This window comes from Citrobacter enshiensis, assembly GCF_029338175.1.
Classification (GTDB): domain Bacteria; phylum Pseudomonadota; class Gammaproteobacteria; order Enterobacterales; family Enterobacteriaceae; genus Citrobacter_D; species Citrobacter_D enshiensis.
The window spans coordinates 56,925-172,267 of the sequence record NZ_CP119862.1; the positions used below are offsets into that span (position 1 = coordinate 56,925).

Below are 115,343 nucleotides of genomic sequence, written 5' to 3' on the forward strand. Positions count from 1 at the left end.
ATTTTTTTTCCTTTAAATACAAATACATCAACATCTGTTTTGGGTGAGAATTTACCCCATATTTCAACCTTTCCACAAATTTCACTTTCAATGAATTCTCGGAATTCTTTATAGCGACTACCAGAGCGTAATACATCAGGAAGTATAGAAAGAATTATGGTTTCTTTAGGGAATATTCTAGTGAGATGGTCTATTATAATCCCAGCTGAATTTACCTTACCTTTTTTCCAATAGTTGATAACTGGAGATTCCCAGTTTGCAAAAGGTGGATTTAAAACAGCATGCGTAATATCTTTTACTTCTTGGCTACCAAGAGACATTACATTTTTTTTCTCTATGCGATAAAGCAATGATAGGGCTATATCTAAAGAGCAGTCGTTTTTCACACCACGACTAAGAGCTTCTAAAATAATTCTTAACTTTGTAGCTTTTATAAAATCCGGGAAAATATCATAACCAACTAAGCTTTTTCCCCATGATTTTAACGTTTTGCTCAAACTTTTTTCAGTTGGAAGAAATTTTGATGCTTCAACTAATAAATTACCTAACCCACATGTTGGATCTAGGAAAACAAAAGAATTACTTTCACTAACTACAACCTCATTAAAGAGGTGCTTAGCAAGTTTCGTACCTGTAAAAAAACATCCATTATCTCTCATCACATCTTTTTCGAATGATTTTCTGATTAATATGTCACTAAATTCATGATTGAGAAAATCAGAATAATCCTCTTTATCAAGCATCTTAACAGATGTTTTTTGAGCGATAAATTCGCACATTTTTTCATTGAATTTTTCTACATGTAACATATTTACTTACTAAACCCCTTATTATTTAAGATTATCATAGACTTTTTTTTCTTTATTTTGAATCTTTGGATTGGAGTTGGTAAGAAAAAATGAAAGAAAAGTTAAGGCGTAAGTGGTTACTATTGGCGGAAGATCACAGGAGTCGAACCTGCCCGGGACCGCTGGCGGCCCCAACTGGATTTGAAGTCCAGCCACCTCACCGGAGATGACGATCTTCCGCGCCTCGATTGCTACATGGAGGCGGGGCGCATTATAGCTACTTCCTGGCGTTTCCACATCACTAATCACACTTTTTTCCGTACCGTTTCGTCTTGCTATGATCGGTTTCATATAAATCCCTATAAAATCCACTAGTTACATTTTCACCTGGCCTCCAGCGCTACGCCGATCACAGAAAACAAGAATCGTAAGTTGATAACAAAATAACGGAATACTCGCGCCCACAGGGATGGTTTACAACGTGTGTAACCGGTCTCATAACATCAAGGATAAGCAGATGAAGAGTGAAGTGTTATCCGTTAAAGAGAAGATTGGCTACGGCATGGGTGACGCCGCCAGCCACATCATTTTTGATAACGTCATGTTGTACATGATGTTTTTTTATACCGACATCTTTGGTATTCCCGCTGGCTTTGTCGGCACCATGTTCTTGCTGGCGCGTGCGCTGGATGCGATCTCTGACCCTTGCATGGGACTGCTGGCTGACCGCACCCGTTCCCGCTGGGGCAAGTTCCGTCCGTGGATTTTGTTTGGCGCCATCCCGTTCGGCATTGTCTGCGTGTTGGCCTACACCACGCCGGATCTCAGCCTGAACGGCAAAATGATTTACGCCGCCGTTACCTACACGCTGCTGACCCTGCTTTATACCGTGGTGAATATTCCGTACTGCGCGCTGGGCGGCGTGATCACCAACGACCCGACGCAGCGTATCTCCCTGCAATCCTGGCGCTTTGTGCTGGCGACGGCGGGCGGCATGCTCTCCACGGTGTTGATGATGCCGCTGGTGAATCTGATTGGCGGTGAAGACAAAGCATTTGGCTTCCAGGGCGGGATCGCCGTGCTGTCGGTTGTGGCATTTCTGATGCTGGCGTTCTGCTTCTTTACCACCAAAGAGCGCATCCAGGTGCCGCCGAGCACCACCTCCATGCGTGAAGATCTGCGCGACATCTGGCAAAACGACCAGTGGCGCATCGTCGGCGTGCTCACCATTCTCAACATCCTTGCCGTCTGCGTGCGCGGTGGTGCGATGATGTACTACTGCACCTGGATCATGGGTTCGCCGGAAATCTTCGTCGCGTTCCTCACCACCTACTGCGTCGGCAACCTGATTGGCTCCGCGCTGGCGAAACCGCTCACCGACTGGAAATGCAAAGTCAGTATCTTCTGGTGGACCAACGCCGCACTGGCGGTCGTGAGCGTGGCGATGTTCTTCGTGCCGATGCAGGCCACAATCATGATGTTCGCCTTTATCTTCGTGATTGGCGTACTGCACCAGCTGGTAACGCCGATCCAGTGGGTCATGATGTCCGACACCGTCGACTATGGTGAATGGACCAACGGCAAACGCCTGACCGGCATCAGCTTCGCGGGCACGCTGTTCGTACTGAAACTCGGCCTGGCGCTGGGCGGGGCGATGATTGGCTGGATGCTGGCAGGCGGTGGCTACGATGCCGCAGCTAAAACGCAGAACAGCGCTACCCTCAGCATCATCATTGGCCTGTTCACCCTGGCCCCGGCGGTTTGCTACGTGCTGAGCGCGATTATCGCCAAACGCTATTACACGCTGAAAACGCCATTCCTGACCAAAATCATGGGCGAGCTGGCGCAAGGCGCGCGCCGCAATCAGCAGGAATTTGAAACCCTGCCGGTCAGCAAAGAATTGCAGAACTAAGAGGATAAAAGTATGAAAATCAGTGACGGTAACTGGCTCATTCAGCCGGGCCTGAATGTGACGTATCCGGTTCAGGTGTTTGATGTGGAGCAGCAGGGCAACGACCTGGTGGTGTACGTTGCGCCGCGCGACGTGCGTGAGCGCACCTGGCAGCTCGACACATTGATGTTTACGGTTCGCCTGTTCTCGCCACAGGAAGGGATTGTCGGTGTGCGCATCGAACACTTCCAGGGCGCGCTGGACAAGGGGCCGCATTATCCGCTGAACGTGCTGAAAGACGTGAAGGTTGAGATTGAAAACAATGCGGAATTTGCCGGGCTGAAAAGCGGCAACCTCAGCGTGCGCGTCACCAAGGGCGAGTTCTGGGCGCTGGATTTCCTGCGCGACGGCCAGCGTATCACCGGCAGCCAGTTGAAAAACAACGGCTACGTGCAGGACGGCAATACCGACAGCAACTACATGTTTGAGCGTCTGGATCTGGGCGTCGGCGAAACGGTTTACGGACTGGGCGAGCGCTTTACCGCGCTGGTGCGCAACGGTCAGACGGTCGAAACCTGGAACCGCGACGGCGGCACCAGCACCGAGCAGTCGTATAAAAACATCCCGTTCTACCTGACCAACCGCGGCTACGGCGTGCTGGTGAACCATCCGGAAAACGTCTCCTTTGAAGTCGGCTCCGAGAAAGTTTCCAAAGTGCAGTTCAGCGTCGAAGGCGAATATCTGGAATATTTCGTGATCGACGGCCCGGCCCCGAAAGAGGTGCTGAACCGCTATACGCAGTTCACTGGCCGCCCGGCGCTGCCGCCCGCGTGGTCGTTCGGCCTGTGGCTCACCACTTCGTTTACCACCAACTACGATGAAGCAACGGTAAACAGCTTTATTGACGGTATGGCGGAGCGCAATTTGCCGCTGCATGTATTCCACTTCGACTGCTTCTGGATGAAAGCCTTCCAGTGGTGCGATTTCGAGTGGGACCCGGTGACCTTCCCGGACCCGGAAGGGATGATCCGCCGACTCAAAGCCAAGGGGCTGAAGGTCTGCGTGTGGATAAACCCCTATATCGGTCAGAAATCGCCGGTATTTAACGAGCTGAAAGAGAAAGGCTACCTGCTGAAACGCCCGGATGGATCCGTGTGGCAGTGGGATAAATGGCAGCCGGGGCTGGCGATTTATGACTTCACCAATCCGGATGCCTGTAAATGGTATGCCGACAAGCTGAAAGGCCTGGTGGATATCGGCGTCGACTGTTTTAAAACCGACTTTGGTGAACGTATCCCGACCGATGTGCAGTGGTTCGATGGTGCCGATCCGCAGAAAATGCATAACCATTATGCGTACATCTACAACGAACTGGTGTGGAACGTGCTCAAAGAGACCGTCGGCGAAGAGGAAGCGGTACTGTTTGCGCGCTCCGCGTCCGTCGGTGCGCAAAAGTTCCCGGTACACTGGGGCGGCGACTGCTACGCCAACTATGAATCCATGGCGGAAAGCCTGCGCGGCGGGTTATCTATCGGCCTCTCAGGGTTTGGTTTCTGGAGCCATGATATTGGCGGCTTCGAGAATACCGCACCGGCGCACGTCTACAAACGGTGGTGCGCGTTTGGCTTACTCTCCAGCCACAGTCGCCTGCACGGCAGCAAATCCTACCGGGTGCCGTGGGCGTACGACGACGAATCCTGCGATGTGGTGCGCTATTTCACTGAGCAGAAATGCCGGATGATGCCGTATCTGTATCGCCAGGCGGCGCTGGCTCGCGAGTGCGGTACGCCGATGCTGCGCGCCATGATGCTCGAATTTCCGGACGATCCGGCGTGCGATTACCTCGACCGCCAGTACATGCTGGGGGATTCCGTGATGGTGGCACCGGTGTTCTCGGAGGCGGGTGATGTGCAGTTTTATCTGCCGGAAGGGCGCTGGACGCACCTGTGGCGCAATGACGAGGTCGCGGGTAGCCGCTGGCACAAACAGCAGCATGACGTCCTGAGTTTGCCGGTGTACGTGCGAGACAACACCCTGCTGGCGCTGGGCTGCAATAGCCAGAAGCCGGATTACGCCTGGCATGAAGGCACCGCTTTCCAGCTGTTCCACCTGGAAGAGGGGCGTGAAACGTTCTGCGAAGTCCCTGCCGCAGACGGTTCGATTATCTTCACGCTAAAAGCGAAGCGTACCCACAATACGCTCACCGTAACGGGCGAAGGCGATGCGCGCGACTGGACGCTGTGCCTGCGTAACATCCCGCAAATCGGCGATGTGAAAGGCGGCTCTTACGCCAGCAGCGAGTGGGGTGTGGTGGTGAAAGCGGCAGGAAATGAGCTGGTGATTCACCTGTGATGCTGTTCCCCTCACCCCAAAGGGGCGAGGGGATGTGTATGGTGCCGGAGTTTGATTTGTAGGCCGGGTAAGGCGAAGCCGCCACCCGGCGTTTTTGTTGGCCCCTGAGCCTAAAATTGCCCAGTGGCGCTGCGCTTACCGGGCCTGTGTTTCAGAGCTGGGGTGATGAAGGCGCCACAGTGGGAACCGCAGCAGAAACCGTCGACACCACGCCCTCCGTCATCGTCTGTTCGACCTGCTGTTTCTCTGTATTCAGAGCGTGTAACTGACCGTTCACCGTGGGTTTCAGCGGCGTATCGGCCTGAATAGTGCCGCTGGCGGTAAGCTGGATATTCCCGTCGCCAGAAATCGGCAGTGCTGGCCAGCCCCACGGTTGCAGGATGTTCACCGGAACACCTCGCCCGTTCAGGCTTATCTGGGTCTGGCGTTGCGGCACCTGTGAAACGCTGGCGGTGGCTTCCAGCAATCCTCTCTCGGTGTAGCCACTCAGTTCACTGATGTTAATCGTACTGCTGTTTGCCGTCAGCGCCAGAGAGGGGCGACGCACATCCACGCGATTAAACGTGCCCACCGCAGCGTTGAGGGTGGCGTTCCCGCTCCACACGCCCCACTGATGGTCCTGAACCAGCCCCAGGTTCGCGCCGTAGCTGTCCAGCGCGGTGAGCTGCCACGGGAAAGTGGAGTCAACATCAATCACCAGATTGCGACTGGCGCTGAATTTCTTCAACGTCAGGCTGTTGAGCCAGCCGGGTAATGGTTTCATCCACAACTGTTTCCAGTTTGTCGGCAGGGTGTATTCCAGCCCGGCAATGGCCGTATCGTCGAGAACGAGTGCTTTACCGGAACGCTGCCAATGACCGGATGTGCGGATCATGCCGCCTTCCCAGCGGGTGGTGAACTGACGTAGCGCGATACCTTGCGGAGAGAATTCCGCGTTTAAGATGGGGTCGAAGAGATGCAGCGAACCGTAGATGAACTCACTGGCATTCATTGACAATTTGCCCTCCTGAGTCTGCCAGTCATCTTTGCTGAAGGTCAGGTTGCGCAAGCTGAGGTCAAGATCGGTCACTGCCCAGTCCGGACCTTGCAGGCGTGCGTCGGTCACCTCAAGGCGGCCAATTTGCAGGGAAGGAATACTTGTGAGCGGCGAAAAGAATTCCGCCAGCACTTTGTCGCTTTGTAAGCGGATGTCGTTCAGACGAAGGCTATCAACAATCCAACTGCCGTCCGCATTTCGTCGCGCTACGCCGGTTAATGCGCCGCGTGCGACGTCTGCGCCAATGTTGCTCAGTGTCACCTGTTCTTTGTCGATGCTGCCTTCAATCAGCACGTTAGTGGCGGGGATGTCGTTCAGCGTCAGCGAACCTGCACTGAGCTGGATCTGTGCTTTGCTGCCGAGTACCCGGCCTGCTTCAGGATTCCAGGGGATCACGCCACCGTCTACCCGTTGCGCGCTCAGGTTCCACTCGCTGCCGGGACTGTTGAACGCCATATCGTGCAGCTCTAAGCGATCGGCCCGGAAGGGAAGCGGCGCCGTTTGCGAGGAGATATTCAGCGTCCCGTCTTTAAGCAGGATGGTGTCAACATGCTGGGGATCGGTCAGCTGGCGGCTACTGAGTCCGATATCCACGGTTTTTGCGACTAACGTGGCAGGCTGACCATCCCGGCCAAAGGTGACGTTCTCCAGCAGGATGTGGGAAGGGGAGGAAAAACGGTGATCCATCGCATCAAAGGCCACGTGGTAGCCGCTATTTTCAGAGATCCAGTTGCTGACGCGTTCTGCTCCCCAGCGGGTTTGCAGCAGAAAATAGAGCACAATAACCGCCACCAAAAAGGCGATCAGCACGTAGATAAGCAGCTTTCCAATAAATTTCATGGTCTTCCATCCCGCGAAGTGCACATAACTGAGTTATGCACGATTTAGGCGTAATCCTCAAGGCGGGAATAGTGAAAGAGCGTTTCTGTGGCGGCGATTGTCGATCGCCGCCACATTCCGCTTACGGCTTTTCTGGCGGGAAAATCAGGTTCAGAACGATTGCGGTGATACCGCCTGCGGCAATCCCGGAGGAGAGCAGGTTTTTCACCCAGTCCGGCGCGAACTGCAGGATCAGCGGCTGTTGGGAAACGCCCAGACCTACCGCCAGCGACAGGGCGATAATCAGGATAGCGCGACGGTTTAACGGCTCACGCGACACGATACGCACCCCGGAGGCGGCGATAGTACCGAACATCACGAGAGTCGCACCGCCGAGCACGGGTTCTGGAATGTGTTGTACAAAACCGCTCACTGCCGGGAACAGGCCCAGGACAATCAGCATCAACGCGACAACAAAGCCAACATAGCGGCTGGCAACGCCCGTCAATTGGATCACACCGTTGTTTTGACCGAAGCAGGAGTTCGGGAAGGTGTTAAACACCGCAGAGACAAACGAGTTCAGGCCGTTAGCCAGCACTCCGCCTTTCAGACGCTTCATATACAGAGGCCCGGAAACGGGTTGCTCAGAAACATCGGAGGTGGCGGTAATATCGCCAATGGTTTCCAGTGAGGTGATCATAAAGACCAGCATCAGCGGCAGCAGAAGATTCCAGTCAATGCCCAGCCCGTAATACAGCGGCGTTGGCACCATGATGACATCCTGGGTGGTCGGGGCGGTATTTTCCGGCAGCATGCCCATAAACCATGCCAGCGCGTAGCCTGCGGCCATGGCGATCACCAGCGAAGCAACCCGCAGGTAAGGGTTACGCTGACGGTTAAGCAGAATGATCAATGCCAGAACGACGCCCGCCAGCAGCAGGTTTTTCGGTGAGCCGAAGGTGTTGTCGTTCATCGCGGCATAACCACCGCCGATGGACGTCAGGCCGACCTGAATCAGCGACAGGCCGATAATCATGACCACCACGCCGGAAACCAGCGGGGTAATGATACGACGCGCCAGATGCAGTACGCGGGAGAGTACCATTTCGGTGCAGCTTGCCAGCATCAGTGTACCGAACAGCGCCGCCATCATGGTGGGAACATCTGCGCCCCCGGTTTTCAGCGCCGTGCCGCCCATAATCAGCGGGGCGACAAAGTTGAAACTTGTTCCCTGAATCGAGAGCAACCCTGAGCCTACCGGACCCCATGCTTTAATTTGAATGATAGAGGCCACACCGGAGGCGAACAGCGACATGCTGATAATGTGTTGAGTATCCTGGGCCGGTAAACCGAGCGCCTGGCAGATTAACAGCGCGGGCGTGATGACTGCGACGAACATTGCCAGCAGGTGCTGAGACGCGGCAAAAAGAGTTTGAGGAAGCGGCGGACAATCTTCAAGACGGTAAATCAGTTCGCTGTTTTGAGTCTGCGCAATCGGTTGCGCATTTTCTGACTCGACAGTGTTAACAGACATCAGAGGCAATCCCGTAGTGTAAAAGCGGGCATTTTATCTGACCTGGTGGCAAAAGCAAACGTTTGCTAATCGTTATTCTTAATATTTAAAACAGATAAAATCACCTTTTTATATAACTTTTGTACCTTTTCTGATTAAAATCCATGCCGATTACTCGTTAAGAGCTGAGAAATGACCGAGGAATACATCGTTCGCGAGGAGCGATGCGTACTTAAAGGAGCTTAATATGTTTCATCTCGATACTTTATCGACACTTGTTGCAGCAACGCTGACGTTGCTGCTGGGACGCAAGCTGGTCCAGTCTGTCTCCTTTCTGAAGAAATACACCATTCCTGAACCGGTTGCCGGTGGATTGCTGGTGGCAATCGCTCTACTGGTGCTGAAAAAGAGCATGGGCTGGGAAATGGATTTTGATATGAGCCTGAAAGACCCGCTGATGCTGGCGTTCTTTGCCACCATTGGCCTGAACGCTAACATTGCCAGCCTGCGTGCGGGTGGCCGTGTCGTCGGCATCTTCCTGATCGTGGTGGTGGGTTTACTGGTGATGCAAAACGCCATCGGCATCGGTATGGCCAGCCTGTTGGGGCTGGATCCGTTGATGGGGCTGATCGCGGGTTCAATTACGCTTTCGGGCGGACACGGCACTGGGGCGGCATGGAGCAAGCTGTTCATCGAACGCTATGGCTTCACCAATGCGACGGAAGTGGCAATGGCATGCGCAACCTTTGGTCTGGTGCTGGGTGGGCTGATCGGCGGACCAGTGGCGCGTTACCTGGTGAAGCACTCCACCACGCCAGACGGTATGCCAGACGATCAGGAAGTGCCGACAGCGTTTGAGAAACCGGACGTTGGGCGCATGATCACCTCACTGGTGCTGATCGAAACCATTGCGCTTATCGCGATTTGTCTGACCGTCGGCAAAGTGGTTGCCCAGATGTTGGTGGGAACCGTGCTGGAACTGCCGACATTCGTCTGCGTACTGTTCGTCGGCGTGATCCTCAGTAACGGACTGGCGCTAGCGGGCTTTTATCGCGTGTTTGAGCGGGCGGTTTCGGTGCTGGGTAACGTGAGTCTCTCACTGTTCCTGGCGATGGCGCTGATGAGCCTGAAGCTGTGGGAACTGGCCTCGCTGGCGTTGCCGATGCTGGCGATTCTTGTGGTGCAGACCATCTTCATGGCGCTGTACGCCGTGTTTGTGACCTGGCGCATGATGGGTAAAAACTACGATGCCGCTGTACTGGCTGCCGGGCACTGTGGTTTTGGTCTTGGCGCTACGCCGACGGCGATAGCCAATATGCAGGCAATTACCGAGCGCTTTGGTCCGTCGCATATGGCGTTTCTGGTGGTGCCGATGGTGGGGGCGTTCTTCATCGACATCGTCAACGCGCTGGTGATTAAGCTGTACCTGTTGTTGCCGATTTTTGCGCAATAAGGACAATGCGGCGGTGTGAAAACCGCCGCGCTGTTTTAGCTTCAGGCGTTGGAGTAACGTTCGGTTTCCGGCATCCAGCGCTCGATCAACGCCGTAGCCTGTTGTGGATAACGTTCGTGAATATGGCGCGCAATGCGCTGAACTTCCGGAATAATGGCCTGATCGCGCAGTAAATCCGCCACTTTAAATTCAGCGCTTCCCGTCTGACGGGTTCCCAACAATTCGCCGGGTCCGCGGATCTCCAGGTCTTTTTGCGCAATCACAAAACCGTCGTTGCTGTCGCGCAGAACCTGCAGGCGTGTCTGCGCCGTTTTTGACAGGGGAGATTTGTAGAGCAGGACGCAGTGCGAGGCCACTGCGCCGCGACCGACGCGTCCGCGCAGCTGGTGCAATTGCGCAAGACCCAGACGCTCCGGGTTTTCAATAATCATCAGGCTGGCGTTGGGAACATCCACCCCCACTTCAATGACGGTGGTAGCAACCAGAAGATGAAGATCGCCCTGCTTAAAGGCAGCCATGATCGCCTGCTTCTCGGCGGGTTTCATTCTCCCGTGCACCAGACCAATGTTCAGCTCAGGCAGGGCAAGTTTCAGTTCTTCACTTGTGGCTTCCGCCGCCTGCGCTTCTAACAGATCCGACTCTTCAATCAGCGTACAAACCCAGTAAGCCTGGCGTCCTTCGTGGGTACATGCGTTACGCACCCGGTCAATAATATCGCTGCGGCGGGTATCCGGAATGGCGACAGTGGTGACCGGCGTGCGGCCCGGCGGCAGTTCGTCGATCACCGAGGTGTCGAGATCGGCATACGCTGTCATCGCCAGAGTGCGTGGAATCGGTGTCGCGGTCATGATCAACTGATGCGGGTGGAACCCTTGTTGCTGACCTTTCTCCCACAGCGCCAGGCGCTGATGTACGCCAAAACGGTGCTGTTCGTCGATGATCACTAACGCAAGGCCGTTAAACTGCACCTGTTCCTGGAAAATGGCGTGAGTACCGACCACCATTTGTACCTGACCGCTGGCGATGGCGTCCTGTTGCGCAAGACGCGCTTTGCCTTTTTGTTTACCGGCCAGCCAGCCCACTTCAATGCCGAGCGGGGCAAACCAGTGGCGGAAGTTATTGGCGTGTTGTTCCGCGAGCAGTTCGGTCGGGGCCATCATCGCCACCTGTTTGCCGTGGGCAATCGCCCGCAGCGCGGCGAGTGCCGCAACCAGCGTTTTACCGGAGCCGACATCACCCTGCACTAGGCGCATCATTGGCACATCCAGCGCCATGTCGCGTTCGATTTCCGCCACCACACGCGTTTGCGCCCCAGTCGGTTTAAAGGGCAGTGAATCAAGAAAACGATTTTTGAGTTCGCCTTGCGCACTGAGCGACAGCGCGTGATATCGCTGCGCTCCGGCACGCAGCGCCAGCATACTCAGGTTATGCGCCAGTAATTCTTCCAGGATCAGCCGCCGCTGCGCCGGGTGTTGCCCGGTTTCCAGGTCGCTGAGCTGGAGCGATGGCGGCGGACGGTGCAGTGTGCGTAATGCCTCCGGCAGACTCATCATGCCCTGTAGAAGCTCTGGCGGTAACAGTTCGGCAATGGCGCAGGTATCAAGTAAATCCAGCGCCTGATCGGTGAGTTTGCGCAGCGTTGCCTGTTTTATCCCTTCGGTGGTCGGGTAAACGGGGGTGAGCGTCTCCTGCAACTCCGGCGTGCTGAGATCGCCCTGAACGCGGTATTCCGGGTGGAACATTTCTGCCCCGTATTTTCCGCGCTTTGCTTCTCCGTAGGCCAGTACGCGGCGACCTGTCGCCAGGCTGTTTTTCATTGCCGCACTGAAATTGAAAAAACGCATGGTGAGGATGCCAGAGCCGTCGCTGATCTGACAGGTCATCATCCGGCGCCCGCCGAATGTGATGTTGCAGTTCAGCACTTCTCCTTCTACGGTGGCGTAAACGCCCGGCAGCAGTTCGCCTATCGGATAGAGATGGGTACGATCTTCATAACGCAGTGGAAGGTGCAGGAGGAGATCCTGTACGGTATGCAGGCCAATTTTCGCCAGTTTGCTGCTTTGTGCTGCGCCAACGCCCGTTAGTGAACTGAGCGGAACAGCATCTAACAGGCGCCCTTTCATTTACGCTTCATCCTTCCCGCCGCCTCTTTGTTGGCTGCATTCACTTACTCCGGTCACATCGTTTTCTATGCTCCTGGAGATTCGTTCATTTGCCGCCTTGATGCAACGTGAATGATTTTGCCTAATATTGGAAGCCTGCATGGTGGCCCACCATGCGGCATCGGCTTCAATTTCGCCTTGTGCATTCACATGGGGGTAAGGCAGGCCTTTGCGTTTAGCCACGTTCGCCAGTACCGGATAACCGCCTTCAAACAGCAGACGCTGCTGCTCGTCTTCCGGCAACATACTGTTCTCACGCCGATACATGCCCGCGTTTTGCCGCTGGCGCTGTGCTTCGTAGAGAATCAGAGCCGAAGCGACGGAGACGTTAAGTGACTGCACCATGCCAATCATCGGGATGATAATGTCCTGATCCGCAAGGTCTAATGCTTCTTGGGTGATGCCGGTTTTCTCTTGCCCCATCAGAATACAGGTCGGGCGGGTGTAATCAATTTCGCGGAAATCGACGGCTTTATCTGAAAGGTGAGTGGCCAGAATCTGCATGTCCTGGCTTTTCAGGTGGGAGACGGCGTCACTAATGGTGCGGTGAGTCTTCACCTGCACCCAGCTGTTGCTTCCCGCCGCCGAAGAGGCCATGGTGCGCATACGGCTACCCGGCCAAACGGCGTGGACTTCATGTACGCCAACGGCATCTGCGGTACGGATAATCGCAGAAACGTTATGAGGTTTATGGACCTGCTCCATGCAGACGGTCAGATCAGGCTGACGCCTGGCGAGCATCTCGCAGATACGCGCATAACGCTGTGCATTCATAAGGCTAGTTTCGGTTACGGGTGACTTTTATCACGTCCGGCATCACGCGGATTTTGCGCATGATATTCGCCAGATGCACACGATCGCGTGCGGTGAGACGAATAAAGGCGCTATAGACGCGACCATCTTTCTCTTCAGTATTCAAACTTTGAATATTGGAGGTGGTAGTGTTGATTGCCGCAGTCAGGTTTGCCAGCGCACCCTGGTGGTTAAACATGTCCACCTTGATTTCAGCGATGAACTCCTGCTCCGTCTCTTTATCCCATTCGACAGCCATAAACTTTTCTGGCTCTTTCTGGTAACCACGGATGTTACGGCAGGACTCATGGTGAATAACCAGACCTTTTCCGGGGCTGACGTGAGCGATAATCGGGTCGCCGGGAATCGGGCGGCAGCATTTGGCGAAGGTGATCAGCACGCCATCCGCACCTTTGATCGGCAGATGTCCGTGGCTGGAGTGCGCTTGTGCGGTTGCCGAAGCATCACCTTGCTGAAGATTCTTCGCCACCACGACGCTCATGGCGTTACCCAGACCGATTTCCGCCAGCAGATCGTCCAGCGTCGCGAGCTTCATGCGCTCAATTTCGCGCTGGATGCTTTCCTGCGGAATTTCAGCCAGTTTACGGCTGCCGCCTAAGGCATGATTCAGCAAGCGACGGCCGAGGCTGACGGAATCGTCGCGCTTGAGATTCTTCAGTAACTGGCGAATTTTGGCACGCGCTTTCGAGCTGACGACAAAGTTGAGCCAGGCGGCATTAGGACGTGCGCCAGGTGCGGTAATGATCTCAACCGTCTGGCCGCTGGAAAGCGACTGCGATAGCGGATAAGGCTGGCGGTCGACGCGCGCGCCGACGCAGGCATGACCGATATCGGTATGTACCGCGTAAGCAAAGTCGACAGGTGTGGCACCGGCAGGCAGTTCGACAATTCGCCCTTCCGGTGTGAAAACGTAAATCTCATCCGGGAAGAGATCGGATTTAACGCTCTCGATAAATTCAAACGAGCTACCGGCGCTCTGTTGCAGTTCCAGCAGACTCTGCATCCAGCGCTGGGCGCGGATTTGTGCGGTGGTGCTGGTCTCGCCGTGCTCTTTATAAGCCCAGTGCGCCGCAACCCCCATCTCTGCCATCTGGTCCATGTCTTCAGTACGGATTTGTACTTCCACTGGAACGCCATGTGGGCCGATCATCGAGGTGTGCAAAGACTGATAGCCGTTCGCTTTTGGAATGGCGATATAGTCTTTCACGCGCCCTGGACGCGGCTTATAGAGGCTGTGCATCTGGCCAAGCACGCGATAGCAGGTGTCGGAGTCATGGACGATAACGCGGAAAGCGTAGATGTCCATGATCGAGTGAAAACGCTGCTCTTTGAGCACCATTTTGCAGTAGATAGAGTACAGATGTTTTTCGCGACCGCTAACGCGACACGGAATTCCCGCTTCCTGTAAACGCCCTTCAATTTCAGAGAGGATTTTTTGGATCATCTCTTTACGGTTGCCGCGCGCGGCTTTCACCACCTCTTTAATCACCCGGTAGCGGTTTGGGTACAACGCTTCAAAACCCAGCTCTTCCAGCTCAGTTTTGATGTGGTGGATACCTAAACGGTGCGCCAGAGGGCTGTAGATTTCGAGGGTTTCACGGGCGATGCGGCGACGTTTGTCCGGGCGTAATGAGCCCAGCGTGCGCATGTTATGGGTTCGGTCAGCGAGTTTGATGAGAATGACGCGGATATCCTGCACCATCGCCATAATCATCTTGCGAAAGTTTTCGGCCTGCGCCTCTTTCTTATCGCGGAACTTGAGTTTATCAAGTTTCGACACCCCTTCTACCAGTTCAGCAACGCTTTTACCAAAAAGCTGTTCCATGTCCTGGTAGGTGGCGGGAGTGTCTTCAATCACATCATGCAGCAGCGCCGCCATTAGCGTTTCATAGTCGAGTTTCATCTCGGCCAGAATGCAGGCGACGGCGACTGGATGGGTGATATAGGGTTCACCGCTTGAACGTGTCTGGCCCTCGTGAGCGTCACGTGCAACGAGATACGCCTGCCGCAGACGCTTAATTTGGTCTTCCGGCAGGTAGTGTTGAATCAGTTGATTCAGGCTTTCAAACAGATACAAGGGCGACCCGCTGAGTAATTAACGACGACCTTCAGCAATAGCGGTAACGGCTTGTAATTCAGCGGCTTCCTGCTCTTGCTGTTCCTGGCGTTCACGCACGTCGAGGATCTGGTTGTTGATCAGACCTTCTTCGATTTCGCGAAGCGCGATTACAGTAGTTTTATCGTTTTCTTCCGGTACGAGCGGATCCTTTCCGCCTACCTGCATCTGACGAGCGCGACGCGCGGCGACCAGTACCAGGTCAAAACGGTTACCAATTTTCTCTACAGCGTCCTGAACAGTTACGCGTGCCATACTTAAAATGCTCCACAGGTGAAGAAATGACTGGGCATGATACTGAATGTGGGTTCAGTCTGCCAACAGTTTGCTGATTAAAGCGTCATGACGCTGCTTTTGGCGGCTCATGCGCAGACGTTCGGCGCGAATGACGGTTTTCAGATCGCCGAGGGCGGTATCAAAATCATCATTCACAATGAGGTAATCATATTCGGCGTAATGGCTCATTTCTGCAACAGCTTGCGCCATACGTTTTGCAATGACTTCCTCGCTATCCTGACCGCGACCGCGAAGACGGCGGTCCAGCTCAATTTTGGACGGCGGTAAAATAAAGATACTGCGTGCCTGCGGCATCTTCTCACGAATTTGCTGGGCGCCCTGCCAGTCAATATCAAGAAAAACATCCACACCGGAAGCCAGCACTTGCTCAATGGCCTCGCGAGACGTGCCGTAATAATTACCGAACACTTCAGCATGCTCGAGAAACGCATCTCTGCCAATCATGGTTTTGAATTCGTCATGATTCACAAAGAAATAATGTTCGCCATGCACTTCACCCGGACGCGGAGCGCGTGTGGTGTGTGAAACAGAAACCTGGGTGTCATACAACGGTTGGGTTTTCAATAAAGCCTGAATCAGGCTGGATTTACCCGCGCCACTGGGGGCAGAAACAATATAAAGCGTGCCTTGAGCCATGAGTATCTTATGTATGTGATTGTCGAAAGAGAGCCTACATACGAGCTTATTATACACGTCGCCGCTATATGACGTAGCCCTTGTCACACTTTTTGCCCCTGATTATTGCGTTTTGCGTACCTTTTTCCTGATTTACCGTGAAATTACTGCAATGAGTGAAAATGACAGGAATCCTGCTCGCAGGCTGTGTGTTTGCCGCTCGGTGCCGAAATCATTCTGCGCTATATCTGCCGGACAACGTGCAGCGGAGGTGCAGATGACGTTATGGAAGAACATCGCAATCAGTGTATTGCTGTGCCATTCATCGGCTGGCGCGGTTTGCCCCGCCTGGTCGGCGACGAGGGCGGAAGAGGAAATAACCCGCTTAACGCGGCAAATCGCGCAGTGGAATGACATTTACTGGAAGCAGGGTATTAGCGCAGTCGATGATACTGTTTACGACCAACTCAGTGCGCAACTAACGCAATGGCGGCGCTGTTTTGGCGAGGAGGCCACTACAGATCCGACTGCACCGCCAAAAAATGGCTCAATGTTGCATCCTGTTGCCCATACCGGTGTGCGCAAGCTTGCGGATAAACAGGCGATGCAGCAGTGGATGCATCGTCGAAGCGATCTGTGGGTTCAGCCGAAGGTGGATGGTGTGGCTGTGACGCTAGTGTACCGGGATGGCAATCTCATCAGAGCGATTAGCCGGGGGAACGGACTGGAAGGTGAAGAGTGGACGCAAAAGGTTCGCCATATTCCGTCTGTGCCGCGCACCACAAAAGGAACGCTTGCCAATAGCGTCCTGCAGGGCGAAATCTTCCTGCTTCAGGAAAACCATATCCAGCAGCAAATGGGGGGAATGAATGCCCGTTCTAAAGTCGCAGGGATGATGATGCGTGCAGATCATTCCTCCTCGCTAAGCGCATTAGGCATTTTTATCTGGGCGTGGCCCGATGGCCCGCAGTCGATGCCTGAACGATTGCAGAAACTGACTGACGCGGGGTTTAGTTTAACGCAGCGCTATACCCAACCAGTGAATAACGTCGATGATGTTGAAAAAGCGCGAGAGAGATGGTGGACAACGAGCCTGCCGTTTGCCACCGATGGCGTCGTGGTACGGATGGGTAAAGAACCGGAAGCCCGAAGCTGGCTTCCTGGCGAAGGGGACTGGCTGGTTGCCTGGAAATACACCCCGGTGGCGCAGGTCGCAGAGGTGGCGGAAATTCTCTTCACCACGGGAAAGAGCGGGAAAACCGCAGTGGTGGCATCGCTTGCTCCGGTTATGTTGGACGATAAGAAGGTTCAGCGTGTCAATCTTGGCTCCGTCAGACGTTGGGAAGAGTGGGACATCGCACCTGGCGATCGCATTCTTGTCAGCCTTGCCGGACAAGGTATTCCCCGTATCGATGATGTTGTCTGGCGTAGTACGCAGCGGACTAAACCAACACCTCCCGGAGGGCATTTGGGTTCATTGACCTGTTTTTATGCCTCATCTGAGTGTCGGGAACAATTCATTGCGAGACTGGTTTGGTTGGGGTCGAAATCGGTCTTGGATCTGAATGGTGTGGGAGAGGCTGGATGGCGAGCGCTTCATCAGGCACATCGCTTTGAGCATATATTTTCCTGGCTGGCGTTAACCCGGGAACAATTACAGAACACGCCAGGAGTAGGCAAAGGGAAAGGCGCGCAATTGTGGCACCAGTTCAATATGGCGCGCCGCCAGCCCTTTATCCGCTGGGTTATGGCGATGGATATACCGCTAACGCAGGCCGCGCTTAAGGTCAGCGGTATTCGTTCGTGGGAGTCATTGTTGGCGCAAACCGAGCCGTATTGGCGAATGCTGCCGTCAACGGGCGAGCGCCGCGCCAGAAAGGTCATACAGTGGAGGGATAACCCAGAGATAAAAACGCTGAGTCAGTGGTTAGCTGCTCAGCGTATTGCGGGGTTTATGCCTTAGTGGCCTTCGTGATGATAATAAAACACGGGCAAACCCAGTTTGAGACGCAGCGCCAGCAATCTCGCGGTGAAGCCAAAAATCAACGTGGAGATAACGACCACATCATGGCTGGAGACATAGTGCTGAAGCGCTATGTAAAGCACGGCAGAAGCAAATGATACGCCGGCGTACAGCTCTTTCTGGAAGACCAGGGGAATGCGTTTACAGAACATGTCACGCAACACGCCGCCAAATACGCCGGTGGTCACTGCGGCGACCACGGCAATGATCGGGCCATGACCCATATCCAGCGCAACCTGAGCACCGATGATGGAAAAGACCACCAAACCCAGTGCATCAAGCACAAGGAATAATTTGCGCAAATAAGGCATGACGGGGGCGACAATGGTCGTCAGCACCGCAGCAGCCGCCACGATAATGACATATTCAGGATGCTTCACCCAGCCGAGCGGATAATGCCCAAGCAGAATATCGCGAACGGAACCGCCGCCAATGGCAGTCGCGGTTGCAATGATGATGACGCCGAAGGTATCCATGCGACGACGACCTGCAGCAAGTGCGCCCGTCATGGCTTCTGCGGTAATGCCAATTAAGTACAAAACGTGTAACAGCATGCCTTCCCCCTGATTTACTGGGGAGAAAGGTTAGCGATTTGTGCGTAGTATCACGATTGAGATTTTCTAAGGCGAGGCGGTTTTAATAACTTTATCTTATGCAAAATTATATTCTTCATCATATTTCACGCCTTTTCAGGTTATGAGGTTGAAAAAGAATGATGAAAATAACTAATAGAAAAAGAGAAGGGTGACTCGATAAAAAGGAAAAACACGTAGCACCGCTTCATTTTCACGGGCTACGTGGTGAAAAATGGCTTACTCGATATTCTGAATCTGTTCGCGCATTTGCTCGATCAATACTTTCAGTTCAATGGCGGAATTGGTGACTTCTGCATTGATAGACTTAGACGCCAGTGTGTTCGACTCACGGTTGAATTCCTGCATCATGAAGTCCAGACGACGGCCAACCGCCTCTTTTTTCTTCAGGATGTTGTAGGTTTCTTTAACGTGCGCTTCCAGACGATCCAGCTCTTCCGCCACGTCGATGCGCTGCGCCATCAGCACCAGCTCTTGTTCCAGGCGGTTATTTTCCAGTTGAACCTGCGCATCTTCCAGCTTGGCCACCAGACGTTCGCGCTGCCACTGTAAGATCTCCGGCATGTGCGCGCGTACTTTGATGACTTCGGCGCTGACGCCTTCAAGACGTTGCTCAATCAGGGCTTTCAGCGCCTGGCCTTCGGTTTCGCGGGCGATGATGAAGTCGTCCAGCGTACCGTCAAGGGCGGCCAGGATTTCTGCCGCAATAGTGTCCAGATCCTGCTCCTGAGCGGCCATTACTCCCGGCCAGCGCAGAATATCAACCGGATTGATTTCCCCTTCATCACTCTGCATTTTGACCCAGTTAGCGGCGGTGACGAGCTGCTTTGCGAGCTTCTCATTCAGAATGAGTTCACCTTGTGCGCTGGCATCGGGTTCAAAACGCAGCGTACATTCGACTTTACCGCGCGTCAGGCGCGTGCGAATACGTTCACGAACAACAGGCTCGAGGCTACGGAACTGTTCCGGCAGACGAAAATAAGTTTCCAGATAACGCTGGTTTACCGAGCGCATTTCCCAGGTGGCGCTACCCCATTCACCCTTGATTTCACGCCGGGCGTAGGCGGTCATACTGCGGATCATAGACGTTCCTGTTTTTAAAGGAGAGATGGGGGGATTATAGCTATGCATGCCCTGTCAGGATAGGAATAACCGACGGAAGTCCGTATAATGCGCAGCCACATTCGTTTCAAGCCGGAGATCTCAATATGCGTCCAGCAGGCCGTAGCGCTAATCAGGTGCGTCCCGTAACCCTGACCCGTAATTATACAAAACATGCTGAAGGCTCGGTGCTGGTCGAATTCGGAGATACCAAAGTGCTGTGTACTGCCTCTATTGAAGAAGGCGTACCCCGTTTTCTGAAAGGGCAAGGGCAGGGTTGGATTACTGCCGAATACGGTATGCTGCCACGCGCTACGCATACGCGTAATGCGCGTGAAGCGGCAAAGGGCAAGCAGGGCGGCCGTACCATGGAAATTCAGCGTCTGATCGCTCGTGCATTGCGTGCAGCAGTTGATCTCAAGACGCTTGGCGAATTTACTATCACGCTGGACTGCGATGTTATTCAGGCCGACGGTGGTACTCGTACGGCTTCTATCACCGGTGCTTGTGTTGCTCTGGCCGATGCGCTGAAAAAGCTGGTCGAGAACGGTAAGTTGAAAACCAACCCGATGAAAGGAATGGTTGCTGCGGTATCCGTGGGTATCGTGAATGGCGAAGCGCTGTGCGATTTAGAGTATGTTGAAGACTCTGCTGCAGAAACGGATATGAATGTGGTGATGACTGAAGATGGCCGCATTATTGAAGTTCAGGGGACGGCAGAAGGCGAGCCGTTCAGCCACGAAGAACTTCTCTCCTTGTTGGCGCTAGCCCGAGGGGGAATCGAATCTATTGTAGCGACGCAGAAGGCGGCGTTAGAAAATTGATTTTTAAGGCGACTGAGAAGTCGCCTTTTTTTTGTCTGAAATAAAGTGAGATGAGGAGCGAATCCATGAAACCGTATCAGCGCCAGTTTATTGAGTTTGCGCTTAACAAGCAGGTACTAAAGTTTGGCGAGTTTACGCTGAAATCCGGGCGCAAGAGCCCCTATTTCTTCAATGCCGGACTGTTTAATACCGGGCGCGACCTGGCTCTGTTAGGTCGTTTCTATGCGGAAGCGCTGGTGGATTCCGGCATTGAATTCGATTTGCTGTTTGGTCCTGCATACAAAGGGATTCCAATCGCAACCACAACCGCGGTTGCGCTGGCGGAGCATCACGACAAAGACCTTCCATACTGCTTTAACCGTAAAGAAGCCAAAGATCATGGCGAAGGCGGCAATCTGGTCGGTAGTGCGCTACAGGGACGTGTGATGCTGGTGGACGACGTGATTACGGCTGGCACCGCGATCCGCGAATCAATGGAGATTATTCAGGCGAATGGCGCAACGCTTGCGGGCGTGCTGATTTCATTGGATCGTCAGGAACGTGGACGTGGCGAGATTTCAGCCATTCAGGAAGTGGAGCGCGACTATCGCTGCCAGGTGATCTCTATCATTACGCTGAAAGACTTGATTGAGTACCTGGGTGAGAAACCAGAGATGGCTGAGCATCTGGCTTCCGTTCGCGCGTACCGGGAAGAATTTGGGGTGTAATTTCGCCTGAAATGCCCGGTAGCGCTTCGCTTACCGGGCAATAAAGAGTTACTGCAACTGTGCGGAAACCAGCGGCCAGCGGGCGTCGAAATCGTCGGTCGGTCGGTATTTGAATTCGCTGCGAACAAAACGCGACAGCATGCCTTCACAGAACGCCAGAATCTGGCTCGCCAGCAGCGTTTCTTCCGTGACGTAACCTTCGCCTTCACGCATTCTCTTTTCCCGCAAAACCTGACGCAACTGCGCTTCGATACGTTCGAAAAGCTGGTTGATTCGCCCTTGCAAGCGGTCTTGTTCAAACATTAATGCGTGTCCGGTGAGAATACGCGTCAGACCGGGATTGCGTTCGCCAAATCCCAAAATCAGCAACACAATCAAACGCAAGCGTGTGCCGGTGTCTTTCTCATCTTTCAAAATTAAATTGATACGGGTAATCAGACTATCTTCGATAAACTCGATCAGGCTATCGAACATGCGCGTCTTGCTGGGAAAATGGCGATACAGAGCGGCTTCGGAAACGCCGACGGAAGCTGCCAGTTTTGCTGTCGTGATGCGCTGGCTTCCATCGCTGGATTCCAGCATCAGCGCCAGGGACTGAAGTATTTCTTCGCGACGATTCCGTTTCGCAGTTTGTTTTTCTGCCATGTTACAAAATACCCCTGAAAATAAGCACTTGCCAGGCTGGCACCCACACTACGACCGCAAACTCAGGGTTTGCGGTGATGTTATGACGTTATTGCGTAGTGGGATACGTGACGTATTACTTACGTCCTGAATGGCCGAAGCCGCCTTCACCACGATCGGTGGCATCAAAATCTTCCACCAGATTAAATTCGGCCTGCACAACAGGAACAAAAACCATCTGTGCGATACGCTCGCCAGGTTCAATGGTGAAGCTGTCCTGACCACGGTTCCAGACGGAAACCATCAACTGGCCCTGGTAATCTGAGTCGATCAAACCGACCAGGTTGCCCAGCACGATACCATGTTTATGACCCAGGCCGGAGCGCGGCAGAATAACGGCTGCCAGAGAGGGATCGGCGATATGAATAGCCAACCCTGTCGGCAGCAACGTCGTCGCGCCAGGCGCCAGCTCTACGGCGGCGTCGAGACAGGCTCGCAGGTCAAGTCCGGCGGAACCGGAGGTGGCATATGTCGGAAGCGGGAACTGCTGCCCAACTCGCGGGTCCAGAATCTTAACGTCGATTTTTTTCATCATAACGGGTCACGATCTCGTCGAGTAATAATTGGCCGAGGAGTTCCTTACGCTCAAGCGGTAAGACTTTATCTCCATCCTGCCAGAAAAGGTGCAAAGCGTTGCTGTCGCTATTAAAGCCTTGAGTTGTAAGCGAAACATCATTCGCGCAGATCATATCAAGGTTTTTACGGATACGTTTTTGCTGGGCATATTCTTCCACATTATTCGTTTCGGCGGCAAACCCAACGACAAAGGGGCGATTAGCATCAAGTGCGGCGACCCCGGCGATAATGTCAGGGTTTTTGACCATTTTTATTGTTAATTCATCACCCTGAGTGGCTTGTTTCTTGATTTTTTCATTTGCGACAGAGGCGGCTCGATAGTCAGCCACTGCGGCACAACCGATAAAAATATGCTGCTGTTGCGCTGCCGCCTGGACCGCCGCTTCCATTTCCACCGCAGTCATCACATCAACACGCTGAACACAAGGCGGCGTCGGCAGTGAAACCGGCCCGGAGACCAGCGTCACGTTAGCCCCGCGCCGTGCGGCTGCGGCAGCAATCGCGAATCCCATCTTGCCGGAGCTATGGTTAGAGATATAACGCACCGGGTCGAGTGGCTCGCGCGTTGGACCCGCCGTAATCATGATGTTGAGATGTTGCAGATCGTTGACAGGCGAAAAATGTGCTGCAGCCATATCCACAATCGTTAACGGGTCGAGCATGCGGCCAGGACCCACGTCTCCGCATGCCTGGCTTCCGCTGTCCGGGCCCCAAATCAGCAAGCCGCGGGAGGCAAGAATGCTCAAATTATGCTGTGTTGCCGTGGCGCGGTACATTTGCTGGTTCATCGCCGGAAGCACGGCAACCGGTGACGGCGTGGCCAGGCAGATCGTCGAGACCAGATCGTTTGCCATACCGGCAGCGACGCGGGCAATCAGGTCGGCCGTCGCTGGCGCGAGGATAACCAGATCGGCCCATTTCCCCAGCTCAATATGGCCCATGGCCGCTTCGGCGGCGGGATCCAGCAGGCTATCGGAAACGGGGTAGCCCGAAACCGCCTGTAAACTCAGGGGGGTGATAAAGGCTTTTGCCGCTTCAGTCATTACCACGTGGACATCGGCGCCACGTTCACGCAAACGACGTACCAGTTCCGGGGTTTTATAGGCCGCAATGCCGCCGCTGACACCGAGAACGATTTTTTTACCGGCCAGGCTCATCATGATCTTTCCTGTTGGGTGTTGGGTTTCACCAGAAGGCGGATATTTTATCACAATCCTTAGCGCGTCGTGTTTTTGCCCGCGATTCACTTTGCGAAGCGGTACGCAGGAGTGATAACAGGGCGTCGAATCTCCTGAGTGGCTGTGCCAACATGTGGCATGACTCAGGGGGAAGGTGCGTATGGATACCGCAGAAAATTTGATGCCTCGGGAAAAAATGCTGAAGTCAGGAATTGGTTCCCTCAGCGATGTGGAGCTTCTGGCCCTCTTTTTACGTACGGGAACGCCGGGAAAAGATGTGATGACGCTGGCGAAAGAGATGCTCCGCCATTTCGGTTCTCTCTACGGCCTGCTGACGGCTGATTTTATACAGTTCCGTTCTCTTTCCGGGGTGGGGATTGCTAAATATGCGCAGCTTAAAGGGATTGCAGAACTGGCCCGGCGTTACTACAACGTACGGATGATGGAGGAAAATTCGCTGCTGAGTCCGGAAATGACGCGGGAATTTTTGCAAAGCCAGCTCATGGAAGAGGAACGGGAGATCTTTTTGGTGATCTTTCTTGATGCCCAGCATCGCGTCATTACGCACAGCCGCCTGTTTGCCGGAACGCTCAGCCATGTTGAGGTGCATCCGCGTGAAATCATCCGCGAGGCGATAAAATTAAATGCGTCGGCGGTGATCCTTGCACATAATCACCCTTCGGGGTGTGCAGAGCCGAGTAAAGCGGATAAACTCATCACCGAGCGTGTGGTAAAATGTTGCCAGTTCATGGATATCAGAGTGCTTGATCACCTCGTGATTGGGCGCGGAGAGTACGTTTCTTTTGCCGAACGTGGCTGGATTTAGAGCACTTTGCGCGATCCAGTGGGATCTTTGTCTGTTCGGGACTTGAGCACATCGCTTACACAGCGTATACTACGCCACCTTTGAGAATCTCGGGTTTGGCATTTGGGCCTGGCAATCGAGAGTTCGCTTAGAACTGCGATAACCGGGCTGAGAAGCCTGACGAGGCGCCAATACCCCATACGAAGCTCGAGCTAATTTGATTTTTGGAGAATAGACATGTCCCGAGTCTGCCAAGTTACTGGCAAGCGTCCGGTGACCGGTAACAACCGTTCCCACGCACTGAACGCGACTAAACGCCGTTTCCTGCCTAACCTGCACTCTCACCGTTTCTGGGTTGAGAGCGAGAAGCGTTTTGTCACCCTGCGTGTATCTGCTAAAGGTATGCGTGTTATTGATAAGAAAGGCATCGAAACAGTTCTGTCTGAACTGCGTGCCCGTGGCGAAAAGTACTAAGTACTAAGAGGAAATAAATCATGGCTAAAGGTATTCGTGAGAAAATCAAGCTGGTTTCTTCTGCTGGTACTGGTCACTTCTATACCACTACGAAGAACAAACGTACTAAGCCGGAAAAACTGGAACTGAAAAAATTCGATCCAGTTGTTCGTCAGCACGTTTTATACAAAGAAGCGAAAATCAAATAATTTTCGTTTTGATGTAAAGAAAAACCCTGCCTCGGCGGGGTTTTTTGTTTTCTGGCCGTCCCCATAATAAAGACAGATGAAACAGTGCCGGAGACGCTATGCCTGAGTTACCTGAAGTTGAAACCAGCCGCCGTGGGATCGAACCCCATCTGGTCGGGGCAACCATTTTGCACGCCAACGTGCGCAATGGGCGTTTACGATGGCCTGTATCAGAAGAAATCTACCGTCTGAGTGATAAGCCCGTACTGAGCGTGCAACGCCGTGCCAAATACCTGCTGCTGGAGTTACCGGATGGCTGGATAATCATTCATCTGGGGATGTCAGGCAGCTTGCGTATCCTCCCTGAAGAACTCCCCGCAGAAAAGCACGATCATGTTGATTTGGTGATGAGCAACGGGAACATTCTCCGCTACACCGATCCGCGTCGCTTTGGCGCCTGGCTTTGGACGAAAGAGCTGGAAGGGCATAATGTCCTGGCACACCTTGGCCCGGAGCCGCTGAGCGACGATTTCAACGGCGAGTATCTGCAACAGAAGTGCGCAAAGAAGAAAACGGCCATAAAGCCGTGGTTGATGGATAACACGTTGGTGGTGGGTGTCGGTAATATCTACGCCAGCGAGTCGCTGTTTGCGGCAGGCATCCATCCTGACCGTCTGGCTTCGTCGTTGTCACCAGATGAGTATGTGCTGCTTGCACGCGTGATTAAGGCTGTTTTACAGCGTTCTATCGAACAGGGAGGGACGACGTTGAAGGATTTCCTGCAAAGCGACGGTAAGCCAGGATATTTTGCGCAGGAATTGCAGGTGTACGGACGTAAAGGTGAACCTTGTCGGGTCTGTGGCACACCGATTATCGCCACCAAACATGCTCAGCGCGCGACGTTTTATTGTCGTCAGTGTCAGAAGTGATTGAAGGGTAGAGCGATTGCAGGCCGGATAAGCGCCAACGCTATCCGGCATTGTCGTTACTTCAGCTTATCCATCAGCGCCTGATGAACGTTGGCCGGCAGGAAATGGGTAACATCACCCTGATGACGCGCCACCTCTTTGACCAGCGAAGAAGAGATAAATGACCACTCTTTGGAGGGCATCAGGAAGACGCTTTCCAGTTCTGGCATCAGATGGCGATTCATGTGCGCCAACTGCATTTCATACTCAAAATCCGCCACCGCACGCAGGCCACGAATCAGAATGCTCGCCTGTTGTTCACGAGCGAAGCTCGCCATTAAGTCGCTAAACCCCATCACTTCAACGTTACCGAGATGTGCCGTCGCCTGTTGCGCCAGCGCCACTCGCTCTTCAAGCGTGAACATCGGTTTTTTACTGGGGCTGGCGGCAATGGCCAAAATCACGTGATCAAACATCTGTGTCGCACGTGTCACGATATCGATATGACCGTTAGTAATCGGATCGAAGGTACCCGGATAAATTGCCCGTTTTTGCATGATAGCCCTCAATGCGTTTTAGGTGGCAGGTAGGGTTCCAGCAGTTGTAGCAGACGCTGAAGCGCGCCCTGGTTTTGATACAGCACTTCAACAGCATGGCGACCATAGAAATTACGGTAATCGGCATCGGTCAGCAAAGAAGAGACTTCTTTTGCCAGTGTGGTGTCATCGGTGACGGTGATAAGGCCACTTGCCTGCTCCAGCCTGGCGCAAATATCTTTAAAATTAAAGGTATGCGGTCCCATTAATACCGGGATAGCGTGCGCAGCAGCCTCCAGCGGATTATGCCCGCCCCGTTCGACCAGTGAACCGCCGACGAAAGCGAGATCCGCAATACCGTAGAGCAACATCAATTCGCCCATGGTGTCGCCGATGACCACCTGAGTGCTGGCGGAGGGCACTTCTCCTGAGGAGCGTGTGGTAAAGCTTAGTCCAGCCTGACGTACGAGGTTAATCGCATCCGGAAAACGTTCAGGATGTCGGGGAACCAGAATTAGCAGCAGATTGGGGAACTGGTGTAGCAACGTCTGATGCGCGGCGATAATCACGCTTTCTTCGCCGTCATGGGTACTGGTGGCAATCCACACGGGACGATGCGGCGCCCACTGGCGACGCAAGGTGACGGCTTTAGCCGCCAGCTGTGGGGTGACAGAAATATCGAACTTCAGGCTACCGGTGACGGTAACTTGATTGTTCCTCGCCCCCAACGTTACAAAGCGCTCGCCGTCTTCGCCATTTTGCGCCGCAATGAGTGTAATACGACGCAGCAACGTGCGGACAAATTTACCCAGCTTTGCGTAACCCGCCGCTGACCGTGCAGAAAGGCGCGCATTGGCAATCACCAGCGGAATATGACGTTTGTGCAGTGCGGCAATCAGATTTGGCCACAGCTCAGTTTCCATGATCAACACCAGTTTGGGGTCGACTTTATTGAGGAAACGATTGAGCGCATCTGGCAAATCATAAGGCAGATAGACGTGCTGAACATCGCTACCAAAAGCGGACTGCACGCGCTCTGAACCCGTAGGCGTCATGGTGGTGACCGTGATCGGAAGATCCGGATAACGGTGACGCAGGGCGCGGACCAAAGGTATTGCGGCCAGTGTTTCACCCACAGAGACGGAATGCAGCATGATCCCGCCGGGTTTCAATGGACGACGGTAAAATCCGTAGCGTTCACCCCAACGTTTTCGATAGGCAGGCGCCTTACGTCCGCGCAACCAAAGCCGTATCCAGATCAATGGCTGAATAAGGTAGAGAAGGGCGGTGTAAAGCAATTCGAGCATAATAAATAGCTGACTTAGGGATGTGCTGGGGATTCTATGTATTTAGCTCAGGCTTTACCATTACTTTTCCTGTTTTTGAATCAAATAGCCTGAAACGTGGATAAAGAATGCAGGAGGCCACAGTTTTTTTGTATTTTTATGCGATTCATTGATTTTCCCCTGTAACGCAATCTTAAATGGTCGTATTAGCCCGGCGTGCTGTTTTTTATTCCACTGATTATAAAAGAAAAAGAATGCGACGCGCTTAAAATTTATTCATATCGGATCGCGGCGAAAGAAGTGATACACTAACATGCACAAAGTAAGTGCGCGTATCAGTATTCAGGTAGCTGTTGAGCCTGGGGCGGTAGCGTGCTTTTTTTCTGCTTACCTTTACCGGAAAATCACAACAAAAGAGTCGCTTGTGGATAAGCCATTTAGAAAAATCCTGGTCGTAAAGATGCGTTTTCACGGAGATATGTTACTCACGACTCCCGTTATTAGTACGCTAAAGCAGAATTACCCTGATGCAAAAATCGATGTACTGCTTTACCAGGACACAATGCCCATTTTGTCTGAAAATCCTGAAATTAATGCTCTTTACGGCATAAAAAATAAGAAAGCCGGCGCGATGGAGAAAATTTCAAACTTCATCCAACTGGTCAAAACGTTACGGGCAAACCAATATGATCTGATCGTAAATTTGACCGACCAGTGGATAGTCGCTCTGCTGGTGCGAATGCTGAATGTTCCGGTCAGGATTTCGCAGGATTATAGCCACCGTCAGTCCTCATTTTGGCGAAATAGCTTTACTGCCATGGCGCCGCTACAGGGAGCGAATGTGGTGGAGAGTAACTTATCCGTTCTGGCTCCATTAGGGATCTCGTCGAACGTGGCTCGCACGACCATGAGTTATAACCCTTCTTGCTGGGAGCGTGTGCGCAGCGAGTTAGATAAGGCAGGGGTCGGCGAGCGTTATGTGGTGATCCAACCCACCGCGCGCCAAATTTTTAAGTGCTGGAATAACGAGAAGTTTTCACAAGTCGTTGATGCTTTACACGATCGTGGCTACGAGGTTGTGTTGACTTCCGGCCCTGGGCAGGACGATTTGGCCTGTGTTGATGCTATTGCTCAGGGGTGTCAAACACACCCTGTTACGGCGCTTGCCGGTAAAGTGACGTTTCCGGAACTGGGAGCGTTGATTGATCATGCCGATCTGTTTATTGGCGTAGATTCAGCGCCTGGGCACATTGCCGCTGCCGTCGATACTCCGCTGATTTGCCTGTTTGGGGCGACGGACCACAATTTCTGGCGGCCGTGGTCGAATAATATGATTCAATTTTGGGCGGGTGACTATCGCTCCATGCCTCCACGCGAGCAGCGCGATCGCAATGAAATGTATCTTTCCGTTATTCCGGCAAGTGACGTTATTGCGGCTGTTGATAAGCTGCTGCCATCGGGTCGCGTTTCTTCAGTGGCGGATACCCCATCATGATCGTCGCATTTTGCCTGTACAAATATTTTCCCTTCGGCGGTTTACAGCGTGATTTTATGCGCATTGCGCAGACCGTCGCCTCGCGTGGTCACCATGTTCGGGTCTATACCCAGTCCTGGGAAGGCGAGTGCCCTGATGTTTTTGAACTTATCCGGGTTCCAGTGAAATCGCGCACTAATCATGGTCGTAACGCTGAGTATTATTCCTGGGTGCAGGCGCATATGCGTGAGCATCCGGTTGATCGGGTTGTCGGGTTTAATAAAATGCCGGGGCTGGGTGTCTACTACGCAGCCGATGTGTGTTATGCCGAGAAAGTCGCACAGGAAAAAGGCTTTTTTTACCGGCTGACGTCACGGTATCGCCATTATGCAGCCTTCGAGCGCGCAACCTTTGAACAAGGTAAGCCAACGAAATTGCTGATGTTAACGGATAAGCAGATAGCCGATTTTCAGAAGCATTATCAGACTGAAGCCGATCGCTTTCACATTCTCCCTCCGGGGATTTATCCGGACAGAAAATACAGCCAGCAAATTCCAGATAGCCGGGAAATTTACCGTCAGAAAAACGGTATTACAGAGCAACAGAATTTACTGTTGCAGGTCGGTTCTGATTTCACGCGTAAAGGTGTCGATCGCTCTATTGAGGCGCTTGCATCATTACCCGAAGCTCTGCGACATAATACGCTGCTGTTTATTGTGGGTCAGGATAAGCCGAGAAAATTTGAATCTCTGGCGGAAAAGCTGGGCGTAAGAGCCAATGTCCATTTCTTTTCTGGCCGTAATGATGTTGCGGAGTTAATGGCCGCCGCCGACATATTATTACACCCCGCTTATCAGGAAGCTGCGGGTATTGTCTTACTGGAGGCAATAACTGCGGGATTACCTGTTCTGACCACCTCTGTTTGTGGCTACGCACATTATATTGTGGATGCGAATTGCGGTGCAGTGATAGAAGAACCTTACCGACAAGAAGGGCTAAATGAGATTTTACGCAAAGCGTTAACTCAACCTTCATTGCGTGCTGCCTGGGCAGAAAACGCCAGGCATTATGCCGATACACAAGATTTGTACAGCCTGCCAGAAAAAGCGGCGGATATTATTACAGGTGATTTGGATGGTTGAGCTGAAAGAGCCACTGACCACGCTATGGCGAGGTAAAGATGCGTTCGAGGAAGTTAAAACGTTGCAGGGGGAAGTCTTCAGGGAACTGGAGACCCGCAGAACACTGCGATTTGAACTGGCCGATAAAAGCTACTTCCTTAAATGGCATAAAGGCACATCCCTAAAAGAGATTGTCAAAAACCTACTCTCACTGCGTATGCCTGTGTTAGGTGCCGACAGAGAGTGGAATGCGATTCATCGCCTCCGTGATTTAGGCGTAGACACGATGCACGGCGTGGGGTTTGGTGAAAAAGGCGTGAATCCGCTGACCAGAACTTCCTTCATCATTACCGAAGATCTCACCCCCACCATCAGTCTGGAAGAGTATTGCGCTGACTGGGCAACGAATCCTCCTGATGTGAAAGTGAAGCGGATGCTCATCGAACGTGTTGCTACGATGGTGCAAAAAATGCATGCAGGCGGGATCAATCACCGTGATTGCTATATATGCCACTTCCTTTTACATCTGCCTTTCTCAGGTGAGGAAAAAAATCTCAAGATTTCGGTTATTGACCTTCACCGGGCGCAGATTCGTCGTAACGTTCCACGTCGCTGGCGTGATAAAGATCTCATCGGTCTCTATTTTTCCTCAATGAACATTGGCCTGACTCAGCGGGACGTTTTCCGCTTTATGAAGGTATATTTTAGTTTACCCCTTAATGACATCCTCCACCGGGAAGATGAGCTTATTAAAAAAACTAAAATCAAAGCAGAAAAAATCAGAGAAAGAACGATTCGCCGATCGTTATGAATCAATTCTTGCGAGTTGTATAGATTTACAGGTCAGGATGAAGCTCCGCGTTTCATCTGTTTCTGAGTTGAATAAAAGGTGGCGTAGAGTAATGTCAATCGCACCTTCAAATATATTGGGTAAGTATTAAATATGTCACAGTTTAGTGATAAAGACGTCATTCTTTCTGTCATGGAGTATAACTTTCATGACAGAATATCTGAAAATAATTTTAATATAGCGTTTGGTATAGATAAAAATTTTCTTTTTGGATGTGGTGTATCTATTGCTTCTATACTATTAAGCAATAAATCGATAAACTTTGACTTTCATGTTTTTACTGATCATTTTAGCGAAGATGATCAGAATAGATTTTCTGCATTAGCCGAACAATATAAAACCTGCATAAAAATCTATTTAATAGATTGTAATAAATTAAAGTCATTACCCAGCACGAAGAACTGGACATATGCAACATATTTTCGTTTTGTCATTGCCGATTATTTTTATGGTAAACTAGATAAGTTACTCTATCTGGATGCTGATATTGCCTGTAAAGGCAGTATTCAGGAACTGGTTGATTATTCTTTTGCGGAATACGAGATTGCTGCGGTAGTTGCAGAAAGGGATATCGAATGGTGGACCGACCGTTCTATCACTCTGACAACCCCAGAGCTTGTATCTGGATATTTTAATGCAGGCTTTTTGCTCATTAATATTAATGAATGGCAAAAAAGTGATATTTCAGTCAAGGCGATTGAGATGTTGCGGATTCCTGAGTGGGTGGCTAAAATTACTCATTTGGATCAGGATGTCTTGAACGTTCTTCTTGTTAGCAAAGTGAACTTCATTGATGGGAAATATAATACTCGCTTTAGTATCAATTATGAATTGAAAGATAAAGTGATTAACCCTGTCAATGATGAAACCGTGTTTATTCATTATGTTGGACCGACAAAACCCTGGCATGAATGGGCAAACTACCCTGTTTCGCAAAGCTTTATTCATGCGAAAGAGCATTCACCTTGGTGTAATGTCGCTCTGCTCCAACCTGCAAATAGCAACCAATACAGATATTGTGCTAAGCATAAATTTAAGCAGAAAAAATTTCTCCAGGGCGTGTTGAATTACATAAAATATTATAAGGCTAAAGCAATCAAATAATAAAAAGACCTTTTAATAGTAACTAATATAATGGCTATCGCATGATTCATAAAAAAAAGATTAAAGATTTAACTGTATTCATAAAAGATAATGATCCTTTTTATGAGAAAATATTAAATGATTTTCTCAATTTCGATCTCAAAATACTGAAGGTATTTCGCTCGATTGATGATACAAAAGTCATCTTGATTGATACACCTCGAGGTCCAATTGTATTAAAAGTCTTTGCACCAAAACATAAAAAGTTAGAGCGATTTCTTAAATCGTGTATAAAAAAAGACTATTACGAGAATTTGATCTACCAAACCAACAGAGTTCGTAGTGAAGGTGTCAATTCTATAAATGACTATTATTTACTTGCAGAGTATAAAACATTAAATTTTGCACATTACTTCATAATGCTCATTGAATATATTGAAGGTGTTGGGCTAGAAGAATATAAAGAAATACCTAAAGATATAAAACATCAACTAGCAGAGTCAATTAAAGAATTGCATGCTCACGGTATGGTTTCAGGAGACCCTCATAAGGGGAATTTTATCGTTTCTGAAAAAGGTCTTCGTCTGATAGATTTATCAGGCAAAAAAATAAGTCCTGTATTGAAGGCCAAGGACAGAATTGATCTTGAACGCCATTATGGTATAAAAAACGAAATTCAAGACTCAGGATATAACTCGTTACTCTTTAAAAAGAGATTGAAAGCGATAATTAGAGATATAAAAATAAAACTCGGATTAAAAAAATAGTAGCTAAACCAGAACGGCTAGACTCCGACACAATATCAATGTATTGATGCCGTAATATCTATGAAAATGAAAGGTGACCGGGAATTGGATTTTAAAAATTTAACCAAATTTAAAGATATAATAGTATTAGACTGTCGTACGGTTAAATGCAATGACCGCGATACTTTTAATATTTCATGGGGAATTGATAGTAACTATCAAGTCGGTGCTGCAATATCGATAGCATCAATTCTGGAGAATAATAAACAGAATAATATTGAATTTACTTTTCATATTATTGCTGATTACCTTGACCAGGATTATGTAGAGCTTTTAACACAGTTAGCAGAACAGTATAAAACAGTCATTAAACTATATCATATTGATTCTGAACCATTGTCTACGCTACCAAAGACTAATATATGGCCAGTATCAATATATTATCGCTTACTTTCTTTCGACTATTTCTCTGAACGCCTGGATAAATTGCTTTATCTTGATGCCGATATAACATGCAAAGGTTCATTGCAAGAGCTTTCGGTATTGGAGTTCGATCATGAGTACGGAGCAGTGGTGGTCGATGTTGATTCAATGCAAGCCAGGAGTGCAGAACGATTGAATAACGCAGAGTTTGAAGGTAATTATTTTAACTCTGGGGTGATGTATATCAATATGAAGCAATGGTTGCAATCAAATCTGACTGAGAGATTCTTCGATTTACTTTCTCAGGATGATGTTGTTGCAAAGATAAAATATCCTGATCAGGATATACTAAATGTCATGTTCCTCCATCATGCTAAAATCTTGCCGCAAAAATATAATACTATTTATTCATTGAAATCTGAGTTTGAGATAAAAAATATAAATTACTATAAATCAATTATAAATTCAGAAACCGTATTTATACATTACACTGGTGTAACCAAACCCTGGCATGACTGGGCTAACTATCCATCGGCACAATTTTTCCGCAGTGTGTATCAAAAATCTCCCTGGAGAGAAAGAAATTTAATTCCCGCAGTGCGAAAACATGAGTATAGAGAAAAATATAAGCACTTGCTTTATCAAAACAAAATAATCAGTGGGCTTATTTCAGCAATCAAATATAACTTAATGAAGGGTTGATTTTATATGATTGATAAAATCATCTTTACGGTTACACCGATTTTCTCTATACCACCGCGTGGTGCGGCTGCAGTCGAAACATGGATGTATCAGGTTGCGCAAACTACCCGTATTCCAAACCGTATCGTTTGCATCAAAAATGAAGGGTATACTGACTATTCACGGGTAAATGAAAACTGTTCTATTCATCGTATCGGCTTTAGCCGGATTTATAAGCGAATTTTTCAGAAATGGACCCGCCTGGATCCTTTACCTTACTCTCAGCGCATATTAAATGTTGCTAAAGATTTTTCAGTTACTGATAAGAGTGTTATTGCTGTACACAACAGCATGAAACTGTATCGACAGATTCGCCAGCGAGCTCCTCAGGCAAATGTGGTGATACATATGCATAATGCGTTCGAACCAAAAGGATTGGAGAAGAACGTTAAGATGATAGTTCCCAGCATGTTTTTAAAAAACTACTATCATTCATATCTCCCAGAAGCGGATATTGCTATTGTTCCTAATGGAATTAACCTGGAAATTTATCAATCAGATTATAAACCAATCTCCAGGTTAGATCTGAATATTTCACCCGAAGATAAGGTGATATTTTACGCAGGGCGTATTGTACCGGATAAAGGTGTATTACTGCTTTTACAGGCATTCGAAAGACTCGTTGAGTCGCACCCTGACTTCAAGTTGGTGGTGGTTGGCGATCATATGGAAGTCAGTAAAAGCGATAAAGGGGCTTATCAGCGTGAAGTCCGCGAAATCGCAGAGCGCTTGACAGATAACTGTATTATGTTGGGAAGCATCCCTCCTGAAAAAATGCACCGCTACTATCCACTTGGTGATTTAGTTGTGATCCCTTCTCAATTTCAGGAACCTTTCTGCATGGTTGCAATAGAAGCCATGGGGGCAGGTAAACCCGTGTTGGTGAGCACGCGTGGAGGAATGGTTGAGTTTGTCAAAAACAAAGATACTGGTTATCACTTAAGAGAACCTATGACCGCAGAAACTATTGCGGAGGACATTGAGTGCGTACTGCATGACAGCGAACTATCGACTATCGCGAAACGTGGGCAACAGTATGTTTTTGACCATTACAGTTGGACGAGTGTGACTCAGCGGTTCGAGGATGTTATTCATCATTGGTTTGACTGAAATAAAAAAGGCTACGTTAGGTAGCCTTTTTTGTTGAGAATATCCAGAGTTATTTCTTCATGGCGAGTAACAGGCCAACAAGAATGCCCAGATTATCCAATTCGATCTGTTCAACGTTTCCGCGAATAATAAAATATCCGAAGAAAGATAGCAGTATGATCATGTGTGCATTATAGGGAGAGTCACGACCCTCTTTAAATGCCTTTGATACAGTTTCTTTTACTATTGCAGCGTAAACAAGTAGCAACCCGGCCAATCCGAGAAGACCTGTGCCAAACCAGACAAATAACGCGAGGTTATGAGGGCCAATGGAGGTTCTAAATTTCCATAATGGATAATCTACGGCACGATTGTTATAGACCGTCTTATAGGCATTATTACCGAAGCCATAGCCAATCACCGGATTTTCGAGTATGAGATCCAGTGCACTGCCCTGAGTACCATTCCCATATCGGTATGAGCTGTCTGTCTGATTGAGTTTAAAGGCCAATTTTGCCGACATTTCTTTATGAGAGAAAATAGCGGTCGCCGCCAGAGCTGCGATAATCATTCCTACAGTCAGCATTTTCCATTTTTTATGCATCAATACCCACGCCAGTCCGATGATTAAGACTGATAGCCATGCTCCGCGAGACAGTGTACCCAGCATCAGGAAAAGATAGATCGCACTAAAAATAATAAAAGCGATCCGATGCTTTGTTGATTTAAATAACCATAAATTCAGAAGTACCGGGAACAAAAAGACTAATGAATCCGAGATGCTACGATGTCTGTAATCAGTAAATGGCATAATTCCACTCTGATAATCCTTAATGTAAAAGACGAGCTCAGACAAGCATCGTAAACTTAACGATGTGAGAAAAGAGATGAAAATAAATTTTGAAATGAATTCTACTTTCTCATCTTTTAGCAACACCGGAATGGAAATGGTAAGCAGCAACATATTTTCGATGACAGAATTATTGATTTCTTTCAGGCTTGCTTTTAAATCTGGAGTCTGAAATAGCGAAAGGAGTACTGCTATAGTAAGAAATAGAATACTGCCGAAAAGGAATGTTTTGAAAGTGGAAATATAATGTTTTGGTTGCTTGCAAAGATAAACAATTGTTGTGATCGTCATAAGAATGACGATGAGATGTTTATAGCGTGTAATACCACCTAAGAAATAGGTAGCGATAAACAAGAATATAAGCGTTCTATTCCAGTATAATTTCCAGTTTTTTTTCTCGTTGGAAAAAAACAATGTGAGGGCCATCTTTTCTCCGATGTCTGTTTGCAAGAGCTTATAAGTTCGAAACTAATAGTTCAAATACGGCAGAGGCAGGCAAATCGGTAAGATTTCTGCTGGCGGAACGGCACTCTACCTGGTTTCTTCCATAGCCACCAATCAACCCGGGGTCCGTAGGGCCGTATAGCGTTACATTTGGACGGTCTAGCGCGGCAGTCAGGTGACTCAGTCCCGTATCAACCGACACGACAAACGTTGCCCCCGCCAATACCCGCGCGACGTCTTCCAGGCTCATACGCGGTAAAACATCTACGTAATCAAACCCTTCAGCCAGTCTCTTCGCCCGGGTTTCTTCGTGAGCTGCTCCCCACGGCAATTTAATGCGAACGCCTGACTGACTCAGCAGGCCAATTAATTCCCGCCAGTTTGCCTCCGGCCAGTGTTTATCATCTCTGGTGGTGGCATGTAAAAATACAGCATATTGGCCCGTATCGGTATTCATTTTGTGCAAGAAATGTTGCGCAATGGCATAATCGCCCTGAGTCTGCGGTTTGCTGTAACCCAGACTTTTGGCGAACAGTTCTCGGGTGCGCTCTACCGCATGCTGCTGTTTAGCAATATGATGGCGACAGTTGTAAAACAAGCTGGCCAGTGGTTCGCGGGCTGTTTGCCAGTCCATGCCATGCTTGATGCCACGAGCCAGACGAGTGACTAATGCCGCGCTTTTCACCAGCCCCTGCGCATCAATAATTGCATCATATTGCTGTGCCTGTACCGCCTCTTGAAAGGTTTTGCGTTCAGCTTTAATGGCAGTAGAAAACCAGGCTTTTCGCCAACGGCGAATCGCCACCGGGATCACCCGGTCAACCGCAGCGTGCCATGACGGAATTTGTGCAAACCCTTCTTCCACTACCCAGTCAAAGCGAATTCCTGGAATAGCCTGCTGTGCATCAGTGAGCGCAGGAAGCGTATGTAACACATCACCCATCGATGATGTTTTGACGATCAGAACCCGCATTCGTCAGGCTTCCTCTTGTAACAACAGACTGTTAAGTTCTTCCAGTACACGCTCTGGTGTAATGTCGATCAGGCTCTGGTGATACCCTTCTGCCGCATCTCCTTTCCGCACCCGGTGATAACCTGTAATCAGGCGGATCACGCGAGCTTTATGTGAAAGTGGCGGTGTGAAATCCGGGCTGCTTGGGCCATAAAGTGCGACCAGCGGACGATTCAGCGCCGCCGCCACGTGCATCAAGCCAGAATCGTTGGTAACGACGGCCTGACACGCCGCGAGGAGGATGACAGCCTGTTCCAGCTGTGTTTCACCAGCCAGATTACGACACCATGCCTGTTGTTCGGCGCTCAGAGCCGCCAAAATCTCGTTTCCGGACTCATGATCTTTCGCCGAGCCAAACAGGACAATTTGATAACCTTCATCAATGAGCTGTTTGGCCAGTTCCGCGTAGTGGTAATGCGGCCAGCGTTTTGCCGGGCCAAATTCAGCGCCAGGGCAAAAGCCGATTATCGGACGTTCAGTGGAAAGTGCGAATTCGCTGCAGGTGAGTGATTTTTCCCCTTCGCTAACCTGCAATTGCGGCCAGAGCAGTGGCTGTGGCAAATCTTTTGCTGTCCGCATCACACCTTTGTCGTAGGCCAGCGCAACATAGCGCTCGACCATCAATGGCCAGGCCTCTTTATCGAGCACGCGCGCATCGTTAAGCAGGCCGTAGCGCATCTCGCCGCGCCAGCCCGTACGATGGGGAATACCGGCAAAGAAGGGGACGAGTGCCGATTTAAACGAGTTTGGTAGCACGTAAGCGCGATCGTAACGCTTTTCACGCAAACCATGTCCGAGTTTGCGCCGCTCGCCAAGTTCCAGGGCACCATGACCCAGCGGCATCGGGAGCGCTTCATTGACTTCCGGCATCCGCGATAACAACGGACGGCACCACGCAGGGGCCATCACATCGATTATCGCCTGGGGATAACGCGCCTTGAGCGTGCGATAGAGACTTTGCGACATCATCATGTCGCCCACCCATGACGGGCCGATCACCAGTATCTTCATACTTACTTCTTACGCGTCGCGGTTCAGCCAGGCCATATATTCCGTTACGCCTTCGGCCACGGTCTTGAACGGCTTGTTGTAGCCTGCTGCACGCAGGTTGGTCAGATCAGCCTGAGTAAACGCCTGATAGCGTCCTTTCAGTTTTTCCGGGAACGGAATGTATTCGATATCGCCTTTTTTATGGTAAGCCAGAGCTGCATCCGCCACGGCCTGGAAGGATTCCGCACGGCCTGTTCCCAGGTTAAAGATGCCGGAAACACCATTTTCGAGGAACCACAAATTCACGGCGGCAACATCGCCAACATAGACGAAATCGCGCTTGAAGTTTTCGCTGCCTTCAAACAGTTTCGGCGTTTCGCCGTTATTGAGCTGAGTGTTCAGATGGAATGCGACACTCGCCATGCTGCCTTTGTGACCTTCGCGCGGCCCGTAAACGTTAAAGTAGCGGAAGCCTACAATCTGTGAGTTGGCTTCTGGAAGGATCTGGCGTACATATTCATCGAACAGGAATTTGGAATAACCGTAAACGTTAAGTGGTTTCTCGTATTCACGAGATTCAATAAAATCGGATGTGCGACCGCCGTAGGTTGCTGCGGAAGAGGCGTACAGGAACGGAATCTCGCGCTCCAGGCAATAATGCAGCAGCTCTTTGGAGTATTGATAGTTGTTGTCCATCATATACTTGCCATCCCACTCTGTCGTGGAGGAGCATGCGCCTTCGTGGAAAATCGCTTCGATATCGCCGAACTCTTCCCCAGCCATAATCTGGATCAGGAAATCTTCCTTATCCATATAGTCAGCAATGTCCAGATCCACCAGGTTAACAAACTTGGTGCCGTCTTTCAGGTTGTCCACCACCAGGATATCGGTGATGCCTTTATCATTCAGGGATTTAACGATGTTGCTGCCGATAAAGCCCGCGCCGCCGGTAACGATGATCATAACTGTAACCTTCGAATTATGGAGTCAGAGACAATCTCAGACACGAATATCTGTAATCATACCATCACATTGACGCCCCTTCAGCCATTTACGTGGTGGATAGTGATGAGGAGAAGGAGGAACGTCTTCTCCATTAGGCCTTTATGTGTATTTGTATATTTAACTCGGAAACCCGATGAACTGAACGGTATTTTGGAACAATAATAATCATTGTTGTATGACTTAGGTTATAAAACACTCTATGTACAGAGTGTTACTCAATGTGATATAATATTTCTTTTATATTAATGGTTTTTATTAGCGATGAAATCATCTACCACGATAGTAACAGCATATTTTGATATCGGTAGAGGGGAGTGGACTGCTAATAAAGGGTTCCGCGAAAAACTTGCCCGCTCAGTTGATGTCTATTTGAGTTATTTCGAACGGTTGGCTGCACTAGAAAATGACATGGTCGTGTTCACGTCTCCTGATTTAGAAGCCAGGGTTGCTGAAATACGCCAGGGGAAACCGACAACAATTGTTACTGTTGATATAAAAAATAAATTTAAACACATCCGAAGCAGAATAGAAAAAATTCAGCAGGATGAGACATTTACGCGTAAATTAGAAACCCGACAGTTAAAAAATCCAGAATATTGGTCCCCGGACTACGTGCTGGTTTGTAATTTAAAAGCATATTTTGTGAACAAAGCGATTGATTCTGGTTTGGTCAAAACCCCGCTGGTTGCATGGGTTGATTTTGGTTATTGCCGTAAACCGAATGTCACACGCGGTTTGAAAGTATGGGACTTCCCTTTTGATCAAAATAAAATACACCTTTTCACGATCAAGAAAGGTTTAAACGTTTCTTCATTGCAGCAATCTTTCGATTTTATGATCGGTAACCATGTTTATATCATTGGTGGTGCTATTGTAGGTTCTCAGGAAAAATGGAAAGAATTTTATCCATTAGTCACAGAGTGCCAGAAAGTAACACTAGAGAATAATATTGTGGATGATGACCAGGGCATCTTTGTCATGTGTTATTACAAACGACCTGATTTGTTTGCTCTTAACTATCTTGGCAGAGGCAAATGGTTTGATCTCTTCCGCTGCTTCAAACGAACTGCGCTTGGTGCGAAACTGCAGTCATTAAGGATTCTTCTTTCCAGAAAGTAGTTGCCTGACACAAACGTAGAATCCGCATTTTTTGGCAAGGTACCTCCTGAGGGGGGATCTTGCCTTCTCAGCATAAGTTCTCACGCCTTATAATCTGTAAATTCTAATAAATTCATATCGTTAATTACTTTTTGGCGCAATGCTTTCACTCTGAAAATCACGATAAGCCATGTGGATACGCGTGATTTATGCTGCATTTTAAAGAAGTGATAATGCGTCATCTCGTATCAACGTATAGGTTTGGGTAATATGTGCTGAAATTTGCCCAGTCTGGAGAATCGCAATGCGTGGGGATTTTTATAAGCAGTTGAACAACGATCTGGAAACCGCTCGTGTGGAAGGATTGTTTAAAGAAGAGCGCATTATCACGTCTGCGCAGCAGGCAGACATCACCGTGGCGGATGGAAGCCACGTCATCAACTTTTGCGCCAACAACTATCTGGGTCTGGCGAATCATCCGGAACTGATCGCAGCAGCGAAAGCCGGAATGGATTCCCACGGCTTCGGGATGGCCTCGGTACGTTTTATCTGCGGTACCCAGGACAGCCATAAGCAACTGGAGCAAAAACTGGCGGCTTTCCTGGGTATGGAAGATGCCATTCTGTATTCCTCCTGCTTTGATGCCAACGGCGGCCTGTTCGAAACACTGCTGGGCGCAGAAGATGCGATTATTTCCGATGCGCTGAATCACGCCTCTATTATTGATGGTGTGCGTCTGTGCAAAGCGAAGCGTTTTCGCTATGCCAACAACGATATGCAGGAGCTGGAAGCGCGTCTGAAAGAAGCGCGTGAAGCCGGTGCTCGCCATGTGCTGATCGCGACCGACGGCGTGTTCTCCATGGACGGCGTGATCGCCAACCTGAAAGGGGTGTGTGACCTGGCGGATAAATACGATGCGCTGGTGATGGTTGATGACTCTCATGCTGTCGGTTTTGTGGGTGAAGGCGGTCGTGGTTCTCATGAATACTGCGATGTGATGGGCCGTGTGGACATCATTACTGGTACGTTAGGTAAAGCACTGGGTGGTGCATCCGGCGGTTATACGGCGGCGCGTAAAGAGGTGGTGGAGTGGTTGCGTCAGCGTTCTCGCCCGTACTTGTTCTCCAACTCATTAGCTCCGGCGATTGTTGCCGCCTCTATTAAAGTGCTGGAGATGGTGGAAGCCGGTAGCGAACTGCGTGGCCGCCTGTGGGCGAATGCGCGTCAGTTCCGTGAGCAGATGTCTGCTGCCGGCTTTACGCTTGCGGGTGCGGACCATGCCATTATCCCGGTCATGTTGGGAGATGCTGTGGTTGCGCAAGAATTTGCTCGCGAACTGCAAAAAGAGGGTATTTATGTCACCGGGTTCTTCTATCCGGTGGTGCCAAAAGGTCAGGCGCGTATTCGTACCCAGATGTCTGCGGCGCATACGCCTGAGCAAATTACGCGTGCCGTCGCGGCGTTCACGCGTATTGGTAAACAACTGGGCGTCATCGCCTGAGGATGTGAGATGAAAGCGTTATCCAAACTGAAAGCGGAAGAGGGCATCTGGATGACCGACGTTCCTGAACCGGAACTCGGACATAACGATCTGCTGATTAAAATCCGTAAAACAGCCATCTGCGGGACCGACGTTCACATCTATAACTGGGATGAATGGTCGCAAAAAACGATCCCGGTACCTATGGTTGTTGGGCACGAATACGTTGGCGAAGTGGTCGGTATCGGCCAGGAAGTCAAAGGGTTTAAAGTGGGTGACCGCGTTTCTGGTGAAGGTCACATCACCTGTGGTCATTGTCGTAACTGTCGTGGCGGACGTACTCACCTGTGCCGTAATACGACCGGTGTGGGGGTCAACCGCCCAGGCTGTTTTGCCGAGTATCTGGTGATTCCTGCGTTTAACGCCTTTAAAATCCCGGACAACATCTCCGACGATTTAGCTTCTATCTTTGACCCGTTCGGTAATGCGGTGCACACCGCGCTGTCGTTCGATCTGGTGGGCGAAGATGTGCTGGTATCAGGCGCTGGCCCGATCGGTATTATGGCGGCGGCAGTGGCAAAACATGTGGGTGCGCGCCACGTAGTCATCACTGACGTCAATGAATACCGTCTGGAACTGGCACGCAAGATGGGCATCACACATGCGGTAAACGTCTCGAAAGAGAACCTGCCTGATGTGATGGCTAAACTTGGGATGACCGAAGGGTTTGACGTGGGTCTGGAAATGTCCGGCGCACCGCCAGCGTTCCGTGCCATGCTGGATACCATGAACCACGGTGGTCGTATTGCCATGTTGGGGATCCCTCCTTCAGACATGTCTATCGACTGGACAAAGGTGATCTTTAAAGGCCTGTTTATCAAAGGCATTTATGGTCGCGAAATGTTTGAAACCTGGTACAAGATGGCCGCGCTGATCCAGTCTGGTCTGGATCTGACCCCGATCATCACCCACCACTTCTCTATTGATGAGTTCCAGAAAGGCTTTGATGCAATGCGTTCGGGCCAGTCAGGGAAAGTGATCCTGAGCTGGGATTAATATTCAAAGGGCTGGTTATCCAGCCCTATTTCTGAAGAAATCCTGAAACTTGAATCTAATTTCTAAAAATAATTATTAATCCCTCTATGCTTTTATTTTTCCTGTTCATTTTTCGCTGAATGCTGATTTTTCTACGGTACATTACATTTGTTCATAGATAATAGTTTCTGACTTAATAGTGTCTTAAGACAAAGGGGATAAAAGAGAGTCTAAATTCAGCGTTTATTCGGTAATGATATAATGAACAGTGCAATTAAACTTAGTGTTATTATCCCGTTGTATAATGCAGGTAATGATTTCCAGGCATGCATGGAATCTTTAATCGCGCAAACATGGACTGCTCTGGAAATCATTATTGTTAACGATGGTTCAACGGATCACTCTGTAGACATCGCAAAATATTACGTCGAGAACTATCCCCATATCCGTCTGCTCCATCAGGTTAATTCGGGAGTCTCCGTCGCACGCAATCGCGGCCTGGCGGCGGCTAGCGGGAGTTATGTGGCGTTTGTGGATGCTGATGACGTGGTCTACCCGGAGATGTATCAAACGCTGATGACCATGGCGTTAGAGGACGATCTGGACGTCGCACAATGCAATGCAGACTGGTGCTTTCGGGAATCAGGGCTGGCCTGGCAATCCATCCCTACCGATCGTTTGCGGTCCACCGGTGTATTAACAGGTCCAGACTGGCTACGCATGGCTCTCTCTTCGCGTCGATGGACTCATGTCGTCTGGATGGGCATTTATCGTCGGGATATTATTGAGAAAAATAATATTACCTTTATTCCTGGGCTGCATCATCAGGATATTGTGTGGACAACGGAGTTTATGTATAACGCCATCCGCGTGCGCTATACCGAACATTCACTTTATAAATATTTCCTGCATGATAATTCAGTCAGTCACCTGCAAAGGCAAGGAAATAAAAATCTGAATTACCAACGGCATTATATTAAAATTACGCGCTTATTGGAGAAACTGAATCGCGATTATGCTGGCCAGATTCCGATTTATCCTGAGTTTCATCAGCAAATAACGTACGAAGCACTGCGTGTTTGTCATGCCGTGCGTAAAGAGACGGATGTTTTAATGCGTCAGCGGATGATTGCGGAGATTTTTACCTCCGGGATGTATACGCGTCTGATAACAAATGTACGGAGCCTTAAAGTGGCATACCAGGCGCTATTGTGGTCTTTCCGTCTCTGGCAATGGCGCGACAAAACGCTGTCGCACCAGAGGATCGCGCGTAAAGCGCTTAATTTGCGTTAGCGTTAATACCGTTGGAGGAAGATGTCTTCCCCCAACCTTGCCACTGATGCTGGAAGTAGGTGACGACGGTGCTCTGGCGGATACTTTCACTCAATACGTTAAAGAACTGGTCGGCATAGACCGGGGCTAACGGTTGCTTCGGCTTACACAGATTCACGCCACGGAACGGGTTACGCGGCGCGTTGGGTTCGCTGTTGCCCGGTGGCGTCAGGTTCGGTGTGGAAGTATCCACCTGGGGTTCGTTGAGCAAGGTGCTTGGGCGCACCAACGTGATGTCGGCCGGTAGGTTATAGACCATTTGTTGCAACACGCGCACCGTTGATGGGTGGGGGTGTCCGATAGCAATGGCGGACCCATTACGGCGAGCTAACTCAATGGCACGATTAAACTGATGACGGATGTCCGCTTCGTTTTGCGAGTCATCGAGGAACACTTTGCGTTTAATCACTTTCACGCCCGTTCCGGATGCGGCCCGCATTGCCTGGCTGTTGCCGATAGTCATGCTGTCGAGGAAATAGAGATCGTAACGCTCCAGCGCCTGCATCACTTTTTGCATACCAAACAGGCTGGAGGTCATCGCGCTGCCCATATGGTTGTTAAGCCCAACGGCATATGGCACTTTGTCGACGGCATCGCGGATAATCCGCTCAATGTCGGTGCTGTTCATTTCCGGGCGTAGGGTGTCTTTCTCCAGCGGCTGCTTACTTAATGGTGCCATCGGCAGATGGATCAGAACTTCGTGGCCGCTATTGTGTGCTTTGGTTGCCATTTCACGCGCGTGCGGCGCATTGGGCAGAACGGCGACAGAGATGTTGGAAGGCATCGCCAGCACCTGATTTTCATTATGCGGGCGATAGCCGAAATCATCGATGACGATGGCAAGTTTGCCAGCAAAAACAGGGGTTGCGAACGCCAGCAGGCTGACCAGTGAGAGCATGATACGGCGAAACTGAGGCAAAACTTATCTTCCCAACCACGGCTGTGGATTGACGGCCTGACCCTGGCGACGAATTTCGAAATAGAGCGCTGGTCGACCCTGACCACCGCTGCTGCCAACCAGCGCAATAGGCTGACCTGCGCGCACTTGTGTACCGACACTGACCAACGCACTCTGGTTGTAACCGTAAAGGCTCATGTCGCCTTTGCCGTGTTCTACAACAACAACCAGACCGTAACCCTGTAGCCAGTCCGCCAGAATGACCCGGCCATCTGCGATGGCTTTCACTTCGGTGCCTTCGGACGCACCGATAACCATCCCCTTCCACCGTAGCTCACCCTGCAGTTGTTCGCCATAACGATGCAGCGTTGGACCGCGTACTGGCCAGAATGCCTGGCCGCGAGGCGCACCCAGACCGCCGGTACGTGATATCAGTGATTTTTCGCTTTCGGTAGGTTTATAGGTCGTGCCTTTGCGAGTCGCTTCCTGTTGGCGATTACGCACAGCTTGCGCTTCGTTGGCTTCACGTTCAGCCCGCGCTTTTGCTGCGGCTTCTGCCCGTGCAAGGCTGTTGCGCAGGCGGGATTCGTTAGCGCGCATTTCACTCAGCTGCTGTTGGCCTTGCTGAATCGATGATTCCAGACCGGAGAGCGTTTTTTGGCGCTCATTACGCGCCTGTTCTAGTTTGGCCTGTTGGGCGCGCTGTTCGTACAGCAGCGTCTGCTGCTGGCTTTGCTTCTCTTCCAGCTCGGCCTTTTGCGAGGCCACTTCTTCACGGGTTTGTTTCAGTTCAGCGATCGTTTCCTGACGCGCCTGGTTCAGATAACCAAAGTAGGCTTGCAGGCGCTGCCCACGCTGGCTCTCTTCGCCGCTGAGAATCAACTGAATTCCGGTATGCTCGCCCTGACGAAATGCGGCATCAAGCTGTGCGGCGAGGCTGCGTTCCTGACTGGCTTTTTGTTTCTCCAGTTTGGCAATGGACGCATTCATCTCGTCGATCTGTTTATTCAACTGGGCGAGGGTATTCTGGGTTTCACGCAGCTTACGGGCGGCGGCAGAAATGGCTTCTTCCTGCGCTTTTAACTGCGCAAGCAGGCTTGAACGTTGTTGCTGTTGCTGACGTACGGCGCGTTCTTTCGCGGCGATGTCAGCCTGGATGGATTTGAGTTGGTCACGCTCATCTGCGTGTGCGGAAAAGGCGCACAACAATACGCCAGCGCTAATAACGCTGGCGTAGATCAGGGGCCTGACTGAAAACCTTTGCGGTTTCACGGCCCATGTAATGGAATTCAACGCCTTTCCCCTCATGGGGAGGGATTATTCCACGATGAACAGCGGCTTACCAGTCATCTCTTGCGGGATTTCCATACCCATCAGCGTCAGCATGGTCGGCGCGATATCGGAAAGTTTACCGCCTTCTACCGCTTTCACGTTTTTAGCACCGACATAAATCAGCGGTACGGGCAGGTTGGTATGCGCTGTATGTGCCTGTCCGGTTGCTGGATCGCGCATTTGTTCAGCGTTGCCGTGGTCAGCGGTGATCAGCAACTGGCCGCCAACGGATTCAACGGCTTTGGTCACTTGCTCAACGCAGTGATCCAGCGTTTCAACCGCTTTAACCGCCGCGTCCATCACACCGGTGTGGCCCACCATATCGCCGTTCGGATAGTTACAGATGATGGTGTCGTATTTACCGCTCTCAATGGCGGCAACCAGTTTTTCGGTCAGCTCTGCTGAGCTCATTTCTGGCTGCAGATCGTAGGTCGCCACTTTCGGAGAGTTGATCAGGATGCGATCTTCACCGTTGAACGGCTCTTCTACACCGCCATTGAAGAAGAAGGTGACATGCGCATATTTTTCCGTCTCGGAAATACGCAACTGGGTTTTATCGTTTTTCGCCATCCACTCGCCGAGGGTGTTCGCCAGCGATGCGGGTGGGTAAGCCACTGCGGCTTTGATGTCGGCCGCATATTCGGTCAGCATCACGAAGTTCAGGTTTACCACTTTCTTACGGGCGAAGCCGTCGAAGTCAGCGTTAACAAATGCACGGGTAATTTCGCGGGCACGGTCAGCACGGAAGTTCATGAAAATCAGCGCGTCGCCATCTTCCATCGCCGCGTCGGCCTGACCTTCTGCACGAATCACGGTGGCTTTCACGAATTCGTCGTTTTCGTCACGCGCATAGGCGGCCTGCAGGCCTGCAACCGCGGTGTCAGTCTGGAATTCGCCCTGTGCCAGCGTCATCAGGTCATACGCTTTTTCAACGCGATCCCAACGGTTGTCGCGGTCCATTGCATAGTAACGACCGATGATGGACGCTACGCGCCCTTTGCCCAGCGCGGCAAATTTGTCTTCGAATTTTTTCAGCGAGGATTCAGCGCTGCGTGGCGGGGTGTCACGACCATCCAGGAAAGCGTGAAGGTAGATTTTCTCTACGCCACGTTCTGCGGCCAGCTCAACCATCGCCATGATGTGATCTTCGTGGCTGTGTACGCCGCCCGCAGACAGCAGACCCATGATGTGTACGGCTTTACCGGCGTTTTTCGCCTGATCAACGGCAGCGGTCAGCGTTGGGTTCGCAAAGAAAGTGCGTTCTTTGATTTCAACGTCCAGGCGAGTCAGATCCTGATACACGATGCGGCCTGCGCCCAGGTTGACGTGACCCACTTCGGAGTTACCCATCTGGCGGTCAGGCAGACCCACTTCCAGACCGGAAGCGTCGATCAGGGTATGCGGACGTTTTGCCCACAGAGCATCCATTACTGGGGTTTTGGCATTAAAAATGGCGTTATCCTGGCTGTCTTCGCGATAGCCATAGCCATCCAGGATCACCAGTACCATAGGTTTTTTAGAAACCGACATTGCGACAACCTCATACTCAAGAGACAAAAATAATTGCGTAATTTTACTACAGCTGAATCGATAAAATAGCCTCAGAAGATCAAAGAATGAAGTAGAGCGGTCGGAGGATGGCGCGGATTTACGGTTTTTTTTTCGTAGCACCCCGCAAAAATGCAATCCATTGCACGCTCTGGCTGTATTTGCGACAACGCGCAGGTATACTTCTTCCCTGGTTTTTTTAATCACTGAGTCGGGAGTTGTTACCCCCCATGCAAGAAATTATGCAATTTGTTGGCCGCCATCCTGTTCTAAGTATCGCCTGGATTGCGTTACTGGTGGCGGTATTATTCACCACGTTCAAAGGCCTGACCTCGAAAGTGAAGGTGATTACACGCGGCGAAGCGACACGTCTTATCAATAAAGAAGATGCCGTTGTTGTGGATTTACGTCAGCGCGACGACTTCCGCAAAGGCCATATCGCGGGCTCCACTAACCTGCTGCCGAGCGAAATTAAAGCCAACAACGTCGGCGAGCTTGAGAAGCACAAAGACAAACCGGTTATCGTGGTGGATGGCTCTGGCATGCAGTGCCAGGACTCTGCAACGGCGCTGATTAAAGCCGGTTTTGAGAAAGTGTTTGTGCTGAAAGAAGGTGTTGCAGGCTGGAGTGGTGAAAACCTGCCTCTGGTACGCGGTAAGTAAGCTGTAGGTAAACAGGAGCGAAGTCATGGCCAATATTGAAATCTACACCAAAGCGACCTGCCCGTTTTGCCATCGTGCAAAAGCGCTGCTGAGCAGTAAGGGTGTGAGTTTCCAGGAACTTCCAATTGATGGCGATGCCGTTAAGCGTGAAGAGATGATCAAGCGTAGTGGTCGTACGACGGTTCCGCAGATTTTTATTGATGCGCAGCATATCGGTGGGTGTGACGACTTGTATGCGTTGGATGCGCGTGGTGGACTGGATCCCCTGCTGAGCTAACGCACGTTGTTAACATTGCATCAAGACAGTATTTAAGGACAACACTAAAGGGTTTTCTAAACATGTCAGAACAAAACAACACTGAAATGGCTTTCCAGATCCAACGTATTTATACCAAGGATGTCTCTTTCGAAGCGCCAAATGCGCCGCATGTTTTCCAGAAAGATTGGCAGCCAGAGGTTAAACTTGATCTTGATACGGCATCGACCCAACTGGCAGATGACGTGTATGAAGTGGTGCTGCGTGTCACCGTAACGGCTTCCCTGGGTGAAGAAACGGCGTTCCTGTGTGAAGTTCAGCAGGGCGGTATTTTCTCCGTCAGTGGTATTGAAGGGACTCAAATGGCGCATTGCCTGGGCGCATACTGCCCGAACATTTTGTTCCCGTATGCCCGCGAATGCATCACCAGCCTGGTTTCCCGCGGTACATTCCCGCAACTGAACCTTGCGCCGGTCAACTTTGATGCGCTGTTCATGAACTATTTACAGCAGCAGGCTGGCGAAGGTACTGAAGAACATCAGGATGCCTGATGAACCAAAGTAATGCTTCAATGACTGTGATCGGTGCCGGCTCGTACGGCACCGCTCTTGCCATCACGCTGGCAAGAAATGGCCACCAGGTTGTCCTGTGGGGCCATGATCCTAAACATATCGCGACCCTTGAACACGATCGCTGCAATGTCGCGTTCCTCCCTGATGTGCCTTTTCCTGACACGCTTCTCCTGGAAAGTGACTTAGCCACTGCGCTGGCGGCCAGCCGTAATATTCTGGTCGTGGTGCCGAGCCATGTCTTTGGCGAAGTACTGCGTCAGATTAAACCGTTGATGCGCTCGGATGCGCGCCTGGTATGGGCGACAAAAGGTCTGGAAGCGGAGACGGGACGCCTGTTGCAGGATGTCGCGCGTGAAGCGTTAGGACCGGAAATTCCGCTCGCGGTGATCTCTGGCCCGACGTTTGCCAAAGAGCTGGCTGCAGGTTTACCGACGGCAATTTCCCTGGCTTCAACGGATGACGCTTTTGCTGACGATCTGCAGCAATTGCTGCACTGCGGTAAAAGCTTCCGTGTTTACAACAACCCGGATTTCATTGGCGTACAGCTAGGCGGCGCGGTGAAAAACGTCATTGCGATTGGCGCGGGAATGTCCGACGGTATCGGTTTTGGCGCCAATGCGCGTACCGCGTTAATCACCCGTGGGCTGACCGAAATGACACGTCTGGGCGCCGCACTGGGCGCCGATCCGACCACCTTTATGGGGATGGCTGGGTTGGGCGATCTGGTGCTGACCTGTACTGACAACCAGTCGCGTAACCGCCGCTTTGGCATGATGCTCGGACAGGGCATGGATGTTCAAGGTGCGCAGGACAAGATTGGCCAGGTGGTTGAAGGCTATCGCAATACGAAAGAAGTTCGTGAATTGGCGCACCGTTTTGGTGTCGAAATGCCAATAACCGAGGAAATTTATCAAGTATTGTATTGCGGAAAAAACGCGCGCGAGGCAGCATTGACTTTATTAGGTCGTGCACGCAAGGATGAGCGTAGCAGCTACTAGCCGCAAGGATCTGTCTGAACAAAATGACCCGGCCCGCGAAGAACGGGCCGGTCGTTAGCCTCAATACCTGGAGTCCGCAATGCCGTGTGAAGAACTGGATATCGTCTGGAACAATATTAAAGCCGAAGCCCGTCAACTTGCGGACTGTGAGCCGATGCTGGCCAGTTTTTACCACGCCACGCTACTCAAGCATGAGAATCTGGGCAGTGCGCTCAGTTATATGCTGGCGAATAAACTGGCTTCGTCCATCATGCCCGCGATAGCTATACGTGAGGTGGTGGAGGAAGCTTACGCGGCAGACCCGGAAATGATCGCCTCGGCGGCCTGCGATATTCAGGCGGTGCGCACTCGTGACCCGGCGGTCGATAAATACTCAACCCCGCTTTTGTACCTGAAGGGTTTTCATGCTCTGCAGGCGTACCGTATTGGCCACTGGCTGTGGAATGAAGGTCGCCGGGCGCTGGCGATTTTCCTGCAAAATCAGGTTTCAGTGACTTTCCAGGTCGATATTCACCCGGCGGCAAAAATTGGCCGTGGGATTATGCTCGATCACGCCACCGGTATTGTGGTGGGTGAAACGGCGGTCATTGAAAACGATGTTTCCATCCTGCAATCCGTTACGCTGGGCGGGACCGGTAAATCGGGCGGCGACCGCCATCCGAAAATTCGTGAAGGCGTAATGATTGGCGCGGGGGCGAAAATCCTCGGTAATATTGAAGTCGGGCGTGGCGCGAAGATCGGCGCAGGTTCCGTCGTATTACAGCCTGTTCCGCCGCACACCACCGCTGCAGGCGTTCCGGCACGTATTGTCGGTAAACCTGACAGCGATAAGCCGTCCATGGATATGGATCAGCACTTCAATGGGATACACCATACGTTTGAGTTCGGCGACGGCATCTAACTTTCGGACTATCTTACTTGTCATCTTGAACCGGGGCTGTGCTCGCCATCCTCACGTACTGCGTGTACGCTCCGGTGGCTGCACGCAGTCCGTGTCCAATCAGACTGCGCCGATAACGCCCGAAAAATAAATGGCAAATGCGTTCACAGGTCGGATAAGGCGTCAGCCGCCATCCGACAAAAATCAACTACGCAATACCGCCCCTGGATACCCCAACTGGCGCCACGCTTCATACACCACCACCGACACTGCATTTGACAGGTTCATACTGCGGCTGTCCGGCATCATTGGAATGCGAATTTTTTGTTCAGCGGGCAAGGCATCAAGAATGCTGGCGGGCAGACCTCGTGTTTCCGGACCAAACATCAAATAGTCGCCATCCTGATAGCTGGCTGCGCTGTGTGCCGGTGTACCTTTGGTGGTCAGTGCAAACAGACGCTGGGGATTTTCCGCCGCCACAAAAGCGTCGTAATCGTGGTGGCGTTTTACCGCGGCGAACTCATGATAATCCAGTCCTGCGCGGCGCAAGCGCTTGTCGTCCCAGGTGAACCCCATCGGTTCAATAATATGCAGACGAAAGCCAGTGTTGGCGCAAAGACGAATGATGTTGCCCGTATTTGGCGGGATTTCTGGTTCGAATAGAACGATGTTTAGCATACTGCCCCCTTGAGTGCGGGGGGCAGAATAGCAGAAATCACCGGTACTATGCGACGGTCAGGCGTTGTAGCTTGTAGCGTTGCAGTTTATAAAGCGTGGCGGCAGCGGCCACGAGCGCCGGCAGGCTGAGAAACATCAGGATACTGTCGGCCTGCCATTGCAGAGAGAGCAATTGCGCGCTGGTCATGGTTCCGGCCACGCCGCCAAAGCGTCCGACGCCCTGCATCCATGCGATTCCCGTTGCGCGGCAGTGGGTAGGATAGAACGTTGCCGCCAGCGTCTGTAGGCCGGATTGCGCGCCGTTCATGGTGATCCCCATCAGGAAGATCAGCGCGCCAAACAGGATGATGTGGTTGTTTTCAAACCCGAGCGCAAGGGCGAACAGCATGGTCAGGATAAAACCGGTGGTGACCACTTTGTGCGCTTCCCAGCGGTCCATCATCCAGCCTGCCAACAGGATCCCTGCCGTACCGCCGAAGGTGAACAGCGAGGTGAGCCACGCCGATTCCGCGAGAGGGTAACCCATTCCCAGCATCAGCGTCGGCATCCAGCTCAGTAACACGTAGTAGATAACCAGCCCCATAAAGTAGGTCGTCCAGAGCATCAGCGTGCCGGGTAGCCAGGGCATGCTGAACAGTTGCGCCACGCTGCCCTTTTTGTCTGCAGTGCGTTCTTCATCCAGATAAAACTGGGTGACCTGCTCAAGATTGCCCGTGATGAAACGCTGGGCGACACGTCTGATTTGCGCGATGTCTTTACCCCGATGAACCAGATATTTGACCGACTCCGGCAGGAATAGCACCAGTAATACGGTTAAGACCAGCGGGGCGATTGCACCCGCCAGCAGCACGCTGTGCCAGCCGTAGTTGGGGATAAGCCAGGAAGAGATTGCCCCGCCCCCTGCAGCGCCAAGAGGAAAACCGCAGTACATCGCGTTAATCGTCATCGAACGGCAACGCTTTGGCGCAAATTCCGACACTAACGTAATTGCGTTGGGCATTGCGGCACCCAGTCCGAGCCCGGTGAGGAACCGCCAGAGCGTCAGCATATTCAGCGATTGCGCATACGCGGTGCCCAGACTGGCAAGGCCAAAAAACAGGCAGGAAAAAACCAGCACGCGTTTACGCCCAATGCGATCTGACATCGGCCCGGCGACCAGCGCCCCGAGTGACAGCCCCAGCAGCGCAGCGCTTAATACGGGCCCGAGATCCTGCTTCTGAATCCCCCAGTCGGCAGAGAGCGTGGGAGCAATATAACCCATCGCCGCCGTATCGAATCCGTCGATGGCCAGAACCAGAAATCCCAATACGATAATCACCCAGTGAAAGCGCGAAAAAGGAGTGTCATCTATCGCCTGCTGGATATTCACTTTACCGGAATACACCATGTAACCCTCGCCCGTTGTGATGTTGGATGTGTGTGTGAATTGCTCTTGTATTTGCTTGTATATACATTTGCGATCGCACAAAAAATTGTCAAATTAATTTGGTGTAAATGTTAACTAATCGTTATTTTTGAATTAAAAATGGCCGGACTGAAAATCAGACCGGCCATTCGGGAACAGAGGATGTTAAGCGGGGGCTGAGTTACGCGGCGTCACCACGGGTCAGTGACGTCAGCGCGGCAGGCAGGCTTTTTCCGAGCTCCTGCACCAGAGAATCACGGCTGATTTCGCTAATCGTTTTTGCACCGGTCAGCGTCATTGCCACTTTCATCTCTTTTTCGATCAGATTCAGTAAGTTGGCCACGCCCGCTTGTCCTGCCGTGGCCAGCGCGTAAAGATAAGCACGTCCCAGCAGCACGGTATCAGCACCCAGCGCGACCATGCGTACGACGTCCAGACCGTTACGAATACCGCTGTCGGCCAGAATGGCGATATCACCCTTCACCGCATCGGCGATGGCGGGCAGGGCGCGCGCGGAGGAGAGCACGCCATCAAGCTGACGACCGCCGTGGTTAGACACTACAATGCCATCGGCGCCGAAGCGCACTGCGTCGCGGGCATCTTCCGGATCGAGGATCCCTTTGATCACCATCGGGCCGTCCCAGAACTCACGGATCCACTCGAGGTCTTTCCAGGAGATAGAGGGATCGAAGTTGTTCGCCAGCCAGCCAATGTAATCTTCCAGTCCGGTCGGTTTTCCCAGATAGGTGGAAATATTGCCTAAATCGTGCGGGCGACCATTCAGGCCGACATCCCACGCCCATTGCGGATGGGTTACCGCCTGCCAGTAGCGGCGCAGTGCGGCATTCGGGCCGCTCATGCCTGAATGAGCGTCACGGTAGCGCGCCCCCGGTGTCGGCATATCGACGGTAAAGACGAGGGTTGAGCAGCCTGCTGCCTTCGCGCGTTCCAGCGCGTTGCGCATAAAGCCACGGTCGCGCAGCACGTAAAGCTGAAACCACATCGGGCGTTTGATGGTCGGCGCCACTTCTTCTATCGGGCAGACGGAAACAGTGGAAAGCGTAAACGGAATGCCGTGGGCATCAGCGGCGGCGGCGGCCTGCACTTCGCCGCGACGGGCGTACATACCACACAACCCAACCGGGGCCAAGGCAACCGGCATCGACAGCTTTTCATTAAACAGTGTGGTTTCCAGGCTTAAGTCAGACATGTTTTTCAGGACTCGCTGGCGAAGTGCCACCTCAGACAAATCTTCCACGTTGCGGCGCAGGGTGTGTTCCGCGTAGGCGCCGCCGTCAATATAGTGGAACAAGAAAGGGGGCAGAATGCGCTGGGCTGCGGCGCGATAATCGCTGGCTGCTGAAATAATCATGCTTTGTTCTCCCTGGAAATATCATTATGGTCTCCGGGCAGGCGGGTGATTCGCGCCTGGCGGGCCTGGTCTTCATCAAATCGTTTAATCGTGGTGTGGACAAAACCTAAGTGGGCCATCATCGCCTGGCGTGCGCCTTCCGCGTCGCCTGCCATAATGGCGTCGAGAATGGCCTGATGCTGCTCTGTCAGACGAGCAAACACTGGCGGAACCAGATACATACGCTGGCGGCTCTGTTTCACCGAAGAGTGCAGTACGTCGAAGAAACCTCGCATGGTCTGCAGCAGCACCACGTTGTGTGAGGCTTCGGCAATGGCGAGATGAAAGCGAACATCCGCCTGTGAGGCGATATCCGGGTCTTCACTCAGCGTGGCTTCAAAGCAGAGCTTAATTTTTTCTTTATCGATCTCAGTGGCGCGCATCGCGGCGTGCCAGGCGGTACTGGCCTCGATCGCATGGCGGGCTTCCAGGATATCAAAACTGTAATCCGGGTCATCTGCCATCAGGGTCTTCAGCGGCTGAACGATATTTTGTTCGGACCAGGATTCATGCTGCCAGCGGACAAATGTCCCGCCGCCGCGACGGCTAAGCAGCACGCCCTCGCTCACCAGTTTTGCCAGCGCCTCGCGCAAGGAATTGCGCGACACGCCAAGCTGTACGGCCAGCTGGCGCTCAGCGGGTAATTTCATGCCCGCTTCCAGCTGTTGTTCTTCAATCAGCGCCCGCACACGAGAAGCAACCTCGTCTGACAGGCGTCTGGGCATCACAATCATGGAATCATCCAGGTCAGGACATAGGCCTGAAGCGTGGTGATCACGCCCACCATACAGGTGAAAATCAGGCTGTGTTTAACGGTAAAACGGAACAGATCCGACTCTTTGCCGACCAGCCCGACCGCCGCACAGGCGATGGCGATGGACTGCGGCGAGATCATCTTGCCGGTAACGCCACCGGTGGTATTGGCGGCCACCATCAGCACATCAGAGACACCGATTTGCTGAGCGGCAGTCGCCTGTAGAGCGGCAAACAACGCGTTCGAAGAGGTATCTGACCCGGTCAGGAATACACCCAGCCAACCAAGGAACGGTGAGAAGAAGGTAAAAGCGCTGCCCGTGTGCGCCAGTGCCAATGCCAGCGTCGAGGAAAGACCGGAATAGTTAGAGATAAAGGCGAACGCCAGTACCATCCCGATGGAGTAAATCGGCAGCGCCAGATCTTTCAGGGTACTGCCGAAAGTCTGGATGGCGGCAGACGGCTTCATTTTCAGCCAGACAACTGACAGCAATGCGGCAAACAGAATGGCGGTACCGGTGGCCGAGAACCAGTCGAACTTGTAGACCGCAGCGTAGGCGGTGGCTTCGTGTACCACCGGCGGCATACGGGCGACCAGTTTGTCGAGATACGGAACCGGAATGTTAACCACCCAGTGGTACATTGCGCCGCCCGGCGCAAACAGCGCTTTAAACGGTGGGATACTCCAGAGCGTCACGGTTGCCGTCAGGAACAGGAACGGAGACCAGGCGCGAACCACTTGCCCCGCGGTGTAGTTTGTACGGGCCAGGGTCTGATCGACCTGTGACGCGCCCATATCGCCAAAGCGGAAGATGCGTACCGGCTGCCAGCGTTTCAGGAACAGGGTCAGACACACCAGAGAAACCAGTGACGAGATGATGTCAGGCAGCTCCGGTCCAATAAAGTTAGAACTCAGATATTGGGCGATGGCAAACGAACCGCCAGCCACCATTACTGCAGGCCAGGTTTCCTTCACGCCGCGCCAGCCGTCCATTATCGCCATGATCCAGAACAGCACGATAATGGTCAGGAACGGCAGTTGGCGGCCCACCATCTGGCCAATTTCAAAGCTGTCCAGCCCGGTGACCTGACCGGCAACCAGAATAGGGATACCCATCGCGCCAAACGCCACAGGCGCGGTGTTCACAATCAGGCACAGTCCCGCTGCGTACAGCGGATTAAAACCCAGGCCGACAAGCAGCGCGGCGGTAATCGCTACCGGAGCGCCAAAACCTGCCGCCCCCTCAAGGAATGCGCCGAAGCAGAACCCGACAATCAGCATCTGCAAACGCTGGTCAGGGGAGATCGACAGTATCGATGATCGGATGATGTCGAACTGGCCTGTTTTCACCGAGATTTTATAGACGAATACCGCGGCAATAATTATCCAGGCAATTGGCCACAGCCCGTAGAAGAAGCCGTATACCACGGAGGCCAGCGCATGATCGACAGGCATTTTGTAGAACAGCAGCGCCACGGTAAGCGCAATAACCACCGTCCACGAGGCGGCAACATAGCCTTTCAGCTTGAGCTTAATCAGCGCGAAGAAAAAGAACAGAATGGGGAGCGATGCTACCAGACTGGAAAGCCAGATATTCCCGGCCGGATCGTAGTTTTGCTGCCAGAGATTCATTGCAGGTCTCCTGAGGGCCACGCACACAATGCAATGAGTCTGTGCTCATCTCTAAGTCACATTCTGTGTAAAAGTGGTCCTGCCAATATTGTTGTGTAGGGATAATGACAATGAATGGTTAACTAAATGTTATTTATTGGCAACGATAGTGTAATGAAATTTTGGGGAAGTGTGAACCACTGAGCGGATTAAGCGGGAATTGGTAGGGCCAATCGGAGGGGCCGGGTAAGCATGGCGGCTACCCGGCAGCAGATCAGAATTCGGTCTTCGCGAAACCGGTCATCTCTTGCAGGTCCATTTCGCGACCTAACGCTGTCATCGGGTGTACTACCACCAGACCACGGACGCTTTTCTTCAGCTTGCCCATGTCAGCTTGTTCTTTTTTGGTAATCGCACGACGAAACGGCAGGTTCATCAATTTCTGCGCTTCTTTACTCAGCTTTTGGCTGTGAACGTCGCGCAGACGCGCAATTTCAGCTTCCAGGGTTGCTTTTTCTTGTTCCAGTTCGGCGTACTTCTCGGCACCCTCGACCAGGGAGAGATCGGCCTGCTGGTGGCGGATGGCATCCAGGCGATCGCTGAGGCGTTTAATTTCGTTTTTTTCGACTTCTTTCATGGGATAGCTTCTGATAGAAATAGGATGAATATCCCATAGTATGCGCGCAGAGCGGTATTATTCACAACTAATGGGATAAAAATAATCAAATACTGCGAGTATTATGATGCTAACTAATTTTCATAGTGGACTGATTAAATAAGAATTTTATAGAAAAAGGGGAGGATGTGAAGATTAATTTATCGGTTTACGATTAAGCACGTTTTCCTCAATGTCATCATTCATCTGATCCTAAACTGCAATAGGCAACCGCGTCCGTGAAACGCGGAGAATTCATGGAGGGTTAATCATGGGAAAAATCGGTGAGAATGCATCAGCTCTTATTGATAAGACTGTAGATTTTATGGCTTCCAGTCAGGCTTTCCGGGAGTATCTGAATAAAACGCCGCCGCGTAATGTTGTCCCTGCTGAGGTGCCGCAAGAGAATGTGCAGATGTATCTGCAGCGGCTGGAATATTATCGACAGATATACAAGCCAAAGCGGGAAGAAAATCAGTAGGTCTGCGCCGGGTTATTTCTGAAATGCTTTTTTTAAGCTGATTTTGGAAATCAGCTCGGTCAGAGAAAGCACCATGGTTGAGCGTACTGCTTGTTGGTAGCGCTGAATTTGCATGGCATACAAACTCGGGTCAGAGGTGTCGAAATGCGGCGGCGGCGGAAGCGCCATCACGCAGTGTAGCTCGCCAAATGGGCCGAGGATTTCGTCATCCGTAAATGCGTACTCATTGCCGTCGTGATTCAGCTCTTCACGCAGCGCCATCAATAGCTCTGCATCTTCATATTCCGGACGGCTGAGAACACCTAAGCCATAGATGAGCTTCAGACGCACAGAAAGATCGCCCAGCGGTCCGTCACCGTCGAGCAACGGTTCTACAGCATATTTCACCGCGTAATCGTCTTTGCGGAATACCTGAAGCACCAGAATATTCACCGCCTCGGTGAGTAGCTCCACGGCGGTGATCAGGAAACTCCGTACGGTCTTGCCAGCATTCAGACGTTCAAGCACACGGTTTTCAAAGGCCTGGGTTTGTTCCATTATTGGCTGCATATCTGACAATCTATTATTCAGGCACAGGATGCCCTGCGCCTGGTACGGCATCATAATTACTTTGCGTTATACGCGTTAACCGCCTCGGCAACGACATCGCTATTAGCATCCAGTCCGGAAACCTGTGCCAGCGCCGCCTGCGGGCCTTTCTCTTCAATCAGTGCAGCCAGTTCCTGAGCCTGTGGGTCTTCGTCGCTGCGATAGTGCATCGCGCCGGCAATCCCTTTGACCAGATTGGCGTGCGGCAGCGCATATTCCAGCGTCCCGAGCAGCGGTTTAATCAGACGGTCGCCCGCGCTCAGTTTACGCAGCGGCTGACGTCCCACACGCTCAACGTCATCTTTCAGATACGGGTTTTCAAAGCGACCAAGGATTTTCTGGATGTATGCAGCGTGTTTATCCGCATCAAAGCCGTAGCGTTTGATCAGCACCGCGCCGCTCTCTTCCATCGCGCCTTTTACCACCGCACGGATTTTCTCATCGAGAATCGCGTCACGGATGGTCTGATGACCTGCCAATTTTCCGAGGTACGCGGTTATAGCATGCCCGGTGTTCAGCGTGAAGAGTTTACGTTCGACAAATGCCATCAGGTTATCAGTTAATTCCATACCTGGGATGTTCGGCAGTTCGCCTTTGAACTGGGTCTTGTCGACAATCCATTCGCTGAAGGTTTCTACGGTCACTTCCAGCGGATCGTTAGTGGCCGAAGCCGAAGGCGGAACAATACGGTCTACGGCGGAATCCACAAAGCCCACATGCTGCTCAACCCAGGCTTTATCTTCCTCTGGCAGCGCATTCATCACATGGCCTTTCAGTTGGGTGGTGCCACGCACCATGTTTTCGCAGGCGATGATGTTCAGCGGGGTTTCGATGCCCTGCGCTTTGCGTTTCACCAGACCTTTGGCGACCGCCGGTGCAATACGCTCCAGCACCACCGGCCCAACCGCAGTGGTCACAATATCGACGTGCGCGATCAGATCAATGACCTCGTCACCAATGCTGCTTACGGCATTCACGTTGGAAACGGTTTCGACCTGCTCATTTTCACCCACAACATGAACCTGATAGCTATGACGGGCATTCAGGGCGTCGAGCACCACCTGATTTACATCCGCGAAAGTCAGTTGTATCCCCGCGTCGGCCAGCAGTTTGCCGATAAAGCCACGACCGATATTACCTGCGCCAAAATGTAATGCTTTCATAGTGTTAACCTTCATTAATGTTTTTACCCGAGAGGGCTGGGGTGAGGGACAGCAAAACGCTCCCCCTCACCCTAACCCTCTCCCGTAACGGGAGAGAGTAGGACGTAGGCCCGATTAGCGTTAGCGTCATCGGGCTACGCGACTTACTTACGACCTGCCAGCAGTTCCAGGACTTCATCCACGCTGGTGGTGTGCGCCAGACGTTCGATCACGGATTCATCATCCAGTGCGTTGGTCAGGCTGGTAATCACCTGGATGTGCTCGTTGTTGCGCGCAGCGATACCAATGACCAGACGGGCAATGTCGTCTTCTTCTTCGCCAAAGCGAACGCCTTCCGGGTACTGGCAGAACACTACTCCCGTTTTCAGCACGCGGTCTTTGGCTTCAACGGTACCGTGTGGAACTGCGATAGACTCGCCCAGATAGGTCGGGGTCAGCTTTTCGCGTTCCAGCATCGCAGCAACGTATTCCGGCTCTACATAGCCGCCTTTCACCAGTTGCTCACCGGCAAAGAGAATCGCTTCTTCTTTCGTCGCCGCTTTGCGACCCAGGAAGATGTTTTCCGCACTCAGCTTGAACAGGTTGTTGTCGCCTTCGTCAAAGCTGTCTTTCAGATGATCGCGAACTTTCTCTTCGTTGACGTTGTGGCGCTGTGCCGCAACCAGACGCTCGGTCAGGCTGGAGTACAGACCGCTGTCCAGGAAGTTAGTCAGCGAAATATGCTGCGCCTGAGGCACCTGGCGCATCGCACGCTCGGTCAGATCGCGGTGGGTGATCACCAGGTCCACATCCGGCGGCAGGCTGTTGATTGCGCTGTTGGTGACAGAGATGTGGCTCAGCCCTGCATCCTGCACTTTTTTACGCAGCACACCTGCGCCCATCGCACTGGAACCCATACCGGCATCGCAGGCAACGATGATTTTACGCACGTGGCTCAGGTCGTTGGTGACATCACCTGCGGTCAGCGCAGAGGCACCTTTAGACTCAGCTTTCATGTCGTGCATACGGCGGGTTGCCGCGTCGATATCGTCCTCTTCCTCTTTCACTTTGCTGGTTTTCAGCAGAATGGCAGAGACAACGAAGGAGACCGCCATCGCCGCACAGATTGCTGCGATGTTCGCGAAGTAGGCGCCTTTTGGCGTCATCGCCAGTACCGCCAGAATGGAACCCGGAGAGGCCGGTGAAACCAGACCGCCGTTGAGAATGGTCAGCGTGAACACACCCGTCATACCGCCAAGGATAACGGCGAGGATCAAGCGTGGGTTCATCAGCACATACGGGAAGTAAATTTCGTGAATACCACCCAGGAAGTGGATGATTGCCGCACCGCCAGCTGACTGCTTAGCGCTGCCGCGACCGAAGAACATGTACGCCAGCAGAACGCCCATCCCCGGACCTGGGTTCGCTTCAATCAGGAAGAAGATGGATTTGCCCATCTCATGGGACTGTTGAATGCCCAGAGGTGAGAAGATACCGTGGTTGATGGCGTTGTTGAGGAACAGGATTTTCGCCGGTTCAACGAAGATGGAGGCCAGCGGCAGCATGTCGTGGACAACCATGAAGTTAACGCCAGCAGCCAGAATTTTGGACAGTGCTTCAACCAGCGGACCAATGCCGAGGAACGCCAGAATGGCGAGGATCATACCGATGATGCCAGCGGAGAAGTTATTCACCAGCATCTCAAAACCGGACTTGATCTTACCGTCCACCCAGCCATCGAAATGTTTGATTGCCCAGCCACCCAACGGACCTGCGATCATCGCGCCGAGGAACATTGGCATATCCGCACCAACGATAACACCCATGGTGGTGATTGCACCCACCACACCACCGCGATCGCCACCGACCAGACGGCCGCCGGTGAAACCTATCAGCAACGGCAACAGGTAGGTGATCATCGGTCCAACAAGCTTCGCCAGCGTTTCGTTCGGCAACCACCCTGTTGGAATGAATAATGCGGTGATAATACCCCACGCGATAAACGCGCCGATATTTGGCATCACCATGTTGCTGAGGAATCGACCAAAGCTTTGCACTTTGATCTTAATATCGGATGACATAAAAACACCCCTTCTTATGTTGCTGTCGCGCAGGCTGGAAGCCCGAGGATTATTGTTAATGTGGCGGCAGAGGTAGCCGGACCCTGGAGATACTGCGAAATCTGGCACCGAATCGCTCAACTGTCCAGTCGATGGCCTGTTGTGTGATTTTTGTCACATAAATATAGGGGGTAGGTCGGCATTTGATGTGATATTGGTCACAATAAAGCGGTGTGAAAAAACAACAAAATGACCGAAGCGGCAAAAAATGGCAATTAAATGTGATGGTGGTCACCATTTCATTTCGATGGTTTGTTGAATTTTTGTGATGTAAATCACAAGATATTTTTGCCGCGACGGTGAGTGGATGTGATCCATCGCAGGTTCTACCATCCTCTTTAACCGCCCTGAAATTGAGCAACCTCTCACCCCGAAAATTTAGCATTTCGTGCTATGGCTAAAATGGCGATTTCGAATTATGTTCAAAACATCAGCCATGACAGTCATCGGCTGCCTGCAATTTAAAACTCTTATTAAACGTGAACGCGAGGCAGGTATGTTTCTAAATTATTTCGCGTTGGGAGTGCTGATCTTCGTTTTCCTGGTTCTGTTTTACGGAATCATCGCGATTCACGATATCCCCTATTTGATTGCGAAAAAGCGCAATCACCCTCATGCCGACGCCATTCATACGGCAGGCTGGGTAAGCTTGTTTACGCTGCATGTTATCTGGCCGTTTCTGTGGATTTGGGCAACGCTGTATCAGCCAGAACGAGGCTGGGGCATGCAATCACACGCCAGGCCGCCAGGGCAGGAGCCTGACCCCGACATTGCCGCGCTGTCAGAGCGTATTACACAGCTAGAACAAAAACTGGCCCGGGTACAAACCCCCGACGACGATTCCTCTGTGGAGCGCTAATCATGGATCTGCTGATTGTGTTGACCTACGTGGCGTTGGCGTGGGCGGTATTTAAGATTTTCAGGATCCCGGTCAATCAATGGACGTTGGCAACGGCAGCGTTAGGCGGTGTATTTTTGGTGAGTGGGCTCATTCTCTTAATGAACTACAACCACCCCTACACCTTTACGGCACAGAAAGCGGTTATTTCCATCCCGATTACGCCGCAGGTCACCGGCATTGTTAGCGAAGTGACGGATAAAAATAATCAGTTGATTAAAAAGGGTGAGGTGTTGTTTAAACTCGACCCTGTTCGTTATCAGGCGCGGGTCGATCGCCTGCAGGCTGACCTGGTGACGGAAACGCATAATATACAGACGTTAAAAGCGCAACTCGCTGAAGCGCAGGCGAATACCACGCGGGTATCCGCCGAACGCGATCGGCTGTTCAAAGATTATCAGCGTTACCTGAAAGGCAGCCAGGCGAAGGTGAATCCTTTCTCTGAAAGCGATATCGATAATGCGCGGCAAAACTATCTGGCACAGGATGCCATGGTAAAAGGCTCCGTTGCAGAACAAGCGCAAATTCAGAGTCAGTTAGACAGTATGGTCAACGGCGAGCAGTCGCAGATCGTCAGCCTGAGAGCACAACTGGCGGAAGCCAGGTATAACCTTGAACAAACGGTGATTCGCGCGCCCAGCAACGGCTATGTCACCCAGGTGCTTATCCGTCCTGGTACCTATGCGGCCGCGCTACCGTTACGCCCGGTGATGGTATTTATTCCTGAGCAAAAACGACAAATCGTTGCACAATTCCGCCAAAACTCGTTGTTACGTCTTGAAGCGGGCGATGATGCGGAAGTGGTGTTCAACGCGCTGCCAGGGCAAGTTTTTCACGGCAAACTGAACAGCGTTTTGCCGGTGGTCCCCGGCGGTTCTTATCAGGCTCAGGGGGTATTGCAGTCGCTGACGGTGGTTCCGGGAACGGATGGCGTCCTCGCGCTGATTGATTTGGATCCGAACGCCGAAGTAGAAGCATTACCCGATGGTATCTATGCGCAGGTGGCTGTTTACTCTGACCATTTCGCCCATGTGTCCGTCATGCGTAAGGTATTGCTGCGCATGACCAGCTGGATGCACTATCTCTATTTGGATCACTAATGAAATGAAAGGCAGGCGTGCGATAAGCATCACCTGCCTTTTGCTCAATCCTGAGCCATACTGATATTTTTGTTGGCAAAAAGGACTGAACATGAAACTCATCGGCAGCTACACCAGCCCATTTGTACGCAAAATTTCCATTCTGTTGCTGGAAAAGGGCATCACCTTCGAATTTGTTAATGAACTCCCTTACAACGCAGAAAATAGCGTGGCGGATTATAACCCGCTGGGCAAAGTCCCCGCGCTGGTGACTGATGATGGGGAGTTCTGGTTCGATTCGCCCATCATTGCGGAATATATCGAATTGCTGGATATCGCTCCGGCCATGCTGCCGCGTGAACCGATGGCGTCACTGAAAGTTCGGCAGATTGAAGCGCTGGCGGACGGAATCATGGACGCTGGGCTGGTTTCTGTTCGTGAACAGGCGCGGCCTGCAGCACAGCAATCAGAAACGGAGCTGCTGCGCCAGCGGGAGAAGATCAACCGCAGTCTGGATGCGCTGGAGGGCTATCTCGCGAAGGGGACGATCACCACCGATACGGTAAACCTGGCCACTATCGCGATTGCCTGCGCGGTGGGCTACCTCAACTTTCGCCGCGTGGCGCCGGGCTGGTGTGTGGACAGACCGCAGTTAGTCAAACTGGTCGAAACACTCTTTAGTCGCGAAAGCTTCGCGCGCACGGAACCGCCAAAGGCTTGACGCGTATTATGTCCGCCTGATTAAACTCACGGTACAATCCCCCCTATGTCTACCTCCCTCTCCGCACCGGAGAGGGCCACCAACAGCCAGGCTTTTTCATGACAACCGAAACGCGTTCGCTTTACAGTCAGCTTCCCGCTATTGATCGCTTATTGCGTGATAGCGCCTTTCTTTCTTTACGTGACCTTCACGGACATACCCAACTGGTGGAGTTGCTTCGCCAGATGCTCGATGAAGCCAGAGAGATGATACGGGACGCGCAGGCATTGCCGGTATGGAGTGAAAACTGGGCGCTGGAGGCGAAAACCCGGCTGGAAAAAGAATCGCAAAGTGCCTTGCGTCCGGTGTTCAACCTGACGGGAACGGTACTACACACCAATCTCGGGCGTGCGATTCAGGCGCAAGAGGCTATTGAAGCCGTCGCTGATGCGATGCGCTCTCCGGTCACGCTGGAGTATGACCTGGATGATGCAGGTCGCGGGCATCGCGACCGTGCGTTAGCTGACCTGTTGTGCCGCATTACCGGTGCGGAAGACGCCTGTATCGTCAATAACAACGCGGCGGCGGTGCTGCTGATGCTGGCGGCGATGGCCAACGGTAAAGAGGTGATCGTTTCCCGTGGTGAACTGGTAGAAATTGGCGGCGCGTTCCGCATTCCGGATGTCATGCGTCAGGCCGGGTGTACGCTGCATGAGGTGGGGACGACCAACCGGACGCATGCAAACGATTATCGCCAGGCGGTGAACGAGAACACCGGCCTGTTGATGAAAGTGCATACCAGTAACTACAGCATCGAAGGATTTACCCACTCGGTGGATGAAGCTGAATTAGCGGCGATCGGGATGGAACGGGATATTCCGGTGGTGACGGATCTGGGCAGCGGTTCACTGGTGGATCTGAGCCAGTACGGTTTGCCGAAAGAGCCGATGCCGCAGCAATTGATTGCTGCTGGCGTTAGCCTGGTGAGTTTTTCTGGCGACAAACTGCTGGGTGGACCGCAGGCCGGGATTATTGTCGGTAAGAAAGAGATGATTGCCCGTTTGCAACGTCATCCTCTTAAACGCGCGCTACGGGCGGATAAAATGACCCTCGCGGCGCTGGAAGCGACGCTGCGTCTGTACCTGCACCCGGAAGCATTAGCAGAGAAATTACCGACACTGCGGCTGTTAACCCGCAGCGAAGCGGCGATTCAGGCACAGGCGCAGAGGTTACAGCCGTTGCTTGCCACGCATTATGAAGGGCTGTTTGCCGTCAATGTCATGCCCTGTCTGTCGCAGATTGGCAGCGGCTCACTGCCTGTTGATCGGTTGCCCAGCGCGGCACTGACATTTACCCCGCATGATGGGCGGGGAAGCCATCTCGACGCGTTGGCGGCGCGCTGGCGCACGCTGCCCACGCCAATCATTGGCCGCATTTACGATGGCCGCTTATGGCTGGATTTGCGCTGTCTTGAAGATGAAACCCGGTTTATGGAGTTGATGTTGAAATGATTATTGCCACTGCCGGACACGTTGACCACGGTAAAACAACGTTATTACAGGCGATTACGGGTGTGAATGCCGATCGTCTGCCTGAAGAGAAAAAGCGCGGCATGACCATCGACCTGGGGTATGCCTACTGGCCGCAGGCGGATGGTCGCGTGCTGGGGTTTATTGATGTTCCAGGCCACGAGAAATTTTTGTCCAACATGCTGGCGGGGGTGGGCGGTATTGACCACGCACTGCTGGTGGTGGCTTGCGACGATGGCGTAATGGCGCAAACGCGCGAGCATCTGCAGATCCTAAAACTGACGGGGAATCCGCAACTCACCGTCGCACTCACCAAAGCTGACCGCGTGGATGAAACGCGAATTGAAGAGGTGCGTGAAGAGATCAAGACGACGCTGACCCACTATGGTTTTTCCGGGGCAAGGCTCTTTGTGACTGCAGCCAGTGAAGGGCGCGGCATTGACTCGTTGCGTGAACATCTGCAGCAATTGTCTTCGCGCGCCCATGCGAGCAATCAGAGTTTCCGTCTGGCCCTCGACCGCGCCTTTACGGTGAAAGGCGCGGGACTGGTGGTGACCGGGACAGCGCTCAGCGGCGAAGTGAATGTCGGCGACACGTTGTGGCTCACTGGCGTGAATAAACCGATGCGTGTACGTAGCCTGCATGCGCAAAATCAGCCGACTGAGCACGCCCATGCCGGGCAGCGTATCGCGTTAAATATCGCCGGCGACGCGGAAAAAGATCAGCTTAACCGTGGCGACTGGCTGCTCTCCGATGCGCCGCCGGAGGCATTCACCCGCGTCATTGTCTCTTTAGAACAACAGGCGCCGCTCACGCAGTGGCAGCCGCTGCATATCCACCATGCCGCCAGCCATGTGACCGGGCGCGTTTCCCTGCTGGAAGGTTCGCTGGCTGAACTGGTTTTTGATACTCCGCTCTGGCTTGCTGATAACGACCGCCTGGTATTGCGTGATATCTCCGCGCGCACCACGTTGGCGGGGGCGCGCGTTGTGATGCTCAATCCGCCGCGCCGCGGTAAACGTAAGCCCGACTATTTACAGTGGCTGTCGGCGTTGGAAAATGCGCAGGATGACAGCGCCGCGCTGGAGATTCATCTGGAGCGTGGGGCCGTCAATCTGCCCGATTTTGCGTGGGCGCGCCAACTCAATGGCGAGGGTATGCGTCAACTTATTGATCAGCCTGATTTTATTCAGGCCGGATACAGTCTGTTGAACGCCCCTGTCGCCGCCCGCTGGCAGCGTAAAATCCTCGATACGCTGGCGACCTACCATGAGCAGCATCGTGACGAACCGGGACCTGGACGCGAGCGGCTGCGGCGTATGGCGCTGCCAATGGAAGACGAAGCGCTGGTGCTGCTGCTGATCGAACGTATGCGGGAAAGCGGCGTTATTCATAGCCATCACGGGTGGTTGCATCTCCCCGATCACAAAGCCGGGTTCAGCGACGAGCAACAGGCCATCTGGCACAAAACCGAATCGCTGTTTGGCGATGAACCCTGGTGGGTACGGGATCTGGCGCGGGAAACCGGAGCAGATGAGCAAATCATGCGTCAGGTATTACGACAAGCTGCGCAGCAGGGGATGATCACGGCAATCGTGAAAGATCGTTATTATCGTAACGATCGAATTGTCTCTTTTGCCAATATGATCCGCGACCTGGATCGGGAAAAAGGATCAACCTGTGCGGCTGATTTCCGTGATCGACTCAATGTTGGGCGAAAACTGGCCATTCAGATTCTGGAGTATTTTGACAGGATTGGTTTTACTCGTCGCCGGGGAAATGATCACCTGTTACGGGATGCTTTATTATTCCCTGAAAAGAAATGATACGGTTAATATATGTACGACATAAATTAATACAAAAAATACATTGATTTGGATAAAGCACGTTCAGTTATTAACCGAATGTGCTTTTTTATTTTCGTCATTATGAAAAAAACAACGCTGATCATATTTTGAGTAAACATTACTCCGTATGCTGCTTTTCTGATTTATTGATGAAATTAAGGATAGTCTTATGGCTGCTTCAACATTTTTTATTCCTTCCGTTAATATCATTGGCGCTGATTCACTGAAAGACGCGATGAATACGATGGCGGAATATGGATTTCGCCGCACGTTAATTGTCACGGATACCATGCTGACAAAATTAGGTATGGCGGGCGAAATTCAAAAAGCGCTGCAGGAACGTGATATTTTCAGCGTGGTTTATGATGGTACGCAGCCTAACCCAACCACTGGAAACGTTGCCGCCGGGCTGAAAATGCTTGAAGAAAATGCGTGCGACAGCGTGATTTCTCTGGGCGGTGGATCTCCGCACGACTGCGCAAAAGGTATTGCGCTAGTGGCGGCTAACGGTGGCGATATCCGTGATTATGAAGGTGTGGATCGCTCCGCGAAACCACAGTTGCCGATGATTGCCATCAACACCACGGCAGGCACAGCATCGGAAATGACTCGCTTCTGCATTATCACCGACGAAGCGCGCCACATTAAAATGGCGATTGTGGATAAACACGTCACACCGCTTCTCTCCGTGAACGACTCTTCGCTGATGGTCGGTATGCCGAAATCGCTGACCGCCGCGACCGGCATGGATGCGTTAACCCACGCTATTGAAGCGTATGTTTCCATCGCCGCCACGCCGATTACCGATGCATGTGCTCTGAAAGCCGTCACCATGATTGCTGAGAATCTGCCGACTGCGGTTGAAGATGGCAGCAACGCGCAGGCGCGTGAAGCGATGGCCTATGCGCAGTTCCTGGCGGGAATGGCGTTTAACAACGCGTCTCTTGGCTATGTACATGCGATGGCGCACCAGCTCGGCGGTTTCTACAACCTGCCGCATGGCGTGTGTAACGCCATATTGCTGCCGCACGTCCAGGTGTTTAACAGCCAGGTTGCGGCGGGGCGTCTGCGTGATTGCGCGGCGGCGATGGGTGTGAACGTAGCCGCTATGAGCGAAGCGGAAGGCGCGCAAGCCTGTATCGCCGCGATTCGTGAACTGGCACAGCAGGTGAATATTCCGGCGGGTCTGCGAGATCTGAACGTGAAAGAAGAAGATTTTCCGGTACTGGCGACCAATGCGCTGAAAGATGCCTGCGGCCTGACCAACCCGATTCAGGCGACCCACGAGGAGATCATGGCAATTTATCGTGCTGCCATGTAAATAATCGCGGAGGGTGATACGGCCTATGAATCGTATGATTTATAGGCCGGATAAGGTGAAACCGCCATCCGGCAAAGATCATCAGCCCGCGTTTTTAATCCCTTCTCGCAGCCATGGCGTAATAGTCACCCCGACCAGTAAACCTTCTGGGCTGAGCAAGCGGGTCACGGTTTGCCCCCATGGCTCTATACGGTTAGCAATTAACAGCTCGTAACCCTGACCAATCAACGCCTGTGTGGCGGCGTCGATATCACGTACCTCAAATTCAATCCACGCTTGCGGAACCAGCAGGTCTGAAGGCCACTGCTCGTGACCAAAGCAGGAGATTGCCGCCTGCGAGAGAGGCCAGAGCGCAAAATGATTCACCCCCGCCAGTTGGTCGACTTCGGTAAGGAGGTATTCCTCATTGCCCTCCATCTCTTTAAGCGGCAAACCCAATGACGTTTTGTAAAACGATGTGCTGGCGTCAGTACTACGCGTGATGGGGCCAAATCCAGCCACAAACAGAACCTCAACGCCGGGAATATCTTGTTTCATGTTCACCCCTTGAAAGGTACTACAGATAACGTGACCGCAGTCGTAAAGCTGTAACCGTCTGGCGAAGATTTCACCAGCTCAGTCTACCTTTGTAGTACCCCTACAGCAAGGAGATGGTCATGACCAATAATCCCCCTTCAACACGTATCCAGCCCGGCGAATATGGTTATCCTCTGAAGTTAAAAGCCCGCTACGACAACTTTATCGGTGGCGACTGGGTTGCGCCTGCAGACGGTGAGTACTATCAGAACCTGACGCCTGTGACCGGGCAGCTGCTATGTGAAGTGGCCTCTTCCGGCAAAAAAGATATCGATCTGGCGCTTGATGCTGCCCATAAGATAAAAGACAAATGGGCGCATACCTCTGTACAGGATCGCGCTGCCATTCTGTTCAAAATTGCCGATCGTATGGAGCAAAATCTGGAGTTGCTGGCAACGGCGGAAACCTGGGACAACGGCAAACCGATTCGTGAAACCAGCGCTGCCGACGTGCCGTTGGCGATCGACCATTTCCGCTATTTTGCCTCTTGTATTCGTGCGCAGGAAGGCGGTATCAGTGAAGTGGACAGCGACACGGTCGCTTACCATTTTCATGAACCGCTTGGCGTGGTGGGACAAATCATTCCGTGGAACTTCCCACTGCTGATGGCAAGTTGGAAAATGGCGCCAGCGCTGGCGGCGGGCAACTGTGTGGTGCTCAAACCTGCGCGTCTGACACCGCTTTCGGTGCTGTTGTTGATGGAAATCATTGGTGATTTGTTGCCGCCGGGCGTGGTGAACGTGGTTAACGGTGCGGGCGGGGAGATCGGTGAATATCTGGCAACCTCGAAGCGCATCGCAAAAGTGGCGTTTACCGGTTCAACGGAAGTTGGCCAGCAGATCATGCAGTATGCCACGCAGAACATTATTCCAGTGACGCTGGAGCTGGGAGGAAAATCCCCGAATATCTTCTTTGCTGATGTGATGGATGAAGAAGATGCGTTCTTTGACAAGGCGCTGGAAGGCTTTGCCCTCTTCGCATTTAACCAGGGCGAGGTCTGTACCTGCCCGAGTCGTGCGCTGGTGCAGGAATCCATTTATGAGCGCTTTATGGAACGGGCGATTCGCCGGGTGGAGAGCATCCGCAGTGGTAACCCGCTCGACAGCGTGACGCAGATGGGGGCGCAGGTCTCTCATGGTCAGATGGAAACCATTCTGAATTACATTGATATTGGTAAGAAAGAAGGGGCTGATATCCTGACTGGCGGGCGACGCAAGCAGCTGGAAGGCGAGTTAAAAGAGGGGTATTACCTCGAGCCGACAATCCTGTTTGGTAAGAACAATATGCGCGTATTCCAGGAGGAGATCTTCGGCCCGGTGCTGGCGGTGACAACCTTCAAAACGATGGATGAAGCGCTGGCGCTGGCTAACGACACTCAATATGGCCTCGGCGCAGGGGTCTGGAGCCGCAATGGTAATCTGGCCTATAAAATGGGGCGTGGCATTCAGGCCGGGCGCGTGTGGACCAACTGTTATCATGCTTATCCCGCGCATGCCGCGTTTGGGGGCTATAAGCAGTCGGGCATTGGCCGTGAGACACACAAAATGATGCTCGAGCATTATCAGCAAACCAAATGTCTGCTGGTGAGCTATTCTGATAAACCGCTAGGATTGTTCTGATATTTATTTTATAACATGCCCGGTGACCTCTCGTTTACCGGGCATGATTCCCTTCAAATCCAACGCAGCGCCATCCGCAATATCGCCATAGTATATATAAATCTATATGACTTTATATAAATATGGTCATTGCCTGGCGAGCGCACCCCCCATTACTATCCTCCAGATGTATTTGGTTTTGTTAAAATACTGATTGATATTTTTTGGGTTTTTGAGGGAAATATGTTCCTGAATTATTTTGCGTTAGGTGTATTGGTTGTCGTATTCCTGGTTATTTTTTATGGGATTATCATTCTGCATGATATTCCCTACCTAATTGCGAAAAAACGTAATCATCCACATGCCGACGCGATACATGTCGCGGGCTGGGTGAGCTTGTTTACGCTACATATTATTTGGCCCTTCTTATGGATTTGGGCAACGCTTTATCGTTCGGACCGCGGATGGGGAATGCAGAGTCATAACCCTGATCTTATTGAGTTGCAACAGCGTGTCGCCGGACTGGAAAAAAAACTGGCCGAGGCTAAGTCCTCCCCAGCGGAGTAATTTTTATGGATTTACTGATTATTCTCACCTATGTGGCTTTTGCATGGGCCATGTTTAAAATCTTCAAAATTCCCGTCAATAAATGGACAATACCGACTGCAGCATTGGGCGGTATATTTATTGTTAGCGGTTTAATATTACTGATGAACTATAACCATCCGTATACTTTTAAAGCGCAGAAGGCGGTGGTCTCCATTCCGGTAGTGCCATTGGTGACGGGTACTGTCATCGAAGTGACGGATAAGAAAGATACCCTGATAAAAAAAGGGGAAGTTCTTTTTAAATTGAATCCGGGACGTTATCAGGCCCGGGTTGATCGTCTGCAGGCTGATATTGTCACGGCGACCCATAAAGAGCAGACGCTTGTCGCGCAGCTGGCAGAAATGCAGGCAAATACACAGAAGGCGAAAGCCACACGAGACCGACTCGGGAAAGATTATCAGCGTTATCTGCAGGGCAGTCAGGCAAAAGTGAATCCATTCTCGGAACGCGATATTGATGCTGCACGGCAGAACTACCTGGCTCAGGAAGCCGCAGTAAAATCATCCATTGCAGAAGAACAGCAGATTCAAAGTCAGTTAGACAGTCTGGTTCAGGGCGAAAACTCGCAGGTCGCAAGCCTCAGAGCGCAACTTGCGGAAGCGGAATTTAACCTTGAACAAACCGTCGTGCGCGCGCCGAGCGATGGGTATGCGACGCAGGTATTGATACGTCCAGGCACCTATGCCGCCGCACTGCCTCTGCGTCCAGTGATGGTGTTTATTCCCAGCCAGAAACGACAAATCATCGCCCAGTTCCGGCAGAATTCGCTGCTGCGTCTGAAACCTGGCGATGAAGCTGAAGTGGTGTTTAACGCCCTGCCGGGGAGAGTGTATAGCGGGAAGCTCTCTTCCATTAGTCCCGCAGTACCCGGGGGGACGTATCAGTCGATGGGGGCTTTGCAATCTTTAAACATAACGCCCGGAACGGATGGGGTGATTGCCAGCATCGAACTGAATGAGAATGTGGATTTCAACGCGCTGCCTGACGGTATCTTCGCCCAGGTTGCCGTCTATTCCGAGCACTTCAGCCACGTCTCCATTATGCGTAAAGTGCTGTTACGAATGACCAGTTGGATGCACTACCTGTATCTCGATCATTGATCTGTTAATTGATAAGCTTGCTCAGGTGATTTCTGGATTACGTGAGCAAGCTGATGACGAATTTCATTCAGCAACTCATCCAGCACATACTGCACTCGCCAGGGTTGATATTCACGCTTGCGGAAGATAACGACTAAATCCAGCCACCATTGATGTTGTTCCGCAAAACAGGGGCTCAACGTTCCAGACTGAATATCCTGCTTTAATGTTGTATCAGGCGCAAACACAATGCCCAAATGATTACGGGCAAGATCGAGTGCTGCTTGCGTATTGTCGCAAACATAATTTCCCTTCACCCGATATTCATTAGCATCCTCCCCCCCGTTAGATGTAAAGCGCCAGATATTGGCATCATCAATCATCATTGAATCAATAAGAATACAGGAATGATTTTCAAGTTCCTGGGGATGATTAATGGGATGCTTTTTAAGATATTCACGACTTGCATAAGCGCTGACTGCATATTTAACCAGAAATGAGGCAACCAACGTTTGATCTTTCGGTGGTGCATACGTCACCATAATGTCGCAGTCATCAGGAAAGTCGACGCCTTCATAAAATGCTTTTCTTTCAAGGTTTGATGTTTTAAGTGTCAAGGTAATATCGCCAATATCGGCTATATTAGCGATAACATTCTTAGATAAGTAAGAAATAATTCCTGTAGGCGCATACACAGTAACGCGTCCACGTTTCTCATGCTTATAATCAGCAATAAAATTAGTTAACTGATTATTTTTATCCAGACAAGCATTGATATACGGGAGAAGCGCGGCCCCAAACGGCGTGAGCGTGAGCTGTCGGGTGGTTCTGTCGAATACTTTTAACCCTATTTTTGATTCAAAATCAGCAAGGTACTTGCTAACGTTTGCCTGAGCGATACCCAGCGCTAACGCGGCATGGCTGATATTTTCGCTGGCCGCAATCACCGAGATAATCTTTAATTCTCTCGGCTTGAGTTGTTGTTTGTTCATCATAGAACCCATGTATATATGAATTTATATATTACTATATAAATATGTGCATTGCATCGTTGAAATTGTAAGCATTATTATGCTCGCGCTTTGTAGCTTATTTTAAAATGGAAAGTTGGGCATGTTAATTAAACGTAATATTTTGGCAGTATTTGCAATGTCTTTTATGGCGAGTGCAACTGCTTCAGAATTCTCTCTTGGTGCCGGTGCTGTTTATAATGAATCACCTTATCGCGGATATAATGAAAATGTTCATGCGGCACCGCTGATCAGTTACGAAAGTGAGTCTTTTTATTTCAGACAAACATCCTTAGGCTATATTCTTTCAAAAAATGAAAAAAATGAATTTAGCATAACCGCTTCCTGGATGCCGCTGGAGTTTGATCCTGCCGACAACGACGAGCATGACATGAAGCAGCTGGATAAGCGCGACAGCACAGCTATGGTCGGTGCCGCATGGTATCGCCACGAGAAGTGGGGAAGCGTGAAAGTGTCTGCTGCCGCAGATGTTTTGGATAACAGCAATGGTTGGGTGGGTGAAGTTTCTGTTTTCCGCCCTATGCCTGTGGGTAAATTCACCCTTACACCGTCTGCTGGTGTTCTCTATTACGACAAAAATTTCAACGACTACTACTACGGTGTATCGGACAGCGAATCCCGCCGCAGCGGACTGTCCAGCTACTCTCCTGACGACAGCTGGATGCCGTATGTAGGTCTGGCCATGAAGTATCCGTTAACCAACAACCTGGTACTGGTTGCCAGTGCGACGTATACCGTACTGCCGGACGATGTTAAAGACAGCCCGATGGTAGATCGCGACGACAGCTTCACTTTCCTGTCTGGGGTGAGTTGGCGTTTCTGATTATCATCCTGTTTGCCCTCAGGGAAGAGGGCGAATTCTTACGCCATATCGTGAAATGCTCACAACGGTTGGCCGGACAGGACACGCTAGTGCCGCCATCCGGCAGGCTACCCATTACTTCTCGTTGATCCAAATCCTCATTTCACCTTCGCCACGGTTTGCCCAGCTAAACCAGGGAATGAATGTCAGCGTATGCGCTTGTCGGGAACCGGGTGAGACGTCGTAGTGCCACAGCGATTGTCGATCCGCATCGGCGACGCTTTGTTTTACGCCATCAGCCTGGATCAGGATTTTACGGGCGAATATTCCTTTGCCTTCAATTACTCTACATTCGCTATCGTTGGGCAACCATAGATTGTGTAATTCTTCGCCGTTGTCCGCTTGCTCAAGACAATAGACCAGCGGTCCGCGTTGGATAGCGACTTTACCCGTGACATGACGGACCAGCGGATTACCGTACACGCGGCGCACCGGCATCGGCAAGGTCAGAACCAGCGCATCTCCTTCCTGCCATGTATAGGTAATGTGCAGATAGCCTTTACGTATGTCCTGTTCCACCGCCTGATTATTCAGGGTGACATGGGCCTCAGAACACCAGTCGGGCAGGCGTAAGGCCAGGGTGTGATGAATGGGGTGCGGGGATTCTATGGTGATTTTTACTTGTTCATGCCAGGGGTAGTCTCCACTGATGCAGAGTTTCAGCGTGCTGTCTTGCACCGGAACCTCTACGCGGTTTCCTATATACAAGTTGATATATAAGGTGTTTTCACTCTGAGTGTAGATGTAATGGCCTATGGAGGTTAGTACGCGTGCGATGTTTGGCGGGCAGCAGGCGCAGCCAAACCAGCGCTGGCGAACCGGCTGCACATGATCGTAAATGTGATTGAATTTTAATGTCCTGGGATGGACTTCCAGCGGGTTAACGTAGAAGAAATGTTTGCCATCGAGCGCCATCCCACCGAGCACGGTGTTATATAAGGCACGTTCCATAACATCGGCATACTGGCTGTCGGCTTCCAGTTCCAGCATCCGGCGAGCGAACATCATCAACCCGATAGACGCACAGCTTTCGGCATACACCGTGTCGTTAGGTAAATCGTAATCGCTACTGAATGCTTCTCCCCGGCTTTGTGAGCCAATTCCGCCAGTAATGTACATCTGGCGCTGGGCCATGTTTTGCCACAAACGCAGGCAATCCTGGCGTTTGCTTTCATCGTGGTTCAGGCGAGCCAGGTGCGCCACTCCGGTCATCAAATAAACAAAACGGACGGCATGACCGATAGCCACGGGTTGCTCTGATAGCGGTAAATGCGCCTGGCTGTATGGTTTGTCTTTCACCATCCAGGCGGTGCCATGATTAGGCCAGTGCCAGGTACCACCGCGTTTATCGAATTCGGTGTCGTAGAAGTGCGGCTGCGTGCCGCGCTGTTCAACAAAATAATTCACCAGCCGCAGATAACGTGTTTCCTGAGTGACCTCAAACAGACGCATTAGCGCCAGTTCAATTTCCGGGTGTCCATCGTAACCCTGCAACTTATCTTCCTCTGCGCCAAATACACTGTCGATATGATCGGCAAGGCGGCAGGCAACCTCCAGTAAATTGCGTTTACCGGTTGCCTGAAACCATGCAACCGCTGCCTCTATCATGTGTCCGGCGGTGTAAAGTTCGTGGCACTCCGCCAGGTTAGTCCAGCGTTTCTCAGGTTCTTTTACCGTAAACCAGGTGTTGAGATATCCATCCGGGCATTGGGCGGCCGCGATCAGTGCAATTACCTCATCGGCTGTTTTTTCAAGATTAGCGTCCGGTTTCTGGCACAACGACCAGGCAACGGCTTCCAGCCACTTCGCAGCGTCGCTGTCCTGAAACACCATCCCGTAAAACTCCCCCGATTTCTGGCCTGCGGCAATACGGAAATTCTCTATCGCATGGCTGGGATCGGCTTCAGGGATACGGTCGTTCAGCGCGTCCCATTGGTAGGGGATAACGACATCGCGGACCAGTTGCTGATATTGTCCGAGGAACGGATCGTTAACCGTGAGTTTATGCAGATCGATTTCCTGTACGTTCACTGTGTGCTCCTTAAGGCTGTACATGACGCTGACGCAGGTCGGTGGCAATGCGAGACATCATCGGGTTATTGAGTTTGCAACGACGGATCGACAGCGCCAACAGCAGGTGAAACAGGGCCGGGAGTAGCGTTTCCATGGCAGTAATTCCCTGTAAAGAGTGCGGAGTCTGGTTAGCCGTGCCGGGTTGATAGGCGACAAAAATGAATAGCAAACTGATGATCCCTGCGCTGGAAGCCCAGGCCAGTTTGATGAAAAACAGATTGAAGGCGAAGTTCATGCCGGAAGAGCGCACGCCGGTTTTCCATTCACCATAATCGTCGGCAAACGCCATCAGTGAGAAGTGTAGTGGTAACGTGAACCCAAGAATAATGCCGTTGCCGAGAATGATGACCAGCCACAGCGTCTGGTAACCCGGGCCGGAGGGGAGAAACCACATCAGCACGGCAAACAGAGCCAGCACCAGGTTGGTGTAGTAATAGAGTTTGACGGTATCTACCCGGCGAGTCAGGGGGTTAACAATCACGGAACCGAGAATAGAGGCGAAAGTCACCATGGTGAAAAAGAGCGATGTGTAAGCGGTGCTGCCCTCCAGAACGTAAGTAATGAAGTACATATACCCGCCGCCGCGAATGTTAAACACGTTGATTAGCAAGAAAGACATCACCAGCATCAGCAATAACTGGTCATTTTTACGCAGTCCGCCGAGATGTTCGCGCAGGGTAAATTGCCCCATCATCGCCAACGGAACACGCTCACGTACCCAGAAGAAACAGCATAAAAACATCACTACGGCGACCGCACAGAGCACGCCAACACCCCGTTGATAGCCCTCGGCCGTATTGCCCTGACCGAGTACATCGACCATCCAGGGCAGCCCGACAGAAACGAGAAACCCGGCGACGCCACACAGCACAAATCGCCAGGACTGGCACGAGATTACCTCGTTGTGGCGGGTGGTCATGGTATTTATCAACGCGCAGTAAGGCACGTTGATAGCGGTATAACCAACCGAAAGTAAGAGATAAGTACCGAATGCCCAGGCGATTTTTATCCCCATACTGGCATCCGGCACGGTAAAGGTCAGAACGCCGATGATGCCAATGGGAAAGGCAATCCACAGCTGCCATGGACGAAAGCGTCCCCATCGGCTTTGTGTGCGGTCGGCAATCACTCCCATGATGGGATCGGAAATGGCGTCGAAGACACGTAGGGCAATAAACAGCGTACCGACCAGTGCGGGGGTTAAACCGAACACATCAGTGTAGAAAAAAGTGAGAAAGTTCATGATCAGGCAGGTGATGACGGTCCCGCCTGCATCCCCCAGTCCGTAGCCTATCTTCTCACGTACGGTCAGCGCATCATCGGCATTGTTCCGGACAGTATGGGGGGGCGCAATCGGTGTAGAGGTCATGGATATTCCTCGCTAAAGGGTGAGGTATCTTTCAGTGATTATTGTTTTACGGGATATGACCTGATTAATTCTGCCTGGATCGCGGGTGGCAACAAGGCGACGATAGAGTAAAAAAAGATGACGATTCCGACCTGTTATTAAATTTGTGATTCAGATCCAGGGAGGTTTTATTTTTTGATTAATAATCAATGTATAACGTGATCTTCTTATGCCTTTTTAATGGAAAATTACATATTTATGCTCGAATTATCCATGACATTACCGATTAAAGTACAAAACGGTGGATTATTCATTTCCCGTGGTGTGGGACGCCATCCAGCCAGACGACTGGCGTCATGGGAAATTATCTTTGTTGAAAAAGGTCAGTTGGCTATTCAGGAAGAGGAGCACACATTTTACGTGGAAGCCGGGGAAAGCTTGTTGCTCTGGCCGCATCGGCGTCATACTGGCGCGGCGGATTTCCCCGCCGACCTCAAGTTTTACTGGCTTCACTTTGAAGTCAAAGCACCGGACAACGACCCACGCTGGTTGACCCATCTCTCTGTACCCCAGCATACTCAAGTCACCGATCCCCAGGCGTTAGTGGCGCTGTTTCGTCAATTTATGAGTGAACAGGAAAAACTTCAGCGCGGCCCGGCGCTAGAGTTTATTGTCTTGCTTATTTTGCAACAGCTTACGTGTTCTGCCCAACAACGTGAAAACAACAATGACGCGGGGAGCGTGTTGGCCTGGAAAGCACGACAGCTTATTCGCACGCAATATCATTTAGCGCTTTCTACCGCGATTTTGGCGAAGGAACTTCATTGCAATGCTGATTATCTTGGCCGGGTGTATCGCCGGGTATTTCACCTGACGTTAACGGAAGCCATACACCGTCAACGCGTGCGGGAAGCGGAGAAATTGCTCATCAGTGATGCCTGCTCGCTGAAAGAGGTCGCAGAATTATGTGGGTTTAACGATGTGGGTTATTTTCGTCAAATATTCCGTAAAAACACAGGGTTGACCCCCGCCACCTGGAAGCAGCGGTACTGCAAGGAACATATTAACTCTGCGTGATGGCAAGACCGCTCTGGCAATTTCACCTGCGCTGGTTTTTTGTGTTCGGGAGTCAATGTATCAGGCAAAACACCAGAACATGACGGGCATCTGACAAAAATGAAGGGTTTCCGTTGTCGGATCAAAGCAGCGTTGGCGGCCTCTCTGGCAATCTGGCGCTTTAAGGCGGATGGAGCAGGTCATGAACCCATTTATTGTGGCGGATGCAGCGAAGTGCATTGGATGTCGTACCTGCGAAGTTGCCTGTGTGGTCTCACATCAGGAGAGCCAGGACTGCGCAGCGGTGTCTCCTGGAGAATTTGTCTCGCGAATTCGGGTCATTAAAGATAATGCGTTCACGACGGCGGTGACCTGCCATCAATGTGAAGACGCACCGTGTGCGAACGTCTGCCCGACGCAGGCTATTCGTCGCGAACGTGGGCATATCTTCGTTGAGCAATCGCGCTGTATCGGGTGTAAAAGTTGTATGCTGGCATGCCCGTTTGGGGCGATGAATGTGGTTTCGAAGATGTCCCGGGCGCAGGCCATCAAGTGCGATCTTTGCTGGCATCGCGAGGCGGGACCCGCCTGCGTCGAGGCCTGTCCAACCCATGCCTTAGCGTGCCTGGACGTCGCCACGCTCCAACGTCATCGTCTGCTTTCCCAACCGTTGTGAACACGACATTCCCGGCAATCATGACCGGGAATGTGACGAACTGTCAGCCCTCAAGCCAGGCGCGTTCAATCTCTTGGGCCAGAATTTTTACGCCCGCTTCGATTTTCTCCGGATCGGGAACGTAATTCATCCGCATGCATTGATGCGTGTGCGGCCATGGTTTATCCAGTCCAGGGAAGAAGTAGTCGCCAGGCACCATCAGGACGCCGCGTTTTTTCAGGCGCTGATAGAGCAATTCTGTGGTGATGGGCAAATCCTTAAACCACAACCACAGGAAAATGGCGCCCTCCGGTTTATGGATCAGGCAGCGGTCTTCAGATAAATAGCGACGAATGATGGTAATCGTCTCCTGAACGCGCTGGTAATAAAACGGTTTTATCACCGTCTCTGACAGGCGCAGCAGATCGTTGCGTTTGATCATTTCACACATCATCGCGGGCCCCATCCCCCCAGGCGCCAGGCTGATAATGCCGTTCATGTTGGTGATGGCGGTGATGATTTCTTCATTGGCGATAATAATACCGCAGCGAGAACCGGGAAGCCCCAGCTTGGAGAGGCTCATGCACAGGATAGTGTTGGGGTTCCACAACGGTCGAGCGTCGCTGAAAATAATCCCCGGGAAGGGAACGCCGTAGGCGTTATCAATCACTAGCGGGATGTCGTGTTGGTGCGCCAGAGCGTCCAGCTTCATGAGCTCTTCGTCGGTGATGACATTGCCTGTTGGGTTTGTTGGGCGCGATACACAGATCATGCCCGTCTCTTCGCCGATATGCAGATGTTCAAAATCAACGTGATATTTAAACTGGCCTTCCGGCAGCAGCTCAATATTCGGGCGAGCCGAAACGAAGAGATCTTCTTCCAGACCGGAATCGGCATAGCCAATGTATTCCGGCGCGAGCGGGAAAAGCACTTTTTTGGTCGTGCCGTCGGCGCGGCGTCCGGCGAAGAGATTAAACAAGTAGAAAAATGCGCTCTGACTACCATTTGTTAGCGCAATATTTTGTGGCCCGATATCCCAACCCAGCGTTTCACGGAGCAGTGCGGCGAGCGCGTCCAGCAGTTCGGTTTTTCCCTGCGGACCGTCATAATTGCAAAGCGCATCAGTGGCTTTGCCGTTCTCCAGCATCTCAGCCAGGAGCGCGTGGAAGTATTCCTGCATCGCCGGGATTTGCGCCGGGTTACCGCCGCCAAGCATGATTGCGCCAGGCGTGCGTAAACCGTCGTTGAGGTCCTCCATCAGGCGGGTAATGCCTGAGTGGCGGGTAAATTTGTCGCCAAAAAGTGAGAATGTCATAGCAGATGGTCTGTCGGGCTGAGTAGTAAAGTGGCTAACCATAGCGCTACCTCTGGCAGGGTGCAAATCAGGCGACTGTGAAGAGAATCACACTTTATGCTGCCAGTTTCTGTCTGATTAGTGTTTTGTTTTGCTAAAGGGTTCTGACACATAGTGGATGCCAGAACCCAGATGGAATCAGGGGCGGCCAGCCCAAATGACCATCACTTTATCGTCACCACGCTCGCGCACGAAGCCGTATCCCTGCGTTAATGAAAGGGTCGTTTGTGTACCCGCGCCAATGGCGGAATGGCGGGATCTGAACTGGCTGATACGCTGCCAGTGCGCAACGGCGTCAGCCGCGTTACCGCTCACATCCTGCCAGTTCATCTCTGACCGTGTCCCCTGCAGAGGATCGGAGCCGGTGGGGCCGAAAGGTCGCGCAGACTCATCACCGTAAAAGATCTGTACAGCCCCTGGCGCCAGCAGCAACAGCTCCGCAGCTTTATCGCCGCCTTCCCGGAACAGGCGAGTATCGTGTGATGAGAGATAGCTCAGAACGTTGAAATCTTGCAACTTTTCCGCCATCTGTTGCCAGGTGAGATCCATGTTTGCCAGACAATCGACCGCTTTTGCCGCCTGTTCCTGGTAATCAAAATTGATCATCGCGTCGAAGCCGTGGCGGTAATAGTCGCTTTGCATCACGCCATGACCCCAGGCTTCACCGGTCATCCAGAAGGGGCTGTCATCCAGCGCCTTGTCTGGATTGGCGTGTTTCCATTCAACCAGCGCCGCGCTGGCCTGCGTTTTCAGTTGTTGCCAGGCGGGAAGTTCGACGTGTTTGGCGGTATCAACGCGGAAACCGTCGATACCGTAGTCCCGTACCCACTGGCTTAACCAGTGGGTTAAATAATCTCGCGGCGTGTAACCCGCAAGGGCTTTGGCATGGGTATCCGGTTTGTGTTGATAGAAGACGGGCAGGCCAGAAGGGGTGGTGGACTCGGTTTTGAGATCCGGTAAAAAGGCCAGGGACATGGTCTGGTCATCAAAGCCCGGCGCGTCGTAATCACCGATGTCGGTGCGGATCCACTTTTTTCCCCACCATTTTTCCCAGGCGGCTTTATCGCCGAAGTTGATGTAATCATTAAAGCTGTGCCAGCTTTGACCTGCTGCGGGTTTCCAGTCCGTCCAGCGCTCACCGAGCGTTTTCTTCAGCTCGTCTCCCGATAGATACAGCGCACCAAACTGGTACTCCTGCATATCCGCCAGCGTGGCGTAACCGCTATGGTTCATCACCACATCGAACAGAATTCGAATGCCGCGCTGATGTGCGCCGTCAACCAGTGCGCGCAGGTCGTCACCGGTACCCATATTGGCGTCAAGCGTGGTCCAGTCCTGGGTGTAATAACCGTGGTAGGCGTAATGGGGGAAATCGCCTTTGGTACCGCCGCCGACCCAACCATGAATTTGCTCAAAGGGGGCGCTTACCCACAGGGCGTTGACGCCAAGCTGCTGCAGATAGTCCAGTTTGCTCACCAGCCCGCGTAAATCGCCGCCATGAAAGGTACCGATCTCCTGCATACCGTCTTTATGGCGGCCATAACTGTTGTCGTTTGTCGGATCGCCATTCTGGAAGCGGTCTGTCAGCACAAAATAGACGGTGGCGTTATGCCAGTCGAATGCAGCGGGAGCGTCGGTCTCTGCCCGTTCCAGCAGTAAAAGTCCATTACTGGTCGCCGCGGGCTGGAGCGTGATGTGGCCATTTTTAACCGTGGCGATTTGCTGGCTGTAGAAATCGCGTACTTTTGAGCCTTCCGGAAAGCTCCCGGCGACATCCAGGGTCAGCGGCGAACCGTCCCATTTTGGACACTGGCGTATCTGATGGGCGACAGGTTCGGCGGCATTCTTTACCGACAGCATCAGCGTCGGTGTACCCGAGCGGGTATCCACCTCCAGCGTATAGTCGCCCGCTTTAAAAAGCCGCCATTGCGGAGGGGTTCCCTCGCACGGTTTGAGGGATAGCATCTGATTGAGCTTTATCGTCTCTGCGGGCTGCCAGCACTGTTGGTCAAACGTCAGCGTTAAAGGACGAGTACCCTTCGTCAACGTGGTATGGCTGACAAATTTACCCGTTCCTTGTGCAGTGAATGCCGGGAAGCCGGGCGTTGTCCATGATGAAGCGATCGCAATGCCGGGCATCAACGCCAGAGCAATGGCGGCAAGTTTCATAACGCGGTCCTTGTTGCGGCGATTTTAGTCAGTTTGCCAGTGAAATGGGGCGGCAAACTCATCCTTTGGATGAATACCTCCAGGATGAGGCGCGAGGATGAGCGATCGTGCGCAAAAAACAGCCTTATTTTGCGATAACCTCCACATTTTCATCGAATTAATGACATTCCTAACCGTTAGCGCGTGACATAGTTTCAGAATTGGACTATTCCTTTGGGTGCTCTGGACGGCTATTTTTGATATGATTTGAGATTCAACTCTCATTTTTGTGAAAAATATAAGGTGTTGGAATGTATAAATCCGACCAGGAGACCTAATGATATTGACTCCCATTCGACGATATGGGGCAATGATTCTTATGTTACTCACCATCGCATTTTCGGGTGAGGTGCTGGCAAAGACGCACACAACGACAACGAGTCAGAAGTCCCATGTAACCAAGACAAGTAATACACAGGCAAGCAGTAAACAAGAGTATTCTCGCAATAGTGCAAAGAGCAGTTCACTTCCTGATTTGCGAAAATACCCTTCCGGAACACCAAGGAAAAAAGCGTTTCTCCGGACGGTTATGCCTTATATTACCAGTCAAAATGCTGCCATTACGGCGGATCGTAACTGGCTGATTTCAAAGCAGTACCAGAACCGCTGGTCGCCTTCTGAGCGTGCGCGTATGAAAGATATCGCGAAACGCTACAAGGTGAGCTGGTCCGGCAATACGCGTAAAGTTCCGTGGAACACGTTACTTGAGCGTGTCGACATTATCCCTACCAGCATGGTGGCGACAATGGCTGCGGCAGAAAGCGGCTGGGGTACCTCTAAGCTGGCCCGTAGCAATAACAATCTGTTTGGTATGAAGTGTGGGAAAGGCCGTTGCAGCAACGCGCCAGGTAAAGTGAAAGGCTATTCTCAGTTCGACTCTGTTAAAGAGTCGGTCAGCGCCTATGTCATCAACCTGAATACCCACCCGGCTTACTCCTCCTTCCGTAAGTCGCGCGCGCAGCTGCGCAAAGCGGATCAGGAAGTGACAGCTACGGCGATGATTCATAAGCTGAAGGGTTATTCAACGAAAGGACAGAGCTATAACAACTATCTGTTCGCTATGTACCAGGATAACCAGCGCTTAATTGCCGCGCATATGTAATCGTTAAATGCCGGATGGCGCATTAGCGTCGCCATCCGGCAAGCACATCACAACAACACTTCACTGTTCAGGTCACGGTACTCTTTCGGGGTCGTGCCATACTCTTTCTTAAAGACCGAATAGAAATATTGCAGGGAAGGATAGCCGCACATCTGCGAGATTTCGTTGATCGACAGTGTGGTGGAAATCAACAGGCTACGTGCTTTTTCCAGTTTTTCAGCATGGATTACGGCGTGGATAGTCTCTCCTACTTCCTCTTTGAATCGCTTCTCCAGATTTGAGCGAGAAATGCCCACCGCATCCAGCACCTGATCAACCTTGATACCTTTACAGGCATGATTGCGAATGAAATGCATGGCCTGAATGACGGCCGGGTCCGTGAGCGAACGATAATCGGTCGACTGACGCTCAACGACGCGCACCGGAGGGACGAGGATACGCTGTAAGGGCATCTCTTCGTTGGCCAGCAGGCGGTGCAGCATTTTGGCGGCCTGATATCCCATCTGCCGCGCGCCCTGTGCGACCGACGAGAGCGCGACGCGTGACAGGTAACGGGTGAGTTCTTCGTTATCAATCCCAATGACGCTCAGCTTTTCGGGCACTGGGATGTGCAGATGTTCACAGACCTGCAGCACATGCCGCGCACGGGCGTCAGTCACCGCAATAATGCCGGTTTGTGGCGGCAGGGTTTGCAGCCAGTCTGCCAGCCGATTTTGTGCGTGCTGCCAGTTCTCTGGCGCTGTCTCCAGCCCCTGATAGACCACGCCGCGGTATTTCTCTTCCGCCACTAACTGACAAAACGCGTATTCACGTTCTGCTGCCCAGCGTTTACCGCTGGAGGCGGGCAGGCCATAGAAGGCAAAACGGTTAATCCCTTTTTCTTTCAGGTGCAGAAAGGCGCTTTCCACCAATGCGAAGTTATCCGTGGCGACGTAATGGACCGGAGGGTAATGTTCAGGAAGATGGTAGGAACCGCCGACGCCGACGATGGGAACGTCAACGTCAGCAAGCAGGCGGGCAATCTCATCGTCGTCGTAGTCGGCGATGACGCCATCTCCCAGCCACTCTTTGATGTTATCAATCCGGGCACGAAAGTCTTCCTCAATAAAGATATCCCACTCGGATTGCGACGCTTGCAAATATTCACCGACACCTTCGACGACCTGACGGTCGTAAGCTTTGTTGGCGTTAAATAACAGCGTGATACGATGACGTTTATCAAACATGGTTCTTTTCCTGCTGAATCATGCATAAAAACAATGCCGGTAGATATTTACCGGCATTGAAACTTCCCCATTTTCTTACATTCAGGCACGGCGTTTGGTTGCTGAGTCCATCCATACTGCCAGCAACAGAATCGCTCCCTTCACGATATACTGCCAGAAAGTGGGAACATCCATCATACTCATTCCATTGTCGAGAGAGGCCATAATAAATGCACCCATAACGGCACCGGCGACACTCCCAATACCGCCCGCCAGACTGGTTCCCCCAATCACACACGCGGCAATCGCATCCAGTTCCGCAATATTCCCGGCGGAAGGGGAGCCCGCGCCAAGTCGTGAACTGAGGATCAGACCGGCAATCGCCACCATCAGGCCATTAATGGCGAAGACCGCGAGCTTGGTACGCTCGACGTTAATGCCAGACAGACGTGCGGCTTCGATATTGCCGCCGATGGCGTAAATGCGACGACCAAAGGCGGTGCGCGTTGCCATAAACATGCCGCCCAACAGCAGTAGCGTCAGCAGCAGCACCGGCGTCGGGACGCCACGATAATCATTCAGCAGCCAGATTGCGCCTAATACGATAATGGCCGTCAACGCCTGGCGACCGACAACCGACGTCGATACGGGAGATTCAAGGCCTAATGCCTGGCGACGCATACGCCCACGCCATTGCCAGCCAATAAACGCCATTAACCCGAGAGCGCCGATGATAAAACCAGTACCATCAGACAAGTAACTTTGGCCAATCTGTGACATTGCAGCGCTGGTGGGCGAGACAGTTGTGCCGTTGGTGATCCCGATGAGAATACCGCGAAAAGCCAGCATGCCGGCAAGCGTCACAATAAACGAAGGGACTTTGCGGTAGGCGACCCACCATCCGTTCCAGGCGCCGAGGAGCAAACCCAGAGCCAGCGTGACGATCACCGTCAGCGGTAATGGCCAGCCTAGCCAGACGTCGCAGATTGCCGCGACGCCGCCCAATAAGCCCATCATCGAGCCGACCGAGAGATCGATTTCGGCGGAAATAATCACGAACACCATACCGACAGCCAGGATACCCGTAATCGCAGTTTGTCGCAGCAGGTTAGAGACGTTGCGGGCGCTCAGGTAGGCGCCATCGGTGGTCCACGTGAAGAACAACATGATAACGATAATCGCCGCAATCATGACGAAGACTTGTAAATTCAGCGATTTGATTCCGGGGAAGCCGCCTGCCCGTGGGGCTGCAAGTTTCGCTTCAGACGGGGTGTTTTTCGACATGGTGTTCGCTCCTCAATGCGGCTTCCATGACCTGCTCCTGAGTCAGGTTATGATTCACCAGGTTAGCTTTCAGTTTTCCTTCATGCATCACCAGGATGCGATCGCTCAGTCCGAGCACTTCAGGTAATTCGGAAGAGATGACAATGACGGCGATCCCTTGCTGCACAAGCTGGTTGATGAGCTTGTAGATTTCATATTTAGCGCCGATATCAATTCCCCGCGTGGGTTCATCAAGGATCAGAATGCGGGGATTTAACAGGAGACAGCGTGCCAGAATCGCTTTTTGCTGATTGCCTCCGCTCAGACGACCAATGGCAAGATCGGGAGAGGAGGTTTTTACTTTGAGCTGCTGGAGGGATTCCAGAATGCATTTTTGTTCTGCGGCATCATCGAGATGGCTCAGGGGCCCGGAAAATGTGTCGAGAGCCGCCAGCGTGATATTTTTTCCCACCGCCATCACGGGAACAATACCGTCTCTTTTGCGGTCTTCGGGAACCATGGCAATACCCTGAGCAATGGCTTGCTGGCAGTTACGAATATCCACGGGATGGTCCTCAATGAATATTTTCCCCTCCCAACGACCAGGCCAGACGCCAAACAGACACTGAACGGCTTCGGTACGCCCGGCTCCAACGAGTCCGGCAATGCCCAGAATTTCACCGCGCTTAAGGGAGAAGGAAATATCGTTAACCCGCTTAATATGGCGGTTCACAGGATGCCATGCGGTGAGGTGCTCAACCCGTAAAATCTCGTCTCCCATTGTGTGTGGTTCACTGGGATAGAGCGCAGTTAACTCACGCCCGACCATCATGGTGATAATATCGTCTTCACTCATGCCAGTGGCATCACGGGTGCCAATATGCTGACCATCGCGAATAACGCAAATCGTATCCGAAATGGCTTTAACCTCATTGAGTTTGTGAGAAATGTAAATGCAGGCAATATCGTGCTGTTGCAGGTCGCGTATAATATTCAGCAGGATGGCGGTTTCCTGCTCGGTGAGTGAGGCCGTGGGTTCATCCAGAATGAGCAGGCGGACCTGTTTGTTCAGCGCCTTGGCGATTTCGACCAGTTGCTGTTGTCCCAAACCTAAATCACCGACTCGTGTATCGGGCGAAATGGACAAACTGACCTGTTCTAATAATTTTTGGCAACGCAGCGTCATCATGTCGTAATCCAACAGGCCATGACGCGTGATTTCGCTGCCAAGAAATATATTTTCCAGAACCGTCAGATGTTTAACCAGGGCTAATTCCTGGTGAATAATGGCAATACCTTTACGTTCGGTGTCGCGAATATGGTTAGCCTGAATGGTTTCGCCCGCAAAAATGATCTCGCCTTCGTAAGACCCGTGCGGATAAATACCGCACAGCACCTTCATTAATGTCGATTTCCCGGAACCATTCTCGCCGCATAATGAAACGATTTCGCCAGCATTGACCCTGAGGCTCACGTTATCAACCGCCTTCACGACGCCGAATGTCTTGGTAATGCTCTTCATTTCAAGTAGATATGGCATAACTGCTCCACATAAGCCAATAAGAGAACCCTGCGTGGACGTGGACGTTGACGTATACCGGTCGCTATTTTGCTGTAACGTCGGTATCGCCCTCTGATGACTCAGAGGGCGTAACGCTTAAAGCTCGCTTTTCTTGTGGAACCCGTCTTTGATGACCGTCTCGGTAATATTGTCTTTGTTCACGTCAATAGGCGTAAGCAGTCGGGAAGGGACATCTTTCAAGCCATTATTCAGCGTGGTATCTGCTTTGGGTTGCTGATCATTACCCAATTCGACGGCGATCTCTGCGGCGGTGTTGGCGAGCAGGGTGATCGGCTTATACACTGTCATCGTTTGCGTTCCCGCCACAATGCGTTTGATACCGGCGAGGTCTGCATCCTGCCCGGAAATGGCGACTTTTCCTGATAAACCTTGCGCACTTAGCGCCTGAACCGCGCCGCCCGCCGTTGCGTCATTTGAGGCGACGACAGCATCAATTTTGTTGTTGTTGGCGGTCAACGCATTTTCCATAATCTTCAACGCATTTTCCGGTAACCAGCCATCAACCCATTGATCGCCGACGACCTTAATTTTGCCTTCGTCAATATACGGTTTTAATACTTTCATTTGCCCGGCGCGGAACAGTTTCGCATTATTATCGACGGGTGATCCTCCCATCAGAAAATAATTACCCTGGGGTACAATATCGACCAGTGATTGAGCCTGTAATTCACCCACTTTTTCATTATCAAAAGAGATATAAAAATCGATATCGGCATCATTGATCATGCGGTCATAAGCCAGGACTTTGATCCCTTCTTGCTTCGCCTCTTTGATGACGTTGCTTAAGACTTGTCCGTTGTAAGGAATTATCACGAGGACGTCTACGCCACGGTTGATCATGTTTTCAATCTGCGACATTTGGGTTTCTTCATTACCATTTGCAGATTGTACAAATACTTTTGCGCCGAGCGACTCCGCTTTGTTGACGAAAATATCGCGATCTTTCTGCCAGCGCTCCAGGCGGAGATCATCAATCGCCATACCGATTTTAACTTCTTTAGCATGGCCTGCGACGCTAGTGAGTAAAAGGGATGTGCAGACAGTCAGTAAAATATTTTTTATCTTCATCTTCATAATCGTGATGCCTTTTGTAGGGGAGGAACAGCAGTAAAAGTAACAATCACAGCGTAAGACGTAGCAGATTTTTAACAGTTAATGCACGGAAGGCAATTATAGATTTTTATCTTCCTGTTACGATTTTTGGTTTATTTCGTAATTTATGACCGGGATCTTATTTTAAATGAATTGCCGCTTAACTTGCATTTGAGTTTGATATGTAACGTTTTTTTAATTGTCTGAGTTTTATTTTGCGAAGTGGCGCACACTTGTGAATTATCTCAATGGCAGTGTGAAATAACATAATTGAGCAATGGTCAGGGAGTGCCCAATATTACGACATTATCAATCACCCGCCGCATTACCTGATTATGGAGTTCATTATGCAAGCCTATTTTGACCAGCTTGATCGTGTTCGTTATGAAGGCACTAAATCGACTAATCCATTAGCATTTCGTCACTATAATCCGGACGAAATCGTGTTGGGCAAACGCATGGAAGATCATTTGCGTTTTGCGGCGTGCTACTGGCATACCTTCTGTTGGAATGGCGCCGATATGTTTGGCGTTGGGTCGTTTAATCGTCCATGGCAGCAGCCAGGCGACGCGATTGAGCTTGCGAAGCGCAAGGCTGATGTCGCATTTGAATTCTTCCACAAACTGAATGTGCCGTATTACTGTTTCCATGATGTGGATGTCTCACCTGAAGGCGCTTCGTTACAAGAGTACAAAAATAACTTTGCGCAAATGGTTGATGTTCTGGCGCAAAAGCAAGACCAGAGCGGCGTGAAGCTGTTGTGGGGGACGGCGAACTGCTTTACCAATCCTCGCTACGGCGCGGGCGCAGCCACTAACCCCGACCCGGAAGTCTTTAGCTGGGCGGCCACCCAGGTGGTGACGGCAATGGATGCCACCCATAAATTGGGTGGGGAAAACTATGTACTGTGGGGCGGTCGTGAAGGTTACGAAACCCTGCTGAATACCGACCTGCGGCAGGAACGCGAGCAGATTGGTCGCTTTATGCAGATGGTGGTTGAGCATAAACACAAAATTGGCTTCCAGGGCACGTTGCTGATCGAACCCAAACCGCAGGAACCCACCAAGCACCAGTACGACTATGATGTGGCTACCGTCTACGGCTTCCTCAAACAGTTCGGTCTGGAAAAAGAGATCAAAGTTAACATTGAGGCGAACCATGCCACGCTGGCGGGACACTCATTCCATCATGAAATTGCCTCTGCTATCGCGCTGGGTATTTTTGGTTCCGTTGATGCCAACCGTGGTGATGCACAGCTGGGTTGGGATACCGATCAGTTCCCGATCAGCGTGGAAGAAAATGCGCTGGTGATGTATGAGATCCTGAAAGCGGGCGGTTTTACCACCGGCGGCCTGAATTTTGACGCCAAAGTGCGTCGTCAGAGCACCGATAAATACGATTTGTTCTACGGCCACATTGGCGCAATGGACACCATGGCGCTGTCGCTGAAAGTGGCGGCGCGTATGCTTGAAGACGGTGAACTGGATAAACGCGTTGCGAAACGCTATGCCGGATGGAATGGCGAATTGGGTCAGCAAATCCTGAAAGGTCAGTTATCACTCAGTGAACTGTCGCAGTATGCTGAACAACGTAATCTGGCGCCGGTTCATCAGAGCGGCCATCAGGAACTGCTGGAAAATCTGGTGAATCATTACCTGTTCGACAAGTAACCGGCTTCATTAGCTGCCCGTAAGCCCGGTAAGCGAATACGCCACCGGGCATTTCTTTTTAAGGAATCATCGCTATGTATATCGGGATTGATCTGGGTACCTCCGGCGTGAAGGCCATTCTGTTGAATGAGCAAGGAGAGGTGATTGCCTCGCAGACACAGACGCTTACCGTCTCCCGGCCTCATCCATTATGGTCGGAGCAGGATCCTGAACAGTGGTGGCAGGCGACCGATCGTGCGGTAAAAGCATTGGGCCAGCAGCACCCATTGAGCGGCGTGAAAGCCGTGGGTATTGCGGGACAGATGCATGGCGCCACGTTACTTGATAAACAACAGAAAGTATTACACCCGGCGATTCTGTGGAATGACGGTCGCTGCGGCGAAGAGTGCGTATTACTTGAAAAACAGGTGCCTGCATCGCGCGCCATTACCGGCAACCTGATGATGCCAGGCTTTACCGCGCCTAAAGTATTGTGGGTTCAGCGCCACGAGCCGGAGATTTTTCGTCAGGTCGCCAACGTGTTGCTGCCGAAAGATTATCTGCGTTTGCGAATGACCGGTGAGTTTGCCAGCGATATGTCTGATGCTGCGGGTACGATGTGGCTGGATGTGGCGAAGCGTGACTGGAGTGACGTCATGCTTGAAGCGTGTGGGCTGACCCGTGAGCATATGCCCGCTTTATACGAAGGGAGCGATATTACCGGCACGCTGTTGCCAGAGGTGGCGCAGTCATGGGGGATGTCTGCGGTGCCCGTTGTGGCAGGCGGAGGCGATAACGCAGCCGGTGCTGTTGGCGTCGGGATGATGAATGCCGATCAGGCGATGCTCTCCCTGGGCACATCCGGCGTGTATTTTGCGGTGAGCGACGGTTTCCTCAGCAGACCCGAAAGCGCAGTGCACAGTTTTTGCCACGCGCTGCCTGGACGCTGGCATTTAATGTCCGTCATGCTGAGCGCCGCCTCTTGCCTGGACTGGGCGGCAAAATTAACCGGGATGGCCGATGTTCCTGCGCTGATCGCCGCCGCGCAGCAGGCGGACGACAACGTCGAGCCCGTCTGGTTCCTGCCCTATCTTTCCGGTGAGCGTACGCCACACAACAACCCGCAGGCTAAGGGCGTGTTCTTTGGTCTGACGCATCAGCATGGCCCGGCAGAGTTGGCGCGGGCTGTGCTGGAGGGGGTCGGTTACGCGCTGGCTGATGGCATGGATGCGGTACATGCGTGTGGCGTACAACCCAGCAGCATTACGTTGATTGGCGGCGGTGCCCGCAGTGAATACTGGCGGCAGATGCTCTCTGATATCAGTGGATTGCAATTGGATTATCGCACCGGTGGCGATGTGGGGCCGGCATTAGGGGCGGCGCGTCTGGCACAAATTGCAGTGAATCCCGAAAAACCGTTATCCGATTTGCTGCCGCAACTCCGGCTGGAACAGGCGCATTATCCGGATGCGCAGCGCCATGCGCGCTATCAACAGCAGCGTGACACTTTCCGCCGTCTCTATCAGCAACTCGTGCCGCTGATGTCTTAATCCGCAATTCCTTCCGGTTCGCGCTGGAAGGAATTCCTGATGCCTATTAATTCATCAAACATACATGGAAATTGATATGTATGTTTTCTGATTTTTACGGTATGGCCACGCCTTCGTCTTTCTCATCTCTATTTATTGCCTTAATGTGAATCACCAAAGCATAAGGAGAGTGATATGGACGATAACGTCGTGCGCAGGAAGCGGACAATTGGGTTGATACTGCTGGTCAGTGGGGCGCTGGTCTATCTGACAGGGCTATGGCCTGTCTGCCAAACGTTGTGCCAAAAAGGCTATTTTTTGGGTGTCATCGTCATGATGGGCTTTCCTGTGCTGATTCATTATGAACAGACTGGCAGCGAACGTCTGATCGCTCACTGTAAGCGTTTGTTATTGTTTGGTTCGGGAATGCTGTTCGTTGGGCTATGGAATATTGAGTTGTCACCGGTGATGAAAGTGATCTGTCTGTTAGCGGTGGGGGTGTGTCTGTATGGCACGGACATGTACGCGTCATATTGTGAAAGTGAATGATGGCCGAAGCCATCATGTGTCAGCTTAGCTGACCAGTCTGCGCGTATCCACTCGCTGCAATAGCACGGAAAGCAGCAAGCTCCCCGCCAGCGTGATACTGAAAATCCAGACGATATCCAGCGGCGGCCAGTGTTTAATTTCAATCCCATTGGTACGCAACGCATGGATAATGAGCGCGTGGAATCCATAAATACCGAGTGAGTGGCGCGAAATCAGCCCTAGCAACGGAACAGTTTGTTTATTCAGCGTATTCTTGACCAGCGTCAGTAGCGATATCGCGAAAATAAACACCGCAGGTCCGCAATAGACATACCAGGTATCGGCAAAGTTTCCCCGCCAGCGAAGTTCATACAACGTGCCGCGAGAAATCACCACCACAGCGGTAATGCAAAGCAGCGCGCTTATCCCGGTGAGCGCTCTTTTTTGCGTATCCATCATGCCAATGGCCCGACCGAGCATGCCGTACAGGATGTAATAGAAGGTGTCGCCATTGATATATAAATTAATCGGTAGCCACTCAAATCCACCTATTTTCTGCGTCACGGTATTGGGGTTCGCGATGATGCCAATCATTACCATCAGTACCAGCAACATTTTTCCACTGACATTTTTTACCTGTATTAGCGGCGATACCAGGTAGATGACGGCGATCGCGAAGAAAAACCATAAATGGTAGAACACCGGCTTTTGCAGCAGATTTTTTAACGAGAGTTCTGCGTTGATAGAGGTAAACAGCGCGATATACGCCAGCGCCACGCCGCTATAGAACAACAGGCAGAGCGCAATACGTAAAAAATGACGTGGCTGGGCGCTACGTTCCCCAAAAAAGAGAAAGCCTGAAATCATAAAGAAAAGCGGAACGCTCACGCGTGAGGCTGAGTTCAGGACATTCGCAAGATCCCAGTTCATCGGGCTGACGCTTTGCGCATTAGTGACGTACCAGGTGGTGGTATGAATCATAACCACCATTAAACACGCTATCCCGCGCAGATTATCAATCCAATATATTTTGGGCTGCATCAGTGCCTCTGTTTTCGTTCTAAAAATAGTCTGACTGGTGATTTGCCGGTGTATCTCACTGGAATAATCTGAGTTTATACGCTAAAGCTTGTGATGCGCTGGCGAGATTCGCAAAATGTGCGGGCTACGCGAACGTTAATAATAATAAGACAGACCGGCATATAAGGCGGTAATAAAAATGATGATGAAGTCTCTCTTCCCGGCCATGTTGACTCTGGTGCTGGCGGGATGTGCTGGCGAGCAACCGCCGGTGCAAAAAGCGCAGAAGCTCAAAGTAAGCCCCTCGAGAACGCTGGATATGGAAGCGTTGTGCAAAGGTCAGGCGGCAAAGCGCTACAACACAGGCCCGCAAAAAATTGATGTTACCGGCTTTGAACAGTTTCAGGGCAGTTATGAAATGCGTGGCTATACCTTCCGCAAAGAGGGTTTTGTCTGTTCTTTTGACGCGGACGGGCAGTTTTTACACCTTTCCATGCGTTAAGCCCTGCCTTTTTCCCGTTTCGTACTGTATATCTTGCAGTCAGCGGGTATACTGATCCCTTCCTTTAAATCCACACGTATCCAGCACGAAATAATATGCAAAAGTTTGATACCAGGACCTTCCAGGGCTTGATCCTGACCTTACAGGATTACTGGGCTCGCCAGGGCTGCACCATTGTTCAACCATTGGACATGGAAGTCGGCGCGGGGACTTCTCACCCAATGACTTGCCTGCGTGCGCTGGGGCCAGAGCCGATGGCGACTGCCTACGTGCAGCCTTCCCGTCGTCCGACCGATGGCCGCTACGGCGAAAACCCGAACCGTTTACAGCACTACTATCAGTTCCAGGTGGTCATCAAGCCATCTCCGGACAACATTCAGGAGCTGTACCTCGGTTCCCTGAAAGAGCTGGGAATGGACCCGACCATCCACGACATCCGTTTCGTGGAAGATAACTGGGAAAACCCGACGCTGGGTGCCTGGGGTCTGGGCTGGGAAGTGTGGCTGAACGGGATGGAAGTGACTCAGTTCACTTACTTCCAGCAGGTGGGCGGTCTGGAGTGTAAACCGGTTACCGGCGAAATCACCTACGGTCTGGAACGTCTGGCGATGTACATTCAGGGCGTAGACAGCGTTTACGACCTGGTCTGGAGCGACGGCCCGCTGGGTAAAACCACCTACGGCGACGTGTTCCATCAGAACGAAGTGGAGCAATCCACCTATAACTTCGAATACGCGGACGTGGACTTCCTGTTCTCCTGCTTCGAGCAGTATGAGAAAGAAGCTCAACAGCTGCTGGCGCTGGAAAACCCACTGCCGCTGCCAGCCTACGAGCGTATTCTGAAAGCCGCTCACAGCTTCAACCTGCTGGATGCGCGTAAAGCCATCTCCGTCACCGAGCGTCAGCGCTATATTCTGCGCATTCGCACCCTGACCAAAGCAGTGGCAGAAGCTTATTATGCTTCCCGTGAGGCCCTTGGCTTCCCGATGTGCAACAAAGACAAGTAAGAGGCGGCCATGTCTGAGAAAACTTTTCTGGTGGAAATCGGCACTGAAGAGCTGCCACCAAAAGCCCTGCGCAGCCTGGCGGAGTCCTTTGCTGCGAACTTTACCGCGGAGCTGGATAACGCCGGCCTCGCACACGGCAACGTTGAGTGGTTTGCTGCTCCGCGTCGTCTGGCGCTGAAAGTCGCGAATCTGGCTGAATCACAGGCAGACCGCGAAGTTGAAAAACGCGGCCCGGCGATTGCCCAGGCGTTCGACGCCGAAGGCAAACCGAGCAAAGCGGCAGAAGGCTGGGCACGTGGCTGCGGGATCACCGTTGACCAGGCCGAGCGTCTGACCACCGACAAAGGTGAATGGCTGCTGTATCGCGCCCACGTGAAGGGCGAAAGCACCGAAGCGCTGGTACCGAACATGGTGGCAACTTCGCTGGCGAAACTGCCGATCCCTAAACTGATGCGCTGGGGAGCAAGCGACGTCCACTTCGTGCGTCCGGTACATACCGTGACTCTGCTGCTGGGCGATAACGTCATTCCGGCAACCATTCTGGGCATTCAGTCCGATCGCGTGATTCGCGGCCACCGCTTTATGGGCGAGCCGGAATTCACCATCGACAACGCCGATCAGTATCCTGAAATTCTGCGTGAGCGCGGCAAAGTCATCGCGGATTACGAAGAACGTAAGGCGAAAATTAAAGCGGACGCGGAAGAAGCAGCACGTAAGATTGGCGGTAACGCTGACCTGAGCGAAAGCCTGCTGGAAGAAGTGACCTCGCTGGTGGAATGGCCAGTGGTGCTGACGGCGAAATTCGAAGAAAAATTCCTCGCGGTGCCGTCTGAAGCTCTGGTGCACACTATGAAAGGTGACCAGAAGTACTTCCCGGTTTACGCGAACGACGGCAAACTGCTGCCGAACTTTATCTTCGTCTCCAACATCGAGTCTAAAGATCCGATTCAGATCATTTCCGGTAACGAGAAAGTGGTGCGTCCGCGTCTGGCGGATGCCGAATTCTTCTTCAACACCGACCGTAAAAAACGTCTGGAAGATCATCTGCCGCGTCTGCAAACCGTGCTGTTCCAACAGCAACTGGGTACGCTGCGTGACAAGACTGACCGTATTCAGGCGCTGGCAGGCTGGATTGCCGGACAGATTGGCGCTGACGTAAACCACGCGACCCGCGCGGGCCTGCTGTCTAAGTGCGACCTGATGACCAACATGGTCTTCGAGTTCACCGACACCCAGGGCGTGATGGGCATGCACTACGCGCGTCACGACGGCGAAGCGGAAGATGTGGCCGTGGCGCTGAACGAGCAGTATCAGCCGCGTTTCGCGGGTGATGACCTGCCGTCAAACCCGGTGGCGTGTGCCGTGGCGATTGCCGACAAGATGGACACCCTGGCGGGCATCTTCGGTATCGGTCAGCATCCGAAAGGCGACAAAGACCCGTTTGCGTTGCGTCGTGCTGCGCTCGGCGTGCTGCGTATCATCGTTGAGAAGAACCTGAATCTCGATCTGCAGACTTTGACCGAAGAAGCGGTGCGTCTGTACGGCGACAAGCTGACGAACGCCAACGTGGTGGATGACGTTATCGACTTTATGCTGGGCCGTTTCCGCGCCTGGTATCAGGACGAAGGCTACACCGTCGACACCATTCAGGCTGTGCTGGCGCGTCGTCCGACCCGTCCGGCAGATTTTGATGCGCGTATGAAGGCGGTTTCGCACTTCCGTACTCTGGACGCTGCGTTAGCGTTGGCTGCCGCGAACAAGCGTGTTTCTAACATTCTGGCGAAATCTGACGAAACGCTGAACGGGCGTGTGAACGCCGCGACGCTGAAAGAGCCGGAAGAGATCGCGCTGGCCATGCAGGTTGTGGTGCTGCGTGACAAGCTGGAGCCGTTCTTCGCTGAAGGCCGCTATCAGGAAGCGCTGGTTGAACTGGCTGAACTGCGTGAGCCAGTGGATGCCTTCTTCGAGAAAGTGATGGTGAACGTCGAGGATAAAGACCTGCGTATTAACCGTCTCTCTATGCTCGAAAAACTGCGTGAACTGTTCCTGCGCGTCGCGGATATTTCGCTGCTGCAGTAAGCATTCGCTCTGATGCAAAAAAACCTGCCATTTGGCAGGTTTTTTTATGCCTGAAAGTTAGCGCAGGTGCAACGAAGTCAGGCAGGTTTGGCTGTCATCCGTTGTCTTAATAGGATGAACCGCTTTCTTGCCGTTGTAGCTCACTTCAATGGAACCTTCCATATTGCGTGGCAGCCACACGCCGACAAAACCATTCTGATAGCTTTTCATCTCTTTTTGGACGACAACATCACCCTTGTTATCCGTCACTTTCACATTGAATGTCGTGTTCGGCATCTCTCCCCGACAGCCGGAAAGGCTGTGGTTAAAGCAGGGATGAGTTTGCTGTTCATAAGGCGCAAAGGAGAGATAGAACTTATCACCCAGCGGCAACGCCCAGGTCTGGTCCCCGTCCGATAACTTCAGCTCGGTACTGGTTATGGATGCAGAGTAAGGCAGAGGGCGGTTTTGCGGAGACTGATCAATGGTTTCGACGATCTGTTCAACGGATTTACCGGCAAGCCCATGCTCTGCAAGGAATGTGGATTCTGGCGTCGCGGCGAATGCGGCGCTGCTGGTGAGTAATCCCAGGCATAACAAGAGTGAGGATTTCGGCATAGCTTCAATTCCATGTGAAAAACAGGGATTTCACTATAATGCTTGCCCTAAGGGGAGGGTCAAAGGTTACGCAGGTAAAGTAATGCAAAGACGGGTGAGAGAAGGACTGTGGGATTCAGATAAAAAAATCCCCGCCATCTGGCAGGGATCTTGAATTCTGAGCTTTTTAAGCTTACAGGCTGGTTACGTTGCCAGCTGCCGGGCCTTTAGCGCCGCTTTCGATGGTGAAGGAAACTTTCTGACCTTCATCCAGAGATTTGTAACCTTCGTTCTGGATAGCAGAGAAGTGTACGAACACGTCTTTAGAGCCATCGTCAGGAGTGATGAAGCCGAAGCCTTTATCAGCGTTGAACCATTTTACGATACCAGTCATTTTACCGGACATAGTGTATTACCTTTTAAAAAATAAGTTTGCCTTTCGGCGATATGGCGTGCTTTACAGATTTTTTAAGCGTTAAGGAAATGCGCACTACGAGGGGTATCAACGATAACTCTTGAAGGGGACTTGCCTTACTAAACTGCTTTAATGGTCTGTACGTCAAACCGTTGAGTGCATTAACTCATGTAATGCGTATTGATGCAACTTTTATTTTCTCTTTTTGGAAACTAAGCGGGAAAACGGTCCCGATGCAGGACCGTTAAGTGAGGGAGTTTGCAGGTCGCTCACTCCATCAATTGCTTACTTAATCTCGGGTTCGCCTGGATGAGACGCATCAGTTTTAACTCGGTGGCAGAAGGCTTTACGCGTTTTGACTCCCACTCTTGCACCGTAGCAACTGTCACGCCCAACGCTCTGGCGAACTCATCTGTTTGCAACCCGGTTCCTCTTCGCAGTTGTTCAAATTCGGTGAAGGGATTGGGCTTATGTGTCAGGGTAATCTTTTGATATTCATCTTTAAAAACAATCTGTTCCAGACTGCTCAGCAGCTCAAGCATGGGTTCTTTGTATTCCATTGATAACTCCTATAAATCACACAGCGGGATCGTGAATTTCATCGAAGCCCATTAAGAATAGTCGGGATAACTAGAGCGGGGAGAAAGATGCAGGATGTTTTCCCGAAATGGATTCGTTTCAGCAAAAGTCCGGCGCGGATCAGCCATTTTCTAATGGCCTGATATCGGTTGAGATATACGAAGGATCAGGAGGATTTGTAAAGATTACGAAATTCTTACTATATCGCGACGGTGGGGTGGGGAGCAGGTTCCCGACGGCACAGGATCCGGCTTTCAGCGTCTCGTTGTAGTGAAGCCTTCACTTGTGTAATTTTCCGCTACAAGATTACGTGGAAAGGGTATCTTGCAAGCCTGACCTGGACTATCCTTGTCAGCGTCAGGCACGCGGGTGTCGTTGTGCGCATTTATGGGTGAAAGGAGTATTAAAATGGCGACAGGTAAGTCCTGCTCTCGCTGGTTTGCGCCTGTTGTGGCGTTATTGATGGTAGTTAGCCTGAGCGGGTGTTTTGATAAAGAAGGCGATCAGCGCAAAGCGTTTATCGATTTCCTGCAGAATACTGCAATGCGTAGCGGGGAACGTTTGCCGACGCTGACCGCCGATCAGAAAAAACAGTTTGGTCCCTTTGTTTCTGATTACGCCATTCTGTATGGCTTTTCGCAGCAGGTAAATCAGGCGATGGACTCGGGTCTGCGTCCGGTTGTTGATAGCGTCAATGCAATCCGCGTACCTCAGGATTACTTAACCCAACGTGAACCGCTGCGTCAGGCAAATGGTTCATTAGGTGTTCTTGCCCAGCAGTTGCAGAATGCAAAATTGCAGGCAGATGCTGCGCATGGCGCGCTGAAGCAGGCTGACGATCTGAAACCTGTTTTTGATAAGGTTTACAGCAAAGTCGTTTCCGCACCGGCAGATGCGTTACAGCCGCTGATCCCAGCCGCGCAAATTTTTACGCAGCAGCTGGTACAGGTCGGCGATTTTGTGGCGCAGCAAGAAGCGCAGGTGAGCTTTGTGGCGAACGGCATTCAGTTCCCTACATCTCAACAAGCCAGCCAGTACAATACGCTGATTGGCCCGCTGGCATCCCAGCATCAGGCATTTACTCAGGCCTGGACGGCTGCGGTGAACGCGACCGAATAAACGATTAATGTCCGAGAGGATCGGGCATTGAACCCGTTGATATGAAAAAGAGGCGAGCGATTCGCCTCTTTTTTTTCACTATGTTCTCACTGCCTTGCGACTTGCGGGTTAACGCAATTCTTCTCTACCTTGCCTTGCAGCGCATCGATTAAATTATCCACCGCGCAGGCGGCCATGTTATAGCGCGTCTCATGGGTCGCCGATCCGATGTGCGGCACTGCCACCACGTTTGACAGAGACAATAACGGTGAGTCCACCGGCAACGGCTCTTGCTCAAACACATCCAGACCTGCAGCATGAATCACGCCGTTTTGCAGGGCGGCAATCAGCGCGTTTTCATCGACAACCGGGCCACGCCCCGCGTTGATGAAAATGGTGGAAGACTTCATTTTGGCAAATTGCTCTGCACCAAACAGATGATGCGTTTCTTCTGTTAGCGGCAGGATCAGGCAAACAAAATCAGATTCCTGTAACAGCGTGTCGAGGTCGCAATAGCGCGCGTTAAAACGATCCTCCGCCTCCTGATGGCGGCGGCGCGCGTTATAGAGAACCGGCATGTTAAAGCCGAAATGGGCACGTTGCGCCAGCGCCAGGCCAATGCGGCCCATGCCGACGATCCCCACTGTTTTGTGGTGGACATCGGTACCAAACCAATCCGATTCAATATTTTTCGTCCATTCGCCCGCCTTCACGCGCTCTGCGACGTCCACCACGCGGCGTGCTGTACTCAGGATCAGCGCCATCACCGTATCGGCAACGGTTTCTGTCAGCACGGTGGGCGTGTGCATCAGCAGTACATTGCGCGCATTCAGGGCATCCACATCAAAATTGTCATAGCCTACCGAGATGGTGGATGTTGCGCGCAGTTGCGGCATCTTCTCCAGCAATGTGCTATTGACGGTTTCACTGGAGCCCAGCAGGCCTTCTGCCGTGGCAAAGGCTTTGGCGTGTTGTTCTACCGTCTCCGGGCGCAGGTTCGGCACCTGCGTAACGATGAAGTGTGCTTCCAGGCGATGCAGTAAATCGTCAGGCAACGCTTTGTAGAGAATAATGGACGGCTTCATGCAAATCTCCGTGAGTTAAAATTTACGCGTGGCGTGCGCCAACCGGCAGCTGATGATTATTTGCGGGTTTAACGATTAGAGTTAGCCATACTGGGGTAAAAAGCGCCACCCCCATAAACATGTAAGAGGCGAAGGCGTGCGGCTTTTGCTACGTTGCTGATGGTGGGACGCGCTGATGTTGCCACAGGAGATTCCCTCACCTGAAAGAGAGAACACCTTGGCGCGTAAATTTAGCTCATCAAGTATTTTGCCCGGAAGCGCAACGCTTACCGGGCTTGCGAATGTAGACCCGAGGCCGGACAAGACGCTCGCGCGTCGTTTTCCGGCAACAAAAATTACTGAATCGGGCTTAAGGTGATTTCGACGCGGCGGTTCTGCGCTTTGCCTTCTGCGGTGCTGTTGCTGGCAATTGGGTTTGCCGGGCCCATACCGCTGGTGCGGATACGGTTAGCTTCAACACCCTGGGTGATCAGCGAACTGGCCACTGAGTCTGCGCGCTGTTGCGACAGACGCATGTTCAGATCCTGGCTACCGGTGCTGTCGGTGTAACCAATGACGTTGACTGCCGTTTTATTGTACTCTTTCAGTACCATCGCGACGCCTGTCAGGGTATTTGCACCCGCTGGTTTCAGGGTGGCGCTGCTGCTGTCGAAGGTCACGTTGTTTGGCATGTTCAGGATGATGTTATCGCCGCTACGCGTCACACTTACGCCTGTTCCCTGCATTTTCTCGCGCAGTTTTGCTTCTTGCGCGTCCATGTAGTAGCCAATACCACCACCTAATGCAGCTCCCGCCGCTGCGCCAATCAGCGCGCCTTTACCGCGATCCTTCTTGGATGAGGAGAGGGCGCCGACGCCAGCGCCAACCAGCGTACCAATACCTGCACCAATACCGGCTTTACCCGCTTCGCGCTCACCGGTATATGGGTTTGTTGTGCAGCCAGATACCGCCAGGGCGCCGCTCACGATGGCAGCAATCATAAATACACGTTTCTTCATCTCAATTCCTTAATGACTTTTTATTCTTTACCACAGCGACCGTGGCGATTGATTATGACGCGTGAACATGAAGAAAATTCCAGGGAAGACTCTTAAATTTGTAAGTAACATTGAACGGAACAATAAAAAAGCCGCCACACCTGCAGGAGCGTCTCACTTGTCCAACGCATCATCACGCTATTCAGTACTCACTGCTGCTCACTGGGGACCCGTTCTGGTCGAGACGGATGGTAACACCGTCTTTTCGTCCCGTGGAGCATTACCTACGTCACATCCTAACTCGCTGCAAACCGTCGTGCGCGATCAGGTACACAGTAAAACCCGGGTCCGTTTCCCGATGGTGCGTAAAGGATTTCTCGCCTCGCCAGAATGCCCGCAGGGCGTGCGTGGACAGGACGAATTTGTCCGTGTGAGCTGGGATGAGGCGCTGGATCTGATTCACGCGCAGCACAAACGCATTCGCGACAACTATGGCCCTGCGTCGATTTTCGCCGGTTCATATGGCTGGCGCTCGAACGGCGTACTCCACAAAGCAGCGACGTTGCTGCAGCGGTATATGGCGCTTGCTGGCGGGTATACCGGGCATCTGGGGGATTATTCTACCGGTGCCGCGCAGGCCATTATGCCGTACGTGGTCGGTGGAAATGAGGTCTATCAGCAGCAAACCAGTTGGCCGATGATTCTGGAACACAGCGATGTGGTGGTGTTATGGAGCGCTAACCCGCTGAATACGCTTAAAATTGCGTGGAATGCGTCGGATGAACAGGGCATTGCGTATTTTGACGCGCTGCGTAAAAGCGGTAAACGACTGATCTGCATCGATCCTATGCGATCGGAAAGCGTCGATTTCTTTGGCGAAAAAATGGAGTGGATCGCTCCGCATATGGGCACGGATGTCGCACTGATGCTGGGCATTGCGCATACGCTGGTCGAAAACGGCTGGCATGATGAAGCTTTTCTGGCGCGCTGTACGACCGGATATGAGATATTCGCCGACTACCTGCTGGGCGTGAGCGACGGGACAGCGAAGACGGCGGAGTGGGCTGCAGAAATTTGTGGCGTATCGGCAGTAAACATTCGCGAACTGGCCGCGATATTTCATCAAAACACCACTATGTTGATGGCCGGTTGGGGCATGCAGCGTCAGCAATTTGGCGAGCAAAAACACTGGATGATCGTCACGCTTGCCGCCATGCTTGGGCAGATTGGCACGCCCGGCGGCGGTTTTGGTCTTTCTTATCACTTTGCCAATGGCGGTAACCCGACGCGCCGCGCGGCGGTACTGGCCTCCATGCAAGGGAGCCTCAAGGGCGGTACCGATGCGGTGGATAAAATTCCGGTAGCGCGCATTGTGGAAGCGCTTGAGAACCCCGGCGGGTTTTACCAGCATAACGGCATGGACCGTCACTTCCCGGACATCCGCTTTGTCTGGTGGGCGGGCGGGGCGAACTTTACCCATCACCAGGATACCAATCGCCTGATTCAGGCCTGGCAAAAGCCGGAGCTGGTGGTGATCTCCGAATGTTTCTGGACGGCGGCGGCAAAGCACGCGGATATTGTGTTGCCTGCCACGACCTCCTTTGAACGCAACGATTTAACCATGACCGGGGATTACAGCAACCAGCACCTGGTGCCCATGAAGCAGGTTGTGCCGCCGCGTGATGAAGCACGCAATGATTTTGATGTGTTTGCCGCGTTGTGCGAGCGCTGGGAAGCGGGCGGCCATGCGCGTTTCACCGAAGGGAAAAGCGAGCTGGAGTGGCTGGAGACCTTTTACAACATTGCCGGGAAACGCGGCGCCAGTCAGCAGGTAACGCTGCCCCCATTTGCATCGTTCTGGGCCGAGAACACTTTCATTGAAATGGCGGAACACCCGGCCAATGCGCAGTTTGTTCGCTTCGCCGATTTTCGTCGTGATCCCAAGGCAAATCCGCTAAAAACGGACAGCGGCAAAATCGAGATCTACTCCAGGCGAATTGCCAGTTACGGTTATGCCGATTGTCCGGGACATCCGACGTGGCTGGCGCCGGACGAATGGCACGGTAACGCCGACGCGGATCAACTGCAGGTTTTGTCAGCGCATCCTGCGCATCGCTTACACAGCCAGCTCAACTACAGCGCACTGCGCGAGCAGTACGCGGTGGCCGGGCGCGAGCCGATCACACTGCATCCACGGGATGCTCAGGCGCGGGGCATTGCCGATGGCGATACGGTGCGGGTCTGGAATGCGCGTGGACAAATCCTTGCGGGTGCGGTGGTCACGGAAGGGATTAAGCCTGGCGTTATTTGCATTCACGAAGGCGCGTGGCCAGACCTGGATAATACCGTCGGGGGAATGTGCAAAAATGGCGCGGTCAACGTGTTGACCAAAGATCTCCCCAGCTCGCGGCTGGGGAATGGTTGTGCAGGAAACACCGCACTGGCGTGGGTGGAGAAGTACACCGGTCCGGCGTTGACGCTTACAGCGTTTGATCCGCCCGCCAACTCATGATCCAGGTCGGATGCTGGGTATCTTCCTGCCATGCGCTGTCTTCAATACGAAAACCCATCGCATGGTAGAAATTCACGGCAGACTGATTTTTCTGGTAGACCTCCAGACTGAGAACCGGAAAGCGCTGTTGAACGAACTGGACCAGCGCTTTACCGATCCCGCTTCTGATGGCCTCTGGCGCGACAAACAGCGCGCCCAGAAATCTCGCCTCCATGACGCTGGCGAAACCTTTCAGAATACCGTCGTCTTCCCATACCCAGGTTTGCGCAGCAGGCAAATAGACATCCCGCACAATATGCTCGCTCTCATGCCAGTAGCGCGCTTCAATGAACGGGTGGGCGTACAGGGTGCTCTTCATCCATAGCGCCAGTAGCGACGCCATATCGTTACTCTGAGACTCGCGAATCATGAGGTTCTCCCGGATGGCAAAAACAGCCGGTCACATGGTCATTGACCAGTCCGCACGCCTGCATAAAGGAGTAGCAGATGGTGGTTCCGACAAACTTGAATCCCCGTTTTTTTAACGCCTTAGAGAGCGCATCGGAAGCGGGGGTGGATGTGGGGATCTCACTCAGCTCGGCGGCACGCGTCACCTGCGGCGGGTTATCAACAAACGACCAGACAAAATCGGCAAAAGGTTCACCGTTTTGCTCCATGGCAAGGTAAGCCCGGGCATTGCCGATGATGGCCTGAATTTTTCCACGATGGCGAATGATGCCGGCATCCTGGAGCAGGCGTTCGACGTCCTCTTCCTGCATGGCCGCTACGCGGACGGGGTCAAACTGATAAAAATTAGCGCGATAGTTCTCACGCTTTTTCAACACGGTGATCCAGGACAACCCGGCCTGTTGCCCTTCCAGGCAAATCATTTCGAACAGTTTTTTGCCATTGGTTTCGGGGACGCCCCATTCCTTGTCGTGATAAGCAATGTAAAGGGGATCCTGACTGACCCAGCCGCAACGCTGCATATTCTTCCTCGCTTTTGACTACCGTAAATATTTCATTCGGCCCGCCTTGACGCGCCAGCTAAAAAGACAATATTTAATACAGGGCTAAGTTGCCCGATATCCTTCACACAATGACAATAATATCGCCGAATTCGGCTCTTCTCTGGAGTCGCGTTGATGATTATAAAAAAATGCAGTGGTCGCCGGGCGTTATGCGTGACGGCGAGCGTAGTAGTCTGTTCGTTTTACATCAACACAGCTTGTGCCTGGCAACAAGAATATATCGTTGATGCCGTTTCGGGTCATACGACAGAACGTTATACATGGGATAGCGATCACCAACCAAGTTATAACGATATTCTGGCAGAACGTATTAGCGCTGCTCAGCATTCGCCTGGGCTGGTGGTCAATCTGGCGGATGAATCGCCGATGGAGTCGACCAGCGGCATGAGCATGGGCTGGAACATTCCCGTCTCGCAGCGGGTCACAACAGGGCCAATTGCAGCCCTGCATTACGACGGTTCGACCACCACGGCGTACAACGAGTTTGGCGACAGCGTGACGACACAAACGCTGACCGATCCCTTGTGGCATGCCAGTGTCAGTACGCTAGGCTGGCGAGTTAATTCGCAGTTCGGCGATGTGCGGCCCTGGGCGCAAATTAGCTACAACCAGCAATTCGGGGAGAATATCTGGAAAGCGCAATCGGGGTTAAGCCGTATGACGGCAGCAAGTCAGGAGAGTAACTGGCTGGATGTGACCGTGGGCGCGGATATGTTGCTGAACCCTCATATGGCGGCCTATGCGGCGCTCTCGCAGGCGGAAAATAATACTAATACCAGTGACTATCTTTACACCATGGGGGTAAGCGCCAGATTTTGATCAATATAGATACGTAATTAAAACAATTTATTCACATGGCGCATTCAATATTTACACCGTTCTCAGCGATAGTGTGTACTAACTGACTCAAAAAAATCAGCACGTCGCTTATTTGTCTCGTCATTCATTCCACAATCCAGGCATTTCATTCCGTTCTGATGGCATTTCATGCCGTTTTTTCCCTGCATAAAAAGCACTTCGTTATTGTGGTCAGCAGTGAATGACTCCATTTGTTTATGCAGGAAGACGGCCATGAAAAATTCTGATTATCAGCGCACCCGTTGGTTAACGCTTATCGGCACCATCATTACGCAATTTGCGTTAGGTTCTGTTTATACCTGGAGCCTGTTTAATGGCGCGCTCTCTGAAAAACTGAATGCGCCAGTCAGTCAGGTCGCGTTCTCATTCGGTCTGTTGAGTCTGGGCCTGGCGATCTCTTCTTCCGTTGCCGGGAAGCTTCAGGAACGTTTTGGCGTGAAACGCGTCACGATGGCGTCCGGGATTATGCTGGGCGTGGGGTTCTTCCTGACCGCCCACTCTGACAACCTGATCATGTTGTGGCTGAGTGCCGGTGTGTTGGTCGGCCTGGCGGATGGCGCAGGCTACCTGTTAACCCTCTCCAACTGTGTGAAGTGGTTCCCGGAGCGCAAAGGTCTGATTTCCGCTTTTGCGATTGGTTCTTATGGGCTGGGCAGCCTTGGCTTCAAATTTATCGATAGCCATCTTCTGGCAAGCGTCGGCCTGGAAAAGACGTTCATGATTTGGGGCGCTATCGCACTGGTGATGATTGTCTTTGGCGCCACGCTGATGAAAGACGCACCGAATCAGGAAGTTAAAGCGAAAAATGGCGTAATGGAGAACGACTACACGCTGGCGGAATCCATGCGTAAACCTCAGTACTGGATGCTGGCTGTGATGTTCCTGACGGCTTGCATGAGCGGTTTGTATGTCATTGGCGTAGCGAAAGATATCGCCCAGGGGCTGGTGCATATGGACATCGCGACGGCGGCAAATGCGGTGACCGTCATCTCTATCGCCAACCTGTCTGGTCGTCTGGTGCTGGGCATCCTGTCTGACAAAATGTCCCGTATCCGGGTTATCACGATGGGTCAGGTCATTTCACTGGTTGGCATGGCGGCCCTGCTTTTCGCCCCGCTGAATGAGGTGACGTTCTTTGCGGCCATCGCCTGTGTCGCGTTCAACTTTGGCGGCACAATCACGGTGTACCCATCGCTGGTCAGCGAGTTCTTCGGCCTGAATAATCTGGCGAAAAACTACGGTGTCATTTACCTGGGCTTTGGTATCGGCAGTATCTGTGGTTCGCTGATTGCGTCCCTGTTCGGTGGGTTTTACGTCACCTTCTGCGTTATCTTCGCGTTGTTGATTATCTCTCTGGCGCTCTCCACGACGATTCGCCAGCCGAAACAAGAAAGACTCGAAGCGGTGCATGCGTAACCCTGTTGCCTGATACACACGTTGAGAAAGGCCAGTGCAATGACTGGCCTTTTTTCGTATTCTCTGTCTGCCGTCACTGACAATTTCTACATTGATTCTTGCATTTTTGTAAATCTATGCTGTGATCACACTCTTTGTAGACACTTTTCCCTCTTCTTGTGGTCTACTTAGCCGCGCTTGTAGATTTTCCTTATACAGCTACTTCCGCAATTTCACCTGTCCGGTCTGTTTGACCGTTGCGCAGGCAGTTTTAATCCTGACTCCCAGGGCTTGTTTGCATGAGATACATTAAGTCGATAACGCAGCAAAGGCTCAGCTTCTTGCTTGCGCTTTATATCGGTCTGTTTATGAATTGTGCCGTATTTTACCGTCGCTTCGGTGGCTACGCGCATGAATTTACCGTCTGGAAAGGACTCTCTGCGGCTGTCGAGTTGGCGGGTACTGTTCTCGTCACGTTCTTTTTACTTCGCATTCTCTCGCTGTTTGGCCGACGAGCCTGGCGTGTACTCACCACGCTGGTCGTGCTCTTTTCCGCCGGCGCCAGTTATTACATGACCTTCCTGAATGTGGTCATCGGCTACGGCATTGTGGCTTCTGTCATGACCACCGATATTGATTTATCGAAAGAGGTTGTGGGCCTGCATTTCATTCTATGGTTAGTGGCGGTGAGCATCCTGCCGCTGTTCTTTATCTGGAGCAACCGCTGCCGCTACACGCTACTGCGTCAGTTGCGCACGCCGGGTCTGCGCGTTCGCAGCGTGGCCGTTGTCGTGCTTTCCGGGCTGATGGTCTGGGCGCCGATTCGTTTGCTTGACGTACAGCAGAAGAAAGTTGAGCGGGCTACGGGGATCGATTTACCCAGTTATGGCGGCGTGGTGGCAAACTCTTACCTGCCATCAAACTGGCTATCCGCGTTGGGTTTATACGCCTGGGCGCAGGTGGATGAATCCTCCGATAATCATTCGTTAATGAACCCTGCCAAGAAATTCACCTATGTTGCGCCAAAAGACATTGATGACACGTATGTGGTGTTCATCATTGGTGAAACGACGCGCTGGGATCACATGGGTATTTTCGGCTATGAACGAAATACCACGCCGAAGCTGGCTCAGGAGAAAAACCTGGCGGCATTCCGTGGTTACTCATGCGACACCGCGACAAAACTCTCTCTGCGTTGCATGTTCGTGCGTCAGGGCGGGGCGGAAGATAACCCGCAACGTACGTTGAAAGAGCAAAACATTTTTGCGGTGCTTAAGCAGCTAGGCTTCAGCTCAGATCTGTATGCGATGCAGAGTGAGATGTGGTTCTACAGCAACACGATGGCCGATAATATCGCCTATCGTGAGCAGATTGGCGCCGAGCCACGCAACCGTGGCAAGACTGTCGATGACATGCTGTTGGTTGAGGAAATGCAGCAGTCATTAAAGCGCAATACTGACGGTAAGCATTTGATTATTTTGCATACCAAAGGGTCGCACTTTAACTACACCCAGCGCTATCCGCGTAGCTATGCGCAATGGACGCCGGAGTGTGTTGGGGTGGATAACGGTTGTACCAGAGCCCAGATGATCAACTCTTACGATAACTCGGTGACTTACGTCGACCATTTTATTACCAGCGTTTTTGACCAGTTGCGCGATAAGAAAGCCATTGTGTTCTACGCAGCGGATCACGGTGAGTCGATCAACGAGCGTGAGCATCTGCACGGTACGCCGCGTAATATGGCGCCGCCAGAGCAGTTCCGCGTACCCATGATGGTCTGGATGTCCGACAAGTATCTTGAGAATCCGCAACATGCGCAGATGTTTGCTCAGTTGAAGCAGGAAGCCGAAATGAAGGTGCCGCGTCGTCATGTTGAACTCTACGACACCATTATGGGTTGCCTCGGCTTTACCTCGCCAGATGGCGGAATCAATGAGAACAGTAACTGGTGTCGTATTCCTGAAGCGGGGAAAGCCGCAGCTAACTAATCGCGCTGCTGACTTTCTCGCCGTTTAGAGGACATTTTGATACTAAGGGATTGACGGGCGCGTACCCCAGCAGTAATATGCGCCCCGCATTCGGTGATTGGCGCAGCCTGGTAGCGCACTTCGTTCGGGACGAAGGGGTCGGAGGTTCGAATCCTCTATCACCGACCAAATTTAAAAAGCCTGCTCTTGAGCAGGCTTTTTTGCATTCGTAGGCCTGATAAGCGAAGCGCCATCAGGCAAAAACACCGCATCATACCCGGCATTGCCGGATGGCGGCGTAAGCGCCTTATCCGGCCTACGGGCGAAGTGCCATCAGGCAAAAACACCGCATCATACCCGGCATTGCCGGATGGCGGCGCAAGCGCCTTATCCGGCCTGGGGGCGAAGCGCCACCAGGCAATTTGCACGCCTAATCCCACCTGTGACTGATCTGCACCACTGCGACCAAAAACGCGCCCCAATTCTCACTGTGTGTTAACGATTTTGTGACATATTCCATTGTCTTTTTTGATATGTGCTTGAATCTTTTTTGGGCGTTACTTATGACTGAACCCAGCATTTTCCGCTGTGCGCTTTAACGTTCATGATATTAATCGCTCAGATATGCAGCATCTCGTCAGAAATTTTTCATAATATGCACAAACGTTAACCACCAAATGTTGCGAAGTATGAAGAGATTAATTCTGGTGTTGCCCGCGTAGCACAAATTTCTCTGCTGAAAATAGTGGTTCGAAGTTTTTTTAATCTTTGTTTGTGAATTCTCACCATTGTTGTAAATCGTGGTTACCTGTATTGACGTTTTCACATTCTGTTGACAGATTGTAGGGCATGAGGGGCATTTCATGGAGAATCCGCACTGCAACTCAGTCGTTTATGTGAACGGAATCCCCATCCTCTTAACGCCGACCCGGCCGGGTAAAAAACAAAAAAGGCCAGGCGGTGCAGCCCACTGCAAAGGGTAAAACAACAAAACATCACAATTGGAGCAGAAGAATGAGTATTTCCTTGAAGAAGTCAGGGATGCTGAAGCTTGGTCTGAGCCTTGTGGCTATGACTGTCGCAGCAAGTGTACAGGCTAAAACTCTGGTTTATTGTTCAGAAGGATCTCCTGAAGGGTTCAACCCGCAGTTGTTCACCTCTGGCACAACCTATGACGCCAGCTCAGTGCCTATCTATAACCGCCTGGTAGAATTTAAAATCGGTACTACCGAAGTCATTCCTGGTCTTGCTGAGAAGTGGGAAGTCAGCGAAGACGGTAAAACCTATACCTTCCATCTGCGCAAAGGCGTGAAGTGGCAGGACAACAAAGAATTTAAACCGACGCGTGACTTTAATGCTGACGACGTCGTGTTCTCCTTCGATCGTCAGAAAAATGCGCAGAACCCGTACCACAAAGTCTCTGGCGGTAGCTATGAATACTTTGAAGGGATGGGGCTGCCTGACCTGATTAGCGAAGTGAAGAAGGTCGACGACAGCACCGTTCAGTTCGTGCTGACGCGTCCGGAAGCGCCGTTCCTTGCTGACCTGGCAATGGACTTCGCCTCTATTCTTTCCAAAGAATATGCAGACAACATGCTGAAAGCCGGTTCGCCGGAAAAAGTCGACCTGAACCCCATCGGTACCGGTCCGTTCCAGCTGCTGCAGTACCAGAAAGACTCCCGTATTCTCTACAAAGCGTTCCCGGGCTACTGGGGTACTAAACCACAGATCGATCGTCTGGTTTTCTCCATTACGCCTGATGCCTCTGTGCGTTACGCCAAACTGCAGAAGAACGAATGCCAGGTGATGCCGTACCCGAATCCGGCGGACATCGCGCGCATGAAGCAGGACAAAACCATCAACCTGATGGAGCAGGCGGGTCTGAACGTTGGCTATCTCTCCTTCAACACCGAGAAGAAACCGTTCGATGACGTTAAAGTCCGTCAGGCGCTGACGTACGCGGTAAACAAAGAAGCGATCATCAAAGCCGTTTATCAGGGTGCTGGCGTTGCGGCGAAGAACCTGATCCCGCCAACCATGTGGGGCTATAACGACGACGTTAAAGACTACAGCTACGATCCTGAGAAAGCGAAAGCGCTGCTGAAAGAAGCCGGTCAGGATAAAGGCTTTACCGTTGAGTTGTGGGCAATGCCAGTACAGCGTCCATACAACCCGAACGCTCGCCGTATGGCTGAGATGGTTCAGGCCGACTGGGCGAAGATTGGCGTTCAGGCCAAGATCGTGACCTACGAGTGGGGCGAGTATCTGAAACGCGCCAAAGCGGGTGAACACCAGGCCGTTATGATGGGCTGGACCGGCGACAACGGGGATCCGGATAACTTCTTCGCCACCCTGTTCAGCTGCGCGGCGGCGAAAGACGGTTCCAACTACTCTCGCTGGTGCTACAAGCCGTTTGAAGACCTGATTCAGCCGGCACGCGCGACCGACGACCACAACAAGCGTATTGAGCTCTACAAGCAGGCTCAGGTGGTGATGCATGACCAGGCGCCTGCGCTGATCGTTGCTCACTCAACGGTGTACGAGCCAGTACGTAAAGAAGTTAAAGGCTATGTGGTTGATCCATTAGGGAAACACCACTTCGAAAACGTCTCTATCGAATAATTAAAAGCAACGCCGGGATGCGCTACGCACCGTTAAGTCGGTCCGCGTAGCGCCACCTGGCAGTAATGCTTTATCCCCTTCTTGCATGAGGAGGGGATAAGATTTGTGAGCAATACAGACCCACGGTTCCAGGCCGTGTGTCATTAGAGAGAATCCGGGTTATGTTGCAGTTCATTCTCCGACGTTTGGGACTCGTCATCCCCACGTTTATCGGTATCACTCTTCTCACCTTTGCCTTCGTTCATATGATCCCCGGCGATCCGGTGATGATCATGGCGGGTGAGCGTGGTATCTCCCCTGAGCGTCACGCTCAATTGCTGGCAGAACTCGGTCTTGATAAACCGATGTGGCAGCAGTACCTCCATTACATTTGGGGGGTTATGCATGGTGATTTAGGCATCTCGCTGAAAAGCCGCTTACCGGTGTGGGAAGAGTTCGTCCCTCGCTTTAAAGCGACGCTGGAGCTGGGCGTCTGCGCCATGATTTTCGCTACTGCGGTCGGGATTCCGGTCGGGGTACTCGCCGCCGTTAAGCGCGGTTCCATTTTCGATCACACCGCCGTTGGCCTTGCGCTGACCGGTTATTCCATGCCTATCTTTTGGTGGGGCATGATGCTGATTATGTTGGTCTCCGTGCAGTGGAACCTGACGCCGGTTTCCGGGCGGGTGAGCGACATGGTGTTCCTTGATGATACCAACCCGCTGACCGGTTTTATGCTGATCGACACCGCGATCTGGGGTGAAGAGGGCAACTTTATCGATGCCGTGGCGCATATGATTCTGCCTGCGATGGTGCTTGGCACCATCCCGCTGGCGGTGATTGTGCGTATGACGCGTTCCTCGATGCTGGAAGTGCTGGGCGAGGATTACATTCGTACCGCGCGCGCCAAAGGACTCACCAGGATGCGCGTGATCGTCATTCACGCTCTGCGTAACGCAATGCTGCCTGTCGTGACGGTGATTGGTTTGCAGGTGGGGACGCTGCTGGCAGGGGCGATTCTGACCGAAACCATCTTCTCGTGGCCTGGACTTGGGCGCTGGCTGATTGATGCGCTGCAACGTCGTGATTATCCGGTGGTACAAGGCGGAGTGTTACTGGTGGCGACGATGATTATTCTCGTCAACCTGCTGGTCGATCTGCTGTACGGCGTGGTGAACCCGCGTATTCGTCATAAGAAGTAAGGGGCCATCATGTCACAGGTTACTGAAAATAAAGTTATTACTGCACCGGTGCCGATGACCCCGATGCAGGAGTTCTGGCACTATTTTAAACGCAACAAGGGTGCCGTTGTGGGTCTGGCGTATGTCGTCATCATGATCCTGATTGCGGCCTTTGCAAACTTTCTCTCCCCCTATAATCCGGCAGATCAGTTCCGTGATGTGCT

Annotated in this window: 103 protein-coding genes, 2 tRNA genes and 1 pseudogene (2 of these 106 cut by a window edge); 55 read left to right on the forward strand and 51 right to left on the reverse strand. The window is 51.9% G+C overall.

Translation table 11 applies throughout. The annotated features are described in order from the left end of the window. Both P2W74_RS00285 and P2W74_RS00290 read right to left on the reverse strand, forming a co-directional pair. Positions 1-809, reverse strand: the 5' portion of a protein-coding gene (locus P2W74_RS00285; RefSeq protein WP_276293454.1) for an N-6 DNA methylase. 466 nt of this gene lie to the left of the window's left edge; 809 of the gene's 1,275 nt are visible here — the first part of the coding sequence; the start codon lies at positions 807-809; its stop codon lies off the left edge, out of view. A 123-nt stretch (positions 810-932) separates the two neighbouring features. Continuing rightward, positions 933-1,027 (reverse strand) — tRNA-Sec (locus P2W74_RS00290). Positions 1,028-1,305: 278 nt separating this feature from the next. On the opposite strand from P2W74_RS00290, the gene P2W74_RS00295 reads away from it, so the two are divergent. Both P2W74_RS00295 and yicI read left to right on the forward strand, forming a co-directional pair. After that, on the forward strand, positions 1,306-2,700 hold the full coding sequence (locus P2W74_RS00295; protein WP_276293455.1) for a glycoside-pentoside-hexuronide family transporter: 1,395 nt from the start codon (positions 1,306-1,308) through the stop codon (positions 2,698-2,700). 12 nt (positions 2,701-2,712) lie between these two features. Further along, a complete protein-coding gene (gene yicI / locus P2W74_RS00300) occupies positions 2,713-5,031 on the forward strand; it encodes an alpha-xylosidase (RefSeq protein WP_276293456.1) in 2,319 nt (772 codons plus the stop codon). A gap of 151 nt (positions 5,032-5,182) precedes the next feature. On the opposite strand, the gene P2W74_RS00305 is transcribed toward yicI, so the two are convergent. Together P2W74_RS00305 and xanP are read right to left on the reverse strand one after the other, a co-directional pair. Further along, positions 5,183-6,907: an AsmA family protein gene (locus P2W74_RS00305; protein WP_276293457.1), complete on the reverse strand. Its 1,725-nt coding sequence runs from the start codon at positions 6,905-6,907 to the stop codon at positions 5,183-5,185. Between the two features lie 121 nt (positions 6,908-7,028). Continuing rightward, positions 7,029-8,420 (reverse strand): xanthine/proton symporter XanP, encoded by a 1,392-nt coding sequence (xanP, locus tag P2W74_RS00310; RefSeq protein WP_276293458.1) that lies wholly within the window; start codon positions 8,418-8,420, stop codon positions 7,029-7,031. 226 nt (positions 8,421-8,646) lie between these two features. Between xanP and gltS the strand changes: the two genes are divergently transcribed. Then, positions 8,647-9,852 carry a sodium/glutamate symporter gene (gene gltS, locus P2W74_RS00315; RefSeq protein WP_276293459.1) on the forward strand — a complete coding sequence of 402 codons (1,206 nt, stop codon included), beginning with the start codon at positions 8,647-8,649 and terminating at the stop codon, positions 9,850-9,852. A gap of 41 nt (positions 9,853-9,893) precedes the next feature. Here the strand turns inward: gltS and recG are convergent, their stop codons facing one another. From recG to gmk, 5 genes are read right to left on the reverse strand one after another with little or no spacing between them, the layout of a single operon-like run. Next, positions 9,894-11,975 (reverse strand): ATP-dependent DNA helicase RecG, encoded by a 2,082-nt coding sequence (recG, locus tag P2W74_RS00320; protein ID WP_203359564.1) that lies wholly within the window; start codon positions 11,973-11,975, stop codon positions 9,894-9,896. Further along, a complete protein-coding gene (gene trmH, locus P2W74_RS00325) occupies positions 11,976-12,788 on the reverse strand; it encodes a tRNA (guanosine(18)-2'-O)-methyltransferase TrmH (RefSeq protein ID WP_276293460.1) in 813 nt (270 codons plus the stop codon). Positions 12,789-12,792: 4 nt separating this feature from the next. Beyond that, a complete protein-coding gene (gene spoT, locus P2W74_RS00330; protein WP_276293461.1) occupies positions 12,793-14,904 on the reverse strand; it encodes a bifunctional GTP diphosphokinase/guanosine-3',5'-bis pyrophosphate 3'-pyrophosphohydrolase in 2,112 nt (703 codons plus the stop codon). Positions 14,905-14,922: 18 nt separating this feature from the next. Next, entirely contained in the window at positions 14,923-15,198 is a 276-nt protein-coding gene (gene rpoZ, locus P2W74_RS00335; RefSeq protein ID WP_000135058.1) for a DNA-directed RNA polymerase subunit omega, read from the reverse strand. Positions 15,199-15,252: 54 nt separating this feature from the next. Next, complete coding sequence (gmk, locus tag P2W74_RS00340; RefSeq protein WP_276293462.1) at positions 15,253-15,876, reverse strand: guanylate kinase; 624 nt, start codon at positions 15,874-15,876, stop codon at positions 15,253-15,255. A gap of 256 nt (positions 15,877-16,132) precedes the next feature. Here gmk and ligB point away from each other — a divergent pair, with 256 nt between their 5' ends. Beyond that, the gene (ligB, locus tag P2W74_RS00345) at positions 16,133-17,818 is read left to right on the forward strand and encodes an NAD-dependent DNA ligase LigB (protein WP_276293463.1); all 1,686 of its coding nucleotides are present in this window, start codon (positions 16,133-16,135) and stop codon (positions 17,816-17,818) included. Here the strand turns inward: ligB and P2W74_RS00350 are convergent. Continuing rightward, entirely contained in the window at positions 17,815-18,432 is a 618-nt protein-coding gene (locus P2W74_RS00350) for a trimeric intracellular cation channel family protein (RefSeq protein WP_276293464.1), read from the reverse strand. The two genes, ligB and P2W74_RS00350, sit on opposite strands and share 4 nt — an antisense overlap. Positions 18,433-18,690: 258 nt before the next feature. Beyond that, positions 18,691-19,554 carry a YicC/YloC family endoribonuclease gene (locus tag P2W74_RS00355; RefSeq protein WP_276293465.1) on the reverse strand — a complete coding sequence of 288 codons (864 nt, stop codon included), beginning with the start codon at positions 19,552-19,554 and terminating at the stop codon, positions 18,691-18,693. A gap of 125 nt (positions 19,555-19,679) precedes the next feature. On the opposite strand from P2W74_RS00355, the gene rph reads away from it, so the two are divergent. After that, positions 19,680-20,396: a ribonuclease PH gene (gene rph, locus P2W74_RS00360; protein WP_162382375.1), complete on the forward strand. Its 717-nt coding sequence runs from the start codon at positions 19,680-19,682 to the stop codon at positions 20,394-20,396. 65 nt (positions 20,397-20,461) lie between these two features. After that, a complete protein-coding gene (gene pyrE / locus P2W74_RS00365; protein ID WP_276293466.1) occupies positions 20,462-21,103 on the forward strand; it encodes an orotate phosphoribosyltransferase in 642 nt (213 codons plus the stop codon). A gap of 48 nt (positions 21,104-21,151) precedes the next feature. On the opposite strand, the gene slmA is transcribed toward pyrE, so the two are convergent. The 3 genes from slmA to coaBC form a co-directional block, all read right to left on the reverse strand. After that, positions 21,152-21,748, reverse strand: a complete 597-nt coding sequence (slmA, locus tag P2W74_RS00370) for a nucleoid occlusion factor SlmA (protein WP_276293467.1) — start codon at positions 21,746-21,748, stop codon at positions 21,152-21,154. A gap of 115 nt (positions 21,749-21,863) precedes the next feature. Continuing rightward, on the reverse strand, positions 21,864-22,322 hold the full coding sequence (gene dut, locus P2W74_RS00375; RefSeq protein WP_203359572.1) for a dUTP diphosphatase: 459 nt from the start codon (positions 22,320-22,322) through the stop codon (positions 21,864-21,866). Continuing rightward, positions 22,300-23,520, reverse strand: coding sequence for a bifunctional phosphopantothenoylcysteine decarboxylase/phosphopantothenate--cysteine ligase CoaBC (coaBC, locus tag P2W74_RS00380; RefSeq protein ID WP_276295268.1), 1,221 nt, complete (start codon positions 23,518-23,520; stop codon positions 22,300-22,302). The genes dut and coaBC overlap by 23 nt, the downstream gene beginning before the upstream one ends. A 181-nt stretch (positions 23,521-23,701) precedes the next feature. Between coaBC and radC the strand changes: the two genes are divergently transcribed. From radC to mutM, 4 genes are all read left to right on the forward strand, one after another. Next, the gene (gene radC, locus P2W74_RS00385) at positions 23,702-24,367 is read left to right on the forward strand and encodes a RadC family protein (RefSeq protein ID WP_276293468.1); all 666 of its coding nucleotides are present in this window, start codon (positions 23,702-23,704) and stop codon (positions 24,365-24,367) included. 216 nt (positions 24,368-24,583) lie between these two features. Next, positions 24,584-24,820: a 50S ribosomal protein L28 gene (rpmB, locus tag P2W74_RS00390; protein ID WP_003024071.1), complete on the forward strand. Its 237-nt coding sequence runs from the start codon at positions 24,584-24,586 to the stop codon at positions 24,818-24,820. A 20-nt stretch (positions 24,821-24,840) separates the two neighbouring features. Continuing rightward, positions 24,841-25,008 (forward strand): 50S ribosomal protein L33, encoded by a 168-nt coding sequence (gene rpmG / locus P2W74_RS00395; protein WP_003024094.1) that lies wholly within the window; start codon positions 24,841-24,843, stop codon positions 25,006-25,008. Positions 25,009-25,106: 98 nt separating this feature from the next. Continuing rightward, positions 25,107-25,916 carry a bifunctional DNA-formamidopyrimidine glycosylase/DNA-(apurinic or apyrimidinic site) lyase gene (mutM, locus tag P2W74_RS00400; RefSeq protein WP_276293469.1) on the forward strand — a complete coding sequence of 270 codons (810 nt, stop codon included), beginning with the start codon at positions 25,107-25,109 and terminating at the stop codon, positions 25,914-25,916. 56 nt (positions 25,917-25,972) lie between these two features. Here the strand turns inward: mutM and coaD are convergent, their stop codons facing one another. Both coaD and waaA read right to left on the reverse strand, forming a co-directional pair. Beyond that, positions 25,973-26,452, reverse strand: coding sequence for a pantetheine-phosphate adenylyltransferase (gene coaD / locus P2W74_RS00405; protein WP_276293470.1), 480 nt, complete (start codon positions 26,450-26,452; stop codon positions 25,973-25,975). Positions 26,453-26,460: 8 nt separating this feature from the next. Next, positions 26,461-27,738: a lipid IV(A) 3-deoxy-D-manno-octulosonic acid transferase gene (waaA, locus tag P2W74_RS00410; protein ID WP_276293471.1), complete on the reverse strand. Its 1,278-nt coding sequence runs from the start codon at positions 27,736-27,738 to the stop codon at positions 26,461-26,463. A gap of 403 nt (positions 27,739-28,141) precedes the next feature. Between waaA and rfaQ the strand changes: the two genes are divergently transcribed. The 7 genes from rfaQ to P2W74_RS00445 all read left to right on the forward strand — a co-directional run bounded on the left by rfaQ (position 28,142) and on the right by P2W74_RS00445 (position 35,265). Then, positions 28,142-29,212: a lipopolysaccharide core heptosyltransferase RfaQ gene (gene rfaQ / locus P2W74_RS00415; RefSeq protein ID WP_276295269.1), complete on the forward strand. Its 1,071-nt coding sequence runs from the start codon at positions 28,142-28,144 to the stop codon at positions 29,210-29,212. Further along, positions 29,209-30,333, forward strand: coding sequence for a glycosyltransferase family 4 protein (locus P2W74_RS00420; RefSeq protein ID WP_276293472.1), 1,125 nt, complete (start codon positions 29,209-29,211; stop codon positions 30,331-30,333). Before rfaQ ends, P2W74_RS00420 begins: the two co-directional genes overlap by 4 nt. Then, positions 30,326-31,123, forward strand: coding sequence for a lipopolysaccharide core heptose(I) kinase RfaP (gene rfaP / locus P2W74_RS00425; RefSeq protein WP_276293473.1), 798 nt, complete (start codon positions 30,326-30,328; stop codon positions 31,121-31,123). Before P2W74_RS00420 ends, rfaP begins: the two co-directional genes overlap by 8 nt. Before the next feature lie 132 nt (positions 31,124-31,255). Continuing rightward, on the forward strand, positions 31,256-32,266 hold the full coding sequence (gene waaO / locus P2W74_RS00430; protein WP_276293474.1) for a lipopolysaccharide 3-alpha-galactosyltransferase: 1,011 nt from the start codon (positions 31,256-31,258) through the stop codon (positions 32,264-32,266). A 41-nt stretch (positions 32,267-32,307) separates the two neighbouring features. After that, positions 32,308-33,012, forward strand: a complete 705-nt coding sequence (gene rfaY, locus P2W74_RS00435) for a lipopolysaccharide core heptose(II) kinase RfaY (protein ID WP_276293475.1) — start codon at positions 32,308-32,310, stop codon at positions 33,010-33,012. Between the two features lie 84 nt (positions 33,013-33,096). After that, positions 33,097-34,116 carry a glycosyltransferase family 8 protein gene (locus P2W74_RS00440; protein WP_276295270.1) on the forward strand — a complete coding sequence of 340 codons (1,020 nt, stop codon included), beginning with the start codon at positions 33,097-33,099 and terminating at the stop codon, positions 34,114-34,116. 6 nt (positions 34,117-34,122) lie between these two features. Then, a complete protein-coding gene (locus P2W74_RS00445) occupies positions 34,123-35,265 on the forward strand; it encodes a lipopolysaccharide N-acetylglucosaminyltransferase (RefSeq protein WP_276293476.1) in 1,143 nt (380 codons plus the stop codon). A 49-nt stretch (positions 35,266-35,314) separates the two neighbouring features. On the opposite strand, the gene rfaL is transcribed toward P2W74_RS00445, so the two are convergent. From rfaL to rfaD, 4 genes are read right to left on the reverse strand one after another with little or no spacing between them, the layout of a single operon-like run. Next, on the reverse strand, positions 35,315-36,520 hold the full coding sequence (rfaL, locus tag P2W74_RS00450) for an O-antigen ligase RfaL (protein WP_276293477.1): 1,206 nt from the start codon (positions 36,518-36,520) through the stop codon (positions 35,315-35,317). A 28-nt stretch (positions 36,521-36,548) separates the two neighbouring features. Beyond that, a complete protein-coding gene (gene rfaC, locus P2W74_RS00455) occupies positions 36,549-37,511 on the reverse strand; it encodes a lipopolysaccharide heptosyltransferase RfaC (protein ID WP_276293478.1) in 963 nt (320 codons plus the stop codon). A gap of 3 nt (positions 37,512-37,514) precedes the next feature. After that, positions 37,515-38,561, reverse strand: coding sequence for an ADP-heptose--LPS heptosyltransferase RfaF (gene rfaF / locus P2W74_RS00460; protein WP_276293479.1), 1,047 nt, complete (start codon positions 38,559-38,561; stop codon positions 37,515-37,517). A 9-nt stretch (positions 38,562-38,570) separates the two neighbouring features. Continuing rightward, the gene (rfaD, locus tag P2W74_RS00465; protein WP_276293480.1) at positions 38,571-39,503 is read right to left on the reverse strand and encodes an ADP-glyceromanno-heptose 6-epimerase; all 933 of its coding nucleotides are present in this window, start codon (positions 39,501-39,503) and stop codon (positions 38,571-38,573) included. Positions 39,504-39,806: 303 nt separating this feature from the next. On the opposite strand from rfaD, the gene yibB reads away from it, so the two are divergent. The 4 genes from yibB to P2W74_RS00485 all read left to right on the forward strand — a co-directional run bounded on the left by yibB (position 39,807) and on the right by P2W74_RS00485 (position 44,451). Continuing rightward, positions 39,807-40,664 carry a protein YibB gene (gene yibB, locus P2W74_RS00470; protein WP_276293481.1) on the forward strand — a complete coding sequence of 286 codons (858 nt, stop codon included), beginning with the start codon at positions 39,807-39,809 and terminating at the stop codon, positions 40,662-40,664. Positions 40,665-40,947: 283 nt separating this feature from the next. Then, positions 40,948-42,144 (forward strand): glycine C-acetyltransferase, encoded by a 1,197-nt coding sequence (gene kbl, locus P2W74_RS00475; protein ID WP_276293482.1) that lies wholly within the window; start codon positions 40,948-40,950, stop codon positions 42,142-42,144. Positions 42,145-42,153: 9 nt separating this feature from the next. Next, positions 42,154-43,179 (forward strand): L-threonine 3-dehydrogenase, encoded by a 1,026-nt coding sequence (gene tdh / locus P2W74_RS00480; protein WP_276293483.1) that lies wholly within the window; start codon positions 42,154-42,156, stop codon positions 43,177-43,179. A gap of 237 nt (positions 43,180-43,416) precedes the next feature. Next, positions 43,417-44,451: a glycosyltransferase gene (locus P2W74_RS00485; protein ID WP_276295271.1), complete on the forward strand. Its 1,035-nt coding sequence runs from the start codon at positions 43,417-43,419 to the stop codon at positions 44,449-44,451. Here P2W74_RS00485 and P2W74_RS00490 read toward each other — a convergent pair. From P2W74_RS00490 to gpmM, 3 genes are read right to left on the reverse strand one after another with little or no spacing between them, the layout of a single operon-like run. Next, positions 44,438-45,388, reverse strand: a complete 951-nt coding sequence (locus tag P2W74_RS00490; RefSeq protein ID WP_412767251.1) for a divergent polysaccharide deacetylase family protein — start codon at positions 45,386-45,388, stop codon at positions 44,438-44,440. The genes P2W74_RS00485 and P2W74_RS00490 overlap by 14 nt on opposite strands. Positions 45,389-45,412: 24 nt before the next feature. Next, positions 45,413-46,672, reverse strand: a complete 1,260-nt coding sequence (envC, locus tag P2W74_RS00495) for a murein hydrolase activator EnvC (RefSeq protein ID WP_276295272.1) — start codon at positions 46,670-46,672, stop codon at positions 45,413-45,415. A 33-nt stretch (positions 46,673-46,705) separates the two neighbouring features. Continuing rightward, positions 46,706-48,250, reverse strand: coding sequence for a 2,3-bisphosphoglycerate-independent phosphoglycerate mutase (gene gpmM / locus P2W74_RS00500; RefSeq protein WP_276293485.1), 1,545 nt, complete (start codon positions 48,248-48,250; stop codon positions 46,706-46,708). Positions 48,251-48,498: 248 nt separating this feature from the next. Between gpmM and P2W74_RS00505 the strand changes: the two genes are divergently transcribed. The 5 genes from P2W74_RS00505 to cysE all read left to right on the forward strand — a co-directional run bounded on the left by P2W74_RS00505 (position 48,499) and on the right by cysE (position 51,657). Beyond that, positions 48,499-48,930 carry a rhodanese-like domain-containing protein gene (locus P2W74_RS00505; RefSeq protein ID WP_203359590.1) on the forward strand — a complete coding sequence of 144 codons (432 nt, stop codon included), beginning with the start codon at positions 48,499-48,501 and terminating at the stop codon, positions 48,928-48,930. 25 nt (positions 48,931-48,955) lie between these two features. Continuing rightward, positions 48,956-49,207 (forward strand): glutaredoxin 3, encoded by a 252-nt coding sequence (gene grxC / locus P2W74_RS00510; RefSeq protein WP_152400605.1) that lies wholly within the window; start codon positions 48,956-48,958, stop codon positions 49,205-49,207. Between the two features lie 62 nt (positions 49,208-49,269). Beyond that, complete coding sequence (gene secB, locus P2W74_RS00515) at positions 49,270-49,737, forward strand: protein-export chaperone SecB (RefSeq protein ID WP_276293486.1); 468 nt, start codon at positions 49,270-49,272, stop codon at positions 49,735-49,737. Further along, a complete protein-coding gene (gene gpsA / locus P2W74_RS00520; protein WP_276293487.1) occupies positions 49,737-50,756 on the forward strand; it encodes an NAD(P)H-dependent glycerol-3-phosphate dehydrogenase in 1,020 nt (339 codons plus the stop codon). Before secB ends, gpsA begins: the two co-directional genes overlap by 1 nt. 79 nt (positions 50,757-50,835) lie before the next feature. After that, on the forward strand, positions 50,836-51,657 hold the full coding sequence (gene cysE, locus P2W74_RS00525; protein WP_276293488.1) for a serine O-acetyltransferase: 822 nt from the start codon (positions 50,836-50,838) through the stop codon (positions 51,655-51,657). 183 nt (positions 51,658-51,840) lie between these two features. Here cysE and trmL read toward each other — a convergent pair whose 3' ends face one another. From trmL to P2W74_RS00555, 6 genes are all read right to left on the reverse strand, one after another. Continuing rightward, positions 51,841-52,314 (reverse strand): tRNA (uridine(34)/cytosine(34)/5-carboxymethylaminomethyluridine(34)-2'-O)-methyltransferase TrmL, encoded by a 474-nt coding sequence (trmL, locus tag P2W74_RS00530; RefSeq protein WP_276293489.1) that lies wholly within the window; start codon positions 52,312-52,314, stop codon positions 51,841-51,843. Positions 52,315-52,360: 46 nt separating this feature from the next. Next, positions 52,361-53,701 carry an MFS transporter gene (locus P2W74_RS00535; protein WP_276293490.1) on the reverse strand — a complete coding sequence of 447 codons (1,341 nt, stop codon included), beginning with the start codon at positions 53,699-53,701 and terminating at the stop codon, positions 52,361-52,363. 199 nt (positions 53,702-53,900) lie between these two features. Further along, complete coding sequence (lldD, locus tag P2W74_RS00540; RefSeq protein ID WP_203359594.1) at positions 53,901-55,091, reverse strand: FMN-dependent L-lactate dehydrogenase LldD; 1,191 nt, start codon at positions 55,089-55,091, stop codon at positions 53,901-53,903. After that, the gene (gene lldR / locus P2W74_RS00545) at positions 55,088-55,864 is read right to left on the reverse strand and encodes a transcriptional regulator LldR (RefSeq protein WP_276293491.1); all 777 of its coding nucleotides are present in this window, start codon (positions 55,862-55,864) and stop codon (positions 55,088-55,090) included. The genes lldD and lldR overlap by 4 nt, the downstream gene beginning before the upstream one ends. Continuing rightward, a complete protein-coding gene (gene lldP, locus P2W74_RS00550; protein ID WP_203359595.1) occupies positions 55,861-57,516 on the reverse strand; it encodes an L-lactate permease in 1,656 nt (551 codons plus the stop codon). Before lldP ends, lldR begins: the two co-directional genes overlap by 4 nt. Positions 57,517-57,769: 253 nt before the next feature. Then, the gene (locus P2W74_RS00555; protein ID WP_276293492.1) at positions 57,770-58,132 is read right to left on the reverse strand and encodes a YibL family ribosome-associated protein; all 363 of its coding nucleotides are present in this window, start codon (positions 58,130-58,132) and stop codon (positions 57,770-57,772) included. A gap of 289 nt (positions 58,133-58,421) precedes the next feature. Here P2W74_RS00555 and P2W74_RS00560 point away from each other — a divergent pair, with 289 nt between their 5' ends. Continuing rightward, positions 58,422-58,631, forward strand: a complete 210-nt coding sequence (locus P2W74_RS00560; protein ID WP_276293493.1) for a hypothetical protein — start codon at positions 58,422-58,424, stop codon at positions 58,629-58,631. A gap of 12 nt (positions 58,632-58,643) precedes the next feature. Here P2W74_RS00560 and mtlR read toward each other — a convergent pair whose 3' ends face one another. The 3 genes from mtlR to mtlA all read right to left on the reverse strand — a co-directional run bounded on the left by mtlR (position 58,644) and on the right by mtlA (position 62,442). Beyond that, positions 58,644-59,231 (reverse strand): mannitol operon repressor MtlR, encoded by a 588-nt coding sequence (mtlR, locus tag P2W74_RS00565; protein ID WP_276295273.1) that lies wholly within the window; start codon positions 59,229-59,231, stop codon positions 58,644-58,646. A 5-nt stretch (positions 59,232-59,236) separates the two neighbouring features. Then, positions 59,237-60,382, reverse strand: coding sequence for a mannitol-1-phosphate 5-dehydrogenase (gene mtlD / locus P2W74_RS00570; protein ID WP_276293494.1), 1,146 nt, complete (start codon positions 60,380-60,382; stop codon positions 59,237-59,239). Between the two features lie 143 nt (positions 60,383-60,525). Then, positions 60,526-62,442: a PTS mannitol transporter subunit IICBA gene (gene mtlA, locus P2W74_RS00575; RefSeq protein ID WP_276293495.1), complete on the reverse strand. Its 1,917-nt coding sequence runs from the start codon at positions 62,440-62,442 to the stop codon at positions 60,526-60,528. A 535-nt stretch (positions 62,443-62,977) separates the two neighbouring features. Here mtlA and P2W74_RS00580 point away from each other — a divergent pair. The 6 genes from P2W74_RS00580 (at position 62,978) to yiaY (ending at position 69,855) form a co-directional block, all read left to right on the forward strand. After that, positions 62,978-63,340, forward strand: coding sequence for a DUF3302 domain-containing protein (locus P2W74_RS00580; protein ID WP_276293496.1), 363 nt, complete (start codon positions 62,978-62,980; stop codon positions 63,338-63,340). Positions 63,341-63,342: 2 nt separating this feature from the next. Then, on the forward strand, positions 63,343-64,479 hold the full coding sequence (locus P2W74_RS00585) for an HlyD family secretion protein (RefSeq protein ID WP_203359599.1): 1,137 nt from the start codon (positions 63,343-63,345) through the stop codon (positions 64,477-64,479). A gap of 91 nt (positions 64,480-64,570) precedes the next feature. Then, positions 64,571-65,179, forward strand: a complete 609-nt coding sequence (locus P2W74_RS00590) for a glutathione S-transferase (protein WP_203359600.1) — start codon at positions 64,571-64,573, stop codon at positions 65,177-65,179. Between the two features lie 98 nt (positions 65,180-65,277). Beyond that, positions 65,278-66,669 carry an L-seryl-tRNA(Sec) selenium transferase gene (selA, locus tag P2W74_RS00595; protein WP_276293497.1) on the forward strand — a complete coding sequence of 464 codons (1,392 nt, stop codon included), beginning with the start codon at positions 65,278-65,280 and terminating at the stop codon, positions 66,667-66,669. Continuing rightward, complete coding sequence (selB, locus tag P2W74_RS00600) at positions 66,666-68,513, forward strand: selenocysteine-specific translation elongation factor (RefSeq protein ID WP_276293498.1); 1,848 nt, start codon at positions 66,666-66,668, stop codon at positions 68,511-68,513. The genes selA and selB overlap by 4 nt, the downstream gene beginning before the upstream one ends. A gap of 190 nt (positions 68,514-68,703) precedes the next feature. Continuing rightward, on the forward strand, positions 68,704-69,855 hold the full coding sequence (gene yiaY, locus P2W74_RS00605; protein ID WP_276293499.1) for an L-threonine dehydrogenase: 1,152 nt from the start codon (positions 68,704-68,706) through the stop codon (positions 69,853-69,855). A gap of 81 nt (positions 69,856-69,936) precedes the next feature. On the opposite strand, the gene P2W74_RS00610 is transcribed toward yiaY, so the two are convergent. Continuing rightward, positions 69,937-70,392 (reverse strand): VOC family protein, encoded by a 456-nt coding sequence (locus P2W74_RS00610; RefSeq protein ID WP_276293500.1) that lies wholly within the window; start codon positions 70,390-70,392, stop codon positions 69,937-69,939. Between the two features lie 119 nt (positions 70,393-70,511). Here P2W74_RS00610 and aldB point away from each other — a divergent pair, with 119 nt between their 5' ends. The 3 genes from aldB (at position 70,512) to P2W74_RS00625 (ending at position 73,738) form a co-directional block, all read left to right on the forward strand. Further along, entirely contained in the window at positions 70,512-72,050 is a 1,539-nt protein-coding gene (gene aldB / locus P2W74_RS00615; protein WP_276293501.1) for an aldehyde dehydrogenase AldB, read from the forward strand. Positions 72,051-72,272: 222 nt separating this feature from the next. Beyond that, positions 72,273-72,596, forward strand: coding sequence for a DUF3302 domain-containing protein (locus tag P2W74_RS00620; protein WP_276295274.1), 324 nt, complete (start codon positions 72,273-72,275; stop codon positions 72,594-72,596). 5 nt (positions 72,597-72,601) lie between these two features. Then, positions 72,602-73,738, forward strand: a complete 1,137-nt coding sequence (locus P2W74_RS00625; RefSeq protein ID WP_276293502.1) for an HlyD family secretion protein — start codon at positions 72,602-72,604, stop codon at positions 73,736-73,738. Here P2W74_RS00625 and P2W74_RS00630 read toward each other — a convergent pair. Continuing rightward, a complete protein-coding gene (locus P2W74_RS00630; RefSeq protein WP_276295275.1) occupies positions 73,732-74,709 on the reverse strand; it encodes a LysR family transcriptional regulator in 978 nt (325 codons plus the stop codon). The genes P2W74_RS00625 and P2W74_RS00630 overlap by 7 nt on opposite strands. Positions 74,710-74,830: 121 nt before the next feature. Between P2W74_RS00630 and P2W74_RS00635 the strand changes: the two genes are divergently transcribed. Then, complete coding sequence (locus P2W74_RS00635; protein ID WP_276293503.1) at positions 74,831-75,571, forward strand: MipA/OmpV family protein; 741 nt, start codon at positions 74,831-74,833, stop codon at positions 75,569-75,571. Positions 75,572-75,685: 114 nt separating this feature from the next. On the opposite strand, the gene P2W74_RS00640 is transcribed toward P2W74_RS00635, so the two are convergent. Next, the gene (locus P2W74_RS00640) at positions 75,686-77,641 is read right to left on the reverse strand and encodes a glycoside hydrolase family 127 protein (RefSeq protein WP_276293504.1); all 1,956 of its coding nucleotides are present in this window, start codon (positions 77,639-77,641) and stop codon (positions 75,686-75,688) included. Between the two features lie 10 nt (positions 77,642-77,651). Beyond that, on the reverse strand, positions 77,652-79,052 hold the full coding sequence (locus P2W74_RS00645; RefSeq protein WP_276293505.1) for an MFS transporter: 1,401 nt from the start codon (positions 79,050-79,052) through the stop codon (positions 77,652-77,654). A 237-nt stretch (positions 79,053-79,289) separates the two neighbouring features. On the opposite strand from P2W74_RS00645, the gene P2W74_RS00650 reads away from it, so the two are divergent. Both P2W74_RS00650 and P2W74_RS00655 read left to right on the forward strand, forming a co-directional pair. Continuing rightward, a complete protein-coding gene (locus P2W74_RS00650) occupies positions 79,290-80,108 on the forward strand; it encodes a helix-turn-helix domain-containing protein (protein WP_276293506.1) in 819 nt (272 codons plus the stop codon). Positions 80,109-80,289: 181 nt separating this feature from the next. Beyond that, positions 80,290-80,763 carry a 4Fe-4S binding protein gene (locus tag P2W74_RS00655; RefSeq protein WP_276293507.1) on the forward strand — a complete coding sequence of 158 codons (474 nt, stop codon included), beginning with the start codon at positions 80,290-80,292 and terminating at the stop codon, positions 80,761-80,763. A gap of 43 nt (positions 80,764-80,806) precedes the next feature. On the opposite strand, the gene avtA is transcribed toward P2W74_RS00655, so the two are convergent. Together avtA and malS are read right to left on the reverse strand one after the other, a co-directional pair. Beyond that, complete coding sequence (avtA, locus tag P2W74_RS00660) at positions 80,807-82,057, reverse strand: valine--pyruvate transaminase (protein WP_412767213.1); 1,251 nt, start codon at positions 82,055-82,057, stop codon at positions 80,807-80,809. 177 nt (positions 82,058-82,234) lie between these two features. Continuing rightward, the gene (malS, locus tag P2W74_RS00665) at positions 82,235-84,265 is read right to left on the reverse strand and encodes an alpha-amylase (protein WP_276293509.1); all 2,031 of its coding nucleotides are present in this window, start codon (positions 84,263-84,265) and stop codon (positions 82,235-82,237) included. Between the two features lie 316 nt (positions 84,266-84,581). Here malS and P2W74_RS00670 point away from each other — a divergent pair, with 316 nt between their 5' ends. Beyond that, complete coding sequence (locus P2W74_RS00670; protein ID WP_276293510.1) at positions 84,582-85,406, forward strand: protein bax; 825 nt, start codon at positions 84,582-84,584, stop codon at positions 85,404-85,406. Positions 85,407-85,453: 47 nt separating this feature from the next. On the opposite strand, the gene xylR is transcribed toward P2W74_RS00670, so the two are convergent. The 4 genes from xylR to xylF all read right to left on the reverse strand — a co-directional run bounded on the left by xylR (position 85,454) and on the right by xylF (position 90,524). Next, positions 85,454-86,632 carry a D-xylose utilization transcriptional activator XylR gene (xylR, locus tag P2W74_RS00675; protein WP_192614135.1) on the reverse strand — a complete coding sequence of 393 codons (1,179 nt, stop codon included), beginning with the start codon at positions 86,630-86,632 and terminating at the stop codon, positions 85,454-85,456. A gap of 81 nt (positions 86,633-86,713) precedes the next feature. Continuing rightward, a complete protein-coding gene (xylH, locus tag P2W74_RS00680) occupies positions 86,714-87,895 on the reverse strand; it encodes a xylose ABC transporter permease XylH (RefSeq protein ID WP_276293511.1) in 1,182 nt (393 codons plus the stop codon). After that, complete coding sequence (locus tag P2W74_RS00685) at positions 87,873-89,414, reverse strand: xylose ABC transporter ATP-binding protein (RefSeq protein ID WP_276293512.1); 1,542 nt, start codon at positions 89,412-89,414, stop codon at positions 87,873-87,875. The genes xylH and P2W74_RS00685 overlap by 23 nt, the downstream gene beginning before the upstream one ends. 117 nt (positions 89,415-89,531) lie before the next feature. After that, a complete protein-coding gene (gene xylF, locus P2W74_RS00690) occupies positions 89,532-90,524 on the reverse strand; it encodes a D-xylose ABC transporter substrate-binding protein (RefSeq protein WP_276295276.1) in 993 nt (330 codons plus the stop codon). Positions 90,525-90,895: 371 nt separating this feature from the next. Here xylF and xylA point away from each other — a divergent pair, with 371 nt between their 5' ends. From xylA to P2W74_RS00705, 3 genes are all read left to right on the forward strand, one after another. Continuing rightward, on the forward strand, positions 90,896-92,218 hold the full coding sequence (gene xylA, locus P2W74_RS00695; protein ID WP_276293513.1) for a xylose isomerase: 1,323 nt from the start codon (positions 90,896-90,898) through the stop codon (positions 92,216-92,218). A 74-nt stretch (positions 92,219-92,292) separates the two neighbouring features. Beyond that, positions 92,293-93,747: a xylulokinase gene (gene xylB, locus P2W74_RS00700; protein WP_276293514.1), complete on the forward strand. Its 1,455-nt coding sequence runs from the start codon at positions 92,293-92,295 to the stop codon at positions 93,745-93,747. Positions 93,748-93,921: 174 nt separating this feature from the next. After that, complete coding sequence (locus tag P2W74_RS00705) at positions 93,922-94,275, forward strand: YiaA/YiaB family inner membrane protein (protein ID WP_276293515.1); 354 nt, start codon at positions 93,922-93,924, stop codon at positions 94,273-94,275. Positions 94,276-94,299: 24 nt separating this feature from the next. On the opposite strand, the gene P2W74_RS00710 is transcribed toward P2W74_RS00705, so the two are convergent. Continuing rightward, positions 94,300-95,295, reverse strand: coding sequence for an acyltransferase (locus P2W74_RS00710; RefSeq protein WP_276293516.1), 996 nt, complete (start codon positions 95,293-95,295; stop codon positions 94,300-94,302). Between the two features lie 178 nt (positions 95,296-95,473). Between P2W74_RS00710 and P2W74_RS00715 the strand changes: the two genes are divergently transcribed. The 3 genes from P2W74_RS00715 to glyS all read left to right on the forward strand — a co-directional run bounded on the left by P2W74_RS00715 (position 95,474) and on the right by glyS (position 98,862). Further along, positions 95,474-95,776, forward strand: a complete 303-nt coding sequence (locus tag P2W74_RS00715) for a YsaB family lipoprotein (protein WP_203359619.1) — start codon at positions 95,474-95,476, stop codon at positions 95,774-95,776. Between the two features lie 95 nt (positions 95,777-95,871). Beyond that, positions 95,872-96,783 carry a glycine--tRNA ligase subunit alpha gene (glyQ, locus tag P2W74_RS00720; protein ID WP_006817708.1) on the forward strand — a complete coding sequence of 304 codons (912 nt, stop codon included), beginning with the start codon at positions 95,872-95,874 and terminating at the stop codon, positions 96,781-96,783. A gap of 9 nt (positions 96,784-96,792) precedes the next feature. After that, positions 96,793-98,862, forward strand: coding sequence for a glycine--tRNA ligase subunit beta (gene glyS / locus P2W74_RS00725; RefSeq protein ID WP_276293517.1), 2,070 nt, complete (start codon positions 96,793-96,795; stop codon positions 98,860-98,862). A 57-nt stretch (positions 98,863-98,919) separates the two neighbouring features. Here glyS and cueP read toward each other — a convergent pair whose 3' ends face one another. The 3 genes from cueP to P2W74_RS00740 all read right to left on the reverse strand — a co-directional run bounded on the left by cueP (position 98,920) and on the right by P2W74_RS00740 (position 100,413). After that, complete coding sequence (cueP, locus tag P2W74_RS00730; protein ID WP_276293518.1) at positions 98,920-99,459, reverse strand: copper-binding periplasmic metallochaperone CueP; 540 nt, start codon at positions 99,457-99,459, stop codon at positions 98,920-98,922. A gap of 172 nt (positions 99,460-99,631) precedes the next feature. Further along, on the reverse strand, positions 99,632-99,844 hold the full coding sequence (gene cspE / locus P2W74_RS00735) for a transcription antiterminator/RNA stability regulator CspE (protein WP_004126446.1): 213 nt from the start codon (positions 99,842-99,844) through the stop codon (positions 99,632-99,634). A 278-nt stretch (positions 99,845-100,122) separates the two neighbouring features. Continuing rightward, the gene (locus P2W74_RS00740) at positions 100,123-100,413 is read right to left on the reverse strand and encodes an HTH-type transcriptional regulator (protein ID WP_276293519.1); all 291 of its coding nucleotides are present in this window, start codon (positions 100,411-100,413) and stop codon (positions 100,123-100,125) included. 427 nt (positions 100,414-100,840) lie between these two features. Between P2W74_RS00740 and P2W74_RS00745 the strand changes: the two genes are divergently transcribed. Next, the gene (locus P2W74_RS00745) at positions 100,841-101,551 is read left to right on the forward strand and encodes a DUF3053 domain-containing protein (RefSeq protein ID WP_276293520.1); all 711 of its coding nucleotides are present in this window, start codon (positions 100,841-100,843) and stop codon (positions 101,549-101,551) included. A gap of 86 nt (positions 101,552-101,637) precedes the next feature. Here P2W74_RS00745 and ghrB read toward each other — a convergent pair whose 3' ends face one another. From ghrB to P2W74_RS00760, 3 genes and pseudogenes are all read right to left on the reverse strand, one after another. Then, positions 101,638-102,615 (reverse strand): glyoxylate/hydroxypyruvate reductase GhrB, encoded by a 978-nt coding sequence (gene ghrB / locus P2W74_RS00750; protein WP_276293521.1) that lies wholly within the window; start codon positions 102,613-102,615, stop codon positions 101,638-101,640. 22 nt (positions 102,616-102,637) lie between these two features. Continuing rightward, positions 102,638-102,745, reverse strand: a pseudogene (locus P2W74_RS00755) (hypothetical protein); the annotation flags it as partial. A 205-nt stretch (positions 102,746-102,950) separates the two neighbouring features. Beyond that, positions 102,951-103,613: an OmpA family lipoprotein gene (locus P2W74_RS00760; RefSeq protein WP_276293522.1), complete on the reverse strand. Its 663-nt coding sequence runs from the start codon at positions 103,611-103,613 to the stop codon at positions 102,951-102,953. Positions 103,614-103,770: 157 nt separating this feature from the next. On the opposite strand from P2W74_RS00760, the gene P2W74_RS00765 reads away from it, so the two are divergent. Then, positions 103,771-106,104 (forward strand): molybdopterin guanine dinucleotide-containing S/N-oxide reductase, encoded by a 2,334-nt coding sequence (locus tag P2W74_RS00765; protein ID WP_276293523.1) that lies wholly within the window; start codon positions 103,771-103,773, stop codon positions 106,102-106,104. Here the strand turns inward: P2W74_RS00765 and P2W74_RS00770 are convergent. Both P2W74_RS00770 and tag read right to left on the reverse strand, forming a co-directional pair. After that, positions 106,073-106,513, reverse strand: coding sequence for an N-acetyltransferase (locus P2W74_RS00770; RefSeq protein WP_276293524.1), 441 nt, complete (start codon positions 106,511-106,513; stop codon positions 106,073-106,075). The genes P2W74_RS00765 and P2W74_RS00770 overlap by 32 nt on opposite strands. Next, positions 106,491-107,072, reverse strand: coding sequence for a DNA-3-methyladenine glycosylase I (gene tag / locus P2W74_RS00775; protein WP_276293525.1), 582 nt, complete (start codon positions 107,070-107,072; stop codon positions 106,491-106,493). The genes P2W74_RS00770 and tag overlap by 23 nt, the downstream gene beginning before the upstream one ends. Positions 107,073-107,228: 156 nt before the next feature. Here tag and P2W74_RS00780 point away from each other — a divergent pair, with 156 nt between their 5' ends. The 7 genes from P2W74_RS00780 to dppC all read left to right on the forward strand — a co-directional run. After that, positions 107,229-107,933, forward strand: a complete 705-nt coding sequence (locus P2W74_RS00780) for an autotransporter outer membrane beta-barrel domain-containing protein (RefSeq protein WP_276293526.1) — start codon at positions 107,229-107,231, stop codon at positions 107,931-107,933. A 252-nt stretch (positions 107,934-108,185) separates the two neighbouring features. Beyond that, positions 108,186-109,388: an L-lactate MFS transporter gene (locus P2W74_RS00785; protein WP_276293527.1), complete on the forward strand. Its 1,203-nt coding sequence runs from the start codon at positions 108,186-108,188 to the stop codon at positions 109,386-109,388. A gap of 278 nt (positions 109,389-109,666) precedes the next feature. Next, positions 109,667-111,358 carry a kdo(2)-lipid A phosphoethanolamine 7''-transferase gene (gene eptB, locus P2W74_RS00790; protein ID WP_276293528.1) on the forward strand — a complete coding sequence of 564 codons (1,692 nt, stop codon included), beginning with the start codon at positions 109,667-109,669 and terminating at the stop codon, positions 111,356-111,358. Between the two features lie 91 nt (positions 111,359-111,449). Continuing rightward, positions 111,450-111,526, forward strand: a tRNA-Pro gene (locus P2W74_RS00795). 825 nt (positions 111,527-112,351) lie between these two features. Beyond that, positions 112,352-113,959: a dipeptide ABC transporter periplasmic-binding protein DppA gene (gene dppA / locus P2W74_RS00800; protein WP_276293529.1), complete on the forward strand. Its 1,608-nt coding sequence runs from the start codon at positions 112,352-112,354 to the stop codon at positions 113,957-113,959. Positions 113,960-114,120: 161 nt separating this feature from the next. Further along, positions 114,121-115,140 carry a dipeptide ABC transporter permease DppB gene (dppB, locus tag P2W74_RS00805; protein ID WP_276293530.1) on the forward strand — a complete coding sequence of 340 codons (1,020 nt, stop codon included), beginning with the start codon at positions 114,121-114,123 and terminating at the stop codon, positions 115,138-115,140. A gap of 9 nt (positions 115,141-115,149) precedes the next feature. Then, positions 115,150-115,343, forward strand: the 5' end (the start) of a protein-coding gene (dppC, locus tag P2W74_RS00810; protein WP_276293531.1) for a dipeptide ABC transporter permease DppC. 709 nt of this gene lie beyond the right edge of the window; only the first 194 of its 903 coding nucleotides appear in the window; it begins with the start codon at positions 115,150-115,152; its stop codon lies beyond the right edge, outside the window.

Excerpts from the sequence above, each read along its gene's own strand:
- P2W74_RS00295 (WP_276293455.1), top strand. The coding sequence starts at position 1,306 with ATGAAGAGTGAAGTGTTATCCGTTAAAGAGAAGATTGGCTACGGCATG.
- yicI (WP_276293456.1), top strand. The coding sequence starts at position 2,713 with ATGAAAATCAGTGACGGTAACTGGCTCATTCAGCCGGGCCTGAATGTG.
- P2W74_RS00305 (WP_276293457.1), bottom strand. The coding sequence starts at position 6,907 with ATGAAATTTATTGGAAAGCTGCTTATCTACGTGCTGATCGCCTTTTTG.
- xanP (WP_276293458.1), bottom strand. The coding sequence starts at position 8,420 with ATGTCTGTTAACACTGTCGAGTCAGAAAATGCGCAACCGATTGCGCAG.
- gltS (WP_276293459.1), top strand. The coding sequence starts at position 8,647 with ATGTTTCATCTCGATACTTTATCGACACTTGTTGCAGCAACGCTGACG.
- recG (WP_203359564.1), bottom strand. The coding sequence starts at position 11,975 with ATGAAAGGGCGCCTGTTAGATGCTGTTCCGCTCAGTTCACTAACGGGC.
- trmH (WP_276293460.1), bottom strand. The coding sequence starts at position 12,788 with ATGAATGCACAGCGTTATGCGCGTATCTGCGAGATGCTCGCCAGGCGT.
- rpoZ (WP_000135058.1), bottom strand. The coding sequence starts at position 15,198 with ATGGCACGCGTAACTGTTCAGGACGCTGTAGAGAAAATTGGTAACCGT.
- gmk (WP_276293462.1), bottom strand. The coding sequence starts at position 15,876 with ATGGCTCAAGGCACGCTTTATATTGTTTCTGCCCCCAGTGGCGCGGGT.
- ligB (WP_276293463.1), top strand. The coding sequence starts at position 16,133 with ATGACGTTATGGAAGAACATCGCAATCAGTGTATTGCTGTGCCATTCA.
- P2W74_RS00350 (WP_276293464.1), bottom strand. The coding sequence starts at position 18,432 with ATGCTGTTACACGTTTTGTACTTAATTGGCATTACCGCAGAAGCCATG.
- P2W74_RS00355 (WP_276293465.1), bottom strand. The coding sequence starts at position 19,554 with ATGATCCGCAGTATGACCGCCTACGCCCGGCGTGAAATCAAGGGTGAA.
- rph (WP_162382375.1), top strand. The coding sequence starts at position 19,680 with ATGCGTCCAGCAGGCCGTAGCGCTAATCAGGTGCGTCCCGTAACCCTG.
- pyrE (WP_276293466.1), top strand. The coding sequence starts at position 20,462 with ATGAAACCGTATCAGCGCCAGTTTATTGAGTTTGCGCTTAACAAGCAG.
- slmA (WP_276293467.1), bottom strand. The coding sequence starts at position 21,748 with ATGGCAGAAAAACAAACTGCGAAACGGAATCGTCGCGAAGAAATACTT.
- dut (WP_203359572.1), bottom strand. The coding sequence starts at position 22,322 with ATGATGAAAAAAATCGACGTTAAGATTCTGGACCCGCGAGTTGGGCAG.
- coaBC (WP_276295268.1), bottom strand. The coding sequence starts at position 23,520 with ATGAGCCTGGCCGGTAAAAAAATCGTTCTCGGTGTCAGCGGCGGCATT.
- radC (WP_276293468.1), top strand. The coding sequence starts at position 23,702 with ATGGATACCGCAGAAAATTTGATGCCTCGGGAAAAAATGCTGAAGTCA.
- rpmB (WP_003024071.1), top strand. The coding sequence starts at position 24,584 with ATGTCCCGAGTCTGCCAAGTTACTGGCAAGCGTCCGGTGACCGGTAAC.
- rpmG (WP_003024094.1), top strand. The coding sequence starts at position 24,841 with ATGGCTAAAGGTATTCGTGAGAAAATCAAGCTGGTTTCTTCTGCTGGT.
- mutM (WP_276293469.1), top strand. The coding sequence starts at position 25,107 with ATGCCTGAGTTACCTGAAGTTGAAACCAGCCGCCGTGGGATCGAACCC.
- coaD (WP_276293470.1), bottom strand. The coding sequence starts at position 26,452 with ATGCAAAAACGGGCAATTTATCCGGGTACCTTCGATCCGATTACTAAC.
- waaA (WP_276293471.1), bottom strand. The coding sequence starts at position 27,738 with ATGCTCGAATTGCTTTACACCGCCCTTCTCTACCTTATTCAGCCATTG.
- P2W74_RS00420 (WP_276293472.1), top strand. The coding sequence starts at position 29,209 with ATGATCGTCGCATTTTGCCTGTACAAATATTTTCCCTTCGGCGGTTTA.
- rfaP (WP_276293473.1), top strand. The coding sequence starts at position 30,326 with ATGGTTGAGCTGAAAGAGCCACTGACCACGCTATGGCGAGGTAAAGAT.
- waaO (WP_276293474.1), top strand. The coding sequence starts at position 31,256 with ATGTCACAGTTTAGTGATAAAGACGTCATTCTTTCTGTCATGGAGTAT.
- rfaY (WP_276293475.1), top strand. The coding sequence starts at position 32,308 with ATGATTCATAAAAAAAAGATTAAAGATTTAACTGTATTCATAAAAGAT.
- P2W74_RS00445 (WP_276293476.1), top strand. The coding sequence starts at position 34,123 with ATGATTGATAAAATCATCTTTACGGTTACACCGATTTTCTCTATACCA.
- rfaL (WP_276293477.1), bottom strand. The coding sequence starts at position 36,520 with ATGGCCCTCACATTGTTTTTTTCCAACGAGAAAAAAAACTGGAAATTA.
- rfaC (WP_276293478.1), bottom strand. The coding sequence starts at position 37,511 with ATGCGGGTTCTGATCGTCAAAACATCATCGATGGGTGATGTGTTACAT.
- rfaF (WP_276293479.1), bottom strand. The coding sequence starts at position 38,561 with ATGAAGATACTGGTGATCGGCCCGTCATGGGTGGGCGACATGATGATG.
- rfaD (WP_276293480.1), bottom strand. The coding sequence starts at position 39,503 with ATGATCATCGTTACCGGCGGCGCGGGCTTTATCGGCAGCAACATCGTT.
- yibB (WP_276293481.1), top strand. The coding sequence starts at position 39,807 with ATGAAATCATCTACCACGATAGTAACAGCATATTTTGATATCGGTAGA.
- kbl (WP_276293482.1), top strand. The coding sequence starts at position 40,948 with ATGCGTGGGGATTTTTATAAGCAGTTGAACAACGATCTGGAAACCGCT.
- tdh (WP_276293483.1), top strand. The coding sequence starts at position 42,154 with ATGAAAGCGTTATCCAAACTGAAAGCGGAAGAGGGCATCTGGATGACC.
- P2W74_RS00490 (WP_412767251.1), bottom strand. The coding sequence starts at position 45,388 with ATGCTCTCACTGGTCAGCCTGCTGGCGTTCGCAACCCCTGTTTTTGCT.
- gpmM (WP_276293485.1), bottom strand. The coding sequence starts at position 48,250 with ATGTCGGTTTCTAAAAAACCTATGGTACTGGTGATCCTGGATGGCTAT.
- P2W74_RS00505 (WP_203359590.1), top strand. The coding sequence starts at position 48,499 with ATGCAAGAAATTATGCAATTTGTTGGCCGCCATCCTGTTCTAAGTATC.
- grxC (WP_152400605.1), top strand. The coding sequence starts at position 48,956 with ATGGCCAATATTGAAATCTACACCAAAGCGACCTGCCCGTTTTGCCAT.
- secB (WP_276293486.1), top strand. The coding sequence starts at position 49,270 with ATGTCAGAACAAAACAACACTGAAATGGCTTTCCAGATCCAACGTATT.
- gpsA (WP_276293487.1), top strand. The coding sequence starts at position 49,737 with ATGAACCAAAGTAATGCTTCAATGACTGTGATCGGTGCCGGCTCGTAC.
- cysE (WP_276293488.1), top strand. The coding sequence starts at position 50,836 with ATGCCGTGTGAAGAACTGGATATCGTCTGGAACAATATTAAAGCCGAA.
- trmL (WP_276293489.1), bottom strand. The coding sequence starts at position 52,314 with ATGCTAAACATCGTTCTATTCGAACCAGAAATCCCGCCAAATACGGGC.
- P2W74_RS00535 (WP_276293490.1), bottom strand. The coding sequence starts at position 53,701 with ATGGTGTATTCCGGTAAAGTGAATATCCAGCAGGCGATAGATGACACT.
- lldD (WP_203359594.1), bottom strand. The coding sequence starts at position 55,091 with ATGATTATTTCAGCAGCCAGCGATTATCGCGCCGCAGCCCAGCGCATT.
- lldR (WP_276293491.1), bottom strand. The coding sequence starts at position 55,864 with ATGATTGTGATGCCCAGACGCCTGTCAGACGAGGTTGCTTCTCGTGTG.
- lldP (WP_203359595.1), bottom strand. The coding sequence starts at position 57,516 with ATGAATCTCTGGCAGCAAAACTACGATCCGGCCGGGAATATCTGGCTT.
- P2W74_RS00555 (WP_276293492.1), bottom strand. The coding sequence starts at position 58,132 with ATGAAAGAAGTCGAAAAAAACGAAATTAAACGCCTCAGCGATCGCCTG.
- P2W74_RS00560 (WP_276293493.1), top strand. The coding sequence starts at position 58,422 with ATGGGAAAAATCGGTGAGAATGCATCAGCTCTTATTGATAAGACTGTA.
- mtlR (WP_276295273.1), bottom strand. The coding sequence starts at position 59,231 with ATGCCGTACCAGGCGCAGGGCATCCTGTGCCTGAATAATAGATTGTCA.
- mtlD (WP_276293494.1), bottom strand. The coding sequence starts at position 60,382 with ATGAAAGCATTACATTTTGGCGCAGGTAATATCGGTCGTGGCTTTATC.
- mtlA (WP_276293495.1), bottom strand. The coding sequence starts at position 62,442 with ATGTCATCCGATATTAAGATCAAAGTGCAAAGCTTTGGTCGATTCCTC.
- P2W74_RS00580 (WP_276293496.1), top strand. The coding sequence starts at position 62,978 with ATGTTTCTAAATTATTTCGCGTTGGGAGTGCTGATCTTCGTTTTCCTG.
- P2W74_RS00585 (WP_203359599.1), top strand. The coding sequence starts at position 63,343 with ATGGATCTGCTGATTGTGTTGACCTACGTGGCGTTGGCGTGGGCGGTA.
- P2W74_RS00590 (WP_203359600.1), top strand. The coding sequence starts at position 64,571 with ATGAAACTCATCGGCAGCTACACCAGCCCATTTGTACGCAAAATTTCC.
- selA (WP_276293497.1), top strand. The coding sequence starts at position 65,278 with ATGACAACCGAAACGCGTTCGCTTTACAGTCAGCTTCCCGCTATTGAT.
- selB (WP_276293498.1), top strand. The coding sequence starts at position 66,666 with ATGATTATTGCCACTGCCGGACACGTTGACCACGGTAAAACAACGTTA.
- yiaY (WP_276293499.1), top strand. The coding sequence starts at position 68,704 with ATGGCTGCTTCAACATTTTTTATTCCTTCCGTTAATATCATTGGCGCT.
- P2W74_RS00610 (WP_276293500.1), bottom strand. The coding sequence starts at position 70,392 with ATGAAACAAGATATTCCCGGCGTTGAGGTTCTGTTTGTGGCTGGATTT.
- aldB (WP_276293501.1), top strand. The coding sequence starts at position 70,512 with ATGACCAATAATCCCCCTTCAACACGTATCCAGCCCGGCGAATATGGT.
- P2W74_RS00620 (WP_276295274.1), top strand. The coding sequence starts at position 72,273 with ATGTTCCTGAATTATTTTGCGTTAGGTGTATTGGTTGTCGTATTCCTG.
- P2W74_RS00625 (WP_276293502.1), top strand. The coding sequence starts at position 72,602 with ATGGATTTACTGATTATTCTCACCTATGTGGCTTTTGCATGGGCCATG.
- P2W74_RS00630 (WP_276295275.1), bottom strand. The coding sequence starts at position 74,709 with ATGAACAAACAACAACTCAAGCCGAGAGAATTAAAGATTATCTCGGTG.
- P2W74_RS00635 (WP_276293503.1), top strand. The coding sequence starts at position 74,831 with ATGTTAATTAAACGTAATATTTTGGCAGTATTTGCAATGTCTTTTATG.
- P2W74_RS00645 (WP_276293505.1), bottom strand. The coding sequence starts at position 79,052 with ATGACCTCTACACCGATTGCGCCCCCCCATACTGTCCGGAACAATGCC.
- P2W74_RS00650 (WP_276293506.1), top strand. The coding sequence starts at position 79,290 with ATGCTCGAATTATCCATGACATTACCGATTAAAGTACAAAACGGTGGA.
- P2W74_RS00655 (WP_276293507.1), top strand. The coding sequence starts at position 80,290 with ATGAACCCATTTATTGTGGCGGATGCAGCGAAGTGCATTGGATGTCGT.
- avtA (WP_412767213.1), bottom strand. The coding sequence starts at position 82,057 with ATGACATTCTCACTTTTTGGCGACAAATTTACCCGCCACTCAGGCATT.
- malS (WP_276293509.1), bottom strand. The coding sequence starts at position 84,265 with ATGAAACTTGCCGCCATTGCTCTGGCGTTGATGCCCGGCATTGCGATC.
- P2W74_RS00670 (WP_276293510.1), top strand. The coding sequence starts at position 84,582 with ATGATATTGACTCCCATTCGACGATATGGGGCAATGATTCTTATGTTA.
- xylR (WP_192614135.1), bottom strand. The coding sequence starts at position 86,632 with ATGTTTGATAAACGTCATCGTATCACGCTGTTATTTAACGCCAACAAA.
- xylH (WP_276293511.1), bottom strand. The coding sequence starts at position 87,895 with ATGTCGAAAAACACCCCGTCTGAAGCGAAACTTGCAGCCCCACGGGCA.
- P2W74_RS00685 (WP_276293512.1), bottom strand. The coding sequence starts at position 89,414 with ATGCCATATCTACTTGAAATGAAGAGCATTACCAAGACATTCGGCGTC.
- xylF (WP_276295276.1), bottom strand. The coding sequence starts at position 90,524 with ATGAAGATAAAAAATATTTTACTGACTGTCTGCACATCCCTTTTACTC.
- xylA (WP_276293513.1), top strand. The coding sequence starts at position 90,896 with ATGCAAGCCTATTTTGACCAGCTTGATCGTGTTCGTTATGAAGGCACT.
- xylB (WP_276293514.1), top strand. The coding sequence starts at position 92,293 with ATGTATATCGGGATTGATCTGGGTACCTCCGGCGTGAAGGCCATTCTG.
- P2W74_RS00705 (WP_276293515.1), top strand. The coding sequence starts at position 93,922 with ATGGACGATAACGTCGTGCGCAGGAAGCGGACAATTGGGTTGATACTG.
- P2W74_RS00710 (WP_276293516.1), bottom strand. The coding sequence starts at position 95,295 with ATGCAGCCCAAAATATATTGGATTGATAATCTGCGCGGGATAGCGTGT.
- P2W74_RS00715 (WP_203359619.1), top strand. The coding sequence starts at position 95,474 with ATGATGATGAAGTCTCTCTTCCCGGCCATGTTGACTCTGGTGCTGGCG.
- glyQ (WP_006817708.1), top strand. The coding sequence starts at position 95,872 with ATGCAAAAGTTTGATACCAGGACCTTCCAGGGCTTGATCCTGACCTTA.
- glyS (WP_276293517.1), top strand. The coding sequence starts at position 96,793 with ATGTCTGAGAAAACTTTTCTGGTGGAAATCGGCACTGAAGAGCTGCCA.
- cueP (WP_276293518.1), bottom strand. The coding sequence starts at position 99,459 with ATGCCGAAATCCTCACTCTTGTTATGCCTGGGATTACTCACCAGCAGC.
- cspE (WP_004126446.1), bottom strand. The coding sequence starts at position 99,844 with ATGTCCGGTAAAATGACTGGTATCGTAAAATGGTTCAACGCTGATAAA.
- P2W74_RS00740 (WP_276293519.1), bottom strand. The coding sequence starts at position 100,413 with ATGGAATACAAAGAACCCATGCTTGAGCTGCTGAGCAGTCTGGAACAG.
- P2W74_RS00745 (WP_276293520.1), top strand. The coding sequence starts at position 100,841 with ATGGCGACAGGTAAGTCCTGCTCTCGCTGGTTTGCGCCTGTTGTGGCG.
- ghrB (WP_276293521.1), bottom strand. The coding sequence starts at position 102,615 with ATGAAGCCGTCCATTATTCTCTACAAAGCGTTGCCTGACGATTTACTG.
- P2W74_RS00760 (WP_276293522.1), bottom strand. The coding sequence starts at position 103,613 with ATGAAGAAACGTGTATTTATGATTGCTGCCATCGTGAGCGGCGCCCTG.
- P2W74_RS00770 (WP_276293524.1), bottom strand. The coding sequence starts at position 106,513 with ATGATTCGCGAGTCTCAGAGTAACGATATGGCGTCGCTACTGGCGCTA.
- tag (WP_276293525.1), bottom strand. The coding sequence starts at position 107,072 with ATGCAGCGTTGCGGCTGGGTCAGTCAGGATCCCCTTTACATTGCTTAT.
- P2W74_RS00780 (WP_276293526.1), top strand. The coding sequence starts at position 107,229 with ATGATTATAAAAAAATGCAGTGGTCGCCGGGCGTTATGCGTGACGGCG.
- P2W74_RS00785 (WP_276293527.1), top strand. The coding sequence starts at position 108,186 with ATGAAAAATTCTGATTATCAGCGCACCCGTTGGTTAACGCTTATCGGC.
- eptB (WP_276293528.1), top strand. The coding sequence starts at position 109,667 with ATGAGATACATTAAGTCGATAACGCAGCAAAGGCTCAGCTTCTTGCTT.
- dppA (WP_276293529.1), top strand. The coding sequence starts at position 112,352 with ATGAGTATTTCCTTGAAGAAGTCAGGGATGCTGAAGCTTGGTCTGAGC.
- dppB (WP_276293530.1), top strand. The coding sequence starts at position 114,121 with ATGTTGCAGTTCATTCTCCGACGTTTGGGACTCGTCATCCCCACGTTT.